The organism is Mucilaginibacter gilvus, assembly GCF_004054195.1.
Lineage (GTDB): Bacteria > Bacteroidota > Bacteroidia > Sphingobacteriales > Sphingobacteriaceae > Mucilaginibacter > Mucilaginibacter gilvus.
Genome location: NZ_SBIW01000007.1, coordinates 57,672 through 173,014 on the forward strand (window position 1 = coordinate 57,672; position 115,343 = coordinate 173,014).

A 115,343-nucleotide genomic window follows, 5' to 3' on the forward strand; every position below is an offset into this window, starting at 1 on the left:
GTTTTTGGCGTAATGGCTGCTTCCAGTTGCTCGGGCGTAATCTTGAAATTTTGCTCAACGGTAGTGTCAATAAAAACACTAACGCCTTCGGCAAGCTTTACAATTTCCGAGTAAGACACCCAGTAAGGGGTAGGAATAATTACTTCTTCACCGGGATTTACCAAACAAAGTACCGCATTGGCCAAGGCCTGCTTGGCACCAGTAGAAACCACAATTTGAGTGGCAGTATAATCAAGGTTGTTTTCGTTCTTCAGTTTGCCAACTACCGCCGCACGTAAGTCGGGATAACCGGCTACCGGGGTATAATAGGTAAAATTCTTATCCATGGCTGTTTTAGCAGCTTCCTTAATATGCTCGGGCGTATGAAAATCAGGCTCGCCAAAGCTCAGGCTGATCACATCCACACCTTTAGCCGCCAGTTCGCGGCCCATTTTTGCCATTTTAATGGTCTGAGATTCCGACAGGTTGTTTATCCTGTTACTTAATGCGCTCATATTATTTGTGTTATTGCGCGGCAAATATAGAAAAAACCTTTACGGATGGGTGACAAGGTGATCAGATTTGACAAATTTTGAAATTGGCAGCCTTTTTAGGCGAGAACCTTAATTATCTTATACTTCACGAGCGCCGGTAGCTTTCATTTGTGAAATGATGCCTTATTTTTGAATAAAACCTATCACAATAAATTAGATGAAAAAAACCTACTACCTGCTATTATTTGTATTGTCGCTATCGGCATCCGCCAAGGCCCAAACCGTTGGGTAACCAAAAACCTGGACGCGAAATTCTCGATAAAGTTCCCGTCCGAACCCGAAAAGAGCATTAGGAAGGGCATAGAGGTTTACACGCTTAGGGCAAAGGATAGTGTTTCATACAGCGCTATTACCATAGATTTTAAATTGGTAGCCAATGTGGATTCGGCCGATTTAGCGCCTATGAAAGATCAACAAGAATTTGCAGATCAACTGGGGGCAGATTTGGCTTCGGCTAAGAAAAACTACACGTTCGGGAGTGTGACGATAGGGAAATGGAAAACCTATACCACCTACAATATGTCCGGCACTGAGAATACAAATAAGAACATGTTGCTAATACACATGATATTGGTGGGTAGCAAATTGTATTCACTCTCGTGCCGGGTACCTGCTAACATGGTTACCAAAGCCAGCGAAGGTTTTTTTTGGCTCGGTTGAGGTGATGAAGTAATAATATTGTTTGTGCCTCGCACCAGAAAATAGGTGTCCGCCATTGTTGTTAACACACTAATCATGGCGAAAAATGTGGCGTTATGGAGGGCGGGAGAAGGTTTACGTACTTGTGCCCGACATTAATTAACAACTTCCTTCAACCCTAATCGGTTAAAAACAAGCATAAGCAAAACTGTTACCACAACACCGGCGGTGCCATAAACCGCATCAATAATATCCGGGGTGTTTAATACAGTAACAAAAATTTCCACCGCAAAATTCATCAAAATTGCAACCAGCCCCAACCAAATTACAAGCTTAAATGGTGCGCCTTGCAATATCCATATAAACGATACAGTACCCATTAATATGGAGGTGATGATAAAGTTGGAGGTATGAGTAAACACCTCCTGAAAATACTGTTGCACAAAAGGTGTCTTTTTTACTGATAGCAACAAGATGTTGAATAGCAAGAAGCCCATGAAAACAATTATACCTTTAACACTCGCGATAAATTTAAACGGTGATTTTTTCTCTCCCATATTTGAGGCTTTGTTACGGCCCGCTGTAACCGAAAGTACGAAATTCTATTATTCCAAATAGAGGAGTAGACGGAATTTATCTTTAGCATCGGGCTAAACCATATCCCCACTCAATCGTTACAATTCTCAAAATAGCGAGGAGAAATTTTGTTTAAGTTTGCCCTCTCAAAAAAAGCCGCGTTTTGAAGGAACAAAAACAGATCATTCTACTATCGCTTGTTACCGGTGCTGTACTGATGGTAATGAAGTTTGGCGCATATTTTTTAACCAACTCCAACTTTGTACTGACCGATGCCGCCGAAAGTATTGTGAATGTGGTGGCCAGCAGCTTCGCGTTCTACAGCATCTACCTGGCATCGCTGCCACGCGATGAGAACCATCCCTACGGCCATGGTAAGGTGGAATTTTTTTCGGTATTTATTGAGGGTGCCCTGATAGGCATCGCCGGCGTTATCATCATCCTGAAATCTGTTTACAGTATTTTTAACCCGGAGATCATCCACGATCTGCTCACGGGTGCCATCATCATCGGCATAACCGGCGCTATCAATGGCGGATTAGGTTATTATATGATCCGTCAGGGAAAATCGTTAAGATCTATCACCATAGAGGCAGACGGCAGGCACTTATTAACCGACACGGTTACCAGCGCCGGGTTGGTGGTGGGCTTACTTCTTATTCATTTCACCAATATATTGTGGCTGGATAGCGTATTATCCATCCTGGTGGCTATCTATATATTATATACGGCTTACAAACTTATCCGGCGCTCGGTGGCTGGGTTAATGGACGAAACAGATTTCATCATTGTAAGCGATGTGGTGAAACTATTGGGCGAGAAACGCCGGTACGAGTGGATAGATATTCATAACCTGCGCGCGCAAAAATACGGCAACGAACTGCATATAGATTGTCATTTAACGCTGCCCAATTATTTCGACCTGAATAAGGTGCATGCAGAGGTGAAGCTGGTAGAAGTGCTTATAAACCGCGAAGCAGGGATCCAAACCGAATTGTTCATCCATACCGACCCATGCCTGCCGCTTTGTTGCCACTATTGCAGTATGCCCAATTGCCCCATAAGGTATGAGGCTAAAACGGAAGAAATAGAATGGACGATGGAGAAGGTTATGCGCAATAAAAAGCATTATGAACAGTAAGCAATTTTTCAATGTACGCGTTTACGGGCTGCTGATAAACGATAATAACGAGGTTCTGATAAGCGACGAGCAGGAATACGGGATGCGCTTTATCAAGTTCCCCGGCGGCGGTTTAGAGTACGGCGAGGGATTAATCGATGGCCTGAAACGCGAATTTGTAGAAGAATGCAATACCGAAGTGGAGATCATCAGCCACTTTTACACCACCGATTTCTTCGTAAAATCGGCCTTTAACGATTCGCAGATCATCAGCGTATACTATATGGTAAGAAATACCTCGCCTTTAAATTTCACAACAAAAACCGCCATATTTGATTTTGATGGACAAGGCGATATCTTGCAGTCTTTCCGTTGGGTAAAACTGTCGGATCTAACCGCCGATACCTGCACCTTCCCGATAGATCAATACGTTACGGATCTTTTAATAAAATCACTATGAGTTTGGTTGAACGGGACCTTGCTGTTATATGGCATCCTTATACACAAATGAAAACCGCGCAGCCGCCCATTCCCATTGTTAGGGGCGAGGGCACTTGCTTATACGCCGAGGACGGCACCAAATACATCGACGCAGTATCGTCCTGGTGGGTGAATATTCATGGCCATTCGCATCCTTACATCGCTCAAAAGGTATCAGAACAACTGCATAAGCTGGAGCACGCTATCTTTGCGGGCTTTACGCACGAAGGAGCGGTACTATTGGCCGAGCGTTTACTGGCTATCCTCCCGTCTAATCAAAAAAAGGCCTTTTATACCGACGATGGGTCTACAGCGGTAGAGGCGGCCATAAAAATGTGCCTGCAATACTGGCATAATAAAGGGGAACAGCGCACCAAAATACTGGCATTTAAAAACGCGTATCATGGCGATACTTTTGGCGCTATGTCGGTAAGTGGCCGGAGCGCTTTTACAGCTGCTTTTGATAGCTTGTTGTTTGAAGTGGAGTTTATTGATCTGCCGAACGCGGAAAATATAGAGAGTATCAAGTATTTAGTATCAAGTATCAAGACAGAGATCTCCTGCTTCATTTTCGAGCCTTTAGTGCAAGGTTCGGCGGGGATGGTGATGTATGATGCTGCGTATCTAAATGAACTGATGGCTCATTGCCAGAGTGAAAGCGTACTGCTGATTGCCGACGAGGTATTCACCGGCTTTGGGCGCACAGGCAAAAATTTTGCTTGCGACCATGTACAGGTTCAGCCCGATATTATATGCTTTTCTAAAGGGCTAACAGGCGGCACTATGGCCTTGGGATTAACAACCTGCACACAGGCTATTTATGATGCCTTCCTTTCGGACGACCGGATGAAGACGCTTTTCCACGGGCATTCTTACACCGCAAACCCGGTGGCCTGCGCGGCGGCATTAGCCAGCCTCGACCTGTTTTTAAAGCCGTCCACTCAACAAAATATCGACAGGATAGCTACTAAACACGCTGCCTTTGCCGAAACGATAGGCAGCCATCGCTCCATCAAAACCACCCGCCAAACAGGTACCATATTGGCCCTGGAGTGGGAAACGGGCAGCGATACGTCTTATTTCAACGGCTTGCGCGACAAACTTTATTATTATTTTTTGGGCAAGGGCATTATTCTGCGCCCGCTTGGCAACATTATTTACATTTTACCTCCATATTGCATTAGCAATGATGAGCTCGACTATATTTACCAAAGCATTGGGCAGGCGCTCGATGAGATCTAACTTATGCATCTGAACACTATTCTACCCAAAATTATAGCCAAAAACCGTTTACACGCCCGCTGGCTGAATACCTTATCGCTGATGGAGAACACCGGCGCGCGGAAAATTTCTGCCAGTGAAGACCCCACAACGGTTACCTACATCATTCTGAAACACGCCGCGGAAGAACACCGCCATGCTTTCTATCTTAAAAAACAGATAGAAAAAACAGGGGTAGAGTGCCCAACATATTCACCAGAATATCTGCTGGCACCTGCGTTCAGCAAATATTACCTCAACCAACTGGATATTGATGTATGCCGCTACCTTAAATATGGTATGAACCTTAGTGGCCGCGAACTGCGTTTTGCAGCCTACCTGCTGGTTACCTATGCTATAGAAGTACGTGCCGATGAACTATACCCCATTTACCAGAACGCGCTGGACGATGTGAACAGCAAAGTGAACGTGAAGTCCATCATTTTAGAAGAAGAAGGGCACCTCGAAGAAATGATAAACCAATTGCAGCACTTCTCGCCCGATTGGGAAGTACACGCCCAAAAAGCCGTAGAAATGGAAACCGCCTTATTTGCCAAATGGGTAGATAATTTGGCGGTGGAAATAGGGTAAGGTGCTGCTTCGCCGATGTGCAAGTGGGCGGATTTCAGATGAGCAGATTAAACTTCTCCACCTCGTATTTGCGAGGTGCGAAGCAATCTGCCGACAGGACAAGTAGGCGAACTACTAAAGCAAAACCCACGTAAAATCAATTGGTATTGTGGTTACTTTATTTCGCTGGTAGGAACATTGTAACGGTTTTCGTGATATCTGCAATGGGCCGCTATAATAGTAAGTAAGGTGGGCCATTATTCATCATTTTGCGGACTGGTGTATCGGTTCGGCCAAATTTTTTTACTGAAAAATAAGGTTTAGTGATAACACCCGCCATAAACCAAAAAGAGCTTTAATGGCTAATTTCAAGCTTGTATCCTTTTCCGCGTATAACTACGATGTTGATATTCTGATCCAATTCCAGCTTTTTTCTGAGTTTTGATATAAACATATCCAAACTGCGCCCCACAATAACCCCTTCATCTTCCCATATTTCCTTTTGCAGCCGGCTTCTCTCTATAGTCTCGTTAGGCGACAATGCGAAAATGAGCAGCAAGCGCGTTTCAGTTCCAGTCAGGTCTATGGTGTTTTTATTTATTATCAGCTGCCGTTCCTGCGCATCAAACAATACCGGGCCTAAAGTGAATGTCTTGGTATACTTATCGTTAGGTAAGGCTTTCCGCGGCTTAGATCTTGAAACAATAAAACCAACAAATGCTAAAAATGGCAGGCTGCCCAAAATATAGCCACTCATTGCTGTATTTATACCCGTCGGTTTAAATTTAATGTTAACCGTGTAACGTGCTGTAGGTTGCTTCCTCCCCCGGCATGGCACAATATCATCTTTTTTATTTTTGGATATAGCGTATCCATAAGCTACACTGGAGTTGCCACGGTTCAGAACGTTAACAACATAATCACCCGTTAGCGGATCTTTGGCCAACAAGCGCCGGATAATATTCACCAGCAAGTCCGATTGAAAAGTAAGCTCATGCTCAAACCCTATCTGGTATTCATTTTCGGCGATCTTTTTTACCGGGAGCACCCTTGATGTACTATCGCCCGATTGCAAGAGTAGTTCATCTCCGATTTTGCGAAGTAAAACTTCTCTTCTGGAGGTATTAAAATCGTCACTATCTGTCATACTGAAAGCTGCGCAGATTACTGAAATAGAAAAAAGCAGCATGAATCCAAAAAGGTACTTGCCTTTCCCGGAGAGGAGGTTTCGGCTATCAAGCATAGTGTTACGTTTTTTATTTACAAAGTTTACATTTTTATTTACAATCTAAGTTCCTCAGGCTGAATTATATCAAAGTATTTTTGTTGCACCAACTTTAAAGGATATGAAAAATAAAAAAAATGCCTTAAACGGATCCGATTTATCAGCAGATAGATCTATATTAATTAAACCCACAAAAAATATAAAAAAAGTTATTTATGCGCTGATCTTACCTCTGGTTGTGGTAAGCGGACTTGTATTTGCTAATCGCGAAATTAAAAATGAAACTTATGAAAGGCCAACCCCAAAGCCATTCTCTTCTGCTGAAAGGGAAGCCGAACTGAAAAAATGGGAAGCTACACCTGATGGTGTAAAGTTCAAAAAATGGGAAGCGTCTCCCGCAGGTAAAAAAGTTTATGCCGGTGCTGCTAAAATAAGGAAGCATATAAGTGCTTTTACCAATATGGAGGCTGTTATAACCTCTCTTTCTCTTCCGCCAGGCTCATTATTAGGTTTCGGTGTGATGGCAAGAATTAATGGTGTGGATTACATTGTAAAATTTGAGACGGAAAAGTCTCAACTGGAGCAATTGTATAGCCTGAAAGTTAACGACAAAATAATTATAAGAAGCCATAACCTATCGTACGCGCCCAAGTATTCATACCCAATAGTATCGGGCGAATATGTAGAACGAGATAGTAAAGTAATTTTTAAACGTGTCCCTCGCAAAGGCGGTTGCTAAGTAATATGACGGAAAATCATTTACAAAGCTCACAAACAAAATCGGTCTGCGCAGCTTCGGGGATATTCTGGAAGATAGAAAAGGAAATATCTTCTATAAAATGGTTCCACAATAATGCGGCTTTGGGTACAACATAGTCTGCCTCCCAAAAACAAAGCCCCGGTAACGCAATGCATTACCGGGGCTTTGTATATTATTTAATAACGGATTACATACCGCCGCCGCTCATGGCTTTCAGGTCATCCATAGTGATTCTTTCGAAATCGCCTGGGATGCCGAATGTGCCCGCCGGAGCTTTGCCTTCGGTTATGCTTTTAATAGTAACCTCGGTAGACTGGCCATCCTGAAAACTGGTGTACTGGATAGGCACACCACCCGCACCCTGGTAATATTTCGCGATAGCGGTTGTTGGTAAAGAGATATCGTTGGTTACCCAGATATCGTAAGTTTTGCTTGTTTTGGTATCAGTAGCAACTACTTTTTTGCAGTTAAAACCATTGATCACCTTAGTTTCGGTACCCGGTGCGAAGGTTAACACAGGCATTTTCGCGCGTGCTTCTTCAATTTCGGCAGGCGATAAAACAGCTGCTTTTTTGATAGACGCGATAGAAACATCAACCAAAATTGCCATAAACGTGGCTTTAGCATCAGATATTACCTTGATGTTTGCCGGGCCGGCGGTGAAAGAAAGCGCTGCAGAATCTGGTCTGAAATAGCTTTTTGCCTCGGTAGCCTGGCCCATCATGCTGGTACTGATGGTTGCAATACCCTCGGTATAGGCTTTTTTCTGAGCGTTCGCGTTAATGGCTGTTGCGGTAAGGGCAAGGCCCATAGCAACGGTAAATAGTTTAATCTTCATAGTGTTAGTTTAATGAATACAATTTAGTGTGTAATTAACTGAGATGCAAATTATTTATAAAATATAGAAATTATTATGGTTTAGATGCTATACTGATGGATTTGTTACGCTTTAATATTTTACAATTTACAGGAATATTTTTTAGTTTATCAATATACTTATCAGAATTACTTCCATCGATGATCAGTATTCGGTTTTTCATCGCAATGGTATCCATAAAAGGGTTGTCGCTGATGTACAAATAATCTATATGTAAGTTACGGGGGATAGACTGCCCCGACATCGTTTGGTTTAACAGCAATATCCTTTTATCAAAAAACTGCAACATGTTTTGCTGTTTAATAAACCAGGGCAGGCGGATGTTATCTGCCAGTTTAATAACCCGGTAATTTATCAGTCGTATACTATCAAAGCCCGGCTGCACAGCGTATTGGTAGGTTTTATCTGTATCGTTCAGGTCGGTAACAACCACGCCGCTATCGCCGTTTTTTAAAACGATGCCGGTATGTTTGCGCAGGTTCAGAAAGGTGATGGATTGTGTTTCGCTACTCCTGACTTTCTTTAAACTGATGCTGATGCAAAAAAGCAAAATAGTTACCACCGACGCCTTAAGCAGCCATGTCTTTTTCTTATCGTACATAAAATAAAACAGGCCGATAATAATTAAATATAACAGCAGATGTTCGGTGCGTGTAAGCCATATTTTACTGATGCTTGCATAAGGAGCCTGCTCTACGTAATAAAGGACTTTGTTCATCAGCAATATACTATGCTCCAGAATATGGCCCAACGCTGTTGATACGCATGGTATCGGCGGTAACAGGAGCAACAATAAACCCGCATACATTATTACTATAATGGGTAAGATGATAAGCATGTTGCTCAGCAAAAAGTAGAGCGGGAATTGGTGGAAATAAAACGCGCTCAGCGGAAAGGTGATCACTTGCGCGGAGATGGATACCGAGCAGGCTGTCCACAGATAATTGGTCACGCGATTTTTAAATTCCAGCCATTCATATACTATCGGTTGAAAAACAACCAGCCCCGCAACTGCAAGGTAAGATAACTGGAAGCCCACATCCAGGAGCAAAAAAGGATCGTAAAGTAACAATACGAATGCCGAGAACGCCAGCAGATTGAGGCTATTAATATACCTTACAAATGTTTTACCGCAGATCACCATGCTGATCATCAGCGCCGCGCGGTTTACGGCGGGGGAGAAGCCGGTAAGCAGGGTATAGCTCCATATCAGTAAAATAATAGTTATCGCTTTAATGATCTTACCCCGGCGATTCCCGTTTAAAAAGGCAAGCGCCCAACCCAGCAGCACAAAAATGATAGCCACATGCCCGCCCGAAACGGAAAGGATATGAATGGTGCCGGTTTTGGAGTAAGCCTGCAAAACATCGTTACTCAGGTCGGCCTTGTAGCCCAATATTAAGGTTGACGCTACCGCTATGGCGGTGGTATCGTGCATATTTGCCTTTAGCTTTTTAACCAGGTTTTGCCGGGTTTGCAGGGCGTAGGCAATCACCGGGTTACCCTTGCCGGCTTTGATAACCTGGTATTGCCTGGGGTACAAAAACTCCTGGTAGTATACATTTTTATTAGCCAGGTAGCGCTTATAATTAAATTCGCCGGGGTTATAAGGCGGTTCCACCGGGGCGTAACGCACGGGGATCAGTAATTCTTCGCTGTAAAATAAATTGGTGGCCAGTTCATCCTTTATAGCGATGAGCAGTGTGCCGCTGGTAGGCGTGGCTTTGCCTTTATCGATGGTTTGTACCACATCCGCAGTAAATCTTACAACATCTCCCTTAACCTTTGGCTCAGAATTGATATGCACAACCAAATACTGCGCGGGTGTTTTAGAAAAATGGTCGGCGTTGTTTAACTCGTAGTGCTCTACCGTTGCAAGCCAACCTGAGAGTAAAAGGATACCCGTAACGAGCAGGCCGCCCAGCCAGCGTATTTTATAAATACCCAGCTTAGCATAACCAAAATTTAGCAAGGCAAAAAAGATGCTTGATACCAGCAAAGCGATAGCCAAAGCCGCGGCGCTTGCGCCCGGGTAGCCAAGCCCCAGCCCAATGCCTGCCATAAACGGCAGTAATAGAACTACAACGGTAATTTCGCCTTTGTGCGCAGCTATCATACAGGGTTCCCGGTTCTGCATAAAACAGAACGATAAGGTTTAAGGGAATAAAAATAGCTTATCTGCGGCAGATTTTATATCTCGTCGCGCACTTCCAGCAGGAATTTTTTGAGGCTTTCCAGCGAATCTATCACGCGCTGGTTATCGCGGCTGTCGCCAATATTGCTTTTCAGGTAGTCCTTAGCGCCTTGCAGGGTGTAGCCCTTATCGCGGATGAGGTGAAAAATGATCTTAAAGTTCTCGATGTCTTCCGGGGTGAAGTAGCGGTTGCCCTTTTTATTCTTCTTGGGCTGCAGCACATCAAATTCCTTCTCGTAAAAACGGATCAGCGATTGGTTAACATCAAACATGGCCGACACCTCGCCCATGGTATAGTACATTTTGCTGATCTCGCGTTCTTTGTAAGGCATACACAAAGGTAGGTGGAAATTTCGAATTTCGAATTTTCAATTTCGAAATTGTTGGTGGAGTCGGATTGATTGTTATCGCCGTAGCGTTCCAGTTCGCGGGCAATAAGGCGCTGCATTCGCAGGTCATGCGGGATGTAGAGAAACACCACTACGTCAAACATCTCCTCCCAATCCGCACCCCATTTGATCACCGAGCCGGCCTGCACCCAGCTATTGTGTTTGGCCATATCTTCTTTAATGGTACGATTACGCAACCCCGGCTCACGCTTGGTGGTGAACGGCGGATCGGTAAGTACCCAAAAGTATTCGTCTGTATCAAAAAAGGGGGTGTTAAGGCTTTCGGCCAACGCGCGCCCCAGGGTAGTGGAACCCGCGCAGGAAGCGCCCATGACTGTATTTTCATTGTCTGAATCAGGATTTGCAGAATTATAGAATGAACAGAATAAGAAAAGTGCAAATGTATAGTAAACGCAAAATTCTGCAAATTCTTTAATTCTGTGAATTCCGATTCAGACAACCTGCGGTAGCGATAGGAGCGGATACCGGCCCCGGGCCTAAGGCCATGTGCGCGTATGAACGGATAGCGTGGGGCAAAGCCAACGCCCATAACCAATCAAATTCGAATGTCCGCTGAGGTTGCCACGCTATCGCTTATAATGACATAGTGTGAAGCAAAGTGTGTAATAATGTGTAATTTCTACTCAAAAATTCACACTTTTGCACAGCAAACCCGTTTTGCAATACAAGTACTATTATGACAGCTACCCAGATCCGCCAGGCATTTCTTGACTTTTTTGCTTCGAAGGGACACGTAATTGTGCCCAGCGCGCCAATTGTAATAAAAAACGACCCTACCCTGATGTTCACCAACGCGGGGATGAACCAGTTTAAAGATGTGTTTTTGGGCGAGGCTCCCGCCAAAGCGCCGCGCGTGGCCGATACCCAACGTTGCCTGCGCGTTAGCGGTAAGCATAACGATTTGGAGGAAGTGGGTATTGATACCTACCACCACACCATGTTTGAGATGCTGGGCAACTGGAGCTTTGGCGACTACTTTAAAAAAGAGGCCATTGCCTGGAGTTGGGAGCTGCTTGTTGATGTTTACAAACTGGATAAGGACCGCCTGTACGTTACCTATTTTGAAGGTGACGAAAAGGAAGGCCTTGAAAAAGATACCGAAACTTACGAATTGTGGAAGCAATACGTAGATGAATACCATATACTGCCCGGCAACAAAAAGGATAACTTTTGGGAAATGGGCGAAACCGGACCCTGCGGCCCCTGCTCGGAAGTGCATTTCGATAGTCGCCCGGATAGTGAGCGTGCCGAAGTTAGCGGTGCCACGTTGGTAAACGCCGACCACGACCAGGTGATAGAGATTTGGAATAACGTATTTATGCAGTTTAATCGACTGAAAGATACCACGCTGCAGCCACTGCCTAATAAGCATGTGGATACAGGGATGGGCTTTGAGCGTTTGGTGCGGGTACTGCAAGGGAAATCAAGCAATTACGATACCGACGTTTTCCAGCCGATGATTCAATTCATTGCGGAGAAGAGCGGCCAGAAATATAATAGCGCTGCCAAACCCGGCGATGCTGACTGGAACGATGCCGTAGCCATGCGCGTACTGGCCGACCATATTCGTGCCATTAGCTTTGCTATTGCAGATGGACAATTGCCAGCAAGCAATAAGGCCGGTTACGTTATCCGCAGGATCTTACGCAGGGCGGTGCGTTATAGTTATCAAACCCTGGGTTTTAAAGAACCTTTCTTTAACGAGTTGGTGCCATTGCTGGCCGAGCAATTTAAAGGTGTGTTTGATGAGTTGTGGAGTCAGAAGGATTTTGTGCAGAAGGTGATTTTGGAGGAGGAAATTGCTTTTTTAAGAACTTTGGCTTCTGGGATAAAACGGTTTAACGAGTTAACATCGGTTTTTGCATCTATAACGAGTGTTGAACATCCTGTTGGGACTTTAACTGAAATAAGTCACGGTAGAAAAATCAGAGGTGAACACGCCTTTGAACTTTCTGATACCTATGGATTTCCGATTGATTTAACTGAATTGATGGCACGGGAAAGGAACTTTTCTGTTGATATCGACGGCTTCAACGCCGCTCTCAAAGCTCAAAAAGACCGCTCCCGCGCAGCGACCGCCATTGATACCGGCGACTGGATCCTGGTAAAAGACGAGGACGAAGCCGTTGAGTTCACCGGCTACGATGAAACCGAAACCATCGCTCATATTATTAAATACCGCAAAGCAACGGCTAAGGGTAAAGAGCAGTTCCAGTTGGTGTTGGATAAAACGCCTTTCTACGCTGAAAGCGGTGGCCAGGTAGGGGATAAGGGAGAACTGGTTTTCCCTAACGGGGAGATCATCGACGTTACAGATACCAAAAAGGAGAACGGGCTCATCGTTCATTTTACCGATAAACTACCATCCACACTGGAAGATGCTTTAACGGCCATGGTAGATCCGGAGAAACGCAATAGCACAAACAACAACCACAGCGCCACGCACTTGCTGCATGCCGCCATGAAACAGGTACTTGGCAGCCACGTAAACCAAAAAGGCTCATTGGTAAACAGCGATTACCTGCGTTTCGATTTTTCGCACTTTGCAAAAGTGACGGAAGAGGAACTTGACCGTATTGAAGCCATTGTAAATGAAAAGATCCGCCAGAATATTTACCTGCAGGAAGAGCGCAGCGTGCCTTACCAGCAAGCCATCAGAAGCGGCGTAACCGCCCTGTTTGGCGAAAAGTATGGTGACTTTGTCCGTGTAATTACCTTTGATGCTAAGTTTAGTAAGGAGCTTTGCGGTGGTACACACGTAAAGGCTACCGGGCATATCGGTTACTTTAAAATTATATCAGAAAGTGCAGTAGCTGCGGGCGTTCGCCGTATCGAGGCCATCACCGGCATTGCTGCGGAGAACTACATCAACGAGCAAACCAAACTGGTGCAACAGGTAAAAGAATTGCTGAAGAACCCGAAGGATATCGGTAAGAGCATCGAAAGCCTGCTGGAAGAAAATAATCGCCTCAAAAAAGAAATAGAGAAATCGGTACTGGAGAAATCATCGGGACTAAAAGATGGATTGGCTAAAAAAGTCGAGAGTATCAACGGTATCAATTTCATCGCCCAAAGGGTAGAACTACCCAATGCCGATGCGGTGAAAAACCTGGCCTATAATTTAAAGGATATTGTACCAAACCTGTTCCTGGTATTAGCGGCAGAGATCGGCGGCAAGCCAAACATCACCGTAATGATAGCCGAGAACCTGGTAAAAGATAAAGGCCTGCATGCCGGGAACATCGTAAAAGAACTGGCCAAAGAAGTAAAAGGTGGCGGCGGTGGCCAGCCTTTCTACGCCACAGCCGGCGGCAGTGATGCAAGCGGCATTGATAACGCGCTGGCGAAAGCGAGGACGTTTGTAGGGTAGAACCTTATAACCCCATGTCATTTCGATGAGCAGCGGGAGGGAATGAGTGGGGCGCGAAGAGAAAATTTGTACGCCCTGCCTATAGGCTAATTGCAAAGTTCGGATGCATGGCGTAGAAGAGATCTGGCAAAGATACCATCAGAACAGTTGGGCGAAGATAAAAAATCTATACCCTCCGTAAGTACTCAGAAAAAAGCATCCAATCCAATGGACGTTGAGCAGATAACCAATCTTGAAGGTCGAACAGTAGATATAGTTCGTACTCCTGATGGGCCGATGTTGGCAAGGTATTACCGCCCAGAATATACCGCTGGGCACCTTGCGCAATTGAAAGTAAATCCGCATCCTTTTGAAGGATAATTAACGCGGATATTTCCTTTTGTTTAAATGTTTTATTTTCTAAATGCTCGTTATCAGCGAGCATTTTTTTTGCCTCTTCTAATTTCATGGCACAAGGTAAGTTATGTCGTTGTTATGCCGAAATATATTTATCTTCGGCTAATTAAAATACTGTACTAAATCGGAGTGCTATCCTGAATTACCACAAATAGTATGCACACAAACCGAATATGAGTACGCTGTTAAAGCGTGGCTGTATTCTTTTGTGTGTAAGGCTGTGGTAAGCCGAGGATAGCGAGAGAGTTAAACAGTCACGCTTATTTTTTATCCAAAAATTACCACATAATGAAAAAACTACTCCTGTGCGTTGCCTTAGCCGCGCTATGTTTATCGGCTTGTAAAAAAGAATCTCAATTAAAAACCATTGAGATAAAATCAAGCAATATTGATAAAAACACTACCTACAATCTTACTGTAAAAAGGGATGGTGGAATATTATTAGCCGCCGAGAGGGAGGCAAAAAGTACCAATTATACATTAACAGCGTCCTCCGGTGAGGCGTTGGTTGTTGATTATATGTTTACAACAGCAGGCAACCAATACGGACAGGGTCACTTTTCCTTTACTTATAATGGAACATCATTGCTTGAAGTAAATGGCGGATCGGGTACTCATACTATTGTGGTGCCATGAAAATATATGTAAAGCAGATAGTGCTGGTTGCCGCCTTGCTGATACTTATAATCACAAATCCCTCAATGCGCGACTTTAAAGAAAACCAAGCTGAATATAATACCCTACATTGCTACAGAAAGTATAACTTTTATATATTTAGCGTATACCACAGTTATCAAGATTATATAGGTGTGTTTGGTAATTTCGTAGCAATCAGGAAAAGCAATCATGCAACGGTGATTAATCAAGAAAAAAGAGGCGCTGTGGATACCACCAATATCATTGAAACAGATGAATTTGGCATACCATTAAAAAATGGTTCTCTCAAAAAAAATAATGTTTTAAAAGACTTTATAATCTGTTATTTATTACTTTAGTTAAATGACGTTTGAGGAAGCAAAAGCATTAAAATTTCAACATGAAGATTTATTATACTATCTTTTAAATGGAGCTTTAATTACAAATATAGAAATCATACCGATTCCAATAGGTGAAAAGTCACTTCAGGAATACGCGGCATTGCTTGGAAGGCATCCCACTCATATGCCGCCCATGTGCCGGTCTCCGTACGGACTATTTGTATTCTTTGACCTGAACGATTCGTTATCCAGAGGCGTTCCAGTTCAAGTGATGGCAATTGAATACCTCTTGCCTTTACTTCCACCACGAAACGAAGTTTAACACCCTTACCTGTTATAGTTACTTTTGTGGTATTCTCGTTTAACTGTTTAGAGGGGTTAGTTGCCAGAGATCTCGTCGCTGCGCTTCCCTCGATATGACAGGGTGGTGAAATAAAATAGAAAAGGCCCTCGATTGATCGCAGGACCTTTTCTATGAATAGTATTTTATTTAGTGTTTGCCGTGGCCGCCGCCATGGCCTTTTCCGTTGCCATGGCCTTCGCCATGCCCTTTTTCGCCGCCACCATTGCCATGGCCGGGGTTACCATTGTAAACTTTTACGTTTTTGCGCACGTAATTTTTGTTATGTGACCAATTAGAATTTCCACGAACAACAACCTGCTTGTTAGAGCCTTTGTATTTAGCGTAACGGGTACGGTCGGTAGTGAAGTAGCGGTAAGCCTGCGGGCGGTTCACTACCACTTTATAGCCATTGTTAATGTTGTAATTGCTGTAGCGCGGTGGCAGCGCGTTCCTGAACACCCATTGCCCGCCGTCCATATAAACGTATTGGTGCTTTGGCACGTAGTAATAGCTTTCCACATCGGGCAGGTAAACATATTCAACATTTGAATATTCTACAGGGGGTGTCCATGTGCCAATATTAACATTGAGGCTTACCTGCGCTTTAGATTCGGTAACAGATGCAGCAAGCAAAAAACAACTCGCCAGCATCCCTAAAATAATTTTTTTCATGGTGTAGTAATGTAAGTGTCCGTATATTTTAATACGTTATGATACAGACAGTATAGCAGGCAAATAGTTTAATAAATTTATGATATTCGTAATAAATTACCCAATTTATTGTCGTAGTAAAAATATTATCTTCAATAGATAATCAGCGCTATTTTTTCATCGTTGATGTGGTTTGGTACAACACAGGTAATACATTTGAAAAAATACCTCAAGAAATATAAATAACATTATATTTGAAAAGTTCAAATCAATGCTGTACAACAGCTGAATTATAATATGGCAGTTCTAACAGGCGGCGTGAGTGATAAGTACGAGTTAGTTGTAGGATTAGAGATACACGCGCAATTATCCACTTTAAGTAAGGCATTCTCCTCAGATTCGGCGGCTTTTGGCGCCGGGCCAAATGAGCATGTGAGTCCGGTTTCATTGGGGCATCCCGGTACATTACCACGCATCAACAAAAAAATGGTGGAATACGCCGTTAAAATGGGGCTGGCGTGTAATTGCAGCATCAACCTCAAAAACACATTCGCCCGTAAAAATTACTTTTACGCCGATCTGCCTAAGGGTTTCCAAACCACGCAGGATCAGCGCCCTATTTGCATAGGCGGGCATGTTACGGTTAAACTGGCCGACCATACCACCAAAGATATCGCCATCCATCATATCCACATGGAAGATGATGCCGGCAAAAGCTCACACGATCAGCACGACGAATTTTCCCTTATCGACTTGAACAGGGCGGGGGTTCCTCTGATAGAAATAGTATCGCAGCCCGATTTGCGCAGTGCCGAAGAGGCAGGCCAGTTTTTAACCGAAGTGCGCCGCCTTTTACGCTACCTGGATATCTGCGACGGTAATATGGAGGAAGGCAGTATGCGTTGCGATGCCAATATCTCGGTACGCCTTTGGGGTGCACAAGAGTATGGTAACCGTTGCGAGGTGAAGAATTTAAACTCGATCCGTAATGTGCAGCGCGCTATCGAGCACGAGTTTGCACGCCAGGTGGAAGTTATAGAAGCAGGAGGCCATATAGACCAAAACACCTTAAATTTTAATGCAGATACCGGCGAAACATCTGTACTTCGTTCTAAAGAAATGGCGAACGATTACCGCTATTTCCCCGAGCCGGACCTGCTACCGGTGCAGCTTACCGAAGGCTATTTAGAGGACATCCGTAAACAAATGCCGGCTTTGCCAAAGGAGTTGTTTGCCAGGTATACCACGGAACTCGGTCTGTCGGATTACGACGCAGGGGTTATCACCGCCGATAAGCAATTCGCTGCCTACTTTGAAGAGGTCATTAAATATACCAACCATTATAAATCTGCTGCGAACTGGCTGATGGGCGCGGTAAGTTCCTATATTAACGATCATAACATCCATATCACAGATCTGGAGCTGAAACCCGCTACGCTTGCCGGCTTAATAAAGCTTGTAGATGATGGCAAAGTGAACAATTCAGTAGCATCGCACAAAATATTTCCTGAAATGCTGAAAGGAAATGGAAAAAGCGCCGACCAAATAGCTAAAGACCTTAATTTGCTCATCAGCGACGATTCATCCCAGTTGGACGAATTTATCCACGCCGCTTTGGCCAAATTCCCGGATAAGGTAATAGAATACCAAAAGGGTAAAAAAGGCGTTTTAGGCTTGTTTATGGGCGAGATCATGAAAATTTCGAAAGGAAAGATCGACCCCAAAAAAACAAATCAGCTGTTAATAAAAGAATTAGAATCTAAATAAAAATGAAGATCCGTCTGCTTACCTGTATTACTTTTTTGTTAGCGATTTTTTTTACCTCATGTAAGGATTCTGAGAACTTCAAGATCTCGGGTACAGTAACCAACTCCGGTAAAATAGGCAAAGCCACGTTGTATATGGCTGATAGTACAGGCTCGCGCTCTATAGATTCGGTTGCTATTGTTGATAATAAATTTGAATTTAAGCACGCCACTCCTTACGAAAGCCTTTATAAAATTGGGATCGCCGGTCGCATATTTGACGTGGTAGTAAAAAATGGTGACCATATTACGTTCAATACCGATTTAAACGACTTAAAACACAGCTACGAAATTTCGGGTTCTGAACCATCTGAAAAAATTAGGGAATTTAACAGGATCAGCAACGTGTATGGCGATAAAAATAGCAAACTGTCTGATGAGTATATGGCTAAGTCAGACGCACTTGGGCATTCTTCAGATTCACTACTAAAAATTTACATGCCGGTTTTTCAGAAAAACCTTGCAGATTACAGCCAGGAAGTACTTAGCTTCATGGATAAGAACAAGCGTTCCTTAGCAGGTTTTTATGCCGCAACTTCTCTCGACCCGATCAAGTACGAGCAACAATTGGTTGCTTACGGCGACGAAATAAAGGAGGATTTTAAAGATAACCCCGATGTAGGGAGGTTTAAACACCAGATGGAGATAGCCAAGCCTATCTCGGTAGGGCATAAGGCTCCCGAGTTTGCCATAACTTCAATAGATGGTAAAGAAGTAAAGTTATCAGATTATAAAGGAAAGTATGTGATGCTCGATTTTTGGGCATCGTGGTGTATGCCTTGCCGAAAGGAAAACCCTAATGTGGTTAAACAGTATGGCAAATTTCACAGTAAAGGCTTTAATATCCTGGGGATTTCCTTAGATGTAGAACAAAAAAACTGGGCTTCGGCAATCAAAAGCGATAATTTAACGTGGACGCATGTGTCTGATCTTAAGAATTTTGAAGGGCCTACAGAGCAACTTTACCATGTGGAGGCAATTCCTTCGAATTTCATTATCGACCCACAGGGTAACATCGTAGCAAAGAACATTACAGGCACCGAACTGGAAGCTTTTTTAAACAAGACATTTAATTAGCCTAAACAATACGTTAAATTTTTACAATAGTTAACAATTTGTTAATATGTATTTAACCGTATGCTTGCATTAACAGCATACATTTATACAAAAATTTAACCTGCCCATGAGCACCGTAAAACAAAAGATCTTAATTGTTGACGACGAACCCGATATTTTAGAACTGATAGAATATAACCTCAAAAAAGAAGGCTATCAGGTTTATTCGGCCCGTAATGGGCAGGAGGCCGTTGCCGAAGCTAAAAAGACACTTCCCGATCTTATTGTACTGGATATCATGATGCCAAAAATGGACGGCATAGAAGCCTGTCGCATAATGCGCACCATGCCTGAGTTTAAGAACACTTTTATGGTTTTTTTAACCGCGCGCAGCGAAGAGTATTCAGAAATTGCCGGTTTTAACGTAGGTGCCGATGATTACATCGCGAAACCTATTAAGCCACGCGCGCTCGTGAGTCGTATTAACGCTATCCTGCGCCGCAATGCACCACCCGAAGACGTTACCGATAACAAGTTGGAAATTGGCGACCTTGTGATAGACCGCGAAGCTTACTTGGTTTACCAAAAAAGCGTAAAGGTAGTATTGGCCAAAAAAGAATTTGAGTTGCTTTACCTGCTGGCCTCTAAACCCGGCAAGGTTTACACCCGCGAGGTGATCCTGAAAAATATTTGGGAAGACTCGGTAGTGGTAACCAACCGCACCATTGATGTACACATCCGCAAACTACGCGAAAAGCTCGGTGATGATGTTGTAGCCACCGTAAAAGGTGTAGGCTATAAGTTTGAAGCCCGATAGATAAAACACAACATAGGTCCCGAATTTTCGGGGCCTATGTTGTTTACACTACCTGCCAATGCTAATATTTGCCAGGTATTAACTAAGCTTTTGCTGCCGCTTTTTTGCGAGTGGTGGTAGCTGCTTTCTTAACCGATGCTGCGCCTGCTTTTGCTGGGCTTGTTACGGCTTTAGCTTTATCGGTTGCTTCTGCTTTTGTAGCCGTGGCCGTTTTTTTGGCATCGGCAACGGTTTCTTTCGCTTTAGCGGTTATGGTTTTTGCTTTGTCGTCCGCTTTGGCTTTGATTTCTGTGGCAGTTGCTTTCGCTGTAGCAGTTACCGCTTTTGCTTTATCGGCGGCTTTAGCTTTTACTTCGGCGGTTTCTTTTTTGGCACTCGCGGTAGTTTCGCTTACTTTTTTGCTTACCGCGGCTTTCGCTGCAGTGGCTTTTTTAGCAACAGCAGTTTTTGCTGCCGTAGCTTTTTTAGATGCGGTTGCCTTTTTGGCGGTAACAGATTCTTTGATATCATCAAATTTTTCCTCTGCTGATTCTTTCAGGTCTTCGGCGGTGTCTTTTGTGCCTTCCCAAAATTCCTCTATCGTTTCTTTTATTTTTTCGAAAAAGCCCTTTTCCTCGGGCTGCGTGCTTTCTGTGCTCATGTTGTTTTTATTTAGGTAGATGGTTAATGTTGTTTTTCAGGATAATAACACCGGTGAATTTGTTTTGTTTTTGCGCTGCAGATTCTGTTCTCATATACATAGGCCGGATTACATTAATAAACCGTATTTTTGCCGGCTATATTAAAATATGAAATTTCCAAAATTTGCTGACCTGATCCTGTTTGAGAACGATGATATTATTGTGGTGAACAAGCCGCCGTTTATCAGTTCGCTGGATGAGCGCGAAGGCGGCGAGGTAAATATGCTGCGCCTGGCCAGGCAATATACCGACGACGCCCAGATCTGCCATCGCCTCGATAAAGAGACCTCAGGCGCGCTTATTATAGCTAAAAACCCCGAAGCTTACCGGGCCGTAAGTATGCAGTTTGAGAGGCGGAAGGTTAAGAAAGTTTACCATGCCGTAATTGATGGTACGCACGTGTTTGAGGAGCTGCTTATCGATCTGCCAATCCTGAATGTGGGTAAAGGTACCGTTACCATTAGCCGCCAGGAAGGCAAACGTGCTGAAACCTGGTTTCAATCGTTAAAATACTATAAACACTATACTTTGGTAGAATGCCGCCCGGTAACCGGTCGTATGCATCAGATCCGTATCCATTTGGCTACGCAGCGCGCATCTATCGCCGGCGATGATATGTACAAAGGCCAGCCTGTGTTTCTTTCTAAGCTAAAGCGCAAATATCAATTAGGTAAAGACCAGGAAGAACTGCCGATAATGAAGCGTTTTGCCTTGCACGCCTATGAAGTAACCTTTAAGTTAGTGAACGAAGAGGTGGTAACCATCCACGCGCCTTACCCAAAAGATTTTGAAACGCTTTTGAAATTACTGGATAAGTTTGATGCTTAATACGTCAGATCAACTTTTTGCTTTTGTAATCCTTCAATAAAGCGTCTGCTTGTGCTTGGTCGTTTTTTAACAGGAGGCCAAAATATGCTGATGCCAGTTTGTAGGTTTTGCTTGATGGAGATTTAATTTGAAGGCTCGCGAGCGCTTCCTTGTAATAGTTGGAAACGGTTCCTTTCTCATCCTCAATCACAGGTGTGTTATCCATACCTTCCAATAACGTGGCAAGATATGCTCGCCAATTGCCTTTGGCGCTGCTTGCAATTATAGCGTTTGGATATTTTACCGAGAAGTTTTCCCACCAAACTGTCCGCCGGGCAAGTTGAATAGAGCTTATGGTAAGCCCTGCATCTTCCTGAAAGCCCTCTTTTTCTTCCTTGCTGAATTGCACCAGGTATTGCTGTAAAGCCGGTGACAAGTATGGCGAAAACCATTTGACGTCAAAATCATAGTCCCGTCCAAGGTAAGTTTCCCCCTCAGACATGTAGATATAAAAACAGTTCTCCCGTAATCCTTTACCATAGGCTACCAGCGCCGCAGATAGTTTGGATTGGGGGAGGGTGTCAACTTGGGTGGTATCCATAATTAAGGAGTCGAAAGCGAGCGTTTGTTTACTTCGCGATTCGTCTATCACCTCAATTAAGTGGGTAAAGAACTTTTGGTATATCAAAAAATAGGCGGTATCCTGGGTAGGCTGATCCTGATGGGCAAATAACGCGACGCATTTTTTTTGCAGCCAGGGTAGACGACCCCATTTTGTTACTACCCAGACCGCTTAAAAACTTTTGATAGTCTTTAAGCACCGCCTGCCCATAGTTGGAGATTCTAATTTGTGTTGACCTGGCTTTTTTTGCTTTGTCTGTTTTTTTTGGTGCCGGTTGTTTGCAGGCCGCTAAGCACACAGCAACTAATAACAGTAAATATTTCATCGGGATTAAATATAAATTAAACGAACAAAAAAAGCCCATACATTAATTTAATGCATGGGCTTTAATATTATTAAAGCTGAAATTTAGCTTATTATTTGCTCGGTGGAGTTGTGTCTCTCAGGAATGTTGCACTTGCAGGCGGAGTTGTATCCCTAAATGCTCTGAAAGACGGTGGAGTAGTGTCTTTCTTCATGTTTTTAGAAATAGAACCAATTGTACCTTTTGGTGTAACAGAGTGGTCTTTTTGGCAAGAGTAAATGCTGATAGCAACAACGGCCATAGCAACAAAAGGTATAATTTTTTTCATGTGTATATTTAGTAGTTTTTTGTACTGTCCTTTTAAATTAAGTAAAGATATAAAATATATTTATAACCAAGTATTAATACGTGGTTATTTTAAAAAAGTTCCGGAAAAAACGTTTTTTTTTGAAAATAGGCATGTATAATTTTCTATAATTTGTTTTTATCAAAGGCAACCGTAAATTTATAGAAAATATACTTCATGCGTAGAACGCTTATTATTGTTATAAGTATTACATTTTCATTTTTTTTTGCTGTGCATGCACAAGTGCCTAAAGTTGCTGTTGTGCCCTTTCAACAGTCAAAAATAAACCAGGATACTTTAGCCAATATCCTTGAGCAGAAAGACGATTTTACAAGGCAAAAGAGGTTGGTTGTTTTTGTAAAAAATTATATACAAGCTTCGGCAGAGGATAAGCTTATGGCCGTTCAAGATACTTTTAACCAGGCGTTTACAAAATACAGCATGGTTGATAGGGATGCGTTCTCTAATTTTATGGCCAGTTTTGCCTTGTACAAAAAGCACAATTTAAAAGACGCCGAGGTTTACATGAACAAGGCCATCCAACTGGCCGAAAAAAAGAACGACGCCTATCTTTTGTTCCAGTTTTACACACATTTGGGCTTCATCCAAACCGATCAGGGTAACTTTATCGCCGCTGTTTACAACTACAGGTTGGCAAAAAAAGAAGTAGTAAAACTGAAGGATAAACTGCCGGATAATCGCCCGCAGGCATCTTTAAACATTAATATCTCTGATCTTTATTATAAATCGGGCTTCTATACCCAGTCTTTAAACTACCTCGACAAGGCTTTAGCCTTGATAAGTAAGGACGAAAAAAATATGAATTTGCTATCGAGCGTGATTTATTATAATAAGTCTGAAAACTATTTCAGGAAAAATGATATTGATTCGTTGAAGGCCTATCATGCAAAACTGAATGATCCGCGTAACAAAAATTACAAAATATATAATTACAGGCAGCGTACGGCTTATTACATTACTTTGCTAAAGCGCGATTACCCATTGGCCATTAAACAAATAATTGCCATGGAAAAAAGCGCTAAATACATTTATAGCGACCTGGAGGAGCAACGACTTGCCGATGCTTATTTTATGAATGGGCAGCTGGATTCTGCAAAAAAGAAGGTAGATGCCCAATTAGCCATCGCCGCAGCAAATAACCACCCCGAGATCAAGTATCACTTTTATGATGTACTGGCGCAAATAGCGCAGCAAAAAGGCGATAACAAACTGGCATCATACAATTATATGCTGGCGCTTAAAGAGTCGCAAGAGAATAATTTGCGGTTAACACAGGTAGGGGACATCTCCTCGCAAATAAAAATAGACGAGGCCGAAAACTCTTACACGCAGCGTACCGCCATTTACGAAAAAGAACGCCTTTGGCTGATATTTATGGTGGTAGTAGCCGCTTTAATAATTGTGGCCATAGCGCTTATTTACCGTAACGTAAAGCAGAAACGCCACTACGAACAGCTTTTGTTTGCTACCAAAAAGGCCGAACTTGCCTTTATCAATTCGCACGAGGTACGTAAGCACCTCACCAATATCCTGGGTATTATGGATATTATACAGCATAGCGATAATAATAAAGAGGAGTATAAACAATGCGAAGAGTATCTGCTCAGCTCTGCAAAACGCCTTGATGAAGCGATTAAGAATATCTCCGAAAAAATTAACGAATAAATTAGTCTTTCTGATACATCAGGAAATGTTGTATCGGCATAAATTCGCCCCGGCGAACCAGGTGGAAACCGTTTGCTTTCATTTCTTTATTCACCTGGGCTACGCTCATTTTATGTAACGCCTTTATAGCTACTTCGGGATCTTCTGCGCGGTATTCCAATAATAACAGCTTTCCTTTCGGTTTTAATGATGCACTTATAGCCTGCAATATTTCTTGCGGATAAAGCAATTCGTGGTATACATCTACCATTATGGCCAGGTCTATAATATTGGGTGGTAGGTTTGGGGAGCGTTCGCTGCCTTTTATAACCGTAACATTGGCTTGTTTAAGTTGCGTGCTTTTATTTTCAAGGTACTTAATGGCATCATCCTGTATCTCTACGGCGTAAACCTTTCCTAATGGTACCTTTGGCGAGATCCTGAAAGTGTAATAACCGGTGCCGGCACCTATATCGGCAACTACGCTGTTTTTGTTAATTGGTAACCTGGATATGGCAAGCTCTGTATTTTCTTCCCGCTGGCGGCTATCGCGTTCCAACCAGGCAGCTCCATCAAAACTCATCATCTGTGCAATTTCGCGGCCAAGGTAAAATTTACCCTCCCCGCCGGTAGTAGCAGTTTTATAGGTATATACGGCACCCGGTTGCTGCGCCGATAATTTTAGGCAGAGCGTTAAGGCGTACAGGAATAAGCAGGCATGTTTTACACTGAGCATATTTTACTTAACGTAAAACAGCCGTACTAAGTTTTATTGCTATAAACGGACGATAGAAAGGTTGGTTGCTGTAAGGTTTAGGTTGCGCGCTTGTTTACAAGTTTATCAAATTGGTTTCCCTTGCAATAATATCGGCAATGCTGGTTTCTGATAGTATTTTTAGCGAAGCATCGCGTACTTCAATAAAAACGTCACGGATACCGCAGGTAGTTTCCTGGTGGCATTCGTCGCAACGATGGTAAAAATTTAAGCTGGCACAGGGTACCATGGCTATTGGTCCATCGGTAATGCGCATAATACTCACCAAAAAAATCTCTTTTGGGTCCTTATTTAAGCTGTAACCACCGCCTGCGCCCTTTTTACTGTATAAAAAACCGGCGTTGCGAAGGTCTAAAAGGATCTGTTCCAGGAATTTTTTCGGAATTTTTTCTACTTCGGCAATTTTAGATATCTGCATGGGCGGTTTATCCATGTTTTTGCCCATGGCTACCAGCGCTTTTATGGCGTATTTAGTTTTTTTGGATAGCATTTTTAAAATTAAGCTGCAAAGTTACGTAAACAAAATTTGTTAAGCTAACAGGCGAAAATTAAGTAAAAATTATGATTTATCTGAGTGCCCCAAACTTTTCTCCGGGTTAACTATATCTCTTATCAATTGTTTCAATTCTTTTATCTCCGGAAAACGCCCCTGTTGCTTTCTGTCGAAGATCTCGGCATCGTTTACCCGGATAGTATATCTCCCGCTTGTTTCGCTTGGTTGCAGCGTTACACCGTAAAGATCATCACTAAAGGTTGTAAGCAGTTCCTGGGCCATGTAGGCGGCGCGGAGTAGCCAGTTGCATTTTGGGCAATATTCTATTATAACCGTAGGTTTCATCGTTATAAAAATAGTAACTTATTTAGAAACAAAACGATATAAATATGGCGCTTTATGTGCGCCCCCGCTATATTTTTTTGCAATCCGCTCCAATATACCCATGCTGAGCATTTTGCGCTGAAATGCAGGGCGAAGTAACCTTTTGCCTAATATAGTTTCGTAGAGGCTTTGCAGATCGCCCATGGTGAAATCTTCGGGCAGCAGGTTAAAGCCTATTAGCTTATCATCCAGCATAATTCTGAGCGATTGCAATGCTTTATTTACAATGGCGGTATGATCCTGTATCAGTGGGGGGAGTGCATTGAGATCGTACCAGCCGCAGCTATCAAATATTTTATCGGGTGTGGGGGTAACCCGGGTAAAATCTACCAAGGCAAAATAACCTACGCTGATAAAGCGCTGCAGCAGCCAGTGACCTGCATCAGGCTGAGCGCCGTTGGCGATCATAAAGGAAGCGAAGGGTGATGGGTCGTGCCGGGCCAGATCGCCAAAAACGTGGAACTGTTCCAAAAAAATATCAGTCAAGCCTGTACGCTCTGATGCCACCCGTTTCGCAGCATCGTCCAGGTTTTCGTTTTTGCGGATGAAACCGCCGGGCAGCGCATGCAGGTGCGTTTTGCTGTACCGCATCATCAGCACTTTTAATTGCCTATCATGAAAGCCAAATATTACGGCATCCACAGCAAGGTGAGGAATAAATCCTTCGTCCGTAGGAGGGCCTTCTGTTGATGTTGGTTGCTTAGTCATTATTTTGCCGGGCAAACAAATAAATTTGATAATGCCAAAATTACGAATTATTATTGTAACATAATGATACAATAGTTGATCCGCCCGAGGATGATGTTTGTTATCCATTCAAATCCAACCAAATAAACAAAATTCAGAATGAAAAAATTTACACTTTTTGTGCTTGTGCAATTGGCCGTTACCCTAACCATGGCACAAACACTTGTTAAAACCGACAAAGGGCAGGTTGAGGGCGTTACCGAGAAATCGGGCGTTATCAGCTTTAAAGGGATTCCGTTTGCGCAGCCACCTATAGGCGACCTGCGTTGGAAAGACCCGCAACCGGCAAACAGCTGGACAGGGATACGAAAATGTGATGCCTTTGGCTATAACCCTATGCAAAAAAAGGTGTTTGGCGATATGGGCTTCCGCACGGCAGGAATGAGCGAAGATTGCCTTTACCTTAATGTATGGGTACCAGTAAAAAAAACCAAAGCCAAAATGCCGGGGCTGGTTTATTTTTATGGCGGAGGCTTTGTAGCCGGTGATGGATCTGAAAGAAGATACGATGGCGAAAGCATGGCCAAACGGGGTATTATCACGCTTACGGTTAACTACCGTTTAGGCGCGTTTGGTTTTTTGGCACATCCGGAGCTAACCAAGGAGTCGCCTCATCACACATCGGGTAACTATGGTTTGCTTGACCAAAACGCCGCGCTGCGTTGGGTACAGGCAAATATAGAGGCTTTTGGCGGCGACGCTAAACGGGTTACCATTGCAGGCGAGTCTGCCGGTTCTATGTCGGTTTCAGCGCAAATGGTTTCTCCGCTTTCAAAAAACCTAATAAACGGTGCCATAGGCGAAAGTGGTGCCATGTTTAAACCGTTGGCGCCTCAAAGCCTGAGCGTTGCCGAGGGAAATGGGGTTAAATTTGGTGAAAAGGCTGGTGCAACAACGCTGGCAGCATTGCGCGCTATCCCTGCAAATGAGTTGTTAGAGCTTGCTGCCAAACCAGGTAACCCATCGATTGGCTTTATTGTAGATGGTTATTTCTTTACCAAAAATCCGTCGGAATCATACTCCGCGGGTGAAGAGGCCAAAGTGCCTTTGCTGGCGGGTTGGAACTCGGCAGAGATTCCTTACCAGGCGGTGATGTATGGGAGTGCGCCAACGCCCGAAAACTACATGAAACAGTTGAAAATGTTTTATGCTGACAAAGTTGGCGAGGTTGCAAAGCTTTACCCCGGGACCACAGAAGCGGAGATCATTAAATCGGCAACAGAATTGGCCAGCGACAGGTTCATTGTTTACGCAACCTGGAAGTGGACCACCGCACATGCAGAAACCAGCGGTAAGCCGGTTTATCGTTATGTGTTTTCTAAACCAAAACCGCCCATGAGCGCTAAAATGGCTGGTGCTACACCGGGCCTTGCAGGCGGCATGAATAAGGCTGATCCCGCAAAACCAGCGGCACCTAAAGGCCCCGAGCCATACGCCGGAGCCCCTCATGCTTTCGAAATTGAATATGCGATGGGCAACCTGGCTACTAATGACTCTTACGCCTGGACCCCCGACGACTATAAAGTATCTGAAACTATGGAAACCTATTTCGCCAACTTTATAAAAACTGGCAACCCTAACGGCGCAGGCCTGCCAAAATGGACTGCCAATACTAAAGGTAGCCCGGTATCGTTTATTAATTTAAACACCACTACGATATTAGAAAAAGAAAACGCGCAGCTTAAAGGCCGGTACGTTTTCCTCGATAGTCAATATTCGAAATAACAAGCCGAAACTATCGTTAAAGCCGCCTCTATTTATAGGGGCGGCTTTTGTATTTAACAATGAAAATAACGATACAAAAAAAGCAGCCCGGTTATGGAGTGCTTTTCAAAAGGAGAACCTTTAATATTATAAGTGTATCACTTCGCCGTAGGCATCAGCGGCTGCTTCCATAACAGCCTCGCTCATGGTAGGGTGAGGGTGTACTGATTTGATGATCTCGTGACCGGTACTTTCTAGCTTGCGCGCGGTAACTACTTCGGCAATCATTTCGGTAACGTTGGCACCCAGCATGTGCGCACCTAAAAATTCGCCGTATTTTGCGTCGAAGATCAGTTTCACAAAACCGTCTTTAGCGCCGGCAGCACTTGCCTTGCCCGATGCCGAGAATGGGAACTTACCCACTTTAATTTCGTAACCGGCTTCTTTAGCTGCTTTCTCGGTATAACCAACAGAAGCAACTTCAGGCCAGCAATAGGTACAACCCGGTATGTTATTATAGTTTAGCGGCTCTGGATGTTGACCAGCAATTTTTTCAACGCAGATGATACCCTCGGCAGACGCTACGTGAGCTAATGCCTGGCCTTTAACTATATCACCTATAGCGTAAACGCCTTCTACATTGGTTTGGTAGTAATCATCAACCAATACTTTGCCTTTATCGGTTTTTACGCCGTTTTCTTCCAGCCCGATGCCTTCAATGTTGGTAGAGATACCGATAGCTGATAATACCACATCAGCCTCTAATACGATATTGCCACTGGCGGTTTTTACATTTACCCGGCAGCCGTCGCCGTTTGTATCAACAGATTCAACGGTTGAACTGGTCATGATATTGATGCCTTGTTTTTTCAGGATCCTGAAAAGGCCTTTTGATATTTCTTCATCCTCCAGCGGAACGATGTTATCTAAAAACTCCACCACGGTAACCTTGGTGCCGATGGAATTGTAGAAGTAAGCAAACTCGATGCCGATAGCACCAGAACCTACTACAACCATTGATTTTGGCTGTTTAGGCAGTATCATGGCCTGGCGGTAACCAATAACCTTTTTACCATCCTGTTTAAGGTTTGGTAACTCGCGCGAGCGGCCACCTGTTGCTATAATAATATGTTTAGCGGTAAAGTCCTTTGTGCTGCCATCGGCTATCTTAACAGCAATGGTACCCTTGCTTTTAAGCGAACCGTAACCTATAATAACGTCGATCTTGTTTTTCTTCATTAAAAACTGCACGCCTTTGCTCATACCATCGGCCACGCCGCGGCTGCGTTTTATTACAGCTTCAAAATCAACCTCGCCACCGCTGGTTTTAATACCATAATCTGCAGCGTGGTTTAAATAATCAAAAACCTGCGCGCTTTTCAGTAGCGCTTTGGTAGGGATGCAACCCCAATTAAGGCATATACCGCCTAATGATTCTTTCTCAACTATGGCAGTTTTTAAACCCAGCTGTGATGCACGTATCGCGGCCACATAGCCGCCCGGGCCCGAACCAATTACAATTAAATCGTAGTCCATATAGTTATATATCTTTTTTGATTTTGAATGCCAAAGCTAAATAAAAAGCGGGGAATTGAAAAAAAACGGTGGTTTTAGGATTTTACCATGATAATTGCCGACGGGACACTAAAAACCAACTGCTAATAGTTGTGCAATCGTCTGAATAATGTAAATATTATAGCAAAAATTCACCAATTTTTCATTATTAGCTACTTAGCGTGTAAAATGTTGAAAAATATATAATTAATGTTAACACTAACTTAACATTAGCAATGAGGCAATTACATATCTTTGTGCCAAATTTAAATCACTTAACAGTTAAAAATTAAAAAAACAGCGTATGAGGAAGCATTTACTTCTACTAATTATTTCCCTGTTTACAGCAGTTGTTGGCTTTGCACAGCAAACAACAAGTAGTATATCAGGAACTGTAGTTGACGAGAAGGGTTTATCGTTACCAGGTGTTACAATCACCGCGGTACACACCCCAACCGGTACCAACTACTCAACAGTATCCCGCGTGGATGGCCGTTACAACTTGCCCAACTTACGTATTGGAGGGCCTTACACGGTAACTTTTTCTTTCATCGGTTTTACCTCCAGGGTTGAAAACGATGTTACCCTTTCATTGGGCCAGGAGTTTAGAATTGATACCAAATTGTTGCCTACCAGCACTTCGTTAAGCGAAGTAAGGATCACAAGCACACAAAACAAGGTGATCAACAATTCACGCACAGGTTCACAGGAGATCATCACCCGTAACCAGATCGACCGTTTACCAACTATCAGCAGGTCTATAAGCGATTACACCAAACTTACCCCATCTTCAAACGGCAATAGCTTTGGCGGCCGTAACGGTAACGGTAATAACGTAACTGTGGATGGTGCTTTGTTTAACAACTCATTCGGTTTATCGGGTACACTGGGTGGCCAAACCAACTCACAGCCTATCTCGTTAGATGCGATTGAGCAGATACAGGTTGCTGTGAATCCATTTGATGTTACCCAGGGCCGTTTCGCAGGTTCAAGCGTTAACACTGTAACCAAATCTGGTACGAACGAATTTAAAGGTACGGTTTACCTTTACAAACGTACTGCCGGTTTAGTAGGTTTACACGCCATAACTGCAGATGTTGCTAAACCAACTGTAAACTATACACAACGTGGTATCAGCTTAGGCGGCCCTATCGTTAAAAACAAATTATTCTTATTTGTTTCTGGCGAGCAGGAAAGAATAAGCGACCCGGCTACTTCTTACACAGCATTACGCTCTGGCCAAACAGCTGGTGGTACTATTTCACAAGCTTCTTATGATGACCTGAACACTTTGAAAGATTTCCTAAAAACTAAGTATAATTATGACGCAGGTTCTTTCGAAAACTACCAGTTACGTACCCGTTCTGATAAAGTTACCGCTAAATTAGACTGGAACATTAACAAGAGCAGCACGCTATCATTAAAGTATTTCTATTTGAAATCTTTACGTGATGTACCTCCAAGCAGCTCTGGCGCGCAAGGTACACGTAGCGCAGGCGCTGTTGGATTACCTTTCTTCTCTTCTTACTATACCATCAACAACAACTTCAATATTGGTATTGCTGAGTTGAACACCCGTATCAGCAGCAAATTTGCTAATAAACTAACTGTTGGTTACCAGGCGCTACGCGATTTCCGTTCATCACCGGGTGGTGGTTCTTTCCCGCTTGTTGATATCCTGAACTCGGCGGGTACTGGTACTTTAACCTCATTTGGTTACGAGCCTTTTACTGCTAACAACTTGCTTAGCACAAACACTTTCCAGGCAAGTGATAACTTTACCTGGTTTGCCGGCAAGCACGAAATAAATATTGGTGTTAGCACCGAGTTTAACAGCTACACAAATGGTTTTGCGCCTAACTATAATGGCCAATACCGTTTCAAAAGTTTAGCAGATTTTTATGCTTCAGCAAACAACGGTACCCCAACTGCTCAGCGTTACTCTTTACAGTACTCTGCTTTGCCTGGTGGCGTTTTTCCGTTTGCTGTTACTAAAGCCTACACTATTGGTTTCTACTTGCAGGATAAATGGCAAGCTACAGACAACTTTAAGCTGACTTACGGAGTACGTTTAGACATGCCAGGTTACAATACTGATAGCCAGTTTAACGAAAACGCTAATAAGTTAACTAAATTCAGAGAGGGTTACGTGGTTAACACTGCCCAGTTCCCTAAAGCTGCTATTCAGATTTCTCCACGTGTTGGTTTTAACTGGAACGTTAATGGCGAAGGTTTAACGCAGGTACGTGGTGGTGCAGGTATATTCCAGGGCCCGGTTCCTTACGTGTTTATATCTAACCAAGCAAGTAACAATGGTGTTCAGTTTGGTTCTTACACAGCTATCTCTGGTACAGGCGGTGTGTCTCCAACAGACCCACGTTTGATCTTCAAACCAGATGTTAACGCTAACAGGCCTACCACTGCTACAGCAAATACTCAGTACAACCTTGCTTTTACTGCAAAAGATTTCAAATTCCCGTCAAACTTCCGTGTTAACTTAGCGGTTGACCAAAAATTACCTTTCGGTATTATTGGTACTTTAGAGGGTAGCTATTCTAAAGACATCAACGCTATTTTATACCAAAACGTTGCCTTACCTACTACAGGTATTACATTTAAAGGAAGCGACCCACGTTTGTTTTACCAAAACAACGGTGTGAATTCAGCTACCGTTTACCCGGCCATTACTGTTGCAGGCGCAAACGCTAACACAGCAGCGAACCCTAACATTAGCGATGCGATATTGTTAACTAACACAAGCAAAGGTTATGCTTATAACATTACCGGACAATTACAGCGTACGTTTAAGGATTTCTACTTCATGGTAGCTTATACTTACTCTGATTCCCGTTCGGTTAACGATGGTGGTTCTATTGCTCAATCTACCTGGAGAGACCGTTCAGTATCCGGCGACCCGAATGCTGACGTAGCTTCTTACGGTAACTTCCGCCAGCCGAACCGTGTTATTGCCGCAATGTCTTACAAAAAATCATACTTCGGCCACTTATCTACCTCAATTGGTTTAACCTACGAAGCAGCTAACGCAGGTTCTTCTTCTTACACTTACAGCACAGATGCTAACGGTGACGGACAAACAACCAATGACCTGATCTATGTACCTAAAGATGCAAGCGACATTATATTAGTTGCTGATAACGCAGCAGATTTACGTACCGGTACTAAAACACTCCTTAACCCGGGTGGTTCTGCTACCGGTGGTGCGTTGTTCACACAGTTAAACACTTACATTAATCAGGATCCTTACCTGAGCAAACGTAAAGGTAAATATGCTGAGCGTAACGGTTTAGTGTTGCCATACTTCCACCTGGTAAACTTTAACTTCACTCAAGACCTTTACCAAACTACAGGTAAAATTAAAAATACCTTACAGTTTGAGTTTAACATCATCAACTTAGGTAACTTCCTTTACAGGAACTGGGGTAACTTTAAATTTGCTAACCGTACTGCTTTGTTAGCTTACAAAGGCATCTACAACAACGCCGCAGATGCTACCGACCCTAACAATGGTAAGCCAACGTTCTCGTTCCCTTACTACGACAATACTAACCAGGTGCCACTTACTTCTACCTTTGGTAGCGGTGTTTCACAAGCTTCACGCTGGCAAGCTCAGTTTGGTTTAAGGTATATCTTCAACTAAGCGAAGTTTAACAAATAAAAATAAAAACCCCGGTAGTAATGCCGGGGTTTTTTGTTACGCAAAATTTTAGCGCTCATATATTACTATTGGCCTAAAACACAAAGCCCCGATATTATTAATACCGGGGCTTTGTGTTTTAGCAAAGAGCTGTGCTTTAATTATAAATAAAATCGCCGTATGGTGATGAAACCATTACTTGCTTTTTATCCGCCGCTTCTACACGCCCAACTATTTGCGCAGGCACCCCAAAGCTTTCGGATATTTTGATGATCTCCCAGGCAATTTCCTGTGGTACGTATAGCTCCATACGGTGGCCCATATTAAATACTTTATACATTTCCTGCCAGCTGGTGTTGCTTTCTTCCTGTATCAGTTTAAACAACGGTGGGATAGGGAAGAGGTTATCTTTAATAATGTGCAGGTTATCTACAAAGTGCAGCACCTTGGTTTGTGCGCCGCCACTGCAATGCACCATGCCGTTTATCTGGCTGCGGTATTTATCTAATATAGTTTTGATGATAGGGGCGTAGGTGCGGGTAGCAGAGAGCACCAGTTTGCCGGCGGTAATGGTTTCGCCGTTGCCTATTTCAATTTCGTCAGTTAGTTTTTTACTGCCCGAGAATACGAGGTCGTATGGTACGGCAGGGTCAAAGCTCTCCGGGAATTTATCGGCGATGGTTTTGTTAAATACATCGTGGCGGGCAGATGTTAAGCCGTTAGAGCCCATGCCGCCATTGTATTCTTTTTCGTAAGTAGCTTGTCCGGACGATGCCAGGCCGACTATTACATCACCGGGTTGGATGCGGTGGTTGGATATCACATCCTCGCGTTTCATGCGGCAGGTTACGGTACTATCCACAATAATAGTACGCACCAGGTCGCCCACGTCAGCGGTTTCACCGCCGGTGGAGTAGATGCCTATCCCTGCTTCGCGCAGTTCGGCTAAAATTTCTTCTGTTCCGTTAATGATGGCGGCAATTACTTCGCCGGGTATGAGGTTTTTATTGCGGCCAATAGTTGAAGACAGCAGAATATTATCTACCGCGCCAATGCAAAGCAAGTCGTCCAGGTTCATGATGATAGCATCCTGTGCAATGCCCCGCCATACCGAAATATCGCCGGTTTCTTTCCAATAAGTGTAAGCAAGGGAGGATTTTGTACCCGCACCATCAGCATGCATAATATTGCAGTACTCTGGGTCGTTAGTTAATATATCAGGAACAATTTTGCAGAATGCTTTCGGGAAAATACCCTTATCAATGTTTTTAATGGCATTATGTACATCATCTTTTGATGCAGACACGCCCCGTTGATCATATCTTTGCGGAGAAATCATGGGCAAATATACTGCTTAATGGCGTTTTCTTTATCACTGATTCATATCTTTGCAAAACATTTACTTCGGGGTATTTATAGCCTGCTAAAGCCTCTAACATTATCTACCTTCAATGGAACTTATCTACTGGTTAAGACTTAAACTAAAACGTGCATTCGACAGAATTAGAAACGAAAACTTAAAAAAGAACGCGCTTACGGCTATCCCTTTTTGGATAGCGTCTATCATAACAGGTTTGATAGCGGTTTTATACACCAAGCTTTTTTTGGCCGCGGAGAACCTCACCGTTTACTTAATAACATGGCATGCCTGGTTGTTGTTTATTTTAACGCCAACCTGCTTTTTGGCGGCGTGGTGGATAGTGAAAAAATTTGCACCCTATGCTAAAGGCAGCGGCATACCACAAGTAATGGCCGGTCTGCAAATCTCGCAACCTAAGAATGACGGGAAACTTAATAAATTGCTGGGCGTAAAGATAATTGTAGTGAAAGTGATTTCCAGCATTGTAATGGCGCTGGGTGGTGGCGCCATAGGTCGCGAGGGGCCCACCATACAAATCGCGGCCTCGGTTTTTAAGATAGTTTACCAGGTGCTTCCTAAATGGTGGCCCAAAATAGCTAAGCGAAATATGATAGTTACCGGTGCCGCGGCCGGTTTGGCAGCGGCATTTAACACACCGTTGGGCGGTATTGTGTTTGCTATAGAAGAACTAACAAAAACGCATTTCAGTTATTTTAAAACAGCTATATTTTCGTCGGTTATTATTGCAGGCCTTTCGGCGCAGGCGTTGCTTGGGCCTTACCTGTATCTCGGGTATCCCAAAATAGATCACCTGTCTCCGTTCATTTTCTCCGGTGTTCTTTTGGTGGCGATTATATCCGGTTTGCTGGGCAGTACTATGTCGAAACTAATTTTGGTGATCTTCGCCTGGAAAGCAAAGTTTAAGTTTACTTACCAACATGCCCTATATGTAGCAGGGTGTGCCTTTATTTTGGCCGGCATTGCTTTTTTTGTTGATACGAGCGTTTTGGGTTCAGGTAAAGATATTATGCAGCATTCCCTGTTTACCGGCGACAAGTATTTACCCTGGTATATGCCTTTGCTTCGCATCGGCGGGCCCTTGGTGTCATTTACAACCGGGGCGGCAGGTGGCATATTTGCGCCCGCGCTTGGCGCCGGAGCAAGTATTGGAGCTGTTGTTTCAAGCTGGTTCCAACTATCAGATACCGACACTAATTTGCTCATATTAGCCGGCATGGTAGCATTTTTAACAGGTGTTACCCGCTCTCCATTCACATCGGTAATATTGGTATTGGAGATGACCGACCGCCACAGTGTTATTTTTCACCTTATCCTGGCGGGTATGGTAGCCAGCCTTGTATCTATCATTGTTGATAAGCATTCGTTGTATGATCACCTGAAAACGCAATATGTTAAGGACGTGGAAATGGAAGAAAACAACGACGTAGTTAACCCGGCCGAACGAGGGGGCGACGTTATTGCAGATGAGCCGGCGGGCTCCAAAGAGGTCTAATTATTACACCTTCATAATAATAACACGCTGCAATATTAAAATGCAGGCGGATAATCATTAAGCAGCACAGCGAAACCAATTTATTTGCACGCGATTAATTGTTTATTAATGCCCATGCGCTATATTAGGGCATTAAATGAAAATAGGATTCCGGATCTTTTTGATACTCACATTGGTATTCAGCTTTGTGATAGGTATGCCTAAACCTGCTGTTGAAGTAGAAACCGGGTTGGCCATTAATTTTACAAATGGCGCTGCCGATGCGTTAAGCAGTGTATTGATCTTTTTAATGCTGGTATCGCACGTGTTGATGCTCTTCCTGCTGTTTATCAGACAATCTATCCACTATCGGTATTTTCTTATCTATTTCCCAATTGTATTCTGGTTGTTCTACCTGGCTAATACGCTTGGCGCGCATTTAGCCGAGCCGGATATGTTTTTGTCGCATATCCCATATTTATTGTGCTACGTTTTATGTGTAATACAATATTACTCCATTTTAAAAGCAGACCCTGCGTTTGCCCTTGGCCCGCCAACAGAACCGGAGCCCGAAGAAACTGTACCACGCCAGCGGTTTGATACCAACGAACCCATGTAATAAAAAAGGCCTTAAACCCGCCGGTTTATTACCGAAAAGTTTAAGGCCTGTAAGTTTGTTTAAGCAGCTTTACTTAGTAAATAGTAACTCTCTGAATTTTGGCAACGGCCATAAAGCGTCATCAACCAATTGTTCCAGTTTATCTACATGGTAACGGATCGGTGCAAAATAGCTTTTAACCTTTTCGTCATAGCTAATGGCACGGTCGCGGATATCTTCAATGGCGTTCGCTTTCTTACGTTCGGATACCATCTCGTCAACATTAGTTTTTATAAAATTAATGTGCCCGGCCACTTTATTAATAATATCCAGCTGCGCGGCATAAGTGCTTTCGTCAAGCCCTATCGCTTTTAACCCTTTAACGTTTTCTACCAGCCTGCTTTGGTAAGCTATAGCAGCCGGGATGATAACATTCATCACCAGTTCGCCAATTACGCGGGCCTCTATCTGTAGTTTTTTATAAAAGGCATCCAGCAGTATTTCATGACGGGCGTGTGCTTCGCGACGGCTAAAAACACCGGTTTCGGCAAAAAGCTCGGTTGCTTTTTCTGTCAGAAGGGCATCCAGCGCCTTCGGTGTGGTTTTAATATTAGCCAATCCACGCACAGCAGCTTCTTTTTCCCATTCTTCGCTATAACCGTTACCCTCAAAGCGGATGTTGCGCGATTCTTTGATGTACTTTTTGATGATCATCATCAGCGCTACATCTTTTTTCTCGCCCTTTTTAATCAACTTATCTACATCAACCTTAAATTTCTTCAGCTGGTCTGCTACGATCAGGTTCAGGATGGTCATCGGGCTGGCCGAATTGGCAGAAGAACCCACCGCGCGCAGTTCAAATTTATTACCGGTGAAGGCAAAAGGAGAGGTACGGTTACGGTCGGTATTATCCTTTAATATCTGCGGTATTTTAGGGATGCCCTGCCATAACGAATTTTCGTCCTTTATTTTCTTGCTCAGGCGCGAGGTATCTATCTCGTCCAATACATCGTTTAGCTGGCTGCCCAAAAAGATGGAAATAATTGCGGGTGGTGCTTCGTTGGCTCCTAAACGGTGATCGTTATTTACCGATGCGATGGAAGCGCGCAGCAGATCGGCATGTTCGTGTACGGCTTTAATGGTGTTTACAAAGAAAGCCAGGAACTGCAGGTTGTTTTTTGGCGTTTTGCCCGGCGATAACAGGTTTTTACCCGTGTTGGTGATCAGGCTCCAGTTATTATGCTTGCCCGAGCCATTAATACCGGCGTAGGGTTTCTCGTGCAGTAATACCTTAAAGTTATGGCGGCCGGCAACGCGGTCCATAATATCCATCAACAGTTGGTTGTGATCTATGGCGAGGTTTATCTCCTCATAAATCGGGGCGCATTCAAATTGTGACGGCGCTACCTCGTTGTGGCGGGTTTTCAATGGAATGCCCAATTGCAGGGCTTCGGTTTCCATATCCTGCATAAAGGCATATACCCGGCTCGGGATAGAGCCAAAGTAATGATCTTCCAGCTGCTGGTTTTTTGCCGATATATGGCCAAACAAGGTACGACCGGTTAAAAACAGATCGGGGCGCGCGTTAAACAGGGCAGTATCTACTAAAAAATATTCCTGCTCAATACCCAGCGATGCATTCACCTTCTCAATGCTTTTGTCGAAATAATGACAAACATCTACAGCGGCCTTATCTAAAACGCTTAGCGCTTTTAATAGAGGTACTTTATAGTCCAGCGCTTCGCCGGTGTATGATACAAATACCGTAGGGATACAAAGTGTGCGGGCAATAACAAAAGCAGGGGAGGATGGGTCCCATGCGGTATAACCGCGTGCCTCGAAAGTATTGCGTATGCCACCGCTCGGGAAGCTTGATGCATCCGGTTCCTGCTGGGCAAGCGCGTCGCCGCTAAAGCGCTCTATCGCGCCGCCATCTGCTGTAGGTTCAAAAAAAGCGTCGTGTTTTTCGGCAGTAGTGCCGGTTAACGGCTGAAACCAGTGGGTGTAATGAGTGGCGCCTTTGCCCATTGCCCAGGCGCGCATAGCGGCGGCTACCTGCTCGGCCAGGTCGCGGGGAATGGTTTCGCCATTATCTATAGAATTAACAATACCTGCATAAGCTTCCGACGAAAGATACTCTTTCATTTTATGTTTATCAAAAACATTAGCCCCAAAATAGTCGGATATTTTGTTAGACGGTGTTTTTACTTCGGGTATTTCCCGGCTAAGTACTACCCTTAGGGCCTGAAAACGAATATTAGGCATAACGTTATATTATTGGTTACCCCAAAAATAGAAAATCATTTAAAATAACAGCTATAAAGCCGGGTAATATCACCACCCAAAAACCCGAATAAACAAGGCGGCGTGCGGCGATTTTAATGTTAATTTGTCAATAAAATATGTAATTTATTTAAAATTATGCGTGCATAGTATACATTTTAAATTAAATTATGTTTAAACCATTGTAAATATTACGAAAACTTTAAAATAAGCACTTGTATTAAAGTGTAAATTATAATATTTATAAATATTGTTGATTTATTTTTTGTTTTGAAAATAAAATGGTTGTTTATTTATGTTAATGTTTAAAAAAATGGCATCTATTATTGAAATTATATCATTTATAATTTGTTTTTGTTAAAATTCATTCATATTTTCATAAAAAATTACTAATTAATACAAACTCTATAGAGATTATTATAATTAAGTAGCAAAATTGAATTTTTATTAGAAAAAGGTATCTGATTGCCAGTAATTATAGGTACAGAAGCTTTACTGATTCGAAATATTTAAGAACAACACAACAACAATTAACAAAAACAATTAATTTAATTCCTTATCATGAAAAAAAGACTTTTACTCTTATCATTTTTTGCAGCAGCAGCTACTTTTACTGCAAGCGCGCAGGACGCCCCTAAAGCAGATCCACCTTTGGTAATCTTTGGTTCGGTAGACACGTATTACAAAAACGATTTTTCGGGCTTTAAAAACGCCAGCGGTAGCTCAAACATCGGTACCAGTTTTGCAAGCGATCAAAACTCTATCTCTATTGGCATGATAGACCTGGGTTTGAAGAAGAAAGTTGGAAAAGCAGCTTTTGTTGGTGAAATGAGCTTTGGCCCCCGCGGACAGGCGCAGTCTATCCCTAACGCTGCCGGCGTTTACGACGAGGGAACCAATAGCTACCACATACAGAACTTATACGTATCATACGATTTGAGCGATAAGTTTACCATGACCGCCGGTTACATGGCAACCTTTGTTGGCTACGAAGTAATTTCGCCGGTTGGTAACTTCAACTACTCTACCTCTTACCTGTTCACCAACGGCCCGTTCCAAAATGCAGGTTTAAAAGGTACTTACACCTTCTCTGATAAAGCAAGTTTAATGGCAGGTATCTTTAACGATGGCTGGAACAGTTATACATCTACAAATGATGTATCAACCTTTGGTGCCCAGTTATTCCTGAGCCCTGCTAAAGGCTGGACAGCTTACATCAATTTAGTAAGCGGCAGCTACTCTGGTACCGAGGTTGACCTTACAACAGCTTACCAGGTAACCGACGCCTTTAAATTGGGCGTGAACGCAGCTACTTACAGCGCTCCTCACAGCGGTGGTGGTTTTTCTGGCGTGGCACTGTATCCGCAGGTTGCCGCCAGCTCAAGCGTAACCTTTGGTTTAAGGGCTGAGTATTTCAAAACCAAAGCCGGTGCTTTAGCACCATTATCTGGCCCAGCGCCGGGTAGTTCGGTAACCGCGTTTACGCTTACCTCTAACATTAAAGCTGGTCCGCTTACTTTTATCCCGGAGGTTAGGTTAGATCACATGAAAGACGATTTCTTCGTGAATAAAGACCTTATGCCAAGCAAATCAGCTTCTCAATTTGTATTAGCAGCTGTTTACGCTTTCTAATAAAATTAGCTCAACAATTAAATTTTATAAGCCATCCATATTTGTTTATGGATGGCTTATCTTTATTATATGAAAAAATTAGTATTCAGCATTGCCTGCGCCCTATTGGTGCAAACCGCCTGGGCGCAGAAGGATGTACTTCAGTTCGACGAGAATAACAAATACGTATGCTATCAGGTGATTGAAAAGCCTGGCATGAGCATGGATAGCTTATACACCCGCGCATTGCAGTTTGCCGGCTATTTCGCGCCGAAACGTACCGAGAAAAGCAAAGTACCGGGCAGCGTGACATTGAAAGATAACTTTGTGATCTACGGCAGCGCGCTATTATCAAAAAAAGAAGCCGGACAAGTGAGCTACAAACTGAACATTGATACCAAGGACGGTAAATACCGCTACAACTTTGGCGAATTTGTATTTAAACCGTACAAAATAAACCGCTACGGCAGCATGGCCGTACAACCCGGGGTAGAAATACCCTTAGAAAAAATGTGGACCAAATACAGCGTAAAGGATACCGATACTTACCTGGACCAAATAGGCGCGTTCTGTAAAGCCTCTTCCGCTAAATTGGTACATTATATGGATAGGGTGCAGGTGCTGAGAAAGCAAGAAGAAGTGGTAAAGAAAGTAGCTACTGATAAATGGTAGTTAGAACTGTTTTTTAGACAGAATATAATTCTTAATAATACTATCTGTTCCATATAAAATTTGTAATTATCCATATATTCCAATAATTATTTCGCAATAATTATAATTTGTACAACATTTTGTATTGTGATAACGTTATATAGACAAATTTAATTCTAAACGTTATGCTAAACACAAAATTTGATTTGTACAAGACCGAGTGGCTCGACCTTGTATTCGACGACAGGAACAAAGCATATGGCGCTTACGACCTAAGGGCACATTATGCAGGCACGCTTAACAAAGCAATGGCTATTGCTTTTACGGTAGTAATTACCGGAGTTGTTGCCCTGAGTTTCGCGTTTAAAACCGAATCGCTAATGTCTGACACGGGAACTATCGTTAACATTACCCCGCCTGTTATACAAGCTATAAAGCCTCCCGAAAAACAGGTTGAGAAAGCTAAACCTGTACAGCCCGTAAAAGCAACCCCTCCGACGGCTACCACAAAATTTACATCATTTGTGGTAACCACTAAACCTGTTACCGAAGAGCCGCCCGTTATTGAGGAAATTAAAGGAGATGTGGGCCCGGTTACCACAAAAGGTCCCGAAGGCCCGTCATTAGTAGTAGATGAAAAAGGCCCAGTTGGCCCGGTAGCTGCACCCGCAGGTAATGGCGAAGAAATAGTTTCATCGGGCATCGGGCTGGAAGTGAATCCTGAACCATACGGTGGTATGGCTGCGTTCGGTAAATTTTTAGGCAAAGCCTTACGTTTTCCACCACAAGCACAGGATGCCAACGTATCTGGCCGGGTGATAATGACCTTTGTGGTAGAGAAAAACGGCGAGCTTACCGATATTACAGTGGTAAGGGGCGTAGGTTACGGTTTCGACCAGGAAGCAACCCGTGTACTTAAACTGGCCAAAGCCTGGAAACCCGGCATCCAAAACGGCCAGCCTGTGCGGGTGAGGTACACTATCCCCATTAATTTTCAATTGCCTGTGGAGTAGTTTTTAGTAAGGGTTAAAGAAAAGGTAGTTGAAGGCCCCGTGAAATTTTTATTTCACGGGGCTTTTTGTTTTTCGTTCCGCAGGCTTAAAGCCGCGGCGCGCCTTTACTTGTTCTGAAATAGGTGTGCCAAAAAAAGTGTTTCATATTGTTTTAAGTCGAACCTGTATTTATGGTTAATTGCTTTATTGTTAGTGTTTTATGAGGTTTATCTAAGATGTAGGGGGGGGGCAAAGCGTTTCACTAAAAAAAAATAAAGTGCTGGTTGTTAGTATTGTTTTGAAAGTAGGTGTTCCGCTTTTATTTGTGAAACACTTGTCGGGATTTTCCGTCTCGCCCCAAATAAAGCTGTCCCATCAGCGATTAATACGGATGTGCGTTTATACATGAACGTTTTACCTTTCTGCTTTACGCTTTCAGCTCTTTTTCCTAATTTTGCGCATCCTTTCAACATAAACAATTAAACATTGGAGAACCAGGAATTAACTACCGTTGAAACCGCCAAAGACCTTGGCCTTTTACCCGAAGAATTTACCAGAATTAATGAAATCATGGGTCGCGTACCCAACTTTACCGAGCTTTCTATCTTCGCGGTAATGTGGAGCGAGCACTGTTCCTATAAAAACTCAATCACCTGGCTAAAAACACTGCCAAAGGATAGTCCGCGTATGCTGGCCAAAGCCGGAGAAGAAAACGCAGGATTGGTTGACCTTGGCGACGGCATTGGCTGCGCCTTTAAAATAGAATCACACAACCACCCTTCGGCACTGGAACCATACCAGGGCGCCGCAACAGGTGTGGGCGGTATCAACCGCGATATATTTACGATGGGCGCAAGGCCTATCGCCCAGATGAACTCCCTGCGTTTCGGCGACTTAAGTTTGGATAAAACCAAATGGCTGGTAAAAGGCGTGGTAAAAGGCATTAGCCATTACGGCAATGCCTTTGGTATCCCAACCGTTGGCGGTGAGCTTTTCTTTGATGAGTGCTACAACATCAACCCGCTGGTGAACGCGTTTTCGGCAGGTATTGTAAAGGCGGGTGAAACTGTTTCTGCAACATCTTACGGTGTTGGTAACCCGGTTTACATAGTAGGCTCGGCCACAGGTAAAGACGGGATCCACGGTGCGGCTTTCGCATCCAAAGATATTACCGAAGATTCGGTGAACGACTTGCCGGCTGTACAGGTTGGCGACCCTTTCCAGGAAAAACTATTACTGGAAGCAACTTTAGAAGTAATAAAAACCGGTGCTGTTGTAGGCATGCAGGATATGGGTGCGGCAGGTATAATCTGCTCCAACTCAGAAATGAGCGCCAAGGGCGAGCACGGGATGATCATTCACCTGGACCGCGTACCGATGCGTCAGGAAAATATGAAACCCTACGAGATCCTGCTTTCCGAATCACAGGAACGGATGCTGATTGTGGTTGAAAAAGGAAAAGAAGCGCTTGTAGAAGCTGTTTTTGATAAATGGGACCTGAACTGCGCTATTATTGGTGAAGTGACCGATACCCAGCGCCTGGAGTACTTTATGAATGGCGAAAAAGTTGCCGATGTACCTGCAGACGACCTGGTACTTGGCGGCGGCGCACCTATCTACGAACGCGAATACCGCGAGCCCGCTTATTTTGCCGAGAACCAGAAATTTAAAATAGAAGATGTTGCCGAGCCAACTAACTTAATAGACGTTGCCGAGCATTTGATAGCACATCCAAACATCGCATCAAAACGTTGGGTAACCGACCAGTACGATTCCATGATAGGTACTGCTACCATGACTACCAACCGCCCAAGCGACGCGGCAGTTGTGGCTGTAAAAGGTTCTGATAAAGCTATTGTATTAACCTGCGATTGTAACTCGCGCTACGTATACGCCGATCCGCAGAAAGGTACGGCCATTGCCGTTGCTGAAGCTGCGCGTAACATTACCTGCGCGGGCGGCGAACCGGTTGCGATAACCAACTGCTTAAACTTTGGTAACCCATACAAACCGGAGGTTTACTGGCAGTTTGTAGGTGCTATAAAAGGCATGGGCGAAGCCTGTCGCAAATTTGAAACACCGGTAACGGGTGGTAACGTAAGCTTTTACAACCAATCGAGTGATGAAGGCCCGGTATTCCCTACGCCAACCATTGGTATGCTGGGCGTAATGGACGATCAGAGTAACCTGATGACGCTTGATTTTAAACAACCAGGCGACTTAATTTACTTAATCGGCGAATCACAAAATGACATCGCTTCATCACAATACCTTGCTTCGTATCATAAGATATCTAAAGCACCTGCTCCTTATTTTGATATCGATAAAGAATACGCCATGCACCAGGTGCTTAAGCAACTCATCAAGCATAAGGTTGTACAGTCGGCACATGATGTGGCTGATGGTGGGCTTTATATTGCTTTAGTAGAATCTTGTCTGCCAAACGGTTTGGGCTTTGATATTGATACCGATAGCGCTATCCGCAGGGATGCCTTCCTATTCGGCGAGGCACAGGGCAGGGTAGTAGTGAGCGTTGCGCCTGATGATGAAGAACGCTTCATCGAAATGATGGCCACCAACGAAGTTGAATTTAGCACCCTGGGTACTGTTAACGGCATAGGCAATACCAATATCGATGGCGAACTGTTCGGTAATATTACCGATATTAAAATGGTACACAGCAACGTATTACATGTAAGCCTTGGCGAAGCATAATGCTGAATCTGAAGAAAATCCACCACGTTGCAATTATCTGCAGCGATTATAAAAGATCCAGGCACTTCTACACAGAAGTGCTTGGATTTAGAATTTTATTGGAGACCTACCGAGAAGCACGCGACTCCTACAAACTCGATCTGGAAGTTGGCGGGCAATACCAGATAGAGCTATTCTCATTCCCCAATCCTCCCGCGCGTCCATCGCACCCTGAGGCTGCCGGTTTAAGGCACCTTGCTTTTGAGGTAGATGATATCGACGAAGCCGTTTTTCATTTAAATGAATGCAATGTGGTTACCGAACCAATCCGTATAGACGAAACAGCCGATAAACGTTTTACCTTTTTCGCCGATCCAGATGGTTTGCCGTTGGAGTTGTACGAGAAGTAACAAGACATCGCGATAGAATTTTTGTAGAGACGCGATACTTCGCGTCTTTTTTTGTTTTATATAAAATTCACCGCTAATCCCGCATTAGTGATTGCAGTGGAAACCCCGGAATGGAGCGGCGCTTCTATCAGCGGCGCGAAATGAGGAGTTGCAACGTAAAGCACGGGCAGCAGGCATCGCCCAAACCCGCTCAAAATGGCGTGGTAGTTTTGTATTCCCAATTAACTTTGTAGATTTAGGAACTAATTATTACCACATGAAAATTTTACCGGTTCTATCTATCAAACGTATTTTTCGTTTTGCAGGCGCGCAGGTTATTGTAGCGCTGTTGCTTTTTTCCGCTATCAAAGTTTCGGCCCAGGACCACGCAATGGTGAAGGACCCTGACGTAATTGGGCGATGGGATCTGACGATGGAGAAGGATGGTAAAACCCAACCATCATGGCTGGAGGTGCAAAAATCGGGCACACATACCCTTATCGGGCGCTTTACGTATGCTTTTGGCAGCGCGCGCCCTATATCAGAAGTTAAGCCGCACGACGGTAAATTTAGTTTCTCTATCCCGCCGCAATGGGAGCAGGGCGACCGCAATATGGATTTTGAATTTGAAGTTGGCGGCGATGTGATAAAAGGCACCATGGTTTATACTGATGGCAAGAGCTATAGTTTTACCGGCGTACGCGCACCAAGGATGCTGCCTACCAAGGCAGCTGTTTGGGGCAAACCTATCGTACTATTTAATGGTAAGGACACCAAAGGATGGCATACGGAAGGCGCAAATCAATGGATAGTAGAGAAAGGGATTTTACGTAGCCTTAAATCGGGTTCCAACCTAATTACTGATAAAACCTTCGGGGATTTTAAGCTACATATAGAGTTCCGTTACAAACAGGGCAGCAACAGTGGTGTTTACCTGAGAGGCCGTTATGAAGTGCAGATAATTGACACCAAAAGTGGCGAGCCGGAGCCGATCAACAACCAGTTTAGTTCAGTATATGGCTTTTTGCCGCCAAACAAAATGACGGCTAAAAACCCGGGCGAATGGCAGTCTTACGATATTACATTGGTTGGTCGCCTGGTTACCATTGTGGCCAACGGCACCGAAGTTATTTCCCGTGCGGAGATCCCTGGTATTACGGGCGGTGCGCTGAACAGCCGCGAAGGTGAACCAGGTCCGCTATTAATACAAGGCGACCACGGACCTATAGATTACCGCAACATTGTGATCACCCCGGCGAAATAAACGCTCGACGATATTCGTAAAAAAGCGATCCCGACTTTGTTGGGACCGCTTTTTTGCTTCAAGGCCAATGTCTATTTGCGTTCTGTATAAGCTTTTAAATTATTCAACACAGCCTGGCAGGCACCTTTCTGGTATTCAATAGGGTCGCTATCCTGGGGTTCGAAACTTTCGGTTATGGTAACCGGGTTACCCGCGCTGAATTTTATAACAGAACTTCGCCCATCATCCAGCGTGTAAGTGAGGAGTTGATTAGGGATAACTTCTTTATAAGTTCCTTCGAAATTGAAACTGAAGCTGCCATCTTTTAGGCCTATAACAAACAGAAACCTGCCGCCCGGCTGCGGATCGTTTTCCGCGTGCGAGGTATGCCAATCCGGGGAGAACGTGTTCCAATGGAGGATGTCGGCAGGGTTATGCCACATTTCCCATACCTTTTCTATGGGGGAGTTTATTTCGACAGTGGCTGTTTGGGCGTTATCTTTTAGCTTCATAATTGGGTGCTGGTTCATTACAAATATATGGCTCGGCTACTTCGCCGCAAACGGGCAAATACGTCATTGTTATGGGTGATTTGGGACATGATATCACACTAATTTCACGAACAGGATCGAATTTAACGAATTTTTGAAGCTCAAAATTCGTTAAATTCGATTTAATTAGTGCGGATTCGTGTTTATCATTTCACCACCTCAACCCATTGTCCCTTTATCAGCGCGTTTATATCATGGTTATACATGGCTTCACAATACGCAGCAGGCAGATAGTATTTACCTGCATAAGCTGCATTCAGCATTACATAATACGTTACCTCGGTGTTTTCGCCCAGGCTGAAGTATGTATTCACCCGGTCATCGCGAATATCGCGGTAATCAGATGCTGAGGATTTAAACGCCTCATCGTTATTGAGCATCCGGGTGTTCAAGATCTCCCATCCTGATGGGAAGATCTGCGTAAGCGCCATATTATCATACCGCCCGCGTTTACCAGGGTTTTTGATGGTTACCTGCGCTACAAAATCGCTGCCCTGTTTCAGTTTGCTTGGGTCGATAGGTTTACCGCCAAGGCTGAAGTAGCCTACACGCAACTGCAAAATATCCGGGTTAACAAAGGTTTTAACACCCTGACCGGATGATGGTTGCCCCTGCTGGATCAACCTGATATACAGCCGGTTGGTACCTGTATTCTTCATGGTTACTTTACCACCGTTGGCCGCTATCGGCGAAGCCCATATATAAGACGCAGAGTTTATATTTCCCTTGTCGCTGTTCGTCTGGTAATTGAACAGCAGTTTACTGCCCGATTTATTGGAGCCGCAATACTCCGCTATCGCTACGAGTGAGTAGGCGGTGGTTTGTGTGCTATACCAGCTATCGACAGAAAGCCTCGACGCGACCGATCGTAACACACCCGCGGCCTTTTGCTGCTGGCCCAATAGGGTAAGCGTTTCAAGGATCATCGCTTCATCACGCATGTCGGATCCATAGGTGCCGTACATAGAATTATATGGGGCGATGTCTGTAGATAAACCATTGATCATCCGCAATCCAACCTCTGGCTGGCCGGCCAGTTTATACGCTGCAGCCAAACGCCAGCGCGCTTCAACACTTAGGTATTGATACTCTTTCAAACGGTTCATGGCACCTAATTCGGGCGAGCCGGATAAGGCGAGCAGGAACAAACGATAAGCCTGCACCAGGTCAGTATAGTAATAATAACCGTGGATGTTGGTCCGCGGGTCGGGCGACCAGTTTACCGCCTTTTGTTTCTGATAACGTTTCCATTCGTTTATTAAGCCGGCAGGCAGGCTGTAGCCTTTCGCCTGTGCTGCCAGCAAGAAGTGCCCGGCATAGTTGGTGCCCCATTCGTCGGCATCTGCATTTCCCGGCCAATAGCTCAGCCCGCCACTTTGTGTGCGGAAACCGTTTAAGCGATTGATGCTATATTTGATGTTACGGTCTGTCTCCGCCTTTTGGCGCGAAGAAAGATCGAGCAACTGCCCCAGGTATAACTGCGGGAAGCCCGAAGATGTGGTTTGCTCCACACATCCATGCGGATAGGTGATAAGGTATTCCAGTCGCTTGCCCAGGTTTAGCGGCGGTATGCTGGCCACCTCAAGGCTGGCTTTATTAGTGCCGTTTATACCTACAGCTGTATACGTTGCAACCAAGGTTTCGCCCGGTTTTAATTCCTTTTCGGTAACCCGGCTTACAGGTGGGTTAGGGTTGCGTACGTTTAATTCTACATCATAAGCTGTGCTCTCACCACCCGATTTGGCTGTAATTTTAACCTTACCAACGCCCACGAAATCCTTCACATCCAAATCAAAGGTAACCAGTTGATCACCCGGTTTGCTGAAAGTAACCACCCTCGTATTGTTGCCGCCAAGGTTGCTGAAGGCATTCGATTGCACCTGTACCGTTACCGATTTAATATTATCCTCCATCGCGAAAACGGTTACCGGCAGTTGCACTTTTTCCGAAGGGCCTAATACCCTTGGCAGGGTTGCCAATATCATCAGCGGCTTTTTAACGGCAACCGCTTTTTCGGCGAAGCCATAGCCGCAATTGTGCCCGGCAATAACCATGGCTTTTACCGATCCTACGTATTGTGGCAGCGTGAATTTGGTGGTCTGGCTTGCGCCTTTCTCCAAGCGGAACGGACCCAGGAATTTAACTACCGGTTTAAAGCGGTTCACGGTCACATTTTTGTTTACTCCTCCGGTACCGTCACCACCAATGCTGAGAATCCGTTCTAAACCGCCGCCAAATGCACCGATAACGTAGTCGAACAAGTCCCAGGTTTTAACGCCAAGTGCTTCGCGGGCGTAGAAAGCCTCATGCGGATTTGGTGTTTTGTAGTTGGTGATATCCAGCAGGCCTTCATCCACAATGGCAATGGTATAGGTCATAGCCTTACCATTCGCTTCAGATACCGTAATAGCCGATTGTGTTTCCGGGCGGATCTTATCCGGCATGCTGATCACCGGTTTCAGGATGGTTTCGGGGTTATCCACGTTGAGCGGGATAGCGCCGTACATCCGTATCGGCAGATCGTTTTTGGTTTGCGAGTGGCGCTGTAACAGCGTTACGTTTACAAAAACGTTTGGTGCCATGGTTTCGTCCACCTTAAAAGTGTAGCGGGTTTCGCCTTTTTTGGTATCTATCCAGGTGGTTTTTAAAACCTTGCTGCCGTTTTCAAAACTGATAAGCGCGTGCCCGTCGCCACCGGTTGGGATGGTAAGGGTAGCATCTTCGCCAACTTTATAATTGGTTTTGTCTGCCGTGAAGGATAGCATTGCCGCCTCTGTTGGCGCGGTTTGCTGCAAGCGTTCCGACCAGTTTGGCCAATCCACATACATGATCTTTCCGGTAGAATGCCCGGTCTCCGGGTCTTTTATGCGGATGAGGTAACGGCCCCAGTCTGCCTGCGGGATGCGGAGGGTGTACTTGCCACGCCCGTTATTAAGCGTAATGGTGCCTGTTTTGATGAGCTTGTTATATTTATCCTGGGTGAAATTGCTCATCTCGTTGCCGCCTTCGTCCCACCACCAGCGCCACTGAATTTTATAAAGCTCCAGTTCAATATTGCGCGTACCGCTAAACAGCTTGCCTTTGGTATCTACAGCAACAATGTCAATATCGTGGTTCTTATCCGTAACCAACATGCCGGAAAGTTCGCTGCCCTTGGGTGTTTTAAGTCCCACATAGCCAGGGTAAACGTTATAGTCCATAGCGGCCTGTTGTAAACTAAAATTACCGCCGGGTTCAAACACTTTTACCACAAAGTTGGCACGCAGTTGCCCCGGTGCTTGTTTTTCTACATTGATATCTGTATTTACATCGGCTACGCCGTTCTCATTTAACCGGCCATCAAAAACCGTTTGGGTTTGGGTGTTGAAGGCGAGGATAGGGTCGTCAAACTCATAGCCTTCAAAACCTTCAAAGCTTGTCTTTTTAGACGACAGGAAAGCATCTACCTTAGCTTTTAAGTTCTGCGCCGCGCCGCCAAAGAGCCATTGCGCGCTTAACTTGCCGTTCGCGCCGCTGCCTTTGGTCAATTCCGTTGCTGCGCCGAAATCGAGTTTCAACTTCAACCGGTTAGGCATAATGGTTTCCACTTTTATCTTCTTCTCAAATGTAGCGCCGCCAACCTTTATCCGGGCCGACCAGTTGCCGGTAGGCGAGGACGTCTCGGTAGCGGTATGGAAGCTGTAGAAGCCATCCACGGCGCTTGTGCGGGTGAGTTTTTTATACAGCTGCCCATTGGGGTTATACAATTCAAACTCCACAGGGTGATCTGCAGGGAGCGTTTTGAGCTTGTCTTCTAAAATAAAGGTGGTGAAGATAGAATCGCCGGGGCGCCATACTCCACGCTCGCCGTATATAAAGCCTTTTAGTCCGTTCTGCACCTGCTCTCCACCTACGTTGAAACGGGAGAGGGGCAGCGAACTGCCATCGTCAAGCTTAAGATAGCCGCGTTCTTTACCATGTTTGGCAACCAGCAAGTAAGGCTTGCGTTTCATATCCAGTTTGGCCATGCCGTCGCCGTCTGATGTTACTTTGCAAATCACCTGTTTCTGGTAATCCAAAAGCTCCAGGTCCACGCCCTTCATTGGTTCGGCCGTTAGGATATTGGTTACCGCTATGGTGATGTTATTATCATTGCCGCGTTTAACAATCAGCCCGATATTGGATACGATGATATTGCGCGTGGCCCAGCGGTCTTTAGTAAAGTAGGAGTTATCGCAAGGGTCCGCACGTTTTTGCCAATCGTAACCTTCAGGGTAGTAGTTATCATACCTCGACCAGAAATCATCGTCCTCATCACTTACGCCATCGGTGTTGCCACCGTACTCATTGTTGTATTCGTCACCGTCGCTGTCCGCGTCGTCACCTTTCACGGCTACAGGGCTACCGGCTTTGCAATTATACAGAGAGTATTCCTGCCTGAAACCGATCACAACCCGGTAAATAGCACCCGGCTCAGCACGGAAAAGCTTATCAACGTCCAGCATAAAGCGGTTCTTTTTGTGCAGGTTGAGGCCTTTATCGGTAGCGAGGTTTATGGTTTTTTCTAAAATAGGTTTACCAACCTGCCTCAGTTCGTTAGCGCCATCAAAACCATTGCCCTGAAAGTACTGGGGCACGTTGCTGGCATAAATTTTTATGATCCTTACGTCTACCGCTTTCAGGTTCACGGCCTCAAAAGGCATCATTAATTTTCCAGAGTCGGGAAGGATAACGCCTTTGCCCGGGATAGATACGGAAGGCAGCCGGTTCTCGAAGAATACATTACCAGTGTAGGCCTTGTTTGTTTTTTTATGGAACACGCTTTCCACGCCCTCGTTAACCACCACGCCGAAGTTGCCTTCCAGCCGCTCGGGCGCGTAAACTTTTACCACGCTGCCTTCTATGGTGTAAGCGGCATCGGTAAGGCTGCCTACGGTGATCAGCCCGGTTAGTTCCTGCCCAACCATTATGGGGTCTGAAAACTGTACGGCTACATATTGGTCGTTATCCTGAACCGCTTTAATATCCAGTACTTTAAAATCGCCAACGGCCGGTACATCAAAGCTCTGATTGCCATTTTTATCGATATCAAGGCCACTACCATCCCAGTTAACTTTTACAGGGGAGGAGATGCTTGCTCTTTTAATACCCGTGATGGTAAACTTATGCGTTTTGGTTGCCGGGTTATGCTGCCAGTTAACCGTTACAGGGCAATCGTAATTTGCGGTGAGTATTTTTTCTATTTTCTCCTGGTTTTCCATATCGGCGGTTTGCAGGGTGCCGGTAAGGTTCATCATGTCGGCAGAATTGTTGGTGGCGCTGGTTAGCCCCACAAACGATACGCTGAAATCGGGTTTAATGGTTTGCAGATCGAACTTAAAATGCTCAAACTCGCCATCAACCTTTATTATTTTACCCAGGTTAAAATCTGCATCGTACTTTTTATCCGGGTCCAGTTTACCTTCGGGGCGGAACTCTATGGTGCGCTCATCCAGCCAATATGCCTTTCCTTTTATGGAAGGGGAAAAATCGAACACCTTATCGCTCAACTCTTCGCCCTGCGCATGGGTAACCTGTACCTCGCCGGCAAGCTTAATGCGAATGGTGCTTTGCTTGGATATTACCCCTGTGGTATACGATTCGATATACCGGCTAAAGTCGGGCCCCTTCTTTTTATGGTTGTGGGCGCGGACTAAATAAATGGATAACGCGACAAGTAAAAGTGTTGCTGCAACAACTGCAGGGCCTCTTCGCGAACGGAAAAGGCTGTTAATATAGTTCATGGAGTAGGTTAGTTATTTTCCTATGAATTTAAATAACTTTTATTGAATAACTATTGAGGGGGATAAATATTTATTTAGTTTAAGCGTTTGTGTTTTACCGCAGATGACACGGAGACTTGCGGCGTTATTAACGCGAAGAAACACAGAGATTTGTAAGATGGCGATGAGGTTTAGCTTCTTTTTAAAAGGACGAACCCTGTGCTTCACTGCGTTTTTTCTCTGCGCACTCTGTGGTAAATTCGTAAAATCCGTATCCGTTTTTATTTCACCGCTTTATCCAAACACTCCTGCAATACTTTTGCAAATTGCTTATCGTTTGGCGGAGCGAAGATGGTGTTATGCTCGCCCGGGATATCATGTACGTTGACACCTTTTAAAGCATAAGGGATCCAGCCTAAATTTTTGGAATCATCCATATAGAAAGTTTTCTTTTTAGCACGGAAAAGTTCTATCTTAATATCGACAGGCGTTAGCAAATAATTGCGTTGCGCCATTTCGCTCTTTTCGTGGATATCATCGGTGTAAGCGGCAAAACCTTCTTTCTTCTTTACTTTATTTGGGAATGCCTTTTTATAGATCTTGGTAATTCTGCGGCCAATTTCGCGGCTTTTATACTCAATGGTACGTTTAGGGTCTTCGATGAACAGGATAGGGGTATAGGCCAGCTGTTTTACCAGGAACCAGGCATCTGTTATGGCGCGTTTGAGTGGTGGCGTATGTATCTTAGTTTGGTCGGCATAGGTATCAAACATTGCAAGCATCCTTATGTCTTTACCCATTGCCAGCATCTGTTTGGCCATTTCGTAAGCGATCATTCCCCCTAAAGAGTAACCGGCAACAGCGTAAGGGCCAACCGGGTCGTGGTTGATGATCTCTTCCACGTAGTTGGCAGCAATTTCTTCCATTACGTCCAGGGGCTCATCTATACCATTGATACCCTTTGCCTGTAAGCCGTAAACGGGTTGTTCTTCGTCCAGATTCATGGCCAGCGCGTTAAATAGTAACACGTTTAAACCTGCGCCGTGCACAATATACAAAGGCATTTTGCTGCCCATTGGCTTTATGGGCACTAAAGAATCCCAGGTAATTAACTCGGAATTGATCTCCAGACGTGCTGCTAATTTTTCTATGGTGGAGTACTCAAATAAAGTGGCCAATGGCAGGCGTTTGCCTGTTTTCTCTTCCAGTTTGGCCATTATTTTTACCGCTACTAAGGAACGGCCGCCCAACTGGAAAAAGTTATCTACCATGCTTATCTTATCCAGACCCATCATTTCCTGCCAGATATCGGCCACCAGTTTTTCGTTGCTGGTACGCGGCGCAACAAAAGCTTCGGAGCGGACGATATAGCTATAATCGGGTTTTGGGAGCGCCTTACGATCTATTTTACCATTAGGGGTTGATGGGATAACATCCAGCAGTACAAAATCATCGGGCACCATATATTCCGGCAATACGGCAAGCAGCGCGTTTTGCCAGGCGTCTAATTGCTCAGATGCCGGGTGCCCCGTTTGCCCGTTATCCAGCAATAAATAGGCAACCAAACGAGGGTAACCGGGTGTATCTTCGCGCGCAATAACAACAGCCTCTTTAATGCTATCCAGTTTGCCCAGGTTAAATTCTATTTCGCCGAGTTCGATACGGTAGCCGCGCACTTTCACCTGGTGATCAATCCGGCCAAGGTATACCACCTCGCCATCGGGTTTGAGTTTACCCAGATCGCCGGTTTTGTATATTTTATCACCGGGAATGGTTGAGAAAGGGTTATCAATAAACCTCTCGGCACTCAGATCGGGCCGGTTTAAATACCCCCACGACAGGCCATCCCCACCAATAAGTATCTCGCCGATGCCGCCACCGGTAAGGTTATTCAATTGCTCATCAGCAATGTATATCTGCGTATTGGCAACCGGGTAGCCAATGGTAATATCCTCGGCATCGGTAACATGTTTTATGATAGAATAGATAGTGGTTTCGGTAGGGCCATACATGTTCCAAAGCTCATCGCAACGGGGGATAAGTTTTGCAGCCAGATCCTTGGCCATTGCCTCACCACCGCAAAATACCTTTATAGGTAAGTGCTCCTCCCAGCCAACCTCCAGCATCATGCGCCAGGTGTAAGGTGTTGCCTGTAATATGGTAATCCCATTGTTCCGTACAATATCTAAAAGAGCCCGCCCATCTTTAGCTGTGATGGAATCTGCCAGCACCAGTTCTGCACCATTGCTTAGCGGCAGGTAAATATCTACACCTGCTATATCAAATGAAATAGTGGCAACCGCAAGTGTTTTATCGGCAGAGGTAATGCCCGGCACTTTTTTGTAGCTCAGCATCAGGTTCACCAGGCTATGGTGGGCAATCTGCACTCCTTTGGGCTTACCTGTTGAGCCGGATGTATAAAGTACGTAAGCGAGGTCGGCACCGGTAACGCCTGCATTGGGTTGCTCGGGTAGCAATGCTGCCGAGTCTGCCAGAGCCTGCTCAATTAATACCTCGGTGGTATTTGCCGCATAATGGCCGGCGTATTTTGCAGATGTAATTAAAATTTTGGCACCCGAATCTTCCAGCATAAATTCTATGCGGTCTTTTGGGTATTCAGGATCAAGAGGAACGTAAGCAGCGCCCGATTTTAGGATGGCTAAAAGCGAGATGATCATCTCGGGCGTGCGGTCTAATGCCAAGCCAATAATGTCACCTTTTTTGATCCCTTTTTGAACCAATAATGCGGCTATCCTGTTGGCAGTATTGGCTACCTCGGTATAGGTTAAAGAACGGTCGTGAAAGCTAATGGCAATTTTATCTGGATATGCCTGTGCGCTCTCGTTAAAAAGATCGAACAAAGCCTTCTCTTTTGGGTAATGTACCCCGGTGTTGTTAAGTATTGTTGCTTCCATATATTCAATTAGCTAAGCAGGCGGGATCTTTGCTAAAACCTATTCTTTATCTATTATTTAAAGTGTGTTATCGCACACCTATATACGTATTAGTTGCTCGTTGGATTATGCGGTGTGTGAATAAATTTCTTATTCGCGCCTTTCAATTTAAACAACAAAGCCAGCATCGCGAAAAATATCATGGGTATTTTTAATACCGCTCCTAATAACTTGCTGTTGAAAAACTGCGCCGGTACCGCCACCAATATCCCAATGTAACAAAGCGCGGTTGCTGTGAGCCACATTTGCCACGATGGCCCTACACCCGGCGTTAGAAGCGATATGATGAGCATAAAAGGCATCAGGCCCAGCATCAATATCCTTGGCAGGATGGCGGTTTGGTAGATCTCGTTAAAGTAATCGAAATTACCGCGCGTGAATAGCTCTGTAAAGCCCGTCATTCCGTATGTCTTCAACAGGTTAAACTGGGCCGAAAGCCAGCGGCGGCGTTGTTTTTTAAATACTTCGGGGTTACTTACCTTTTCATCGTATATCAAAGCCGCATCGGCATAAGCCACGTGGATGTTTTGGCGGGTCAGCACAAGCCCCATCTCTTTATCAAAACCGCCTACCGCATCTATCTGGGCCATAGTATCCTTAAATAACCGGTATTCAAGAGCCATGCCAGAACCAATTATGGCCGAACTGAGGTTAAAAACCTGTTGTGCCTTGCGGAAAATGTGGTTATTTACTTCCTCACTTATGGCATCTAATATCGCAACCGGGGTTTCGGTGTTTTTTGCCACGCGATGGCCCTGTATCACCCTTTTGCCGGCGTGCAGGTAATCATTTATATGGCGCAGGTAATCGGGCGCGGCAATGTTATCAATGTCAAATACCACGGCCGCATCAAAATCTTCAAAAGTATTGGCAATTGCTGCATGAAGCGCCTTCGATTTGGTACTGCTTTCAAACACTACCTCAACCACCTGCAAAGGCATTTCCTTCAGCTTAACTATGGTCTGAGGCTGCATCGAATCGGCAATAACGCAGACATGAAATTTATCCTTTGGGTAATCTATGGTAAGGGCCTGGGCTGCCGAATCAAGGATGATCGCATCCTCTTTATATGAGCAAATGTAAATTACAAATTTGCTGTAAGCAGATGCCACAGGTGGCGCTTTTTGAACAATAAGTTTGCCCGCTATTGAAAATATAAACAGGTACAGGCTGTAAATGCCCATGTATATAAATACGAGGGTAAAAATGATAGAGAAGATGAGTTTTATGATGTCCATTTTTAAGCCTGTTTAATCAACTGTAAATTTAGCTAACCGTTTTGCCTTTTTCGGTCAATGCCGCTGATAATAATTCTTTAATATCGGCAATTCTATGCTCCCATGTGTTATTGGCTGCAATACTTATACGTTGTTCTACCTTTTCGGTTGCCTGTGCATCTATTAAAGCGGTATTTAAAGCTGCCGAAAATTGGTCCGCCGTACTGCAATAAGGCATCAGGCCCGCCGTGAAATTCTGCAGGTCGTCGTTAAAATCTGTTGATACCACCGGTTTCCCGGCACCCAAATATTCGAACAGTTTCAGCGGGAATATGTTATTGCTCACATCGTCCTTTTTAAAAGGAATGATACAAACATCAAAGCCTTTTAGCACGGCCGGCATTTGTTCATAGGCAACCGGGCCGGGCAGGTGGAGGTTTGGCGCAGTAAAGTTGCCATCGCGGATATAATCTCCATCTATCGGGCCCACAAAAACAAAACTTTTATCAGGGTTATCGGCAATCACTTTTTTTATCAGCGAATAATCTATCCGGCGTTCAATCGCGCCGAAATAGCCTATAACCGGCTTTTTGATACCCAACAGTATCTCTGCAACCGGCAACGCTGGATCTAATGCCTTTTGGCTGTGCGTAAGATTAGCTGCATTGGCCACAAAGTATGAGTTGCGATTAAGGAACGATTTTTTATTGCGCAGCTCGCGGCTGGTACAGATGATCATATCTACACTTTTTGCCAGGATCTCCTCGTTGTGTACGCCATGTTTAAGTTGGTATTCTTCAATTATCGGGTCTACACAGTGGTAAACGCTTAGGGCAGGTGCTGGTTCGATTATTTTGTGAAGCTGCGGGTACGAAAAATTGTATGAATTGATATAAATATAATCGGTAACGCCCTGCTGCTTAAATACTTTTTTTAAGCGCGCCGCCACCATCCACTCGTTAAACCTTACCGCAAGGCGATAGGCTTTACCTTCGGGCAGCATATTGATAGAGGGTACCGGCGGGCAAATAACGATCCTGAAATTTGGCAGGTCCGACTGGATGAAGCTATTTTTGGAATTGAAAAAATGCGGTTTGCGCACCTGGTAAGCCCTGGTATCCTTAAACTTAAAGTAATCTTTCCAAGTAAAGGGCCTGTCAACAAAGTACACGTAATTATCCTTTGCCAGTAGCCGTGCCATAGTATATATGGTAGACTCGAGTTTTCCATCGAACTGCATCTGCGAAAAGATGACAATGTTTCGCCCGGTTAAGCTCATATATTTTTTGTTTTGGCCTGTTTATGCAGCACGTGCTGTATCATAGCCTTTACTTCTCCAAAACCTACCACCAGCACATCGCGCAAACTGAATTTAAGATGTTTCTTTAATTGTATGTAACCAAATATCAGCCCCGAATAATAGGTAAACAGGGAGGCTATGGCCACCCCGTATAAATTATGAAATATGGCTATCCCAATAAAATCGGCAATAATGTTAACGGTTAGCATCAAGAATACTTTCATCATATTCAGATGCGGTTTGTTTAAAATATCTAAGGTAATGCCAAAAAATCGGTCCATTGGCATAATAATAACATAGCACAGAAAAATACGGAAGATGTTGAACGCTTCGCTCCCCTCATATTTTTCTCCGGATAGAATATGAATAACAACGCCCCCAAGAAAAAAGCCCCCAACGGCTATAGGTATTAACAAAACAGTAAGCAGAGAGCCGTATTTTTTCATGACATGAGCTACGGCCGGTTTATTATCGTGCTGTGCTGCTGTAGAAAGCTCGGGTAGTGCGGTGGCTACAAAGCTTCGCATAGGTATCTCAAAAAATTCCATCAAACGCTGAGGGATGTAATAAATACCTACAAATGCCGGGGGGAACATACCCCTGATGATATAAATATCAGAACTGCGAAGCAGCGTAGAGCCAATGGAGGTTCCAACGCCATATTTGCCAAAGTTTAAAAGTTCTTTGATGGATTGGAGGGATTTATGCCTGATGGCACGTACCTGCGACCAGCCCATAACGATGCAAAGCAAACTTGTGAAAATGTTAGTACCCAGATAGCAGTATAAAACGGTTTCGAAGTTGATGGCCTTGAAAAAGATAATAAGTAACACCAGTATGAGAAAGCCGCCCTGGTTAATAACCTGGATGATGAACATTTTATCGAAACGTTCCTCGGCCTGCAGTATCCAACCGGCTATAGCCGATGGCAGCGTGCAGATATAGATGATGCCAAACCATTTAAGCGTAGCTTCAAGGTCACTGTTGCCGCTTTTTACAAAAAAGTAAATAATAAGATCGATAAATGCCAACCCAAAGGTAAGTATAAAGCCAACCGCCCAGGCAGACCCTGCTACGTTAAGCGCACGTTCCTTAGGCGCACCGGCATAAAACTTCACAAGGGATGTTTGCAGGAAGCCGGTACGAAACATATCAGCGAGCAGAAATGTCTGTAAAAAGAATACGTAATTACCAAAGTCGGTTTTGGTAGGGAAATGCCGCGTTAATTGCGATAGCACTAACAAACCAATAACAGGCATTGCCGCGCTGCTGGCCAAATTGATAGTATGCTTGTTTACGATCTTTTTAAAAAACGACATATAGGCCAATAGGTGTTAAACTTTTTCCCAAGTCCCGGTTTCGAAATTGTACCTTTTTATCACCCTCGCAGGGTTACCAACAGCCACACTATACTCGGGTATATCTTTTGTTACCACGCTGCCTGCTCCAATTACCGCGTGTTTGCCAATGGTAACACCGGCAGTTATTACGCTGTTTGCACCTATCCAAACGTTATCCATTATGGTGATTTGTTTGGTAATTACTTTTTGTACCCGCGGCGGGAGGGTTATATCCTCGTAACCGTGGTTAAGGCCAGACAGTACGATGTTTTGCGCCATCATTACGTAATTGCCCAACGTTACAGGGCCTATAATGATGTTGGAGATACCAACACCTACGTGGTGGCCAATAATAATAGCGCCGACGCCATTATTTAGCGTTGCAAAGTCTTCTACAATGCTGTGGTCGCCAAGGACGAAGTCATTGAAAGGAAATACGTCCATTCGCGCATAGGAGCCTACTATCGAATTCCAACTGCGATCATGGTAAAACGGGTTTACAAACCATCGTACCCAATAGCGCGGCCTGGAATGGCCCGACCTAACGATAAGCCAATGCGCAAATTTTTTTATACGAGGGTGAGATTTTATTACGGCAAGTACCGACATCTATAAAAAATAATTATGCTTTCAATCCTTTAATACTGGTATCGCCCTGCGCTTTCCTTTCTGCAATATCCAATCGCATTGTTACGTTAAGCAACGCACTTGCAAGATAGAACAAAATGTTGGAAGGGTACTGCACCAGCGCCTGTTGCGGGTAATTACCAATATTATAAATAAATATACCCAATACCATTGCCAAACAGTATGTTTTTAATTCGGGGTTCTTGATCAGGAAATAATGGTTGATACCCGTATATAAAATTACAAACATTAAGGTGCAAAACAATAGTAAGCCTACCCAGCCCATTTCAACCGCAACGCGTACGTAACCGCTATCTGGCGGAAACTTGGCAAGCATGGAGTTTGGCGCAAACCTGCGCCCCCAAATACCTACCGAGCCCAAACCGCCGCCAATCGGGTGCGACAGTATATACGGTTTAATCCGTTTCTGGTTTTCGGCCCTTACATTAAAAGAAGCATCGGCCGATGGATTAAAGGCCGATTGAAAACGTTTTATTGTTGCGTTTGAAGTTGGCATGAACACTACAATAACCAACATAAACCCTGCCGCAAGCACAGCGGCAACTATTTTTTTGTTGAACTTAAGTATGGCAAGTAATGCCAACGCCGCGGGCAGCAACACATAGGCGCCCCTGGTGCCGCTGTAAAGCATAGTAAGCAGGTAAAAAGGGATCAAACACCCCAGAATAATTTTTTTGGTTTTACTGATATTGAGCATGAAAAAACAAATGCACATGGTTGCTGCCACAACCATATTGTAGGAAAAGGTAACCGGATCGGGGAAAATTGCCACTTTACGCAAATGCCCGTTGATGAATAAAAAGCTTAAACGCAACGGATCTGAGTAATACCACTTGCGCTCAAACTCCATTAAGCCGAAATTTTCCTGCTGAAAACCCGAAATAGCGGCTAACAAACACAAGCCAAGCCAAATCTTAAACAGAAACCTGATGTATATGATATTATTTATCTGGTACAGGAATACAAAATACATCAGCATAATAAAACCTACGGTGCGTACCGTATACACCCAGGCCAGTATTGATGGAGAAGCGGGGTTTACGGCTTCGAGGAAATTGTAGCCAAGCCAGATAAGTACTAAATAGGTGATGGGGTTTTTAAAATAATCCCAGCTGTTGTCAAATTTCTTCTTAATAAAAAAGCCGAAGATGAGCATATAGGTGATGCCATCCAGCAAAATGCCGGTAGGGGTGTCGTTCGGCAAAAATTCCGAAGCGTAATTTAACATGAACGATACCACCATTAACACCGCTATCCCAAATTGCGGGTAAGCTATAATGCCGTAAACAACAGGTATACCTATTATAACGGCTAACAGCCCGGCAACGCCTATAATGCCCATTTTTGCAACCACTACGCTAATAAATATTGCAACAGGCAGCAGCAGCCATATTATAGTTGTAGTGGTTAAACTGCTTAGTTGCAGTTTTTTGCGTAAATACCCTTTTAGCCCGTTATTTTGTACCTGGTTATCAAGCATGTTCGGCCCGGTTTATGCGAGAATTAATATTTTTACCGCCCAAACAAATACACCTGCAAATACAAATACGATAGCAGCTTTACGTGTTTTTTTTTCGAGCGGGGAAAGCCCTTCGTAAGGGTCGGCTTTGCTTTGGGTGTTCGGAGTTATTTTCATATTAGCAAGGCTTATTATATACAAAGCAATAAAGCTAAACGCGGCCTTTAATTTTCAGGTATGTCGGCTTTGTTTAAGATCCAGCCGGCAAATTTATCGTTAAGGTTGCGCAGGTAGTTCAAATCATTCCTTTGCGATTTTTTTACACCTTTATTGGCTTCAAATACAGCTATTGTTTTATTGGCAAACAATATCCACTCCTTCGACTTATTTAATGTTGAAAGGGCGGGAGTTTCAATAATAATAATATCGTATTTGGTTTTTAGTTCGTTAAAGCGGCTGCGGATAAATTTCTCGTCACTTACCTCAAGCAGGGTTACATCGCCGCCATGGTTGCCCAAAACAGTTGTCGCGCCAGAAAAAGCTTCATAATTGTCAGGGTTGTTCTTAAAATAATCCTCAATATACAAGCGCGGTTGGGCGGTGTTGGTAATGGTTGGGTTGCCAAAATTACCATCTATCAGCAACACCTTTTTGTTTATCATGGCGTAGGAGTAAGCCAGGCTTATGGCCAGTACGGTTTTTCCTTCGTGATGTGCAAGGCTGGTAATAGCCAGCACCTTTTCGCCTTTTAGCTCCTGGTCAACCTCAAACCTTATGGATCGGATAAGCTCTTTAAAGTGCTTCATCTTTTCGCGGTGTTCCACATCCCATAATTTTTTCAGATCGAGCGTACCACCGGTTACTGCATTTAAATAACCCAGCGATGGCAGGTTGGTTTGGTTAACCAGTTCGGCAGGTTGTTTAATGGTGTCATCAAAAAAGTAGAGAACAAATAACGCAATGATACAAAACGCGAAGGCCGCAAAACCGCTCAATATGATCAGCAGCATCTTTTTTGAAGGCTCGGCGGCATCAGGCGTAGCGTAGTCCACCTGCCTCAGTTTTATAGAGAAGGTGGATTTAAGGTTGGTTTCGTTGTACTTATTCAGTACCTCCAAATACTCTTTACTGGCAATATCCAGTTCAAAATTGTAGGTTTTTACGGTAGCGTCGAACGGTACCAAGCGGTTAAACTTGGCGTTAAGCTGGTTTAAAGCAGTACTAATGGCAACAATGCTGTATTTGGCCAGGTCGCGCGATACTTCAAGCGTTAATTTTTGCGTAACCAGTGCATCCTTTCCCGTTAAGGGGTTGGTAATGTACTTATCAGATGTGAGGTTTATCTGCTGCGTTAATTGTTTGGTCAACGAGTCTATCTGCACCTTGTACTGGGGTGCAAAATTGCTGCGTACGTATTTATCAGTAAGCAAGTGCAGTTGCTCCTGTGTGCCCACTACAGCTGTATTGTACTTACTTAAAGAAGCCTCGATGTAACTGCGATCTTTTGGGTCGAATTTATTATTGATATTAGCTAAAGCGCCGTTATATGAAGCCACATCTTTTTGGGCCTGTTGTTTACGGTCGTTATAAACCATCATCTGGTCGAATATACCTTTTGATTGTTCCTCCAGGTTGAGCACGCCGTTTGCTATTTTGTATTGTTGCAGTTGCGCGGTTTTATTATTCAGCGCGTTACGCTTTTCTTCCATCAGCTTTGCCAGGAAGGTAACCGCGTCCGTTTCGTTTTGCTTAATGGTGTTGGTGTAATAGCTGATAAACTCACGGCAAAGCACATTTACAACAAACGCTGATAGCTGCGGGTTAGCCGATTCATAACTCACCGAGATAAAATCACTGTCCTCATCACGTACGATTAGGATGTCTTCACGGAGGCTACGCTCATCGTACTTCATTGACCGCAGGAGTTCGTTCAAGCCATTTTCATCCTTATTGTAGTAATCCATCGGCTCCATACGCTGAAACTTGCCCTTGAAAACTTCAATGGCATGTTTTTTGGCGCCAGCATTCATGCTTAAAAACAGCTTGCTGTATGGCTTAAAGGGAGTATGGTTGGTAAGGTCGTTCAATATTAGCTGGTAGGATACTTGGTTAATGAGCTTTTTCAGCTTCATTATCTCTATCAGGTTACTAAAGCTTTGGGTTATTTGCTGCGCCTGGGCCGCACTGTTGCTTTCTTTATCAAGCAAGTGGCGCGATTCATCAATAATCCCCGTCGCTATTTGCGATTTGGATACATATTTATCCGCCAGATTTTTTACCAGGAAGTAGGAGATGATAATAGTAACCAGCGGAATAATGATCAGCAGGTTTTTATGCTTCCATAAAACTTTCAAAAAACTTACAAACTCCATGTTTTATTTAACCTCTTCTAATTTAACGCCCAAAACCTCCTCAAGGTTGGTTTTCGCGCTCAACATCGCTAATTCTGCCTGTACTTTAAACCCACCCTGTTGATATAGGCTCGTTAAAGCCTCGTTATAGATCTGGAACGTAGTTTCGCCTTTTTGAAAAGAGTATTTTAATTGCTTTACGGCGGTTTCGCCGTCTATAATAGCGCCAGACCGCAGCCTTAGCTCAGCCTGCGCAGCTAAATATTGAAAATATAAACGTTTTACATTGGCTTCAATACTCAGGTTATATTCCTGCTGTTGAAATTCGGCGATTTTAACGCTTTCTTTTGCACCGCGCGATGCGAAGGGCTTGGCTAAAAACTGACCTAAATTTACAGATACACTTAACTGGTAGCCGTTAAAGATAGTTGGTTGTATAAGGTTAATTGAGCTTTTTGGGCTGTATATGTATGATGCAGTAAACGCGTCGAGCCAGGAAACATTGGCCTGATGAAGCGCGCTCTTTGCCAGGTTAACCTGTGCTATGCGCAACTTTATCTCGGGGTAATTCTTTTTTGCTGTAGCAATAAGTCTTTCTAAGTATGGATAAGAGATATCCGGTATCAGCGATTCCTGGGCGCGCAAACTATTTGTAAGCAGAAAGCTAAGTAGTATAAGGCCCAATAGTTTAAACTTGATATTCATAAATTAAACTTTCTCTTTTTGAAATAAAGCAGGAACGGTACCTATAATAATTTTTACGTCCAGCCAAAACGAGTACTTCTGCGCATAAAAGTTGTCTAACTTTTTTCTTTCTCGCTCGCTCATGTCTTCCTTGCCGCGTTTACTTATCTGCCATAAACCGGTTAGCCCGGCGGGGCCCAAAAAACGCATCGACCACTCGTTGGAGGTAAGCATTTCAGCTTCGTAAACCGGTAATGGCCTGTTACCCACTACGGACATATCGCCGCGTAAAATATTGAACAATTGTGGTAATTCATCTAAACTGCTGCTACGTAAAAAGCTGCCCAGTTTGGTAATACGCGGGTCGTTCTTAATTTTAACAAAGGCCGATTTAGTTGAGCCTTCCTCTTCTGCAGCGTACTGGTTGTCGGTTACAGCCATTTGTGCCAATAGCTGATCAGCATCGGTACGCATCGAACGGAATTTATAAAAATCGAATATTTTATAACCCGTACCTACACGTTTGCTCTTATAAAATATAGGGCCTCTAGAATCAAACTTAACAGCGATAGCAACGACCAGCATTACCGGCGAGAGGCAGATAAGCATTATGCTGGAAATAAAAAGATCTAAGAAGCGCTTACCCGGGGGCATCTTATAAGTAGTGTCTACTTCCTTAGAAAGCTCCAGCAGGCGGGGTTTTATCAGTTTAAACCTAACCAAAAAGTTAAGGCGCTCGCGCAGGTCTGATGTGGAGAAAGGGTAAGTATAAAAATCATGAAGCTTTAGCTTCATAGCTGTTTTAACCAGATTTTTATCATTGCGGGTAGATAGCATTACAATGATCAAACCATTCGTCAGAAAGTTACCCTTCAACTTTTGAACCAACTCAAAACACTTTTCTTCCTTATCAACCTCCACTAAAATAATATCGGGGATGGTAAGTATAGATTGATTGCCCAGGTAATCTTCCAGGTCTTTAAGCGTATCGTTAAAGGCGAAGCGGAAGTTATCGCCAAGATCATTAGCAACCAAATCCTTAAGTTCAAGCCCGGCATAAGCGATCCTGACCCCAGAGCCCGAATTTTCGTTCCAATCAGTTGCTGTCTGATGCGTCATAAACTTGTAGGGCTTGGTTAATGGCTGATTTTAAGGTTGTCGGGTTGAAGGGTTTGTGGATGTAAGCCTCCACTTTAAACGGCATGTTAGCTACTTGTTCTTCCAGATCGTGTGCTGCCGATAGCATGATAACAGGTATGTTGCGGTAAAACCCGCTTATTTTTACATTTTTTATAAACGACTGTCCGTCAAAATAAGGCATTTGCAAATCGGAAATTATCAATTTAGGCAGGTTGCCGTCTTCAAGCCAGCTAAAAGCCTCAATACCATTGTTTTTAACAACAATTTCGTAGTCTTTACTCAATATAAAGCTGAGTAATTTTAATATACTCAAATCGTCATCAACAATTAGTAGTGTTTTCTTCATGCCGATATATCGTTGTTTATGCTATAAATATGGTGCTTTTAATTCAAAAAACGCTAAAAAAATTATCTTAATAATGAATTTCAAGTATTAAATTCATTATCAAATATTTATAAACAACCGGCAGCTACAACTGCTAAACTAATGACTTTATTAAAAGTAGAGTAAATTATTCATTACTAAATTTTAAATCAACCGTTAAAGTTCAAAATGTTGACAAATAATACCGATGTTAATTACTTAATGCAATAACTTAGCCAGTATCTATTTTACCGGATTTTATGTCGTTACCGTATACGCAGAAATACTTTATAGGGATTGATTTAGGTACAGGAAGTACAAAAGCAGTTGCCGTGGATGAGGCTGGTAATACGCTTTGTACTGCGCAATATCACTACGCTACACAAAGCCCGAAGCCCGGTTTTAGCGAACAGGAAGCCAATTTGATATGGAACGCTTTTAAAAATTGCATAATTGATATTACCAGCCAGTTTGATAGTGCACCCGTAGCAATAAGCTTTAGCGCTGCCATGCATAGCATTATGCCGGTGAACGAGCAAGGGGAGGCTTTAGCTAACGCCTTGCTTTGGGCCGATTCGCGAAGTGGGGATATTGCCAAAGCGTTGCGCGAATCCCCCGAAGGCGAGCATATTTACCACAATACGGGGACTGCCGTCTACGCTATGTCGCCGTTATGCAAGCTTATTTGGCTGCGGCAAAATGAGCCGGCCTTGTTTAAAAGTGCCCATAAGTTTATCTCCATTAAAGAATATGTTTGGCAAAAGCTATTTGGTGTTTTTGAGGTAGACCACTCCATTGCATCAGCAACGGGTTTGTTTGATGTGTTAAAGTTAAATTGGTACCCGGAATCACTCAGTTTGGCGGGGATAGAAAGTAGCAAACTTTCTGTACCGGTAAATACGGGATATACTCGTTTTATCACCCCCGAAGGAGCATTACTGCCCGGCGTTAGCCCGCAAACCGCGTTTGTAATTGGTGCCAGCGATGGTTGTTGCGCAAATCTTGGGGGTAACGCCATCCGCCCCGGTATAGCAGCACTTACCATCGGCACCAGCGGAGCAGTTAGGGTAGGGAGCAGCCAGCCGGCTTATAACTACCGCGCCATGACGTTTAACTACCGGCTTAACCAACAAACTTTTATCTGCGGAGGCGCGGTGAATAATGGGGGAGCCGCGGCCGACTGGCTTATTAAGGACTTTTTAAAGCTGAGTATCGACGGTGAAGGTTACGCAGCCTTATTCAGCAAAATAGATACCGTTAACGCGGGAAGCGATGGCTTGATATTTTTGCCCTATTTGTATGCCGAACGTGCCCCGGTTTGGGATGCTAAAAGCTCGGGTGCTTTTTTAGGGATCACGTTTAAGCACCAGCAGCAGCATTTTCTACGCGCCGCGCTCGAGGGAATTTGTTTTGCGCTTTACAATGTGCTGAACGCCGTTGAAGAATCATCCCCGGTACCTGTTGAGGAAATTGTGGTAAGTGGCGGATTTATATCATCGCCGGTTTGGGTGCAGATACTGGCTGATATTACCGGCAAACGGTTGGTTTTATTACAAGGGGGTGATTCCTCTGCGATGGGCGCTATTTATTTAGCGATGGAAACTTTGGGTATGAACGTACAGGAAATATTAGACCGTGAAACCGCCAAAAGTATCATTGTGCAACCCGATATGGCGCACTATCAAACCTACAGCCGCATGTTTCCTATCTACAAAAAGCTTTATACAGATTTGAAGGAAAGCATGCACCAGATACATGCGCTTAACTTATAATATCATTACACCGGGTTTGTTAACTACCGGGAGTTTGATAAAATTACCATCTACAATACTCTCGGGCAAAAAGATGAACTTTTTATCGAAGATATCTTTACCGATGTAATAGCTTAACCAATATTCATTGTTCAGCCCAAAGGTGGCCTCATCTATCGGTTCTATCAATTTAAACGATTTTGGAGGTATTACCGGGAATGAGTGCCTTAGTACCGAAGTTTTTACCTGCTCGCCGTTTTTTTCTCCGTATCCTTTAGAGGTGATGAGCACTGTTTCCAGGGGCACGTCTTTCAGGTTGATGAGGTAAACATACCATGTTTTACTTTCCACGCTTTCACCTTCTAAAGCAACCGCGACAGCTATATCTTTTACAACATTAGGGTGGAGGTCTTTGATCATTGTATTAGTTTTGAATTATGGGTAATGAGTTTTGAGTTAACCCCATAACTCAGCACTCATAACTATTTCTTCTTCGCCACCGCTTTCTTTTTCGCCGGTGCTTTCTTAGCAGGTGTGGCGGCCTTTGCCGGGGCCGATTTACCAAAGCGGCCTTTTTTTGCATCTTTCGGCATGGCATCGGCAAGGGCTTTGCATTGTTCGTAAGTTAGCGTAAGCGGGTCTGTTATATCCTTTGGTATTTTAACGTTTAGTTTGCCAAATTCAATATAAGGGCCCCAACGGCCGTTCAAAACTTTTACAGTTTCATCTTCGGGGAAGCTTTTTATCAGGCGTTCGGCATCTTTTTTACGCTTTGCTTCTATTAATTCTATCGCCTGCTCTTCGGTAACATCAAGTGGGTCTATCTCTTTTGGCAGCGATACAAAAGCGCTGTTGTGACTAATGTATGGTCCGAAACGGCCAATAGCCACTTTCATTATTTTGCCTTCGTATTCGCCAACTACCTTGGGTAGTTTGAACAGCTCCAGCGCTTCTTCAAGCGAAATGGTTTCTATGCTTTGGCCGGTACGCAGGCTTGCATATAGCGGTTTTTCCTCGCCTTCTTCAGTCGCGGTTTCGCCAACCTGTACAAAGGGACCGTAACGGCCAATCCGTACCGACATTTTTTTGCCGCTCTCCGGGTGTATACCCAGTTCTCGTTCGCCGGTGGCCTTGTCGGCGGTTTCTATGGTGCTTCGTACGTCTTTATGGAACGGGTCGTAAAAGGTGCGGATCATTTTGGTCCAGTCCTGCAGGCCCTGGGCTATTTCATCGAATTGCTTTTCTACGTTTGCGGTGAAGTTGAAATCAACAATGCCCTGGAAATGCTGAACCAAAAAGTCGTTCACCACGGCACCAATATCGGTAGGGAACAGTTTCCCGCGTTCGGCACCGGTGTTCTCGCTCTTTTCGTCTTTGGTGATGTTTTGATCTTTTAAGGTAAGTACCCTAAAGTTGCGCATGCGCCCTTCGCGTTCCTCCTTAACTACGTATCCGCGATTTTGGATGGTAGAAATGGTAGGGGCGTAGGTAGACGGTCGGCCAATACCCAATTCTTCTAACTTCTTCACCAGAGCCGCCTCGGTATAACGGGCGGGCGGGCGCGAGAAACGCTCGGTGGCGGTCATCTCCTGCAAGTCTAAAAGCTGGCCTTTTGTTAACGGCGGAAGGACCGCGTTCTCGCCATCGGCGGTTTGGTTATCCTCGTCGTCGTCGTTGCTTTCCAAGTATACTTTCAGGAAACCATCGAACTTCATCACCTCTCCGTTGGCAACCAAGTCTTCATTGCGTGTTGATATACTGATCTTTGCAACGGTTTTCTCAAACTGCGCTTCACTCATTTGCGAGGCGATTGCGCGTTTCCAGATCAGTTCGTACAAGCGTTTCTCGTTCGATTCGCCGTTGATGGTATGATTATTAAAATACGTAGGGCGGATGGCTTCGTGAGCTTCCTGCGCGCTTGCGTTTTTGGTTTTGTACTTGCGGCTCTGGTGATATTTATCGCCCCATGCAGATATGATCTCGCTCGCCGCGGCTGCTATGGCGGTGTCCGAAAGGTTTACCGAATCGGTACGCATATAGGTGATATAACCGGCTTCGTAAAGGCGTTGTGCCACCTGCATGGTACGTGCAACCGAATAGCCCAGTTTGCGGCTGGCCTCCTGTTGCAGGGTAGAGGTAGTGAAAGGCGCGGCAGGTGAACGTTTTGCCGGCTTGGTTTCGAGTGATTTTATCTCGAAGATAGCTTTTACACAATCTTGTAAAAACTTCTCGGCATCGTCCTGTTTGCTAAAACGCTCAGCAAGCTCGGCCTTAAAGGCATTTTTACCTTTGCCAAATATGGCTACTATCTTAAAAGCGGCTTCTGATTTGAATTTATTTACTTCACGTTCTCTATCTACAATTAAACGTACGGCAACAGATTGCACACGACCTGCAGAAAGGGATGGTTTTACCTTTTTCCAAAGTACAGGAGAAAGTTCGAAACCCACCAGCCTGTCTAAAACACGGCGGGCCTGCTGGGCATTCACCAAATTGTAATCTATTTTACGCGGATTTTCTATTGCGCGCAAAATAGCCGGTTTGGTTATCTCGTGAAACACGATGCGTTTTGTATTTGCTTCCTTAAGGTTTAAGGTATCAAATAAGTGCCAGGAAATAGCTTCTCCCTCACGGTCCTCATCGGACGCGAGCCACACCATGTCTGCTTCTTTAGCTAATTTCTTTAATTCACTCACTATATGCTTCTTATCGGCAGGTACTTCGTATTTTTGTTCGAAGTTATTGTTGATATCGATGGCATCTTCAGACTTCACAAGGTCGCGGATATGGCCGTAACTTGATTTTACGGTAAAGTCCTTTCCAAGATATCCTTCGATGGTTTTGGCTTTCGCCGGTGATTCAACTATGAGTAAATTTTTAGCCATTTAATAGGGTTGTTTTTGCAAAGAAAACATAAAATGCGATAGAAACGCAAATATTTATGCGGTTGAAAGGTTTTAAGCTTGTAAAGGTGTAAGGTTTCGGCGCGTATTATTGCCCAACTTGTCATCCTGAGCGATAGCGATGGATCTATTCGCGAATATGCTTATCGGCTATGCTTGTCGGCGATTAGATGCTTCGTTCCTCAGCATGACAAAAGAGAGTTTATATCAAAAACCCACCGCCCAGCAAATCGTTGCCTTCGTAAAATACGGCTGACTGGCCGGGAGCAATGCCCGATACCATGTGGTCGAAAGATACCTTCATGTGATCTCCAATTTGCACTATTTTGCTTTCGGTACCGGCATCTTTATAGCGGATCTTGGTCACCGCTTCGATAGGATCGGGGATGGTTTCGTATTTAACGAGGTTAAGGTTACGTACCCATGCTTCTTTCTTTTCCAGTTCTTCGGGCGTGCCTAAAACTACGGTATTTGTATCCGGATTTATTTTGGTGACAAACATCGGTTTACCTAAAGCAATGCCAAGGCCTTTACGCTGGCCAATCGTATAAAAGGGATAACCCTGGTGTTTGCCTACAATGGTGCCGTCTGTCAGCGCAAAATTACCCGGGCCAACACGTTCATCAAGGTCTTCAACTTTATGCCTTAAAAATGAGCGGTAGTCGTTATCAGGCACAAAACAAATCTCGTAGCTTTCGCTTTTGCCAGCAAGTTCCAGTTGGCCCATATCAACGGCCATCTGGCGGATCTCGGGTTTTGAGAAACTGCCCAAAGGGAATTTGGTGCGCGCCAGATTGCGTTGGGATACTCCCCAAAGCACATAAGATTGGTCTTTATTTTCGTCTTTACCTTTTGATATTACATAACGCCCGCTATCCTGCTGGCGTATATTGGCGTAGTGTCCGGTCGCTATAAATTCGCAATCCAGCTTATCAGCGCGTTTTAACAGCGCTTCCCATTTAATGTGGGTGTTGCACAGCACGCATGGGTTAGGGGTGCGGCCCGCAAGATATTCGTCAACAAAGTTGTCGATCACAAAATCGCCGAACTCATTGCGGATGTCCAGTATATAATGCGGAAAACCATAACCAACGGCCAGGGCGCGCGCATCGTTTATGCTATCCAGGCTGCAGCAGCCGGTTTCTTTTGAACTACCGCCGGAAGAGGCATAATCCCATGTTTTCATGGTAAGGCCTATCACTTCGTAGCCCTGCTCGTGCAGCATTACTGCCGCTACCGAACTATCGACCCCGCCGCTCATGGCCACTAATATTCTTCCGTGCTTGCTCATATTGAGCGCAAAGATAAGGGTTTATGAGGGATATTGCTACGGGCTTGGGTCAGGGGAGGGTAAAATGGTGAGTGGATGTTGAAGTTGTGAGTATTGAGTTGTGGATGGAAGTGTATGAGTGGTCGCTGTGCTGTCTACACGGTCACCGGTTCGTTTTTGCGGTGCCTTACTATGCGTTCACGGTGTTGTTCGCCCCATTCCTTCAGCGCTTCTATAATGGGGTTTACCGATGCGCTGTAGGGGGTTATCTCATAAATTACGGTTACTGGCACGGTGTTAAATACCTTGCGTACCACAAACTCGTTCAACTCCAGTTCGCGCAGTTCCTTGGAAAGCACCTTTGGGGTAATATCTACCAGTTCCTTCTGGAGTTCGTTAAACCGGCGAGGACCCTCGCGCAGCGCGATGATCAGCGGCAGTTTCCATTTTCCGCTTAATACATACAACGCATCCTTAACCGAACCCATGGCCGATCTGCAAGTTTCTGAGCCGTATTTTTTCTCTTCTGCCATGGTGCAAATATCGTAACTATCCCAAAGGATACCGCTATCCTTTGGGATAGTAGTATCTTTTTCATAGCTAATGTACATAGGTTTGCCTCATAAAAAAACATAAGCAAATGAAAATATTACATCTCATCTCCAGCCCGCGCGGCGCCGAATCGGTTAGCCTTAAACTGGGCAACGCTATTATAGAAAAACTGCAGGCCGCTAACCCGGGCAGTACCGTAATAACGCATAACCTGGCCAGTACGCCCTTCCCGCACCTCGAAGAAGTACATATTACCTCGTTCTTTACGCCGGCAGAAAAACAATCGCCCGAACTGGCCGGCGCTATAAAACATTCGGATGAGGCCATTGCCGAACTGATGAGTGCCGACGCGATAGTGATAGACGCGCCGGTGTATAATTTCCAGATCCCATCAACCTTAAAGGCATGGATAGACCATATTTGCCGCGCCAACAAAACCTTTAGTTATTCTGAGAACGGGCCTGTTGGGTTGGTGAAAGGTAAAAAAGTGTATGTGTCTATATCCTCAGGCGGTATCTATTCTGAAGGGCCAATGAAGGCTTATGATTTTATTGAACCTTACCTGAGAGGTGTTTTAGGCTTTTTGGGCATGACCGACCTAACCGTTTACCGCGCAGAAGGCCTTAAAATGCCCGGCATAGGAGAGCATGCATTGGAAAAAGCGATAGATAGTATAGCAGTTTAAAAGCGATAGATATCGCCCGGCTATTGACTCACCCCGGGTACGCTACGCTGCCCAACCCATTCTCCCTTCGGTAAAGAGGGTGAGAAATATCCCCTCTTTGCTCAGCAGAGGGGGGACGGGGGTGAGTACGCCGCCAATTTAATACCCGCTTATTCGTACTTATCAAATATCGGCGAATCGGCTGGCGTCCACAGGCAGGCTTTTTGCCCGCATGCTTTCAGGGCGTTATTGGCCCAGGTGTTGCAGGTGTAGAAAAGGTTATACTTACGGTGAGCCTCGTAAAAAGCATCATCAGTATCGTAGTTGGCGTTTGTTTTTATGTTCATTAAGTGGCCAGCGGCGTCGGTTTTAAAGCTTTGGGTGATGTACACTATCAACCGCGTGTATTGCGCTTGGCTGATGGTCAGCTTTTTGCAGGACGGGCTTTCCTTTAACTCCTTGTGGTATGTGGCATGTATGGCGGACGAACTTAGCGCGAAGGCCGCTTTAAATGCGACGCTGAATTTCAGTTCCGCCCAGGTGGGTGTGTTCAGGTAAAAACCTTTATCGCTCCAGCCCATACCTACAAAATTGGCGGTGGTGTCTTTGCCAACAGTGTTTTCAAATTTGAGCTCTTTGCTCCAATTCATTTGCTCGTTTTTAACGGGCACCACAATGTCGGTATGCACGCCGTTGGTTAAAATGTAAATGGTAACATCCTGGCTGGTGCCAGGCTCTGCGGGGACGGTGATCTTGGAGAGGCTCCAGGCCGCGAACAGGTACAGCGCTACAAACGCGATAAGGCCTAACACTACGCGAAGGGTTATTTTCAGGAACTTTTTCATGGATCGATCAGGTTTGGTTTTTACTTAATAGGGGGAACGGCTAAAGGTAACCCTTGAGTTGATAAAATTGGCTATTCCTTCTGCGTATTTATTTTTGAGATCTATCAAAAAATACTAATTTCATCCAACCAGTTTGTAATATGACACCTAATCCCAACACCATCACTTTACATATCACCCTCCAAAAGCCTCCGGGAAACCTAACCTACTCCTTGCAAAAAGGATCGGGTTCGCGTTATGAACCCGTACAGGTTCAGCCATCTGCGGGGAACGATCTTTATTTTAATTTGACGATAGAAATTAAGGGCGATCCTCAAACCCAGGAACTGCCCGATTTCCGTGGACCGTTTGTGCAGGGGCCGGTTGGTGGCCGGTTTATTTACCTCGATATTGGGTCGTACGCCGGGGGCGGCGGCTGGAGCGGCCGGCTTAAAATTCCGCTAACAGGAATTACCTGGAATCAACTGACAACCACAGCAGAATTGGAAACCACCGTGCCCGGCACCGGGAAAAATGGTATGCCGGCTTGTGCTACTGTAAAGCCGTTTGGTGGCTGGACTGTGAAAACTCAACGAAGTTAGGCTGTACGACCCCGAGAAACTAAAAACAGCCGCCAAAACAAGCGAACCCGGCGTGCTGTACAAAAAATTCATCTGCACACCCTGGGTACAAAACCTGCATTGGGTAGCCTATAAAGGCGTTTTGATCCTGATCCAGAATAAGGTGGAGGGCCACCAGTGGCGGTTTACTTACATCGATCTGAATAAGTCAATTGAAACCGGTAAACAGGTAGTATGAAGGTATCAGACGAGATTGGCAGGCCCGACGAACTGGAAGGATTTGTATTTATCGGGAATAACCCAAAAAGGACAGCGGTAACATCCTCCCGTAAAACAACTTGAACTTTGTGCGTACGGGCTGGTAAGCAGCATTAACAATATTGGAATAGGAGGCCGGCTATATGCAGGCCTTTTGTGTTTATGTTAATACAAACTTAATATTTAAGTAGCCTTTGCTTAAGATAGGTGATTTAGTTTTGCTGCAACATTTACAGCGTAACTCGTGGCTTCTTGTAATTCTGCTAACAGAAGCTAAATTAATTTAGTAAAAATAAAATTCGCCCATTACTTAAGCAATTGCCTATGTAACATTTTGCCTTCCCCCAAAATTAACAACCGGTGAATGCGCTAACATTCACCCGGTTGATGTCAACTCCTTAAATAACAAAAGCGCTCGCATGCTTTTCTGTCATTTTTAAACAATTAACTTTTAAAACTATGAAAAAAAAGATTACCCATGATCTTTTTAAGCGGTTTAATCATAAACTATTTTTCGCATTTTTTTCGCTTTTGCTGGTTGTAGCCAGCTTTACCGCTAACGCAGCTACGCAGGTATCAGGTACCGTTACCGACGAAAATAACCAACCCTTACCGGGCGTAACCGTTCGAATAAAAAACACCACGCAGGGCGTAACTACCGATGTTAATGGTAAATACGCCATATCAGCCGACCAGGGCGCTATCCTAACCTACTCATTCATAGGGTACGTTACCCGCGAAATAGCGGTAGGCAGTACTGCCGTTATCAATGTGAAATTGGTGCCGCAAGCCAATATGCTGCAGGAAGTGGTGGCTATAGGTTACCAAACTATCCGTAAAAGCGACATCACTGGCTCCATATCCAGCGTTAAAGCAAGCGACCTGAATTTATCCGCGCCAACCTTAGGGCAGGCATTAGCGGGTAAAGTTGCCGGTGTGCAGGTATCGCAAACCAGCGGTGCACCTTATGCAAGCACCAAAATAAGGGTGAGAGGAGTAGGCTCCTTCAGCGCCAGCTCCGACCCATTATACGTAATAGATGGCTACCCGGCGGGTAACGATATTTTCATTAACCCTGAAGACGTAGAAAGTATAGACGTGCTGAAAGACGCGGCATCTGCTGCTATTTACGGCTCACGTGCATCGGGCGGTGTGGTATTGATCACCACCAAAAAAGGCAAGGAGGGTAAAGGCAAGTTTGAATACGATGTGCAAACAGGCATAAACCAGTTAGGCAAGAAAGTTAAACTGCTGAACTCCGACCAGGCTGCCCAGTTACTGATTGACGGACGCAACAATAGCTATAAAGATCTTTGGATAAACGCCGGAAAAACCTGGAACGACGCTATGTTTTCTGATGCAAACGCAACCCGTATAGCCAACGTAGGCAATGCAGGAAGTGTAAGTATCCCGACTGACCTGTATAACTTCGGCACACAATCGCTTATTCATCAAACTGTAAACACCGATTGGCAGGACGAATTGTACCAAAACGCTTTCTTTCAAAAGCATAGCCTTTCTTTTTCGGGCGCTTCAAACGGGATCCGTTATTATGTAAGCGGCGGCTACCAAAAGCAGGACGGTATCATCCGATCTACCGGGCAGGACCGTATTAACTTCCGTACCAATATTGATGGTGATGTAAGCAAAAAACTGCACGTAGGTGCCAACATCGCTTATACCCAAAATACAAACAGGGAGGCGCAGGAAGGCCGTTTTGATCACGGAGCGGTTTTAGGTGCTTTAATTTATATGCCATATTTGCCTGCGTACAATGCCGATGGCTCGCTGGCAACCAATGCCGAAGCGTCGCAGTCTGCTGCCTACGGTTACCAGGGTATAGAAAATCCTGTTGCACTGGCCACCCGTACCAAAATTACCCGCAAAGGTTACCGCAGTACCTACAACGCCAATGCTACCTACACTATATTGCCGGGCTTTAGCGCCAAGGTTAACCTGGGTACGCAAACCTATAACGAAAAGTATGATTATTACCTGCCAACCAGTTTAAGTAGCGGCGCGTTCCCTCCGGGTTCTACGCAGTCTATAGCGGCAGCAACAGCTACGGCACAAACTATTACCCAGCTGGATCGCCTTGCCGAGTTTACTTTAAACTACAATAAGCAATTTGGTAAACACCACTTTGATGCATTAGCCGGCTACACCGCGCAAAAAACTACCAGCGACCTGATCAGCGTTAGCGCGAAAGGTTTCCAGAACGACAATATCCCTGAGATAACCGGTAAGGGGGCGGATGCCGCATTTTTTACCCTTAACCCGGCTACAGGCAAATCGGCCTATACCTTGTTATCTTACCTTGGCCGTGTTAACTATAACTACGCCGGTAAATACTTCCTTACAGGGTCGTTCCGTGCAGATGGTTCATCACGTTTTGGCCCGCTAAATAAATATGGTTACTTCCCGTCGGTAGCCGCTGGATGGACGTTGTCGGAAGAGCCGTTCTACCACAACCTGCTTGGCGAGCAATCGACAGTTAAACTTCGCGCAAGCTGGGGCCTAACCGGTAACTACAACATTCCCAACTATGGTGTTCAGCAAACGCTGGCAAACCCTACAGGCGTGGTTTTTGGTAATAATACCATCACAACCGCTACTTATGCAGGTGGTATAAAAGATCAGAAACTAAGCTGGGAGTCAACGTCGCAGTATAACGGCGGTATTGATATCGGCTTGTTCGGCGGTCGGTTATCCATCATTGCCAATTATTATTTAAGCTACTCGTACAACCTGTTGTACAACCAGCCTATCTCGGCTATATCTGGCAGCACAACGATATTAACCAACCTGCGCGATTCTAAGATCCGCAACACCGGTTTCGACCTGCAATTAGACGGAAAGATCATTCAGTCTAAAGATTTTACCTTTAACATGAGCGGCAATATATCACTCAACCTCAACAAGGTGGTTAAACTGCCGGGCAACAACACCATTATTATTAACGGCGCCGAGCGATCGTACCTAACCAACATTACTACCCAGGGCCAGCCGGTGGGTATGTTCTACGGCTTTAAAGTAGGTGGTTTGGTTACGCCGGAAAATATTGCCAAAGTTGCGGCATCAGCAGCATCAACCAACTCACCTAAACTGGGCGACCTGTACTTTGTAGATACCAATAACGATGGCAAGGTAAACGACGCGGATAAAACCGTAATTGGTTCGCCTTACGCTAAATTCACCTACGGTTTTGCGTTCAATACCTCGTATAAAAGTTTTGATGCCAGTGCATCCTTCAACGGATCGTACGGAAACAAAATTTTAGACGGGCAGGATTACTACCTGTACAACATGGAAGGATCGGGTAACCAATACGCCGATGTTGCCGACCGTTACCGTAACGAAGCCAACCCGGGGAATGGTATGGTTTACCGTGCATCGCGCGGCGGTACCCAAAGTAACAGCACACGTTTATCAACTTTTTACCTGCAAAGCGGCTCGTACCTGCGCTGTACCAATCTTACTTTAGGTTACAGCCTGCCAAAAACCTTACAAAACATAGGCATTAGCAAGGCACGCGTTTTCGCCAGCGTGGTAAACGCTTTCACCATCACCAAATACAAAGGCTACAACCCCGATGTAGATTATAACTACTCGGGCAGCGCATCAAATAATACTCAGCCGGCCAACCTGGCACCGGGTATTGATTATGGTGCTTACCCGCTGGTAAGGTCGTTCAATTTAGGTGTAAATGTTACTTTTTAAGGATTATAATAAAAGAGAATACAGAGATGAAAAAGAAATTTATAGCTATAGTTTGCCTGGCAGCATTGATAATCATAAGCCCGGCATGTAAAAAAAGCTTTTTAGAAGAAACGGACCCAAACGCAATTACATTGGACAATAACTTCAAGTCGCCCAATGATATATTACTGGCCGTAAACGGTATTTACGAATCGTTAAGAAGCGGTAATAACATCGGCGAAAGCAGCGACCTTTGGACCGATCAGCGTTCTGACGATACCGGTACCAATGATAACCAGAGTAATGCTGGCGAACCGTTCCAGTTCAACAACTTTTCTATTTTGCCCAGCAATACTTACTTAAAAAGCCATTGGGTATCGTTATACGGTACGGTTACACGTGCAAATGTGGTATTATCGCACATAGACGCGGTACCGTTCACCGATCAGAACCTAAAGCTGCAATACACTGCCGAAGCAAAATTTTTGCGGGCGCTGGTTTATTTCCATTTAGTGCGCCTTTGGGGCGACGTGCCGTTGGTAACCAAGCAACTATCATCAACAGAAGTAGCCGCGGCTACCTTTCGCGAAAAGCAAACGGTTGTTTATGGACAGATAGTAGCAGACCTTACCGATGTGATCAACAACAGCCCGCTTCCTAACCTGCAAACAGGTGCGGGCGTAGGCCGTACATCAAAAGCGGCAGCAAACGCGCTTTTGGGCCAGGTATATTTAACCATGGCAACTACGCTGGATGCCGCTACCCGGGCAGACAACCTGGCTAAAGCAAAAACATACCTTACCAACGCTTATAACATGAAGTCGTTTGGTGCGCTTAGCAACATCCCTTATACCGATGTGTTTGACGTAAGCAAAAAATCTACCTGCCCGGAACTCATCTTCCAGATAGTGAACAGGCAGGGTGATATTGCCTACAGCTCATCTATAGCCGGTAATTTCCAGGCCAAAGGCGAAACCATCAACTCGCAAAAAGCTTCTTCGGGCGTGGGCTACAATGTAACACATGATTTGGTTAACGAATACGAAACCGGTGACCCCCGCATGGCTTACTCCGTTAAGCTTGCCAACGACCCTATTGTAAAGGATTACTTTGTTACCAAATTTAGGGATATAAGCGATGCTGCCGGTAAATTAGGCTACGGCGGTAACGACTGGATCTTGATCCGTTATGCCGATGTGATTTTAATGCTGGCCGAAGTGAACATGTACCTGGGCGATAACGCCACGGCTATACAATATTTAGATATGGTACGCGCCCGTGCAGGCGTTGCGCCTTATGTAACCGCTATGGCAACCCCGGCTTACAGCGCCAAATTCCCCACTTTAAAGCTGGCTATCTTGCACGAACGCCGTGTAGAACTGGCGTTTGAGCATCACCGTTGGTTCGATCTGCAAAGATTCTTCACTACAGACGAATTGGTGGCATACTTTAAAACCAAAGCACAGGCAGATTTCGGATCGGCCCAGCTGGCAAACTTTACCACTAAGGACCGTTATTACCCTATACCTTTTGATGAGTACAAGCTGGACCCGGCTAAGATGTATCAAAACCCGGGTTATTGATTATCAAAAAGATTAAAGAGGGGAGGGATAATATTCTTCCCCCTTTTTCATTACTTTTTAAATGTTTGATATGAAACGTTCAATGCTCTGCGCCTTTTTGCTATCGGCTGGCCTCATGGCCAATTGAAAAAAAAGTAGATGTGATCGCGCACCGCGGCGACAAGCGCGATACGCCCGAAAATTCCTCACTTGCTTTTCAATCCGAGGGGGTAAATGTTGCCTTTTATTTGTTGTTTTAAAATTGCATATCTTTAGGGTAATTGTAGTTAGCCACACTAACTCCGCTTTTTGCCTGATTATGAGAGGATTGCTACTCTGTTTTTTCGTTTTAATGCCTTTTGTCCTGCTTGCTGATTCTCAAACAAATGATTCGTTTGAGGAATTGAAGGTAGAATTTGGCCGGAAAGGTATTTACGACGGGCGAAAGGAGGCGCAAATCCGTGCCCTAAAAAATACACTTAACCAGGTAAGCGCCGAAAACCTAAAAGGCCAGTTTGATGCATGTAATAAACTATATGAGGCGTATAAATCGTACCAGTACGATTCTGCCTATGTATATGCCAATAAACTGCTGTCCATCAGCAGCACCATCCACGATAAACCAAAAGAAGATTTTAGCAAAATAAAGGTTGGCTTTATCCTGCTCTCATCGGGCATGTTTAAAGAAACCTTCGAAAGTATGCGGGGTATTGATGTGCACGATCTGGATAACGGCGCCAAGGTGGAGTACTATTCTATCGTCATGCGTGCTTATTACGACCTGGCCAATTACAACAGCGACAAGCATTATGCACCGGCTTATACTGCTACGGCCAACAAGTATATCGATTCGGCCATTGCTTTAAGCAAACCCGGTTCGTACGATAATATTTACTTTACCGGGTATAAAAAGTTTAAGAACGGTTTTAATGATGAGGCGGCCGTTGTTTTTTACAAGCTGTTAAATTCCAAAACACTTACCGAACACCAGAAGGCCATTGTTACATCCACATTAAGTAATGTTTACCTGAATACACCGCAGCAGGAAAAAAGCATCAAATTGCTGATCCAGGCTACCATCAGCGATATCCGCTCATCAACTAAAGAAACTATCGCCCTTTTTTGGCTCGCCGAGATCTTGTATAAAAAAGGAGATATCAAAAACGCCTATGTGGCGCTGGAACACGCCCTCGCCGATGCCGAATTTTATGGAGCCAGGCAACGTAAAGTGCAGATAGGTACCCTGCTGCCCATTGTTGCATCCGAAAAACTATTGTTTATAGAACGGGAAGAGAAGCTTTACATCCGCAGCCTGAGTATGATCACGGTTTTAGCGGCTTCTATCATCGTGGTTTCTATTTTGTTGTATAAGCGTAATAAAAAGCTAAAAGTTAAGGAAAAGATAATTGAGAAAGTGAATGAGAAACTGATGGAAGGCACCAAGATAAAGGAAGACTACATTGGGTACTTTTTTAACGTTATCTCGGGTTACATACTCCAACTGGAGCGGATCAAGCGGTCAGTAGATAGCAAGCTGCCTGCAAAAAAATACGACGACCTGCAGTTAATGGCTAACAACATTAATATTAAAAAGGAGCGCGAAACCTTGTTTAACACCTTCGATCAAGTGTTTATTAAAATCTTCCCAAATTTTGTGGAAGAGTTTAACACCTTGTTTAAAAAGGAAAACCAGATCTGGCCCAAAGAGAACGAGGTACTTACTACCGACTTGCGCATCTTCGCCCTGATGCGTATGGGCATCACCGATACGGAGACCATTGCTAAAATATTGGAATATTCTGAAAAGACCATTTACGTTTACAAAATGCGTATCAAAGCCAAAGCCATTATCCATGGCGACGAGTTTGATCACCGTATAATGGCTATTAAGGCTGTCGATATCAATGGCAAGTCGTAACCTATTATCCTCGCTTAACCTTTCCAAAAGGTTATTAAAAGTGCTGTAATTTAATACTTACACTAAGGCACCTCCTCAATCTTAAGCCCGTTTTTCCGCCTGATTTACCTTTATATCCTACGGGGTGTTTTTTCGCGGCTTGACGCTTCAGCAGATAGGGGTGATAATAGCCTGTTTTTTGAAAAAAAAAACAGGCTTAAAACTTTATATAACCCCCCTTAGTGTATCTAAATACTTCTACACCCATTAAATTTTCTAAATTTTTTGTTTTGTAAGTTGTTATTTATCAATAGGTTGATTTTTTATAAATCACTTTTCGTTTAAATTTTGAGTAAATAAATAGGTTGGCGTTTTTTTGCTGATTTACTTTGTCTTGTCGCAATACACTATCCCCATAACCGGGGCGGTACAGCGGGAATAAGCCAATTAAACATTTTTCTTACAGTATTTTTTTGATCGTGGGCCGGCAGGGTTTTGCCGCTAAACTTCTGTGTTTGCAGCTGTGTTGCGCCCCTCTACGATTGGATCTATGCGGAAAGAAACAACAATTGTTACAGAACGATAAATGATGGAGATAATGGATCATTCAACCTGAGAGGATATTAACCGCCTTTAGGGCGCTGTGACCACCATTACCCGCAGATTTTACAAAGCAACTTACTAATCCAACTATTAACCCAATTAATTACATGAGAAACAATTACCTAAAAAAGTATCTGCTCTTTTTTGCAATGCTGTTTATATCGCAGGCGATATTTGCACAAACAAGAAGCATTACCGGTAAAGTGGTTGACGAGAACAACCAGGCTTTACCCGGGGCAACGGTATTAATATCGGGCACAAACACGGCCAGTGCTACCGATGTTAATGGCATCTACCGCATTACCGGCTTAAGAGCCGGCACCTACACCTTAACGGCGAGTTTTATTGGCTACACCTCGGAGCCAAAAACGGTAACTATTGCTGCCGATAACGCAACTGTAAACTTTAACCTACAGCCATCATCAAAATCGCTTAGCGAAATTGTGGTGATCGGCTACGGTACGGTTAAAAAGAAGGACCTTACCGGTTCTGTTACCACCGTAAGTTCAAAAGACTTCCAAACGGGTAACATTACTTCGCCCGAGCAGTTAATTGCGGGCAAGGTTGCCGGTGTATCTATCACTTCAAATGGCGGCGCGCCGGGTGCAGGTAGCACCATCCGTGTTCGTGGCGGTGCTTCGCTAAACGCGAGTAACGACCCTTTAATTGTGATAGACGGTGTGCAATTAAGCAACGACGGTATAGCTGGTGCACCAAGCGCACTAAGCCTTATCAACCCGAATGATATTGAAACCTTTAGCGTATTGAAAGACGCGTCGGCAACAGCCATTTATGGTTCAAGGGCATCTAACGGTGTAATTATCATCACCACCAAAAAAGGTGTTGCAGGCAAAGCACAGGTAAACTTTAATACACAGGTGTCTGTTTCTAAATTATCTAAAGAAGTACCCGTTTTAACCGGCGATCAACTAAGGGCCTACGTAAAGGCAAATGGCAGTGCTGCTTTCCAGGCATTACTGGGTGATGCCAATACCGACTGGCAAAAAGAGATCTACCAAACAGCTATCAGCAACGACAATAACCTGAGTGTTGCCGGTGGATTTAAAAACTTACCTTACCGTGTATCTGTTGGTTATCTCGATCAGAAAGGTATCCTCAGAACAGGATATTTAAACAGGGCGTCAGCGTCTATCAATGTAACACCAAAGTTTTTAGATAACCATATAAAATTGGATATCAACGTAAAAGGTTCGGCAAGCAAAGCCCGTTTTGCAAACCAGGGTGCTATCGGTGCAGCGGTTAGTTTCGATCCTACCAAACCGGTACAATCCGGTAACGACAAGTACGGCGGTTTCTACGAATACCTCGATTCGGACCCATCATCCGCAACAGGCTTGAAACAATTAGCACCGCGTAACCCGGTAGGTTTGTTAGAACAGCGTTATGATAAAAGCGACGTTAAAAGAAGCATAGGCAACGCCCAACTCGATTATAAATTCCACTTCCTGCCGGATCTGCACGCCAACGTAAACTTAGGTTACGATGCATCTGAAGGTAAAGGCACCATTGTGGTTCCGTCTACCGCGGCTGCAAGCTTTAACAGGTTTAAAGATGCCAACAACGTATTGCACGGTGGTGTAAACAACCAGTACCGCACTACTATCCTCAACACCACTTTCGAAGCTTATTTAAATTATGCTAAGAATATCAAATCAATCGATAGCAGGATAGACGCGGTTGCAGGTTACGCTTACTACGATTATGCCACTAAAAACTATGGCTTCCCGGATGTTACTTCGGACGGAACGGTAGTAACCACACCAACTTTTCCATTTGATAAGCCGGAGAATACGCTGCTGTCATACTACGGCCGTTTGAATTATACTTACGCAAACAAGTACCTGTTAACCGGTACAATCCGCCGCGATGGTTCATCAAGGTTTAGTCCGCTTAACCGCTACGCGGTGTTCCCTTCAGGCGCGTTCGCCTGGAAGATCAAAGAAGAATCTTTTCTGAGGGATAATAAAGTACTTTCTGATTTGAAACTGCGTGTTGGTTACGGCTTAACTGGCCAGCAGGACGGCTTAACTAACTATGCCTACACACCATACTACAGCTTAAGCTCACAAACAGCATCGTACCAGTTGGGCGATACTTTTTACCAGCTTTACCGCCCGGTGGCCTATGACCCTAAACGTAAATGGGAGCAGAGTGCTACCACCAATGTGGGTATAGACTACGGCTTTCTTAACGGTCGCATAAGCGGTAGTATTGATGCCTACTACAAAGAAACAAAAGACCTTTTGGGTGAAGTTACCATAGCGGCTGGTTCAGGCTTCTCTAACAAATTTGTAACCAATGTAGGTAACATGGTAAATAAGGGGATTGAGTTTGCCATTACCGCGCAGGTGGTAAGACGCAAAGATGTAACCTGGGATGTTGCATTTAATGCCACTTACAATACCAACAAAGTAACCAAACTTACTTTCGTGAATGACCCTAATGCCACCGGAAATGCAATAGGCGGAGTTTCAGGCGGAACAGGAACCAACATTCAGCGTAATTACGTCGGCCAACCAAGGGCAGCGTTTTATGTATACCAACAGGTGTATGGTACCGATGGTAAACCAATTGATAATGTATATGTTGACCGTAATGGTGACGGCACTATCAACGATAAGGATCTTTACCTATACAAACAGGCAGATCCAAAATATATCTTTGGTTTCTCCAGCAATGTAACCTACAAAAACTTCAACCTGGCCGTTGTAATGCGTGCCAATGCAGGTAACTACGCTTATAACAACGTATTCTCGAGCACCGGCACCCGAAACAGCATCCTTAACCCGCTGGGTTACCTCAACAATGGTTCAGCCAACGTATTGGAAAGTGGTTTAATAGGCGCTAACGATAAGAATGTGTTATCTGATTACTACGTTCAGAACGCGTCTTTTGTGAAAATGGATAACGCCAGCCTTGGTTATAATTTTGGTAAAGTGTTGCGCAGCAGCGCCTCGTTAAGCGTAAGCGCTAACGTGCAAAATGTGTTTACCATTACAAACTACAAAGGTGTAGACCCGGAGGTAGGCGGTGGTATTGATAACAATATCTACCCGCGCCCGCGCACGTTTGTGTTTGGCTTAAACCTTAAATTTTAATCATTAGTATATTATTTATATACATACAGCTAATAAATAAAGCGATATGAAAAAGAACTTGACCATAAAAGCATTCATCGTAGTAATGCTAACCGGCAGCCTGGTGTCGTGCACCAAAAAGCTCGACCTGTTGCCTACGAATGATATCACCTCGACTACGGTGTACGCCTCAGCCGCGGGTTACAAGCAAGCATTTGCCAAGGTTTACGGCGCGTTTGCACTAACAGGTAACCAGGGCCCCGCAGGTAACGGCGATGTACAGGGTATTGACGAAGGTACTTCAGACTTTTTGAGATTGTACTGGAAAGCGCAGGAACTGAGCACCGATGAGGCCGTAATTGCCTGGGGAGATGTAGGCATCCAGGATTTCCATAACATGAACTGGTCTGCCGCCAACCCTTTCTTAAAAGGATTATACTACCGCAGCCTTTACCAGGTTACGCTTGCCAATGAGTTCATCAGGCAATCTGCTGATGACCAGATGAGCAGCCGCGGAATTTCCGGTGCTGATGCTGATAAAATCCGCCAATTCCGTGCAGAGGCACGTTTTTTAAGAGCGTTCCAGTACTGGGTTTTGTTAGATATGTACGGTAACGTGCCATTGGTTACAGAAACCGACCTGATTGGCGTAACCGTACCAAAACAAGCGGATCGTAAAACACTGTTTGCTTACGTAGAAACTGAATTGAAAGCTATTGAGCCTGCTTTGGCAGCGCCAAAATCAAACGAATATGGCCGTGCTGATAAGGCAGCATCATGGGCATTATTAGCCCGTTTGTACCTAAATGCTGAGGTTTACACCGGCACCAAAAAGTACGCCGAAGCTATTGATTACGCTGGCAGAGTTATTGGCGCAGGTTATTCACTGATCAATAACTATCAAAACATCATGCTGGCAGATAACCAGGCAAACACCAGCGAAAACATCCTTACCATAAACTATGATGGGCTGCGCACACAAAGCTACGGTGGTACTACTTTCTTAACCCATGCGCCGGTTGGCGGGTCGGAGTCGGCAAGTAATTTTGGTATCAGCGGCGGCTGGGGCGGTGCACGTACTACCAAGAATTTACCAAACCTTTTCCCTGATTATACCGGCACTGCAGACAAACGTTCACAGTTTTACACTACAGGCCAAAACCTGGAGATAAAAGATCAGAGCGTGTTTACCGATGGCTTTGCAGTTACCAAATACCGCAACGTAACACGTACTGGCGCAGCAGGGCAGAGCTTAGATTTTTCTGACGTAGATTTCCCTCTTTTCCGTTTATCAGAAATGTACTTAATCTACGCTGAAGCTACATTGCGAGGCGGTACAGGCGGCGTTATGGGCACAGCTGTAAACTATATCAACCTTATCCGTAACCGCGCTTACGGCAACGCCAGCGGTAACGTAGCAACTATTTCGCTCGATTTTATATTGGACGAAAGGGCGCGCGAATTATATTGGGAAGGCTTCCGCCGTACAGATCTGGTACGTTATGGCAAGTTTACTACTGCAACTTACCTGTGGCCATTTAAAGGTGGTGTAACAGGTGGCAGGTCTGTTGAAGACTTCAGGAACATTTATCCTATCCCAACAGATGATATCACGGCCAACCCAACATTGGTTCAAAACCCGGGATACTAAAAAATAAATAGCAGGCCCGGGTAAAACCGGGCCTGTATATATGGCAATAACATAAAACTTATTTAACATTTAAGTATTAACGATGAAAAAATTAACTACCAAATTTTTAGCATTCAGCTGCCTGGCCTTGTTGGCGTTGGCATCATGCAAAAAAGATGAAGTGCGCACCGTGGCCCAAACCGGCACCCCCGGCTCTTTAACCACATCAACCACTTCACCGGCTTTATCTAAAGCCAATTTAACCGAAAATGCCATCACCATAACCGGTACGCCACAAGCTTACGGTTACAGTGCAGCAACTATAAACACCCTGCAAATTGCGGTTAAAGGCACCAGCTTTGCAACCCCAAGGGAGGTGTCATTATCGGCAGGCGCGCTTAGCAAAAGCTACACCGTGCAGGATTTTAACAACCTGCTGCTCTCCATGAACCTGGCTACAGGCGTGCCCTCGCAATTAGAGATGCGCTTAAAAACGTCGTTAAGTTCAACTGCCGGCATTGAATACTCCAACGTGGTTACCGTTACTGCTACGCCATTTGCGTTGGTGGCTTATATTTATGTACCAGGTGCATACCAGGGCTGGAACCCGCCAACTGCCGATAGCTTGCAATCTGCAACGGGTAACGGCGTTTATACAGGGATAATAAAATTCACTCCGGGAAACCTGGGTTTTAAAATTACCCCTCAAAAGAAATGGGATGTGGCTTACGGAAGCACTGGCGGCAATAAAATAAGCACAAGCGGTGGCGACATTAATGCACCGGCAGCTGGCAACTATTACTTTACTGTTGATTTAAATGCCGGGACTATGACTATGGCACCTGCTGATTACATGGCTGCAATTGGCAATGCGCCTGTAGGAAGTGACTGGAGTGCTGATATTGATTTGAAATATAATAACGGTACCCTGGCTTGGGAAGGCGTTGTGCCAATGGTTGTCGGCGAATTTAAATTTAGAATGAACCATGCCTGGGCGAACAGCTATGGCATACCTAAAACAGGTGGTGATGGCACTTTCTTAAACAATAACGATAACAACAATATTCCCATTACAACTGCCGGTAATTATAAGGTAAGCATCACTCCAATTTATAAAGATTACAGTGCTGATATTGACAAATTGGGTAAGATCAACACAGATCTTACGGCTAAATACACGTCTGTAAAACAATAATACCTCAATGGCCAATCCCGATTCAGGGGTTGGCCATTTTATTTGCTTCCTGATCTTTATCTGCAGCGCATCTGGCGCTGTTATTTGCCAATTAAAACAGATATGAAATTAAGGTTAAAAATTACACTTGCCTTCCTGATGTTTGCAGGCGGGGCGCTTGCACAGGTCCCGGCGCTCGAGCGTGTGGAGCCTGCATTTTGGTGGGTTGGTTTTAAAAATCCAAAGGTGCAGCTGATCGTTCACGGCGATAGAATCGCCGGCAGTACGGTTAGCCTCAACTACCCCGGCGTAAAGCTAACCGCTGTACACAAAGTAGAAAACAGCGACTATTTATTTCTCGATCTTACAATCAGCACCACAACCCGCGCCGGTAAATTTCCAATTACCTTTAAAAAAGCAGGGCAAAAAGATTTGGTTTATAATTATGAACTAAAAACCCGCAACAGCACGCCGCAATGGGCGCAGGGCGTTACCAGTAAAGATTTGATTTACCTGCTGATGCCTGATCGTTTTGCAAACGGCGACCCATCAAATGATGTAGTACCCGGTATGTTGGAGACTGGTTTGCACCGCGATTCGATGTACTCGCGCCATGGCGGCGATATCCAGGGCTTAATTAACCATTTGGGTTATTTAAAAGACCTTGGCGTAACCACCATCTGGATGACCCCGGAAATCGAGAACGACGAGCCACATGCATCGTACCATGGCTATGCCGTAACCGATTATTACAAAATAGACCCGCGCTACGGCACCAACGAACTCTTTAAAACCTACGTGAATAAAAGCCATGCTATAGGTTTAAAAGTAATAAAAGATCTGGTGCATAACCACATAGGTACCGAAAGCTGGCTGATAAAAGATATGCCGATGAAAAGCTGGGTACACCAGTGGCCAAAATACACCAACTCAAATTTTAGGGACGCCGCTGTGATGGACCCGCATGGCGCCGCTGCCGATAAAAAACAAATGCTGGATGGGTGGTTCGATCGCCGGATGGCAGATGTTAACCAAAGCAACCCCTACGTGCAAAACTACCTTACCCAAAACCATATCTGGTGGGTAGAGTACGCCGGCATAGATGGTTTCCGGTTGGACACCTATCCGTATAACGACCCCGTTTACATGGCCGATTGGGCGAAAAAAATAAAAGCCGAGTTTCCACACCTTTCCATTTTTGGCGAAACGCTGGTATGGTCGGTAGCTAACCAGGCTTATTTTACACAGGGCAATACCGTAAACCGCGGTTTTGATACCCAGTTACCGGGTATTACCGATGCGCAGATAAAAGATGCTATTACCGAAGCCCTTAACGGCAAAGAAGGGTGGACAGACGGCGTTAACAGGCTGTACAACATCGTGGCCCAGGATTTTATGTACCAGGATGCTACCCGCAATACCATCTTCTTAGATAACCACGATATGAGTCGTTTTTACTCCAACGTAAATGAGGATTTTACCAAATTCAAATCCGGCATAGCTATGTTGCTAACCATGCGTGGCGTGCCACAGATGTATTACGGCGATGAGATTTTGATGAAAGGTTACTCCAACCCCGATGGTTTGGTCCGCGAGGATTTCTCTGGCGGTTGGGCAGGGGATAAGAAGGATAAGTTTACAGCAGCAGGTCGCGACAAGAAAGAGAACGAAGCCTTTGATTTTGTACGCACACTGGCTAACTACCGCAAAAATACCACGGCCCTGCAAACCGGTAAATTAATGCAATACATACCGCGTAATGGTATTTATACCTATTTCAGGTACGATGCTCAAAAAACGGTGATGATAACCTACAACGGTGATGAAAAGGACGCGGTTTTAGATACCGAATATTTTAACGAGCGGATGGCCGGATTTAACGGCGGCGTAAACATTATTACCCACGAAAAATTGGCTAACTTGAAACAGGTAGCTATCCCTGCCAAAACCGCACTCATTATTGAATTAACTAAATGACAGCTTTAAAAGAAAATATAAAACAGCCCGTTAAGGCCGCTGTTAACCAGCGCCCTAAGCTTAGCTTTTGGCAAATATTCAACATGAGCTTTGGCTTTCTGGGGATCCAGTTTGGCTTTGCCCTGCAAAACGGGAATGCCTCGCGCATTCTGCAAAGCTTTGGGGCCGATGTAGAGCATTTATCGCTCTTTTGGCTGGCAGCGCCGATTACCGGGATGATCGTTCAGCCCATCATCGGCCACTACAGCGACCGTACCTGGAACAAGCTGGGACGCCGCAAACCGTACTTTTTAGCGGGCGGTATCCTCTCAGCAATCGCATTGTTCTTTATGCCCAATGCATCTTTGTTATTGTTCTTGCCTCCCGCAATGGTAGGCGCAGGTGTGCTCATGATCATGGATGCATCGTTCAATGTAGCTATGGAGCCGTTCAGGGCGCTCATTGGCGATAACCTGCCCGATAGCCAGCGCAGTCTTGGCTTTTCGGTACAAACCTTTCTGATAGGAATCGGAGCGGTGGCGGGTTCAGTATTGCCTTGGGTGATAACCCAATTTACCGGCACCCAGCAGGTTGCAGCAGGCCATGTGCAAAATAATGTGATATACTCCTTTTACGTAGGCGGTATCGTGCTTATTTCCTGCCTGTTGTGGACGATCTTCAAAACTAAGGAATACTCCCCTGCCGAGTATGCAACTTTTCACCCGGACGAACCTGAAGAAACAAACAAAGGTCTTTCGGTTATTTTTAAAGATTTTTCGATGATGCCAACGGCCATGCGTCAGTTGGGCCTGGTGCAGTTCTTCTCCTGGTTCGCGCTGTTCTCCATGTGGGTTTTTGCTTCGCCTGCCATCGCGCAGCATGTTTTTCATGTAGCTCCAAAGGATACTACGTCGGCAAATTTTGCTAAAGCCGGTGATTGGGTTACGCTTATGTTTGGGGTGTATAATGGTGTGTCGGCCATTTACGCGCTTTGCCTGCCATCCATTGCCAGGTTAACCAGCCGTAAAATAGCGCACGCGTTTTCGTTGCTGGCCGGTGGCGTGGGTTTAATATCCATATTTTTTGTCACCGACCCGAAGATGCTCATTGTTTCCATGACGGGTATAGGCTTGGCCTGGGCCAGCATCCTGGCAATGCCATATGCTATATTATCAGGTTCTATCCCCGCGAAAAAAATGGGGGTTTATATGGGCATATTCAACTTCTTTATCACTTTTCCACAAATTATCAATGGCTTTTTTGGTGGTTGGATAGTGAAAAACCTGTTTGGTGGGCAGCCCATTTACGCGCTGGTGCTGGCAGGTATTTTTATGCTTTGCGCCGCGATATCGGTATTGTACGTACAGGACGACCGGGACATCCGGCTCTCAAAAAAATTAACCAGTATAAATTAGAAATATGAGGAAGATATTGTGGATACCTTTAATGGTACTATTATTTACAACTGCCGCTTGCAGTAAAAAAAGCGTAGACCCAAACCCGCCAACGGGTGGGGGCGGCACAGTTACGCCGCCTGTAACCAACGGTAAAGTATTACCGGCGGGCGCAGGTGACGGGGTTACTTTTATAAACTCCGGTACCTCGGCTATATTTAATTTATACGCCCCCGGCAAAACATCGGTAGCGGTAATTGGCGAGTTTAACAGTTGGGCTGCAACTGCCATGAACAACACGCCAGATGGGAAAAGCTGGTGGATCCAAATAGATAACCTGGATGCAAGTAAGGAATACGCCTACCAGTTTTTGGTCGATGGCAACCTGAAAGTGGCCGACCCATACTGCGAAAAGATCCTCGACCCGGATAACGACAAGTATATCCCGGCATCAGTTTACCCCGGTTTTAAAGCTTACCCTACCGGGCAAACCGGCATAGTAAGCGTAATGCAGGGCAACCAGCCAGCTTATACCTGGAAGAGCCCGGCTTTTACCCGCCCCGATAAAAATAAGCTGGTGATATATGAATTGCACATGCGCGATTTTGTAGCCACGCACAGCTACAAAACTTTAACCGATACCTTAAATTACCTGAGCAATCTTGGCGTAAACGCTATAGAATTAATGCCAGTGAACGAATTTGAAGGCAACTCTTCATGGGGGTACAACCCATCGTTTTATTTTGCGGTAGATAAGTATTACGGCACAAAAAATGATCTGAAAGCCCTGATAGATGAGTGCCACGCCCGCGGGATTGCCGTTATTTTAGATATGGTGCTTAACCACTCCTTTGGGCAATCGCCAATGGTGCAGCTTTATTTTGATAAGGGTACCAATAAACCGTTGAGCACCAATCCATGGTTTAATGTAAACCCCACGCACCCGTATAATGTAGGCTATGATTTTAACCACGAAAGCGCGGCGACAAAATACTTTGCAAAAAATGTGATGAAATTCTACATGTCGGAGTATAAGATAGACGGTTACCGTTTCGACCTTGCCAAGGGCTTTACCGAAAAGGTAAGCTCTGACGACGCTTCTTTTGCCGCTTACGACCCCAGCCGCATAGCCATCTGGAATGAGTACAACAGCTTTATAAAAACTATCGACAATAATAATTTTTATACCATCCTCGAGTTTTTTGGTGGCGATAGGGAAGAAAAGGAGTTATCTGATAATGGGATGATGCTATGGAGTAACATTAATTATAATTTTAATGAGGCCACAATGGGCTGGGTTCCTACCTCGAATTTCTCGCGTCTGTATTTTAGCAACCATACCGGCTTTACGCAGCCCGATAACATTATAAGCTACATGGAAAGCCATGACGAAGAGCGCCTGATGTTTAAGAACATCCAGTATGGCAATGCATCCGGATCATATAGCGTGAAAAATTTGAGCACAGCACTTGCACGCCAGGAAGCTGCCGCGGCGTTTTTGCTTACAGCCCCTGGCCCAAAAATGATATGGCAATTTGGCGAACTGGGTTACGATGTATCCATCGACCAAAATGGCCGCACCGGCGAAAAACCAATCCACTGGGATTACAACAACGATCCGCAGCGCCACAAGCTGTACAGCGCTTTTGCCAAACTGATCAAGATGAAGATCAAGAATCCTATTTTTAATACTTCAGCCATCAGCTATAACGCCGCAGGCTCTGTAAAAATGGCTTTTTTAAATGCCAGCGGGCAAAATGTGGTAGTGGTTGGCAACTTTGATGTGAACAGCCAGGCAGTTACAGTCGCGTTCCCAACCGCCGGAACCTGGTATGATTATGTATCAGGAAGTAGTATCACGGTAACCTTGCCATACAACGCTACTTACGCGCCCGGTGAGTACCATATTTACAGTGATGTTGTTTTAAAATAAAACCGATAACATTTGGCGGCTGAGTTAATCATAAGTTCAGCCGCCAATTGTATTCAATAACACCACGGGTCTCCGTCGGCGTTATTTTTTTGTAGTGGCTACCGTTAAAAATAGAAACGCAGATTAAATACCATTGCTGATGTAGCCACCATTACGATGGCTGCTGTCTTTTAAACTCGCTTGGGGTGCATTTATATTTAACCTTAAATACAGTGGAAAAATAATTAGGGCTGGAGAAGCCAACCATATAAGTGATTTCTGATATAGAATATCCCTCGTTTGCTGGTGTACAAGTCTTCAGACCCATCTACCAATAAATGGACCATACGCGGCCCGTTAAATGTGCAAGGCGACTACCTGATGCTGGAATGCTCGGACATCCTGAAGATGGACGGCAAGTATTATATGCTTTTTGCGGAGGACTGGAGCAGCACGCCGGGCACGCACTATCGTGTGGCAAATTCAACCGCAGGGCCATGGCTAAAACCGGCCGATGGGCAGGATATGTTTGATGGGCACCAGTTTTATGCGGGCCGTGCCGCTACCGACGGTACTGCCTATTATACCCTGGGCTGGGCGCACCGCCGCAACCCCGAAAACGATGGCGGCACCCGTACCTGGGGCGGTAATTTAATATCGCACGAGTTTTTTAAACTGGGCAATGATAAGCTTGGCGTGAAAAGCCCGGCGGCAGTAAGCGCTTATTTTACCAAAGAAGCCGAGCCCGTTGTAAGCGCTAATACCGGTGCGGTAGCGCACACGGGTGCTAATTACACGCTAACTGGTAGCCCGGCACTGGCTTTATACAAATTTGCAGGGGTTGATAGTACCGCCAAAATTAGCGGTAGCTTTAGCCTGGCTAACCTTACCGGTACAGCGTCTATCGGGCTAAATACAAAGGCCGATAACAGCAGTACTTATGTTATTAAATTAGAACCAGCGAATAACCGCATTGCCGCTTACAACAATGGTGCAGAAGTAACCCGGGTTCCTTTTACTTTTGAGGCCGGCAAAAATTACACTTTCAGCATGATTATTGACGGCTCTGTAGCAGTATTGTACATAAATAACCAGGTAGCCTTAACCAACCGGGTGTACAGCGTAACTGGTAAGCCTTGGAGCCTGTCGGCAGATGCGCAGGTACTGAACGTAAGCGGACTAAAAGTTTTGAAACACTAAATATGAAGACTTATCAATTATGGACATTGCTGGGGGTAATGCTTATCGCTGCCTGCAGTACCAATAAAAAAGTAACGCAGCAAAACACCGTAACAGAGCAATACCGCCCGCAATTCCATTTTTCGCCAAAGGCAAACTGGATGAACGACCCTAATGGCATGGTTTACCTTAAGGGTGTTTACCATTTGTTTTTTCAGCATAACCCGGGCGGTACCACATGGGGGCCGATGCACTGGGGCCACGCCACCAGCGACGACCTGATGCACTGGACGGAGCAGCCTATAGCGCTTTACCCGGATAGCCTGGGCACCATCTTCTCTGGCAGCGCTGTAGTTGATAAGGATAACACCGCGGGTTTCGGTAAAAATGCCATCATTGCCATTTTTACGCATCATAATAAAAAGATAGAGGATGCCAAAACCGGGTTGCATCAATATCAAAGCATAGCCTACAGTACCGACGAGGGTAAAACCTGGGCGAAGTATAAAGGCAACCCGGTACTGCCAAACCCGGGCATCTGGGATTTCCGCGACCCTAAAGTGCAGTGGTACGAGGCTGGTAAAAAATGGCTGATGACTTTGGCGACAAAAGACCGCATAACCTTTTACTCATCGCCCAATCTAAAAAACTGGACCAAGGAAAGCGAATTTGGCGAGAAACTTGGCGCACACGGTGGTGTATGGGAATGCCCCGATCTGGTAAGCCTGGACCATAACGGAACAAAAAAATGGGTTTTGCTGATTAGCATTAACCCGGGCGGCCCAACAAGCGGCTCGGCAACTCAATATTTCGTGGGGGATTTTGATGGCAAAACCTTTGTGCCCGATAATACGGGCACCCGCTGGGCAGATCACGGTGCTGATGATTATGCGGGTGTTACTTTTTCCAACACCGGCGATCGTAAGGTCTTCATCGGTTGGATGACCAACTGGAATTATGCCAACGTAGTACCGACCAAAGCCTGGCGAAGCGCCATGACCATCCCGCGCGAACTAAAGCTAAGAGATGTTAACGGCACGCTTTACCTGGCAGCCGAGCCAGTAGCCGAGCTGGCAAAAATTACCGGGCCGTACGCCTCGCTCCAAAACGTAGCAATTAACGGCGGTTATGATCTTTCTCCCAAAATAAGCGGTTTCGGCGGGAAATACCTGCTGAATATCGAACTTGCGAAACGGGAGGATCTAACGCTGCACTTAAGCAACGCCAATGGCAACGCGGTGCTTGTGGGTTATGATAAGGCGAGCAATACGTACTACGTGGACCGCACCAGGTCTGGCGATGTGGGTTTTGAGCAAAGCTTTGCACGCAAAACCATTGCGCCGCGCGTTGCAGCAGGCGAAGGGCTATCTATAAAATTACTGGTTGATGTGGCTTCGGTAGAAGTTTTTACCGATGATGGGTTATCGGTATTAACCAATATCTTCTTCCCGCAGGAACCGCTAAACCAATTGCATATCAAATCTACAGGGCCCTTACAGCTTAAAAAGATAACGTACTCGGGAGTGAAGCCCTCCACCAGGTAAAACCAATTTAAATAAACCAAATATGAGACTATCAAATGTAAAATTTGGCATAGCGGCTTCGCTGTGCCTTGCACTGTGGTGTTGTAAACCCGAAAAACAGTTTAAACCGGCGTTAAAAGCGGTAGTGACAAACAAGGCGGGCACCTCGCTTTCCACGGCAGCCCTTGTTTGTACGCAACAAACAGAGCAAACTGATTACACCATCTACAAAATGACGGCAGACGGCTACCGGGTAGGTGATATGGCACCATTTTTTGATGCGGCCACCAATAAAATTATCGTGTATTTTCTAAAGGATATCTGGAACGATGCCACCAACAAGCGGCACCCGCTGTATGCCTTTACTACCACCAATTTTTTTACCTACACGGCAACCGCCGAGATCATATCCTCCAGCTCGGCTACCTGCGCGCAGGATAACGCAGTAGGGGCGGCCAGCATTGTAAAAAACGGCTCTACTTATTACGCTTTTTATTCGGGCCATAACAACAATTACACCACCTGTGGTACAAAGCTGGAGGGCATTATGCGGGCTTCGTCTACCAATCCCACGTTGGCGTATACCAAAAACACATCGTTCAGTACCATTAACTTGCCCACCGGGCAGGTTTTGATGAAAACGATAACTTTCACGATCCCTACGTTTTTTTGGATGGCACTACCTGGTATATGCTGGTAGCCGCGCGCAAAACCATAGCCGGTACCATGCGCGGCGTTATTGTTAAATACACTTCTACCAACCTCAGTAACTGGACCTACCAGGGCTTTTTATATGATGGCGGTGCCACCAACTACTGGATGATGGAATGCCCGCAGGAAATTAAGATAGGCAGCACCTATTACCTCATCTACTCCGACCAGATAAATAAGTACATGTACTACCGCAAATCATCGTCGGTAGGCGGGCCCTGGAGCAACCCGGTTGGGCTCAGCCGTTTTGAAGGAAAGAGCTTTTTTGCCGGTAAAATTCAGAAAGACCAGTTTGGCGATCATTACATTTTTGGCTGGACCAACGTTTTGGCGGGCCATACAGATGCCGGTGCCTGGACCTGGGGTGGCAACATGGTGGTGCATAAACTTTACGCCCTTGCCAACGGCGACCTTGCCTTAACCATTCCGCATACGTTAAAGGCCAACCTCGAAAACAATAATTACGTGCCTGCAGTAAACAGCCAGTGGGGCAATGTAACCAATACGGTACCGGGCCAGCAAACCTACCACATGATAAGCCCGGCAGATTTTGATGTTGCCAATGTAATTTATGACCCGGTGGGGCAGCAAAAATTCAAAATAAGCGCTACAGTGAATTATGCAAGCTCGGCAAAAGATTTTGGCTTTATGATAGGTGCCTGCGATGGCTTTAACGATTTTTACAGCCTCCGTTTTGTGCCATCCCAAAACAGGTTCAGTTTTGATAAAATCCAGCATGGATCTATAACTTCAACAACAGTTGCTGACAATGATGTGCCCATAACGCTTGCCCCCAATACCGATTATGTGGTGGATATAGTAGTGGAGAACTCGATGGTGGTAGTGTATATTAATAACGTAGCTGCATTAAGCTGCCGCATATATAAAGCTCAAACCACTAACTGGGGCATTTTTACCGACCATAGCGACGTAACCTTCAAAAATATTTTGGTAGCCAATCCGTAAGGGCAATAAGATATTTCCGGGCTGCGTTTGCCGGGATTTAGTTGATTAAAGGCTCCCCAGTTGAGATGGGGGCGCTTTGTTTTGTTATGACCGCCAAACGATGAAAGCTGTTAGGGCAGAAAAAGGCTGTTTTTAATAGCATATAAAACCAGCCCCACGCGCGATTTTACATTCAGTTTTTGAAACAGCGATTCGCGGTAGCTGTCAACCGTACGGGGGCTTACAAACATTTTGTCGGCAATTTCTTTATAGGTAAGCTCGGAGCAGCACCATTTAATAAATTCCAGCTCTTTAGGTGAGATCTGGGCATCATCGGGCTTATTGAACGACCGGAACATTTTGCCAGATACCATTTCGTTGAGATACAGACCGCGTTCTTTCAGGGAAATTATTGCCCCTAATAATTCTGTAGGCCTGCACTCTTTTAAAACGTAGCCTCCAGCGCCTTTTTTTATCATTTTTATTACGCTGCTATCATCTTCGTACATGCTTAATGCCAATACGGCAACGCTCGGGTGATTAGCTTTAAGCCATGCTGTGGTTTCATAACCATCCATTACCGGCATATTAATATCCATCAGCACAACATCAGGCAGCAGGTGTTTTGTTAAAGCTTGCTGCATCAACTTACCGTTGCCGGCCTCAAAAAGTATCTGTATTTCTTCGTGCTCTTTCAACAAAGCACCAATGCCTTGCCTAAACAGGGTATGGTCGTCTACAATCGCAATTTTAATTGGCGTCATATTAGGTTATTATATCATAAGGTACGGTCAGTTTTACAACGGTACCCCGTTCTGCCCCGCTTTCTATAACGGCGCTTCCGTTGATCATTTTTGCCCGGTACTGCATATTAAAAAGCCCCATGTTTGGCGAGGTAGCCTGGGCCAGCGGAACATCAAAACCCACGCCATCGTCGGTAACCTGTAGCTCCAGCATATCGTCAAGGTAGGTTAAAGTAACGGCCATAACGGTTGCTTCGGCATGCCGCAGGATATTGTTAATGATCTCCTGAAAAATGCGGAAGACCATCAACTCTTTATTTGCATCAAGCCCGCTTTTAGCAGATGGGTTATTATCGTGGTATTCTATCTTCAGTTTACCCAGTCGCTCCAGCCAATCCAACTCGTAGCGGATAGACTTTGATAAACCATCCCTTATCAATTGTTCGCCCTGCAGCAATTTGCCAAGCAACCTAAGCTCTTGTATAGACTTGCTGGTTAAGGCGATGGCCGAATCTATTTTTTCGCGGGTTTTATCCGGATTAAGCTCGTCAACAGATTTTAGGGTAAAATTGGTAAGGCTAAGTAACTGGCCAATATGGTCGTGCAGGTCGGCGCCTACGGTTTGCAGGGTTTGCTCGTGTACCTCAACACGCGCTTTCGCTATTTCCATTTCATAATTCTGCTGCATCATCACTTTTTCTTCAGAATGTCTCTTTTTGCGGAGGTTATATTGGCTAACAAAAAGCACCAGGGTAATAGGTGCCAGTAAAAATACCGTGGTGATCAGTATAATAAATATCTCTATCTCGTTTGCTGGTACCGACATTTGAATGAATAGCTCCAGAAGCCGTATAAAAACAGGTTTAGGGCCACATAAACGTACGAATAAAGCCGGGCATTTATATCAACATCTGCAAAGGGCATTACCGTAAATAACAGGTTTGTTGCCAGCCCGCCAAAATAGTACATCAAGGCGCCGGTTACCCACCAAAAAGCGGCATGTTTTTTTAGCTCTACATAAGCCTCATTTTTGATGAACAGGTACAAGTACAAAAAGCTATAAACCGAGAACATGACAGACATTACCGTGATCGTCATGTTCATATACAAAAACGGGCCGTTTTGTATAAACTCGTATAAATATAAGCCGTAAATAAGGGCAAGGCCGGTAATAACAACCGGCCTGCTCCTTATATAATCTTTCAGCATACAATAAAACATGCTGCTTATAAAAACGGCCTCGGGCAGTGTTAGTAAGTTGTAAACCAACTGGTTGTTTTTCCATTGGTTTGTTAAGTTAAAATGCCGGCCCAGCTCTTCCATTACAATGGTAAGCAGCATAAACACTATGCTGCTTTTCCATATCAGGCTTTTGTCTTTTAAAACATAGGCCATTGCCGCCAGCAGGCATAACAATTCCAGAACGATATTTATACTGATGTATTTGGCCATGGAGGCATATTATGGCAGGGTTACGCCCTGGCATCTTGGCTGGCAAAGTTCGCCGCGGTTTTCGGGGTCCGCAACTTTTATTTCAATCGGGGCGTCGGCACGTTCCTCAAAGGAAGGAAATTTTAGGCCATCAAAATAATCCTCGTGGTAGGTTTTGCTTGGGTCTTCTTCTGTTGGAGTTCTGGCCACGGCCCTGGTAGAAACAAAAATCACGGTGTTTTTTCCTTCGTATTCGGCAGGCATACCGTTTAAAGTATCCTTGGTATACTGCGCAAAGTAAATACGGATCCCGTCTGCTCCGGATCCGAGCATAGATTCCGATTTAACGAGAGTTACCATCTGATCCAGCTGCTCCAGGCCGAACCAAACCGCCCTGGTTACTTTATTGCCAATTGAATCATACGCGGTTACCATTTTCCTTGCGTCGTCTTCGGTTATCGCGCCGATGAGCGCTCTTTGTGTTAAGTCCATTTTTTTTAAGTGTTAAGGGTGATAAGAAATTGTTTAAGTACAGCTCAAAAGTATGGCTGTTATGGTAGGGGTAATATAGTGATTATTACGGTTTTGTTTACCCGTAAAAATACCCCCCGTTAACCGTGTTATCCGCCCTGCCGGGCGCGAAATTTCCTTTCCAATTTGGCTAATAAATTATCACACTAAAAACCTACAACTATGGACATCTCAATCATCAGCAAGCTCGTATCCATTATCCTCGCGATCAGCTTGGCCAGCGAAAGACTGGTTACTTTTATTAAAACACTTGTACCTCCGTTGAATACGCCGGAGCCACCGCCCGTACCGCCTTTCAGCACACAGGAAAAAACAAGGAGGTTCATCGTTATGATCCTTGCTTTTTTAACCGGCTGGTTAGCGGCAAAATTAATGGGTACCGAAGAGGGTTTTTTTTCTGGCAGGCTTAACGTGGGCACGGAAGCGCTGCCAATATGGATACCTTATTTTATCATCGGTTTAATGGCCAGTGGCGGCTCGGCTTTTTGGGCCAAAATATTGGAATATATCAAAGCCGTGAACGATATAAAAGGGCAGTTTGCTACGCAGGAGAGAATGAACACCCAAATGAAAATGACTGCGATGGCAGGTGGTGGCGGAGCGGCATTTAAAGCTGTTAATTTAACAGGGGGTGCGGCACCTGCAAACCCAGCAGCTGCTGAGATTAGGACTGTAAAGTTTGAGGCCGCTTTTTCGGGCGGTGTTGGTACGCTTAGTGTTAAAATTAATGGGCAAACATTAAACTTTGCCGGAAGCGGGCAATTGAATATAGATTTACCAACGGGTGTTTATGCTTACACCGTATCAGGAGGGGCTTCCCCAACCAATCAAGGGGCTGTTGTGCTTACCATAACTGCCGTAACAGGCTCGGTGATATCACACTCACCTCACCAATATCCGCACGGTCCCATTTTGTCTAATACTCATCCTTTATTAGTTTCCTAATCAACCATTAATCATGAAACAGAAAGTTGCATATCTTATACTTGGTTTTTTCTTGGCAGTTACAACCGCTGCCGCGCAAACGCCAAACCCGCAGGATACTCTTGACAAGGCCCGCATAAACGGGTACAAGTTTAACACAGGTACTTTACAAGACATCCTGACAAACTATTTGCAGGTAGCTGCAAAAAATATTACATCAACCAATACTTCTTTACAGTTAAAACTGAATTGGTTCGCTCTAAACAGCATGGACTCGGCGGATAAATATAACAATATTAATTTTTTACGTACCGGATGGCAGCGGAATGGAGAATTTACCACCTCTGTCGGCGTAGATAAAAACAATAATTTCAACTCGTGGCAGGGTGGTTTTACGTATAATTTTCTTAATCGCCGGGATACTTCTATGGCCTTTTACACAAAGGCCTATTTGCGCCCCTTTGCCGAAGAAGACGCTATCATCAATGCTGTTGTTACCCAGGCTTCGCCAGGCGTATCGGTACAACTTAAGCCGCTTCTCACCGCCTGGTTGACCGGGCTTTATAATAACGGCCAGCCTATAAAAGAATTTAAAAAACAGCTTGGCGCTTCGGTACCTGATATGTTTCAACACACATCATCGGACGACGCGATGGCGAATTACCTCGTAACCCAATTCAATAACGACCTTAAGGCACGTCAGCCGCTCGGGCCGGCCATGACAAGACGTATTCAGGATTTTGCGGATTATGTGGCGATAGAAATTGTAACAGGTCCGTTAAATGCTTACATCCGCAGCCTTGGTAAAACTCCGCTAAAGTATGCCAATTACATAACGCCCGCACAAACCACAACTTTAACAACATTTATTGATCAGCAGGTGGCGCAGAACGCCTATTTAAACGGTACATTAAAAGCAACAACCTTGACAGAGCTAAATAAAAAAGTAATCGCCGATTACAATGCGCTTGTGAGGTATGTGGGGCGGCAACCACTATTAACAGCAGGTTACTTGTATACGTACGGCAAAGGTAGCATGTTGAGCAGCCACGTAGGTAGTATAAACTTTTTATACGGTACGGGCAGCTGGAATACCTTAAAAACCGGCCAGATCAAAGCCTCGCTTACCGATACGTTAAACAGTAACGACCCTACAGGCAAGCTCCGTAACTTTAAGCGCAATATTGTATCGTTGCAGGTGGGGTATAATCAGGTGCTTGTCATGCAAAAAAAGGTATCGGTTATGGAACTGAGCGGCGCATTGGAGCTTAACAACGCAACAAGTGGCTATGTGAGCGGCACCAATAAGTCGAAATTTTATTTCGATGCTTTCTTCCGTGCCCGCCTGCCTTCTACGCCCTGGCTTAAGTTCGATTTGAAATGGGACCCTAAAGACGGCAATGTGCTTGGCTTTTTTGATTTTACCTATAACCTTGATAAACCTTAATGTAGATTAGCAAGGAGAGAAATTCAAATAAGGAAGGCCCCGCAATTGTGGCTGTTGCACAAAGAATCTGAATGGCTGAATAATTTAATTTGCATAGCAGGTGGATATTCAGCCATTTACTGTTAATATTCATTCTGATCTGGCTTATTAGATTGTTTTCGTTAGTGTTAAAGGCTAAAAAGGTTGTACAGCGGGTTTCTATTGTCCATTTGCTATCTTTTTTAACCCTTTTTCTTACGCTTGCAGATATGCCGTTGAGTAGCTTCTTCAGGTTATAAGCTACTGTGGCAATGATCATGCACTTGTTAGCCAGATTGATCTCCTTTATAGTGACTTGCTTCAGAAAGGCAGAAAGCGATCTGATAGCTGGAACTGGATAAACGGCTTTTCCTGGCGGTTTTCCCCTCCTTGTATGCTTAAATATAAGCTTCAAGTACTTATAAATCAAAATATTACAGCTTCAATGTAATCCTTAAACAAGAAACATCAGCAGGTTAGTGCTGATGTTTCTTGTCTGAATAAATTTGGCGGGCTCGCAAGCCGCTTTGGTTTAAAGCAAGTTAAACTTTTGCATTAATTCGGTTACGTTTTGCCTTTCGAAGCCAACAAAATTGCTCAACGCGTAGCTATCACGCTGTCCTAACATCGAATCAGCAACGGTTGCATCAACCCAAAACGATCCATCTGGCTGGTCGTGCCTTTTTGGCCCGTCTATCCAGGTGTTTCCCCAGGAATTACAGCAAAGCAGCCCCGGCCGTTCGGACGCGTCGTCCACAGCAACAAAACACATGCAATGGGCCCAGGTACCGTAAGGTGCAGAAAAACCTTCAGCATCTCGCTGGCTCTTAAAAGCCCTGTTTGACGATACTACCACCGGGTAACCATTTGCTATAGCATCTCTTGCTTCCTCATACGAAGTTACCAACGCGTAATTTTGTACAGGGTGTAATCTTGCAATAGGTTCTAAAAAATCGGGCACGCCCGCCTGCCCCCAGTTTTGGGCCCTTAAACCAGAATATGCTTTAAGGTCAATGGTATCGTAAATCTGCCTTAACAAAATACCGTATTTTTTTACCCACTGCGCGGCCCATATCCCCGTACTGCCATCGGATGAGGAAATGCCCAGGTTGCCTATTTCTATCCTCGATCCCCCATATATAGGTTCGGTAGCTGCATCTGTAATAAATTCTTGCGTATGATCAAATGACTCTTGCATGGCCATTAAAATACTCACCCCTAAAGCGTAACCAAATGATACACAATCGCCAATTGCCTGCTTCCAAACCGGGAGACTCTTGCCAGTAACCTGTTCGTAAATTTTATGAAGTAAAATAACCTTACCCTGTCCATCTCCGGCTATGTCATTATAAAATGAAATTGTTTGGATGTTTTGGTCTTGCTGTGCCATTACCGTGCTTTCCGGATCATCAATCCAGCCGCATAGTTTTTCAAAATTGTTTGTCATTGTTTTAGTTTTAGGTTGTTTTTTGTTTAAGAAAAATGAATATAACAAACTTGCTCTTACTGTTTAAGCTATACCGAAGTTTGTTACCCGAAGGTACTCTACCGGTTTGGAAGCAAATACCGTAAATAGCCCGGAGAGGGTGGGTGTTTTTCCCGGATAAAGCGTGTGCTAAAGTCAAACAAGCGCGGAAGGCAATAGGGGGTGGAAGCCTGCTAATCGGCAGAAGCCGCTTTTAAAGCCACTCCACTTGCCTGCAAATACGCACTTATCGTCCCAAATTTCAATCCCTTTTGCTTACAGCTTACAATCAGATCTTCCATCCGTCGCAGCATTGCCTCACCGCTGTTTTTACTTACATAGCCGGGGAAACCAAACCTTTGTTTATCTGTAATATCGGTGAACTCCCAGGGGTGGTAATACAGGTTAAGATATTTATCGGCCCGGTAGGTTTTATGGCACAGGTATTTATAAAACCACATAGGGAAGTTATGCAGCGCCAGCCAAAATAGGGGTAGCCTTAACATGGGGCTTACCGATGCAGGCAACTGCAGCACCCCGCTCTGCCAAAACACAGTGCGCGAAACTTTTAGGTTATTATAACGCCCGGGCAACCATGTGGGGTTGATGGAACTGTTATACAGGTAGCCGGCCTTGTGGATCTCGGCTTCGTCAACCGGCATCATACGTGCCATGCGGTAGCCCGTTATTGGCTGGCCGGTAATGCCTTCTAATACCAGTTTAGAGCTGAGCAGATGCGCGGGCTCGAATGCAGAATGATAATATCCGTGCGAGGCTACCTCGTGCCCCTCGGTTATCATTCTTTTAATAAGCTGCGGTTTAGCAAGCGCAAAGGTTGCGGTGCAAAAAAAAGTGGCTTTTACCTGCTGTTTTTGCAGCATGGCCAGTATAATTTCGGTGCCTGCGATTGATATCGCTATCTGTTCGTCAAAAGAAATGGTTTTGCCGTACTCGAGCGGCATATCAAATTCTTCTATATCAAAACTCAACAAGATCATGCCGGTGCTGGTTAATGCTGCTGCTTTCTATCACATAATTTGGTCTTAGCTTGGTTTGCAGGAATATTTTACCCACGTAAATACCAATAATACCCATAATGATCAGCTGCAGGCCGCCTAAAAAGAATATCGACATTAAAATAGATGCCCAGGCCGCCGAGGCGTAACCTACCGTAACATCGCCGGTGTAGTAGCTATACAAAACATACGGCAAGCAAATGCCTGTTAACGCCGAAAAAGCGAAACCCAGGTAAACCGCAAAGTAAAGCGGGCGGATGCTGAAGGAGGTGATGCCCTGGAAGGCAAAGCGTACCATTTTAATGAACGAATACTTACTCTCGCCCGAGTGGCGCGGATCGGCCACGTAATTGATGCCGTATTGCGAAAAGCCCAGCCACTTGATAATGCCGCGCAAAAAGGGGTCTATCTCTTTAAATTGCAGCAGGGCATCGGCAACCTTACGGTCAATAAGCCTAAAATCGGCAGTGCCAGGTTCCATATTAATTTCTGATACACGGTTAGCCAGCGCATAAAACATGTTGGATGTAGTGCGCTTAAATAAGGAGGTTTCCGCAGCAGATTTGCGCCTGCTGTAAACAATATCGTAACCTTCCTCCCATTTGTTTAAAAACGCGGGGATCAGCTCTGGCGGGTGCTGCAAGTCGCCATCCATGCAAATAACGCAGTGGCCGTCGGCATAATCCAAACCTGCTTTTAAGGCGTTTTGGTGGCCAAAATTGCGGCTTAGTTTAATATAATGGATGCGGTTGTCCTGGCTGTTAAGGGTCTTTAACAAGTTGGCGGTCTCATCCTTACTGCCATCATCTACAAAAATAAATTCGTAATCGTAAGGCTGGGTGGCAAAGACCTTGCGCAACCCCTGTATCAATATTGGTAAATTTTGTTCTTCGTTAAATGCAGGTACAACAACCGATACCTTTTTCTGGTGGTCGTTCACTGCTTTTGTTCGATTTTTTGGAACTATCATATATTTAATAGGTAGGGGCAATTGTTTTTGCGGGTTCGGTACCCCGTATAAATTGAGGTGCCGGTTTTTTTACCAGCATTTCGGTTATTACAGCAAGCCATACCAGCAGGCATGGCAATGCTTTTAGCGCGTAGGGCACCATGAAATTATTTTTGATGTAGCCCGGGAAAATATCTGTACGGGAAAGGCTACCAAAATACAACGCGAATACAAAAAGAGCGATCTGCCATTTAGTTAACGGCTGCGGGGCCGACATAAACCAAACGGCGACGCCAGCGAACGCGATAATATACGTACACTGCTCAGACCCGGTACTGAAAAGCACCACAAATAACAGGCACGATGCCAGCATTAATAGTTTTGGGCGCATATCGCCGGCCATATACGATTTAAGGGACGATACCACAAATAAAACCAAACCACCGAATAATACAGGGAGTATGCTCACATGGTGCCCAAGCATGCGGCGTACCATTCCCATCACCGAGATATCCTGATCGCGTGTGGCCATTCCCATGTTTTGTACATTCTTATTTAATAGCGAATTGTACCAATCGATGTACGAATAAGCGATAAAATGCGGCGGAAAGAAGAGCATCGGCAACACAAATAACACCACCGCCCAAACCAGCAAACCGTATATAAACTGTTTTTTTTGCTTGGAGAGCAGAAAAAATACTATGCCTATAATGCCGTAAAGCTTGATGAACAGGCCAAGCATAATAAACAGGGCGGCCCAAAAATCCTTTTTATTTTCTACCAGTACCCAGGTAATTATCAAAAGCGCGGCGATTGCTCCGTTGGTTTGAAACTCTTTTAACGATAGGATGAGTTCCTGCGTGCATATAATGCAAATGATATTTTTTTTGAGGGTGCTTAATGGCAAGAGCTGGATGGCGGCGAAAAGAAATACAACGTTGCACACCTGCCACAGGTAAATGCCGAGCGTGCCTTGCAATAAAGCAAAAGGAGCTATGATAAGGCAAAATAGGGGGCCGTAATGGTTGCTGTCCGCATAATATTGCGGGTAATTGGCGTACAAGTTTTGCCCCATAGAGGCATTAAAATAAGTGTATTTAAAAATAAGATAGTTATTGATGGAGCCGTACCCGATGTAGTTGAAAGTATAGAAAACGGCGATGAGTATCCAGGCCGATAGGATGATGTATTTATTGCTCAGAAATTTGATAAACAGGTTCGGCTGCCCTATGTTGGTCATTGAGGATCTTGTTACTGACCAAGAGTACGGTGAAAGCCGGACTAATGAAACAGCGGTTTGTACAATAGTTTTTATTAATTATTGGGATAAAGATAATTCATTTTTTGAAATTGTATTCAAAATGTTACAAAAATGACCTCTTTTTTGGAGGAGTTAAATACTGATAAATGCCTGTTAATTTGGCCATGCTAATACTTGCTAAACATGTTTAAACAATCATTTTTTGATCGATTAGCGGAGGCATTTTCAACTTTAGCGTACAATGCTTTTCTTTGACCAATAAAACTTAAATAATTTGGCGAACGATATTTTCGGGCAGGCTTTGTGGGATCACTTTAAAATAGCGAAGCCTGCCAAGCTTTTCATCAACAACAAATACGGCCCAAAAGAGGAAATGCCGCTGGACGTTTATTTTCGTAACGGCGACGAGATGCCTGATCTGGAGTTGCTGGCCTTAGAAAAATGCAAGGGCCGGGTGCTGGATATTGGCGCAGGGGCGGGCAGCCACGCCTTACTATTGCAACAACGGAGCATTGAGGTTACAGCGATGGATATATCGGGCAGGGCGGTGGCTATTATGCAGGAGCGCGGTGTGAAACAAGCCGTTGAGCACGACATATTCAATTACATCGGCGAGAAATTCGATACCCTTTTATTGTTGATGAACGGGATAGGGCTTTGTGGCAATATTCAACAATTACGTGTATTTTTACAGCATACCAAAAAACTCCTTAAACCGGGCGGACAATTATTATTCGATTCTTCTGATATTGCTTATTTGTTTGAGGGCGACCTGCCCGCCGACTCCTATTACGGCGAACTGTGGTACCAATATGCCTACAAAGGGCAAAAGACCGAATGGTTTCAATGGCTTTACATTGATGCAGATACACTGATACAGGTTGCCGCCGAAGAGGGCTGGGCAATAGAAATACCGGGCGAAGATGATATGGACGGATACCTGGCGAAGCTAATGCGTTTAGATTAACTGATTATGATGAAAACCTTTTACAAAACCATACAAACCCTTTGCCTGCTATTATTAGCCGCAGGCACCTTACAGGCCCAAACTAAACTTCCATCGTGGGCTTTTGGCCCTTTTGTAAGGCCGGCCGGGGTAAACCCACTCATCAGCCCGGATAGCACCACCCGTTTTAACGACCCGATGTACAAGCGCAGCGTTGACTGGGAAAGCAATGATACCTTTAACCCCGCAGCTACCGTCAAAAATGGTAAGATATATATCCTGTACCGCGCCGAGGATAAATCGGGCACTGGGATAGGGGGCAGAACCTCGCGCATCGGGCTGGCGGAGAGCGCCAACGGCACCACGGTAAAGCGTTCGCCGGTACCGGTGCTCTACCCATCAAACGATAGCCAAAAAGCGTTTGAATGGACAGGCGGCTGCGAAGACCCGCGTGTTGCCATGACAGCAAACGGTACTTACGTTGTTTTCTACACCCAATGGAACCACGACCTGCCGCACCTTGGCGTTGCTACCTCAAAAGATCTAAAAACCTGGGTAAAGCACGGGCCTATATTCCGGAAAGCCTATAATGGTAAGTTTCATAAAATAGCCAGTAAATCGGCCTCTATTATTACTAAGTTGGTGAATGGCAAGCAGGTGATCGCCAAAATAAACGGCAAATACTGGATGTACTGGGGCGAAACCGGGGTTTATGCCGCTACCTCTACCGACCTGGTGAACTGGAAACCCTTAATTAATAAAGACAGCACGCTGAATGCGCTGATATCCCCTCGCCGCAACTACTTCGACAGCGACCTCACCGAATGCGGGCCGCCCGCTATAATCACAGCCAAAGGCATTGTGCTGTTATACAATGGCAAAAACAACCCTACATATGGCGATAAAAATTATACAGCCAACTCTTATTGTGGGGGGCAGGTAATGTTTTCGTCAACGGATCCTACCAAATTCATTGGTCGCTTAGATAAGCCATTCTTTGTTCCGCAGGAAGCTTTCGAAAAAAGCGGGCAATACCCGGCAGGCACGGTGTTTATGGAAGGGCTGGTGTATTTTAAAAGTAAGTGGTTTTTATACTACGGTTGCGCCGATTCGCGCGTAGGGGTGGCCATTTATACGCCGGGGAAGTAGGAGGGATTTAATATCGAACGCCGAATTTTGAATGATGAAGTAAAAGGGAAGGCCAACTAACCCTTGTTATACGGTTCAGAAAATAGCATTAGGGATTGAAGCGGATACAAGCCTGCGCGTAATGCCTGCAGGCGTATGATCGTAAAGCCCGGCCGCAAGCAATGCCATCATTTTGAAGAATTTTATCCAATTTCATTTGCCCATCCGCACATTTTCCACTGTAACAATTTTGCGGGGATACAATAAACATTTCAATTTGTTTGCAAATGAAATTAATTCATATATATTTACCAACGAATTATACCCCTAATTGGCACCAGATTTAGTGAAAAGGTTTTTTGCGATACTGTTATTAAGTGTGCACCTGTTTTATACAGGGGGGTACGGCCTGTTCTTTCAATATTTCATCCATCAGTCCGAAACGCAAATTGTTAAGCAGATTTACGAGAACAAAGTAGATGCTACACAGCTTGTGCAGATAAAACTGCCTGTGCATATGCCCGCGATACAGGACTGGCCCGATTACGAACACGTACAGGGCCAAATTCAATTAAAAGATAATTATTACAACTACGTTGGCGTAAAAATGACCCGGGATACCATGTACCTGGTGTGTATTGCCAATAGTGTAAAAACACGGTTGGTGAGCGCCAACCTTATTGTAGCCAAAGATGTAAGCGATGTACCGCTGAACAAAAAAGGTGCCGATGCGCAGGTGAAGAAAGCCGCTAATGGTATCGACTACAACAACCCTGTTGTTCATTACAGCTTTGTTACATTCTCCCAAACTTTGAAAGGACATGAGAACCCTATATCTACAAAGTTAACCAATCTTTACATTGAATCTCCGGGCAAACCGCCCAATTTCAGCGCTTAACAAAATATATTTGATTTTGTATCCCTTACATTTTTTACTGTGCCTCATCATAGGGGGATAGTTATTCATCTTGCATTTCGCCGTGTTGTTACCCGGTAAAAAATGTAAAGGATATATGTTTATACCCGCGCTTATCTTGTAAGCCAAGTTACGCTGAATTTTTATCTTAATTAATTTTATCCTAATTCCTTTTTATGAAATATCTTTTACAATATACTTACAGGTATTGTGTCGGTATTGTTGCTTTTGTTGCCCTGTCACAAACCGTTTGTGCGCAAACAGAAAGCGATGCTATCATGATCCCGAAAAACTATATATGCGTAGCAGGCATGTACGCCCATAATAACTGGGACCACTACTGGGAAGGCACCCTTAAACGCGAAAATTTAAACCTTGGCGATATAAGCAGCAATATTTACAACGTTGGGGTTGTTTACGGGCTTAGCAACCGCATCAATATATCTGCCTTTACGCCGTACATTACAACTAAGGCAAGTGCAGGTACATTACGCGGCCAGCGCGGTTTTCAGGATATTAACCTGGCTTTTAAGTGGATGGCTGTGCGCGAGCAAATTGGCAGAGGCCTGCTTAGCTTCCATGCCATTGCTTCGGGCTCTATCCCCGTAGGTAATTACCAGGGAGATTATTTGCCTTTTGCACTGGGTAGCCGCAGTAAAAGCATTGCCGTACGCGGTTTAGTGAACTACCAGATAGGCAGATTTTTTGTTGCCGGCGCGGGGCAATACATCCGCAGGGACAACATGACTATTGACCGCGATGCTTATTATACCACCGAAATGCATTATACCAACCAGGTAGCATTGCCAAATGCCACAAATTTTTTAGTTAGCGCAGGTTTCCGCAGCCTCTTATTAAATGTAGAAGCTATTGCAACAAAATATACTACACTGGGCGGTTTTGATATCACCCGCAATAACATGCCTTTCCCAAGCAACCGTATGAATGCCACCGCAATAGGTGGTTTAGTAAAATATATGCCACAAACTATAAGAGGGCTTGAGTTTACCGCAGGCAGCAATTATGTAGTAGCAGGCCGCAACGTAGGCCAAAACTTTCAAATAATGGGTGGTATAGATTATGTTTTTTCGGTAAAAAAAGAAAAGAAATAAAAAGGGGAGAAAATCATGAAAACAAGAATACTATATATATCAGCATTATTATCGGCGGCTCTTTTTGTGGCATCGTGCAAAAAAGATATTACCGAGCGTAACCAGGAGTTCCCTGCATTGGCACCGGCCAATATCGATCTGAACGCGGATACCTGGGTACCCATTTTAACAGGTGCATCAACTTTTACGGTAGCTACACCAGAGGCCATCACCACGCCAAATTATCTGGCCGATCTGAATGAAATAAAAAGCTATCAGAAGAACCTCAACAGCGAACAAAAAGATATTATTAAATACTGGAGCGCTGGCTCGGTATTGCGCTGGAACGAGATATTGCGCGAACTGGTCGCTAAACACAACCTGCCGCCATACCAAAATGACAACGGGACTTACCCCTTCCCAAGCGCTACAAACCCATTGGCTTACCCGCTGTTCCCGTTTTCTAACCCGCCATATGCGGCCCGTGCTTATGCTTATGTAAGCGCTGCGCAATACGATGCGTTGGTACAGGCCTGGAAGTTTAAAAAATCATTCAATCGTGCGGCACCGTACAAAAACGATGTAAATGTGCAGGCATTGGTTCCAAAATCTGATCTGCCTGCTTACCCAAGCGAAGACGCTGTTGTTGCCGGTGTTACCGCGCAAATGATGGTGCTGTTATTCCCCGGTGATTTGGATTATATACAGAAAAAAGTTGCTGAAGAAAAATTGTACCGTTTAATGGCAGGTGCCAACACCCGGTCTGACTGGGATGCAGGCGAAAACTTAGGCAAACAGGTTGCAGCCGTATTTTTAGCACGCGCCCGTGGAGACAAAGCTAACTTAGCCGCTGGCGTGAAAGACGATTGGACTAAATTTGAAACAGTTGCAACCGCCGCAGGCAACACACCATGGATAAGCCTTGAGTTGCCGCATCGTCCGCCGATGTTGCCATTGTTCCCTAACGTTACCCCAATATTGTTGCCGGCCGGCACTGTAGCCGCAATTCGCCCTGCGGCACCTTTTAAGGAAGGTACTGCTGAGTATGAAAAGGACATGCAGGAAGTAATGGCCATGAGTAACGACCATAGCCGCGAGCACGAACGCATCGTTGCCTTTTGGGCAGATGGTGTGGGGACTACAACGCCCCCCGGCCACTGGAACGCTATTGCCGCCGAAGAATTTGTAAAACATAACTACAGCGAAGTACGCTGGGCGCGCAACCTTGCATTATTGAACATGGCCGAAATGGATGCTGCCATTGTATGCTGGGATACTAAGTATTTTTACTTTAACCCGCGCCCAACGCAAATGGTGGCCGGCATAAAAACGCTTACAGGTATACCAAACTTCCCGTCTTACATCTCCGGGCACGCTACGTTTAGCGGTGCTGCCGCTACCGTACTTGGTTATTTGGTGCCTGAACGTGCCACAGAGTTTATAGCAATGGCTAACGAGGCGGGCATGTCGCGCCTTTATGGTGGTATCCATTATCGTAACGATTGCACTGTTGGTTTAACTACCGGCGTTAAAGTTGGCGAGTTTGCTGTCAACAAAGGCAAGGCTGACGGATCTAACTAAAAATAACAGAGATAGAATTATTGCTGATGAGAACCGAACAAAAGTTGCATTATATTTTACGCATAGCTATAGCGATGTGTTTTATTGGCCACGGTGTTTTTGGTGTAATTACCAAAGAGATCTGGTGCAATTATTTTGCGGTGTTTGGTATTGGTAAGATAACCGCCTATTCGCTGATGCCCTGGGTTGGTGCTTTCGATATTTTAATGGGAGTAATTATGCTGGTATACCCGGTACGCGCCATTGCCCTATGGCTGGTAGTGTGGGGTACGTTCACGGCGTTTTTAAGGCCCATGTCGGGAGAGCCTCTTGCAGAAGTGATAGAGCGGGCAGGCAATTTTGGCACGCCATTGGCGTTGCTCATCCTATCCGGCGGTGTAAAAAACTGGAAACAATTATTTGTGCCGATAGATCCATCGGCGCAGGTAAACCCAAAAACAATGGAAACTGTAAGTCATTGTTTAAAGGTGGTGGTTTTTTTACTGCTGATGGGGCATGGCTGGTTAAATGTTATTGAAAAAAAAGGTCTGTTAAACCAGTACGCTTCGCTCGGGTTTTCGCACCCGGGTAAGATTGCGGTAATGGTTGGCGTTTTTGAGATAACGGCTGCGCTTATCGTACTCATCAAACCCGTTAGAAATATATTGCTTGTATTGTTCATCTGGAAGATATCCACCGAATTGTTTTATCCGCATTACGAAGTTTTTGAATGGATAGAACGCGGCGGGAGCTACGGGGCAATACTGGCATTATGGTTCGCGCTTAAAGGAATACCATCCGGTTTCAGCATACCCTCTCCGCAAAAAATTACTAAACAAGAACCTACTAACCAATTATAAATTCCCGGTAAAATACCGGGTTTACTACGTGCCTTTGTTGGCGGGCAGTAAAATTACATCTACCATTTTTAAAGCCCACATTATCATGAAAATTGTATTAAAATTCGCGGCAGC

99 protein-coding genes (2 of these 99 cut by a window edge) are annotated in these 115,343 nt (G+C 44.7%); 51 read left to right on the plus strand and 48 right to left on the minus strand.

The window, feature by feature from the left end; all coding sequences use genetic code 11:
• A protein-coding gene (locus EPL05_RS14685; RefSeq protein ID WP_208394757.1) for a pyridoxal phosphate-dependent aminotransferase crosses the window boundary here: on the minus strand, window positions 1-494 show its 5' portion. The gene continues 700 nt to the left of window position 1, outside the view; 494 of the gene's 1,194 nt are visible here — the first part of the coding sequence; the start codon lies at window positions 492-494; its stop codon lies off the left edge, out of view.
• A 168-nt stretch (window positions 495-662) separates the two neighbouring features.
• On the opposite strand from EPL05_RS14685, the gene EPL05_RS14690 reads away from it, so the two are divergent.
• On the plus strand, window positions 663-1,193 hold the full coding sequence (locus EPL05_RS14690; protein WP_128534740.1) for a hypothetical protein: 531 nt from the start codon (window positions 663-665) through the stop codon (window positions 1,191-1,193).
• 134 nt (window positions 1,194-1,327) lie between these two features.
• Here EPL05_RS14690 and EPL05_RS14695 read toward each other — a convergent pair whose 3' ends face one another.
• Window positions 1,328-1,729 (minus strand): hypothetical protein, encoded by a 402-nt coding sequence (locus EPL05_RS14695; RefSeq protein WP_128534741.1) that lies wholly within the window; start codon window positions 1,727-1,729, stop codon window positions 1,328-1,330.
• A gap of 182 nt (window positions 1,730-1,911) precedes the next feature.
• On the opposite strand from EPL05_RS14695, the gene EPL05_RS14700 reads away from it, so the two are divergent.
• The 4 genes from EPL05_RS14700 to EPL05_RS14715 are packed head-to-tail and all read left to right on the plus strand — an operon-like array spanning window position 1,912 to window position 5,199.
• Window positions 1,912-2,889 (plus strand): cation diffusion facilitator family transporter, encoded by a 978-nt coding sequence (locus EPL05_RS14700; protein ID WP_128534742.1) that lies wholly within the window; start codon window positions 1,912-1,914, stop codon window positions 2,887-2,889.
• Window positions 2,879-3,328, plus strand: a complete 450-nt coding sequence (locus EPL05_RS14705; protein WP_128534743.1) for an NUDIX domain-containing protein — start codon at window positions 2,879-2,881, stop codon at window positions 3,326-3,328. Before EPL05_RS14700 ends, EPL05_RS14705 begins: the two co-directional genes overlap by 11 nt.
• Window positions 3,325-4,590, plus strand: coding sequence for an adenosylmethionine--8-amino-7-oxononanoate transaminase (gene bioA, locus EPL05_RS14710; RefSeq protein ID WP_208394758.1), 1,266 nt, complete (start codon window positions 3,325-3,327; stop codon window positions 4,588-4,590). Before EPL05_RS14705 ends, bioA begins: the two co-directional genes overlap by 4 nt.
• Before the next feature lie 3 nt (window positions 4,591-4,593).
• Window positions 4,594-5,199 carry a hypothetical protein gene (locus EPL05_RS14715; RefSeq protein WP_208394759.1) on the plus strand — a complete coding sequence of 202 codons (606 nt, stop codon included), beginning with the start codon at window positions 4,594-4,596 and terminating at the stop codon, window positions 5,197-5,199.
• Window positions 5,200-5,533: 334 nt separating this feature from the next.
• On the opposite strand, the gene EPL05_RS14720 is transcribed toward EPL05_RS14715, so the two are convergent.
• The gene (locus EPL05_RS14720) at window positions 5,534-6,421 is read right to left on the minus strand and encodes a winged helix-turn-helix domain-containing protein (RefSeq protein WP_128534744.1); all 888 of its coding nucleotides are present in this window, start codon (window positions 6,419-6,421) and stop codon (window positions 5,534-5,536) included.
• Between the two features lie 103 nt (window positions 6,422-6,524).
• Between EPL05_RS14720 and EPL05_RS14725 the strand changes: the two genes are divergently transcribed.
• The gene (locus tag EPL05_RS14725) at window positions 6,525-7,142 is read left to right on the plus strand and encodes a hypothetical protein (RefSeq protein WP_243837300.1); all 618 of its coding nucleotides are present in this window, start codon (window positions 6,525-6,527) and stop codon (window positions 7,140-7,142) included.
• A 208-nt stretch (window positions 7,143-7,350) separates the two neighbouring features.
• Here EPL05_RS14725 and EPL05_RS14730 read toward each other — a convergent pair whose 3' ends face one another.
• The 4 genes from EPL05_RS14730 to EPL05_RS14745 all read right to left on the minus strand — a co-directional run bounded on the left by EPL05_RS14730 (window position 7,351) and on the right by EPL05_RS14745 (window position 10,955).
• Complete coding sequence (locus EPL05_RS14730) at window positions 7,351-8,001, minus strand: hypothetical protein (protein ID WP_128534745.1); 651 nt, start codon at window positions 7,999-8,001, stop codon at window positions 7,351-7,353.
• A 73-nt stretch (window positions 8,002-8,074) separates the two neighbouring features.
• Window positions 8,075-10,156: a ComEC/Rec2 family competence protein gene (locus tag EPL05_RS14735; protein ID WP_166727718.1), complete on the minus strand. Its 2,082-nt coding sequence runs from the start codon at window positions 10,154-10,156 to the stop codon at window positions 8,075-8,077.
• 74 nt (window positions 10,157-10,230) lie between these two features.
• The gene (locus EPL05_RS14740) at window positions 10,231-10,566 is read right to left on the minus strand and encodes a MerR family transcriptional regulator (protein WP_128534747.1); all 336 of its coding nucleotides are present in this window, start codon (window positions 10,564-10,566) and stop codon (window positions 10,231-10,233) included.
• Window positions 10,482-10,955, minus strand: a complete 474-nt coding sequence (locus EPL05_RS14745; protein ID WP_128534748.1) for a shikimate kinase — start codon at window positions 10,953-10,955, stop codon at window positions 10,482-10,484. Before EPL05_RS14745 ends, EPL05_RS14740 begins: the two co-directional genes overlap by 85 nt.
• Before the next feature lie 365 nt (window positions 10,956-11,320).
• Here EPL05_RS14745 and alaS point away from each other — a divergent pair, with 365 nt between their 5' ends.
• A complete protein-coding gene (gene alaS, locus EPL05_RS14750) occupies window positions 11,321-14,014 on the plus strand; it encodes an alanine--tRNA ligase (RefSeq protein ID WP_128534749.1) in 2,694 nt (897 codons plus the stop codon).
• A 166-nt stretch (window positions 14,015-14,180) separates the two neighbouring features.
• Here alaS and EPL05_RS14755 read toward each other — a convergent pair whose 3' ends face one another.
• Complete coding sequence (locus EPL05_RS14755; RefSeq protein ID WP_128534750.1) at window positions 14,181-14,462, minus strand: hypothetical protein; 282 nt, start codon at window positions 14,460-14,462, stop codon at window positions 14,181-14,183.
• Between the two features lie 236 nt (window positions 14,463-14,698).
• Here EPL05_RS14755 and EPL05_RS14760 point away from each other — a divergent pair, with 236 nt between their 5' ends.
• Genes EPL05_RS14760 through EPL05_RS14770 form a run of 3 tightly spaced genes read left to right on the plus strand, consistent with a single transcriptional unit; the run spans window position 14,699 to window position 15,709 of the window.
• Window positions 14,699-15,046: a hypothetical protein gene (locus EPL05_RS14760; protein WP_128534751.1), complete on the plus strand. Its 348-nt coding sequence runs from the start codon at window positions 14,699-14,701 to the stop codon at window positions 15,044-15,046.
• Window positions 15,043-15,405, plus strand: a complete 363-nt coding sequence (locus EPL05_RS14765; RefSeq protein WP_128534752.1) for a hypothetical protein — start codon at window positions 15,043-15,045, stop codon at window positions 15,403-15,405. The genes EPL05_RS14760 and EPL05_RS14765 overlap by 4 nt, the downstream gene beginning before the upstream one ends.
• 4 nt (window positions 15,406-15,409) lie before the next feature.
• Window positions 15,410-15,709 (plus strand): hypothetical protein, encoded by a 300-nt coding sequence (locus EPL05_RS14770; RefSeq protein ID WP_128534753.1) that lies wholly within the window; start codon window positions 15,410-15,412, stop codon window positions 15,707-15,709.
• 168 nt (window positions 15,710-15,877) lie between these two features.
• Here the strand turns inward: EPL05_RS14770 and EPL05_RS24015 are convergent, their stop codons facing one another.
• A complete protein-coding gene (locus tag EPL05_RS24015) occupies window positions 15,878-16,402 on the minus strand; it encodes a hypothetical protein (protein ID WP_166727719.1) in 525 nt (174 codons plus the stop codon).
• A 276-nt stretch (window positions 16,403-16,678) separates the two neighbouring features.
• On the opposite strand from EPL05_RS24015, the gene gatB reads away from it, so the two are divergent.
• The 3 genes from gatB (at window position 16,679) to EPL05_RS14785 (ending at window position 20,059) form a co-directional block, all read left to right on the plus strand.
• Window positions 16,679-18,148, plus strand: a complete 1,470-nt coding sequence (gene gatB / locus EPL05_RS14775) for an Asp-tRNA(Asn)/Glu-tRNA(Gln) amidotransferase subunit GatB (RefSeq protein ID WP_128534754.1) — start codon at window positions 16,679-16,681, stop codon at window positions 18,146-18,148.
• A gap of 2 nt (window positions 18,149-18,150) precedes the next feature.
• Window positions 18,151-19,263 (plus strand): TlpA disulfide reductase family protein, encoded by a 1,113-nt coding sequence (locus EPL05_RS14780; RefSeq protein WP_128534755.1) that lies wholly within the window; start codon window positions 18,151-18,153, stop codon window positions 19,261-19,263.
• Between the two features lie 106 nt (window positions 19,264-19,369).
• The gene (locus tag EPL05_RS14785; protein ID WP_128534756.1) at window positions 19,370-20,059 is read left to right on the plus strand and encodes a response regulator transcription factor; all 690 of its coding nucleotides are present in this window, start codon (window positions 19,370-19,372) and stop codon (window positions 20,057-20,059) included.
• Between the two features lie 82 nt (window positions 20,060-20,141).
• On the opposite strand, the gene EPL05_RS14790 is transcribed toward EPL05_RS14785, so the two are convergent.
• On the minus strand, window positions 20,142-20,699 hold the full coding sequence (locus tag EPL05_RS14790) for a hypothetical protein (RefSeq protein ID WP_128534757.1): 558 nt from the start codon (window positions 20,697-20,699) through the stop codon (window positions 20,142-20,144).
• A 148-nt stretch (window positions 20,700-20,847) separates the two neighbouring features.
• Between EPL05_RS14790 and EPL05_RS14795 the strand changes: the two genes are divergently transcribed.
• A complete protein-coding gene (locus EPL05_RS14795; RefSeq protein ID WP_128534758.1) occupies window positions 20,848-21,567 on the plus strand; it encodes an RluA family pseudouridine synthase in 720 nt (239 codons plus the stop codon).
• 4 nt (window positions 21,568-21,571) lie between these two features.
• Here the strand turns inward: EPL05_RS14795 and EPL05_RS14800 are convergent, their stop codons facing one another.
• The 3 genes from EPL05_RS14800 to EPL05_RS14810 form a co-directional block, all read right to left on the minus strand.
• A complete protein-coding gene (locus EPL05_RS14800; RefSeq protein ID WP_166727720.1) occupies window positions 21,572-22,234 on the minus strand; it encodes a hypothetical protein in 663 nt (220 codons plus the stop codon).
• Window positions 22,200-22,493, minus strand: coding sequence for a hypothetical protein (locus EPL05_RS14805; RefSeq protein ID WP_128534760.1), 294 nt, complete (start codon window positions 22,491-22,493; stop codon window positions 22,200-22,202). Before EPL05_RS14805 ends, EPL05_RS14800 begins: the two co-directional genes overlap by 35 nt.
• Before the next feature lie 91 nt (window positions 22,494-22,584).
• A complete protein-coding gene (locus EPL05_RS14810; protein ID WP_128534761.1) occupies window positions 22,585-22,800 on the minus strand; it encodes a hypothetical protein in 216 nt (71 codons plus the stop codon).
• 195 nt (window positions 22,801-22,995) lie between these two features.
• Between EPL05_RS14810 and EPL05_RS14815 the strand changes: the two genes are divergently transcribed.
• Window positions 22,996-24,504, plus strand: coding sequence for a hypothetical protein (locus tag EPL05_RS14815; RefSeq protein ID WP_128534762.1), 1,509 nt, complete (start codon window positions 22,996-22,998; stop codon window positions 24,502-24,504).
• A 1-nt stretch (window position 24,505) separates the two neighbouring features.
• Here EPL05_RS14815 and EPL05_RS14820 read toward each other — a convergent pair whose 3' ends face one another.
• The 4 genes from EPL05_RS14820 to EPL05_RS14835 form a co-directional block, all read right to left on the minus strand.
• On the minus strand, window positions 24,506-25,219 hold the full coding sequence (locus EPL05_RS14820; protein ID WP_128534763.1) for a class I SAM-dependent methyltransferase: 714 nt from the start codon (window positions 25,217-25,219) through the stop codon (window positions 24,506-24,508).
• A gap of 94 nt (window positions 25,220-25,313) precedes the next feature.
• On the minus strand, window positions 25,314-25,748 hold the full coding sequence (locus tag EPL05_RS14825) for an RrF2 family transcriptional regulator (RefSeq protein WP_128534764.1): 435 nt from the start codon (window positions 25,746-25,748) through the stop codon (window positions 25,314-25,316).
• A gap of 69 nt (window positions 25,749-25,817) precedes the next feature.
• Window positions 25,818-26,096 carry a SelT/SelW/SelH family protein gene (locus EPL05_RS14830; RefSeq protein ID WP_128534765.1) on the minus strand — a complete coding sequence of 93 codons (279 nt, stop codon included), beginning with the start codon at window positions 26,094-26,096 and terminating at the stop codon, window positions 25,818-25,820.
• Window positions 26,097-26,114: 18 nt separating this feature from the next.
• Window positions 26,115-26,843 carry an NUDIX hydrolase gene (locus tag EPL05_RS14835; protein WP_128534766.1) on the minus strand — a complete coding sequence of 243 codons (729 nt, stop codon included), beginning with the start codon at window positions 26,841-26,843 and terminating at the stop codon, window positions 26,115-26,117.
• 138 nt (window positions 26,844-26,981) lie between these two features.
• On the opposite strand from EPL05_RS14835, the gene EPL05_RS14840 reads away from it, so the two are divergent.
• Window positions 26,982-28,607, plus strand: a complete 1,626-nt coding sequence (locus EPL05_RS14840) for a carboxylesterase/lipase family protein (protein WP_128534767.1) — start codon at window positions 26,982-26,984, stop codon at window positions 28,605-28,607.
• Between the two features lie 126 nt (window positions 28,608-28,733).
• On the opposite strand, the gene lpdA is transcribed toward EPL05_RS14840, so the two are convergent.
• The gene (gene lpdA, locus EPL05_RS14845) at window positions 28,734-30,122 is read right to left on the minus strand and encodes a dihydrolipoyl dehydrogenase (protein ID WP_128534768.1); all 1,389 of its coding nucleotides are present in this window, start codon (window positions 30,120-30,122) and stop codon (window positions 28,734-28,736) included.
• 322 nt (window positions 30,123-30,444) lie between these two features.
• Here lpdA and EPL05_RS14850 point away from each other — a divergent pair, with 322 nt between their 5' ends.
• Window positions 30,445-33,798, plus strand: coding sequence for a TonB-dependent receptor (locus tag EPL05_RS14850; protein WP_128534769.1), 3,354 nt, complete (start codon window positions 30,445-30,447; stop codon window positions 33,796-33,798).
• 154 nt (window positions 33,799-33,952) lie between these two features.
• Here EPL05_RS14850 and EPL05_RS14855 read toward each other — a convergent pair whose 3' ends face one another.
• On the minus strand, window positions 33,953-35,134 hold the full coding sequence (locus tag EPL05_RS14855; protein WP_208394760.1) for an AIR synthase related protein: 1,182 nt from the start codon (window positions 35,132-35,134) through the stop codon (window positions 33,953-33,955).
• A gap of 112 nt (window positions 35,135-35,246) precedes the next feature.
• On the opposite strand from EPL05_RS14855, the gene EPL05_RS14860 reads away from it, so the two are divergent.
• Both EPL05_RS14860 and EPL05_RS14865 read left to right on the plus strand, forming a co-directional pair.
• On the plus strand, window positions 35,247-36,668 hold the full coding sequence (locus tag EPL05_RS14860; protein WP_128534770.1) for a chloride channel protein: 1,422 nt from the start codon (window positions 35,247-35,249) through the stop codon (window positions 36,666-36,668).
• A gap of 136 nt (window positions 36,669-36,804) precedes the next feature.
• On the plus strand, window positions 36,805-37,266 hold the full coding sequence (locus EPL05_RS14865) for a hypothetical protein (protein WP_128534771.1): 462 nt from the start codon (window positions 36,805-36,807) through the stop codon (window positions 37,264-37,266).
• Between the two features lie 69 nt (window positions 37,267-37,335).
• Here EPL05_RS14865 and EPL05_RS14870 read toward each other — a convergent pair whose 3' ends face one another.
• Window positions 37,336-39,510 carry a glutamine synthetase III family protein gene (locus tag EPL05_RS14870; RefSeq protein WP_128534772.1) on the minus strand — a complete coding sequence of 725 codons (2,175 nt, stop codon included), beginning with the start codon at window positions 39,508-39,510 and terminating at the stop codon, window positions 37,336-37,338.
• A 579-nt stretch (window positions 39,511-40,089) separates the two neighbouring features.
• Between EPL05_RS14870 and EPL05_RS14875 the strand changes: the two genes are divergently transcribed.
• The 6 genes from EPL05_RS14875 (at window position 40,090) to EPL05_RS14900 (ending at window position 47,129) form a co-directional block, all read left to right on the plus strand.
• A complete protein-coding gene (locus tag EPL05_RS14875) occupies window positions 40,090-41,160 on the plus strand; it encodes a porin (protein WP_128534773.1) in 1,071 nt (356 codons plus the stop codon).
• A 69-nt stretch (window positions 41,161-41,229) separates the two neighbouring features.
• Window positions 41,230-41,811, plus strand: coding sequence for a DUF4468 domain-containing protein (locus tag EPL05_RS14880; protein WP_166727721.1), 582 nt, complete (start codon window positions 41,230-41,232; stop codon window positions 41,809-41,811).
• 164 nt (window positions 41,812-41,975) lie between these two features.
• Window positions 41,976-42,803: an energy transducer TonB gene (locus tag EPL05_RS14885; RefSeq protein WP_128534775.1), complete on the plus strand. Its 828-nt coding sequence runs from the start codon at window positions 41,976-41,978 to the stop codon at window positions 42,801-42,803.
• Between the two features lie 465 nt (window positions 42,804-43,268).
• Window positions 43,269-45,497 (plus strand): phosphoribosylformylglycinamidine synthase subunit PurL, encoded by a 2,229-nt coding sequence (purL, locus tag EPL05_RS14890; RefSeq protein ID WP_128534776.1) that lies wholly within the window; start codon window positions 43,269-43,271, stop codon window positions 45,495-45,497.
• Window positions 45,497-45,886: an SMU1112c/YaeR family gloxylase I-like metalloprotein gene (gene gloA2, locus EPL05_RS14895; RefSeq protein ID WP_128534777.1), complete on the plus strand. Its 390-nt coding sequence runs from the start codon at window positions 45,497-45,499 to the stop codon at window positions 45,884-45,886. Before purL ends, gloA2 begins: the two co-directional genes overlap by 1 nt.
• Window positions 45,887-46,142: 256 nt before the next feature.
• A complete protein-coding gene (locus EPL05_RS14900) occupies window positions 46,143-47,129 on the plus strand; it encodes a 3-keto-disaccharide hydrolase (protein ID WP_128534778.1) in 987 nt (328 codons plus the stop codon).
• A gap of 71 nt (window positions 47,130-47,200) precedes the next feature.
• Here EPL05_RS14900 and EPL05_RS14905 read toward each other — a convergent pair whose 3' ends face one another.
• The 13 genes from EPL05_RS14905 to EPL05_RS14960 form a co-directional block, all read right to left on the minus strand.
• Entirely contained in the window at window positions 47,201-47,638 is a 438-nt protein-coding gene (locus tag EPL05_RS14905; protein WP_128534779.1) for an SRPBCC domain-containing protein, read from the minus strand.
• 167 nt (window positions 47,639-47,805) lie between these two features.
• Window positions 47,806-53,421 (minus strand): alpha-2-macroglobulin family protein, encoded by a 5,616-nt coding sequence (locus tag EPL05_RS14910; RefSeq protein WP_128534780.1) that lies wholly within the window; start codon window positions 53,419-53,421, stop codon window positions 47,806-47,808.
• A 260-nt stretch (window positions 53,422-53,681) separates the two neighbouring features.
• Window positions 53,682-56,315, minus strand: coding sequence for a non-ribosomal peptide synthetase (locus tag EPL05_RS14915; protein ID WP_128534781.1), 2,634 nt, complete (start codon window positions 56,313-56,315; stop codon window positions 53,682-53,684).
• An 89-nt stretch (window positions 56,316-56,404) separates the two neighbouring features.
• Window positions 56,405-57,592: a glycosyltransferase gene (locus EPL05_RS14920; protein WP_128534782.1), complete on the minus strand. Its 1,188-nt coding sequence runs from the start codon at window positions 57,590-57,592 to the stop codon at window positions 56,405-56,407.
• 28 nt (window positions 57,593-57,620) lie between these two features.
• Window positions 57,621-58,850, minus strand: coding sequence for a glycosyltransferase (locus EPL05_RS14925; RefSeq protein ID WP_128534783.1), 1,230 nt, complete (start codon window positions 58,848-58,850; stop codon window positions 57,621-57,623).
• The gene (locus EPL05_RS14930; protein ID WP_128534784.1) at window positions 58,847-60,190 is read right to left on the minus strand and encodes an oligosaccharide flippase family protein; all 1,344 of its coding nucleotides are present in this window, start codon (window positions 60,188-60,190) and stop codon (window positions 58,847-58,849) included. Before EPL05_RS14930 ends, EPL05_RS14925 begins: the two co-directional genes overlap by 4 nt.
• 15 nt (window positions 60,191-60,205) lie before the next feature.
• Window positions 60,206-60,655 carry an acyltransferase gene (locus tag EPL05_RS24545; protein WP_317127892.1) on the minus strand — a complete coding sequence of 150 codons (450 nt, stop codon included), beginning with the start codon at window positions 60,653-60,655 and terminating at the stop codon, window positions 60,206-60,208.
• Between the two features lie 178 nt (window positions 60,656-60,833).
• Window positions 60,834-62,339, minus strand: coding sequence for an O-antigen ligase family protein (locus EPL05_RS14940; protein WP_128534786.1), 1,506 nt, complete (start codon window positions 62,337-62,339; stop codon window positions 60,834-60,836).
• 12 nt (window positions 62,340-62,351) lie between these two features.
• The gene (locus EPL05_RS24020; RefSeq protein WP_166727723.1) at window positions 62,352-62,495 is read right to left on the minus strand and encodes a hypothetical protein; all 144 of its coding nucleotides are present in this window, start codon (window positions 62,493-62,495) and stop codon (window positions 62,352-62,354) included.
• A gap of 47 nt (window positions 62,496-62,542) precedes the next feature.
• Window positions 62,543-64,690, minus strand: coding sequence for an exopolysaccharide transport family protein (locus EPL05_RS14945; protein ID WP_128534787.1), 2,148 nt, complete (start codon window positions 64,688-64,690; stop codon window positions 62,543-62,545).
• A 3-nt stretch (window positions 64,691-64,693) separates the two neighbouring features.
• A complete protein-coding gene (locus tag EPL05_RS14950; protein WP_128534788.1) occupies window positions 64,694-65,374 on the minus strand; it encodes a TolC family protein in 681 nt (226 codons plus the stop codon).
• A 3-nt stretch (window positions 65,375-65,377) separates the two neighbouring features.
• Complete coding sequence (locus EPL05_RS14955; protein WP_128534789.1) at window positions 65,378-66,472, minus strand: sugar transferase; 1,095 nt, start codon at window positions 66,470-66,472, stop codon at window positions 65,378-65,380.
• Window positions 66,450-66,839, minus strand: coding sequence for a response regulator (locus EPL05_RS14960; protein ID WP_128534790.1), 390 nt, complete (start codon window positions 66,837-66,839; stop codon window positions 66,450-66,452). The genes EPL05_RS14955 and EPL05_RS14960 overlap by 23 nt, the downstream gene beginning before the upstream one ends.
• A gap of 278 nt (window positions 66,840-67,117) precedes the next feature.
• Between EPL05_RS14960 and EPL05_RS14965 the strand changes: the two genes are divergently transcribed.
• Complete coding sequence (locus EPL05_RS14965) at window positions 67,118-68,629, plus strand: gluconokinase (protein ID WP_128534791.1); 1,512 nt, start codon at window positions 67,118-67,120, stop codon at window positions 68,627-68,629.
• On the opposite strand, the gene EPL05_RS14970 is transcribed toward EPL05_RS14965, so the two are convergent.
• The 4 genes from EPL05_RS14970 to EPL05_RS14985 all read right to left on the minus strand — a co-directional run bounded on the left by EPL05_RS14970 (window position 68,624) and on the right by EPL05_RS14985 (window position 73,392).
• The gene (locus EPL05_RS14970) at window positions 68,624-69,028 is read right to left on the minus strand and encodes a hypothetical protein (RefSeq protein WP_128534792.1); all 405 of its coding nucleotides are present in this window, start codon (window positions 69,026-69,028) and stop codon (window positions 68,624-68,626) included. The two genes, EPL05_RS14965 and EPL05_RS14970, sit on opposite strands and share 6 nt — an antisense overlap.
• Window positions 69,029-69,090: 62 nt before the next feature.
• Window positions 69,091-71,493, minus strand: coding sequence for a type I DNA topoisomerase (topA, locus tag EPL05_RS14975; protein ID WP_128534793.1), 2,403 nt, complete (start codon window positions 71,491-71,493; stop codon window positions 69,091-69,093).
• Between the two features lie 220 nt (window positions 71,494-71,713).
• A complete protein-coding gene (gene mnmA / locus EPL05_RS14980; protein ID WP_128534794.1) occupies window positions 71,714-72,802 on the minus strand; it encodes a tRNA 2-thiouridine(34) synthase MnmA in 1,089 nt (362 codons plus the stop codon).
• Window positions 72,803-72,936: 134 nt separating this feature from the next.
• A complete protein-coding gene (locus EPL05_RS14985; protein ID WP_243837301.1) occupies window positions 72,937-73,392 on the minus strand; it encodes a winged helix-turn-helix transcriptional regulator in 456 nt (151 codons plus the stop codon).
• A gap of 29 nt (window positions 73,393-73,421) precedes the next feature.
• Here EPL05_RS14985 and EPL05_RS14990 point away from each other — a divergent pair, with 29 nt between their 5' ends.
• Window positions 73,422-74,018 (plus strand): FMN-dependent NADH-azoreductase, encoded by a 597-nt coding sequence (locus tag EPL05_RS14990; protein ID WP_128534795.1) that lies wholly within the window; start codon window positions 73,422-73,424, stop codon window positions 74,016-74,018.
• 149 nt (window positions 74,019-74,167) lie between these two features.
• Here EPL05_RS14990 and EPL05_RS14995 read toward each other — a convergent pair whose 3' ends face one another.
• Window positions 74,168-74,842, minus strand: a complete 675-nt coding sequence (locus tag EPL05_RS14995; RefSeq protein WP_128534796.1) for a TIGR02117 family protein — start codon at window positions 74,840-74,842, stop codon at window positions 74,168-74,170.
• 140 nt (window positions 74,843-74,982) lie between these two features.
• Here EPL05_RS14995 and EPL05_RS15000 point away from each other — a divergent pair, with 140 nt between their 5' ends.
• From EPL05_RS15000 to EPL05_RS15050, 11 genes are all read left to right on the plus strand, one after another.
• Window positions 74,983-75,423: a DUF5990 family protein gene (locus EPL05_RS15000; RefSeq protein ID WP_128534797.1), complete on the plus strand. Its 441-nt coding sequence runs from the start codon at window positions 74,983-74,985 to the stop codon at window positions 75,421-75,423.
• A gap of 52 nt (window positions 75,424-75,475) precedes the next feature.
• Window positions 75,476-75,640 carry a hypothetical protein gene (locus EPL05_RS24220; protein WP_208394761.1) on the plus strand — a complete coding sequence of 55 codons (165 nt, stop codon included), beginning with the start codon at window positions 75,476-75,478 and terminating at the stop codon, window positions 75,638-75,640.
• A gap of 479 nt (window positions 75,641-76,119) precedes the next feature.
• Window positions 76,120-79,380: a SusC/RagA family TonB-linked outer membrane protein gene (locus EPL05_RS15010; RefSeq protein WP_128534798.1), complete on the plus strand. Its 3,261-nt coding sequence runs from the start codon at window positions 76,120-76,122 to the stop codon at window positions 79,378-79,380.
• 26 nt (window positions 79,381-79,406) lie between these two features.
• Window positions 79,407-80,942, plus strand: a complete 1,536-nt coding sequence (locus tag EPL05_RS15015) for a RagB/SusD family nutrient uptake outer membrane protein (protein ID WP_128534799.1) — start codon at window positions 79,407-79,409, stop codon at window positions 80,940-80,942.
• A gap of 331 nt (window positions 80,943-81,273) precedes the next feature.
• The gene (locus tag EPL05_RS15020; RefSeq protein ID WP_128534800.1) at window positions 81,274-82,839 is read left to right on the plus strand and encodes a DUF6377 domain-containing protein; all 1,566 of its coding nucleotides are present in this window, start codon (window positions 81,274-81,276) and stop codon (window positions 82,837-82,839) included.
• 689 nt (window positions 82,840-83,528) lie between these two features.
• On the plus strand, window positions 83,529-86,540 hold the full coding sequence (locus EPL05_RS15025; RefSeq protein WP_128534801.1) for a SusC/RagA family TonB-linked outer membrane protein: 3,012 nt from the start codon (window positions 83,529-83,531) through the stop codon (window positions 86,538-86,540).
• Window positions 86,541-86,586: 46 nt separating this feature from the next.
• On the plus strand, window positions 86,587-88,170 hold the full coding sequence (locus tag EPL05_RS15030) for a RagB/SusD family nutrient uptake outer membrane protein (RefSeq protein WP_128534802.1): 1,584 nt from the start codon (window positions 86,587-86,589) through the stop codon (window positions 88,168-88,170).
• A gap of 82 nt (window positions 88,171-88,252) precedes the next feature.
• The gene (locus tag EPL05_RS15035) at window positions 88,253-89,344 is read left to right on the plus strand and encodes a SusE domain-containing protein (protein WP_128534803.1); all 1,092 of its coding nucleotides are present in this window, start codon (window positions 88,253-88,255) and stop codon (window positions 89,342-89,344) included.
• A gap of 102 nt (window positions 89,345-89,446) precedes the next feature.
• Window positions 89,447-91,300, plus strand: coding sequence for a glycoside hydrolase family 13 protein (locus tag EPL05_RS15040; protein WP_128534804.1), 1,854 nt, complete (start codon window positions 89,447-89,449; stop codon window positions 91,298-91,300).
• The gene (locus tag EPL05_RS15045; RefSeq protein WP_128534805.1) at window positions 91,297-92,694 is read left to right on the plus strand and encodes an MFS transporter; all 1,398 of its coding nucleotides are present in this window, start codon (window positions 91,297-91,299) and stop codon (window positions 92,692-92,694) included. Before EPL05_RS15040 ends, EPL05_RS15045 begins: the two co-directional genes overlap by 4 nt.
• 4 nt (window positions 92,695-92,698) lie before the next feature.
• Window positions 92,699-94,606, plus strand: coding sequence for an alpha-amylase family glycosyl hydrolase (locus tag EPL05_RS15050; protein ID WP_128534806.1), 1,908 nt, complete (start codon window positions 92,699-92,701; stop codon window positions 94,604-94,606).
• Window positions 94,607-94,757: 151 nt separating this feature from the next.
• On the opposite strand, the gene EPL05_RS24665 is transcribed toward EPL05_RS15050, so the two are convergent.
• A complete protein-coding gene (locus EPL05_RS24665) occupies window positions 94,758-94,913 on the minus strand; it encodes a helix-turn-helix domain-containing protein (protein ID WP_128534807.1) in 156 nt (51 codons plus the stop codon).
• Between EPL05_RS24665 and EPL05_RS15060 the strand changes: the two genes are divergently transcribed.
• Genes EPL05_RS15060 through EPL05_RS15075 form a run of 4 tightly spaced genes read left to right on the plus strand, consistent with a single transcriptional unit; the run spans window position 94,892 to window position 98,964 of the window.
• Entirely contained in the window at window positions 94,892-95,785 is an 894-nt protein-coding gene (locus EPL05_RS15060; protein ID WP_128534808.1) for a glycoside hydrolase domain-containing protein, read from the plus strand. The two genes, EPL05_RS24665 and EPL05_RS15060, sit on opposite strands and share 22 nt — an antisense overlap.
• Window positions 95,786-95,787: 2 nt before the next feature.
• Window positions 95,788-97,308, plus strand: coding sequence for a glycoside hydrolase family 32 protein (locus EPL05_RS15065; protein WP_128534809.1), 1,521 nt, complete (start codon window positions 95,788-95,790; stop codon window positions 97,306-97,308).
• A 22-nt stretch (window positions 97,309-97,330) separates the two neighbouring features.
• Window positions 97,331-97,987: a glycoside hydrolase family protein gene (locus EPL05_RS15070; protein ID WP_128534810.1), complete on the plus strand. Its 657-nt coding sequence runs from the start codon at window positions 97,331-97,333 to the stop codon at window positions 97,985-97,987.
• Window positions 97,957-98,964, plus strand: coding sequence for a glycoside hydrolase domain-containing protein (locus EPL05_RS15075; protein ID WP_128534811.1), 1,008 nt, complete (start codon window positions 97,957-97,959; stop codon window positions 98,962-98,964). Before EPL05_RS15070 ends, EPL05_RS15075 begins: the two co-directional genes overlap by 31 nt.
• Window positions 98,965-99,074: 110 nt before the next feature.
• Here EPL05_RS15075 and EPL05_RS15080 read toward each other — a convergent pair whose 3' ends face one another.
• From EPL05_RS15080 to EPL05_RS15095, 4 genes are read right to left on the minus strand one after another with little or no spacing between them, the layout of a single operon-like run.
• Window positions 99,075-99,707, minus strand: coding sequence for a response regulator transcription factor (locus EPL05_RS15080; RefSeq protein WP_128534812.1), 633 nt, complete (start codon window positions 99,705-99,707; stop codon window positions 99,075-99,077).
• 1 nt (window position 99,708) lies between these two features.
• Window positions 99,709-100,512, minus strand: a complete 804-nt coding sequence (locus EPL05_RS15085; protein WP_128534813.1) for a sensor histidine kinase — start codon at window positions 100,510-100,512, stop codon at window positions 99,709-99,711.
• Window positions 100,488-101,138, minus strand: a complete 651-nt coding sequence (locus EPL05_RS15090) for a hypothetical protein (protein WP_128534814.1) — start codon at window positions 101,136-101,138, stop codon at window positions 100,488-100,490. The genes EPL05_RS15085 and EPL05_RS15090 overlap by 25 nt, the downstream gene beginning before the upstream one ends.
• Window positions 101,139-101,147: 9 nt before the next feature.
• Window positions 101,148-101,609: a hypothetical protein gene (locus tag EPL05_RS15095; protein WP_128534815.1), complete on the minus strand. Its 462-nt coding sequence runs from the start codon at window positions 101,607-101,609 to the stop codon at window positions 101,148-101,150.
• A gap of 201 nt (window positions 101,610-101,810) precedes the next feature.
• Here EPL05_RS15095 and EPL05_RS15100 point away from each other — a divergent pair, with 201 nt between their 5' ends.
• Together EPL05_RS15100 and EPL05_RS15105 are read left to right on the plus strand one after the other, a co-directional pair.
• Entirely contained in the window at window positions 101,811-102,593 is a 783-nt protein-coding gene (locus EPL05_RS15100) for a hypothetical protein (RefSeq protein ID WP_128534816.1), read from the plus strand.
• Window positions 102,594-102,606: 13 nt separating this feature from the next.
• The gene (locus EPL05_RS15105; RefSeq protein WP_128534817.1) at window positions 102,607-104,019 is read left to right on the plus strand and encodes a hypothetical protein; all 1,413 of its coding nucleotides are present in this window, start codon (window positions 102,607-102,609) and stop codon (window positions 104,017-104,019) included.
• On the opposite strand, the gene EPL05_RS15110 is transcribed toward EPL05_RS15105, so the two are convergent.
• The 5 genes from EPL05_RS15110 to EPL05_RS15130 form a co-directional block, all read right to left on the minus strand.
• Window positions 103,994-104,452: a hypothetical protein gene (locus EPL05_RS15110; protein ID WP_128534818.1), complete on the minus strand. Its 459-nt coding sequence runs from the start codon at window positions 104,450-104,452 to the stop codon at window positions 103,994-103,996. The two genes, EPL05_RS15105 and EPL05_RS15110, sit on opposite strands and share 26 nt — an antisense overlap.
• A gap of 117 nt (window positions 104,453-104,569) precedes the next feature.
• The gene (locus tag EPL05_RS15115) at window positions 104,570-105,484 is read right to left on the minus strand and encodes a hypothetical protein (RefSeq protein ID WP_128534819.1); all 915 of its coding nucleotides are present in this window, start codon (window positions 105,482-105,484) and stop codon (window positions 104,570-104,572) included.
• A 212-nt stretch (window positions 105,485-105,696) separates the two neighbouring features.
• Window positions 105,697-106,500, minus strand: coding sequence for a polysaccharide deacetylase family protein (locus tag EPL05_RS15120; RefSeq protein ID WP_128534820.1), 804 nt, complete (start codon window positions 106,498-106,500; stop codon window positions 105,697-105,699).
• Window positions 106,481-107,488 (minus strand): glycosyltransferase family 2 protein, encoded by a 1,008-nt coding sequence (locus EPL05_RS15125; RefSeq protein ID WP_128534821.1) that lies wholly within the window; start codon window positions 107,486-107,488, stop codon window positions 106,481-106,483. Before EPL05_RS15125 ends, EPL05_RS15120 begins: the two co-directional genes overlap by 20 nt.
• Window positions 107,489-107,492: 4 nt before the next feature.
• Window positions 107,493-108,707 (minus strand): glycosyltransferase family 87 protein, encoded by a 1,215-nt coding sequence (locus EPL05_RS15130; RefSeq protein WP_128534822.1) that lies wholly within the window; start codon window positions 108,705-108,707, stop codon window positions 107,493-107,495.
• 295 nt (window positions 108,708-109,002) lie between these two features.
• Between EPL05_RS15130 and EPL05_RS15135 the strand changes: the two genes are divergently transcribed.
• The 7 genes from EPL05_RS15135 to EPL05_RS15165 all read left to right on the plus strand — a co-directional run.
• Window positions 109,003-109,695, plus strand: a complete 693-nt coding sequence (locus tag EPL05_RS15135) for a class I SAM-dependent methyltransferase (protein ID WP_243837302.1) — start codon at window positions 109,003-109,005, stop codon at window positions 109,693-109,695.
• Window positions 109,696-109,701: 6 nt separating this feature from the next.
• Window positions 109,702-110,823 (plus strand): glycoside hydrolase family 130 protein, encoded by a 1,122-nt coding sequence (locus tag EPL05_RS15140; protein WP_166727725.1) that lies wholly within the window; start codon window positions 109,702-109,704, stop codon window positions 110,821-110,823.
• A 325-nt stretch (window positions 110,824-111,148) separates the two neighbouring features.
• Window positions 111,149-111,700 (plus strand): hypothetical protein, encoded by a 552-nt coding sequence (locus EPL05_RS15145; RefSeq protein ID WP_128534823.1) that lies wholly within the window; start codon window positions 111,149-111,151, stop codon window positions 111,698-111,700.
• A gap of 194 nt (window positions 111,701-111,894) precedes the next feature.
• Complete coding sequence (locus EPL05_RS15150) at window positions 111,895-112,830, plus strand: hypothetical protein (RefSeq protein WP_128534824.1); 936 nt, start codon at window positions 111,895-111,897, stop codon at window positions 112,828-112,830.
• Window positions 112,831-112,845: 15 nt separating this feature from the next.
• Window positions 112,846-114,390: a phosphatase PAP2 family protein gene (locus tag EPL05_RS15155; protein WP_128534825.1), complete on the plus strand. Its 1,545-nt coding sequence runs from the start codon at window positions 112,846-112,848 to the stop codon at window positions 114,388-114,390.
• Window positions 114,391-114,416: 26 nt separating this feature from the next.
• Complete coding sequence (locus tag EPL05_RS15160) at window positions 114,417-115,229, plus strand: hypothetical protein (protein ID WP_128534826.1); 813 nt, start codon at window positions 114,417-114,419, stop codon at window positions 115,227-115,229.
• Window positions 115,230-115,314: 85 nt separating this feature from the next.
• Window positions 115,315-115,343, plus strand: partial view of a hypothetical protein gene (locus tag EPL05_RS15165; RefSeq protein ID WP_208394762.1) — the start only. The gene runs 1,072 nt beyond the window's last position; only the first 29 of its 1,101 coding nucleotides appear in the window; its start codon is at window positions 115,315-115,317; its stop codon lies off the right edge, out of view.

Coding starts and splice junctions, on each gene's coding strand:
- EPL05_RS14695 (WP_128534741.1), bottom strand. CDS start 1,729: ATGGGAGAGAAAAAATCACCGTTTAAATTTATCGCGAGTGTTAAAGGT.
- EPL05_RS14705 (WP_128534743.1), top strand. CDS start 2,879: ATGAACAGTAAGCAATTTTTCAATGTACGCGTTTACGGGCTGCTGATA.
- bioA (WP_208394758.1), top strand. CDS start 3,325: ATGAGTTTGGTTGAACGGGACCTTGCTGTTATATGGCATCCTTATACA.
- EPL05_RS14715 (WP_208394759.1), top strand. CDS start 4,594: ATGCATCTGAACACTATTCTACCCAAAATTATAGCCAAAAACCGTTTA.
- EPL05_RS14720 (WP_128534744.1), bottom strand. CDS start 6,421: ATGCTTGATAGCCGAAACCTCCTCTCCGGGAAAGGCAAGTACCTTTTT.
- EPL05_RS14725 (WP_243837300.1), top strand. CDS start 6,525: ATGAAAAATAAAAAAAATGCCTTAAACGGATCCGATTTATCAGCAGAT.
- EPL05_RS14730 (WP_128534745.1), bottom strand. CDS start 8,001: ATGAAGATTAAACTATTTACCGTTGCTATGGGCCTTGCCCTTACCGCA.
- EPL05_RS14735 (WP_166727718.1), bottom strand. CDS start 10,156: ATGATAGCTGCGCACAAAGGCGAAATTACCGTTGTAGTTCTATTACTG.
- EPL05_RS14740 (WP_128534747.1), bottom strand. CDS start 10,566: ATGCCTTACAAAGAACGCGAGATCAGCAAAATGTACTATACCATGGGC.
- EPL05_RS14745 (WP_128534748.1), bottom strand. CDS start 10,955: ATGGGCGCTTCCTGCGCGGGTTCCACTACCCTGGGGCGCGCGTTGGCC.
- alaS (WP_128534749.1), top strand. CDS start 11,321: ATGACAGCTACCCAGATCCGCCAGGCATTTCTTGACTTTTTTGCTTCG.
- EPL05_RS14755 (WP_128534750.1), bottom strand. CDS start 14,462: ATGAAATTAGAAGAGGCAAAAAAAATGCTCGCTGATAACGAGCATTTA.
- EPL05_RS14760 (WP_128534751.1), top strand. CDS start 14,699: ATGAAAAAACTACTCCTGTGCGTTGCCTTAGCCGCGCTATGTTTATCG.
- EPL05_RS14765 (WP_128534752.1), top strand. CDS start 15,043: ATGAAAATATATGTAAAGCAGATAGTGCTGGTTGCCGCCTTGCTGATA.
- EPL05_RS14770 (WP_128534753.1), top strand. CDS start 15,410: ATGACGTTTGAGGAAGCAAAAGCATTAAAATTTCAACATGAAGATTTA.
- EPL05_RS24015 (WP_166727719.1), bottom strand. CDS start 16,402: ATGAAAAAAATTATTTTAGGGATGCTGGCGAGTTGTTTTTTGCTTGCT.
- gatB (WP_128534754.1), top strand. CDS start 16,679: ATGGCAGTTCTAACAGGCGGCGTGAGTGATAAGTACGAGTTAGTTGTA.
- EPL05_RS14780 (WP_128534755.1), top strand. CDS start 18,151: ATGAAGATCCGTCTGCTTACCTGTATTACTTTTTTGTTAGCGATTTTT.
- EPL05_RS14785 (WP_128534756.1), top strand. CDS start 19,370: ATGAGCACCGTAAAACAAAAGATCTTAATTGTTGACGACGAACCCGAT.
- EPL05_RS14790 (WP_128534757.1), bottom strand. CDS start 20,699: ATGAGCACAGAAAGCACGCAGCCCGAGGAAAAGGGCTTTTTCGAAAAA.
- EPL05_RS14795 (WP_128534758.1), top strand. CDS start 20,848: ATGAAATTTCCAAAATTTGCTGACCTGATCCTGTTTGAGAACGATGAT.
- EPL05_RS14805 (WP_128534760.1), bottom strand. CDS start 22,493: ATGAAATATTTACTGTTATTAGTTGCTGTGTGCTTAGCGGCCTGCAAA.
- EPL05_RS14810 (WP_128534761.1), bottom strand. CDS start 22,800: ATGAAAAAAATTATACCTTTTGTTGCTATGGCCGTTGTTGCTATCAGC.
- EPL05_RS14815 (WP_128534762.1), top strand. CDS start 22,996: ATGCGTAGAACGCTTATTATTGTTATAAGTATTACATTTTCATTTTTT.
- EPL05_RS14820 (WP_128534763.1), bottom strand. CDS start 25,219: ATGCTCAGTGTAAAACATGCCTGCTTATTCCTGTACGCCTTAACGCTC.
- EPL05_RS14825 (WP_128534764.1), bottom strand. CDS start 25,748: ATGCTATCCAAAAAAACTAAATACGCCATAAAAGCGCTGGTAGCCATG.
- EPL05_RS14830 (WP_128534765.1), bottom strand. CDS start 26,096: ATGAAACCTACGGTTATAATAGAATATTGCCCAAAATGCAACTGGCTA.
- EPL05_RS14835 (WP_128534766.1), bottom strand. CDS start 26,843: ATGACTAAGCAACCAACATCAACAGAAGGCCCTCCTACGGACGAAGGA.
- EPL05_RS14840 (WP_128534767.1), top strand. CDS start 26,982: ATGAAAAAATTTACACTTTTTGTGCTTGTGCAATTGGCCGTTACCCTA.
- lpdA (WP_128534768.1), bottom strand. CDS start 30,122: ATGGACTACGATTTAATTGTAATTGGTTCGGGCCCGGGCGGCTATGTG.
- EPL05_RS14850 (WP_128534769.1), top strand. CDS start 30,445: ATGAGGAAGCATTTACTTCTACTAATTATTTCCCTGTTTACAGCAGTT.
- EPL05_RS14855 (WP_208394760.1), bottom strand. CDS start 35,134: ATGATTTCTCCGCAAAGATATGATCAACGGGGCGTGTCTGCATCAAAA.
- EPL05_RS14860 (WP_128534770.1), top strand. CDS start 35,247: ATGGAACTTATCTACTGGTTAAGACTTAAACTAAAACGTGCATTCGAC.
- EPL05_RS14865 (WP_128534771.1), top strand. CDS start 36,805: ATGAAAATAGGATTCCGGATCTTTTTGATACTCACATTGGTATTCAGC.
- EPL05_RS14870 (WP_128534772.1), bottom strand. CDS start 39,510: ATGCCTAATATTCGTTTTCAGGCCCTAAGGGTAGTACTTAGCCGGGAA.
- EPL05_RS14875 (WP_128534773.1), top strand. CDS start 40,090: ATGAAAAAAAGACTTTTACTCTTATCATTTTTTGCAGCAGCAGCTACT.
- EPL05_RS14880 (WP_166727721.1), top strand. CDS start 41,230: ATGAAAAAATTAGTATTCAGCATTGCCTGCGCCCTATTGGTGCAAACC.
- EPL05_RS14885 (WP_128534775.1), top strand. CDS start 41,976: ATGCTAAACACAAAATTTGATTTGTACAAGACCGAGTGGCTCGACCTT.
- gloA2 (WP_128534777.1), top strand. CDS start 45,497: ATGCTGAATCTGAAGAAAATCCACCACGTTGCAATTATCTGCAGCGAT.
- EPL05_RS14900 (WP_128534778.1), top strand. CDS start 46,143: ATGAAAATTTTACCGGTTCTATCTATCAAACGTATTTTTCGTTTTGCA.
- EPL05_RS14905 (WP_128534779.1), bottom strand. CDS start 47,638: ATGAACCAGCACCCAATTATGAAGCTAAAAGATAACGCCCAAACAGCC.
- EPL05_RS14910 (WP_128534780.1), bottom strand. CDS start 53,421: ATGAACTATATTAACAGCCTTTTCCGTTCGCGAAGAGGCCCTGCAGTT.
- EPL05_RS14915 (WP_128534781.1), bottom strand. CDS start 56,315: ATGGAAGCAACAATACTTAACAACACCGGGGTACATTACCCAAAAGAG.
- EPL05_RS14920 (WP_128534782.1), bottom strand. CDS start 57,592: ATGGACATCATAAAACTCATCTTCTCTATCATTTTTACCCTCGTATTT.
- EPL05_RS14925 (WP_128534783.1), bottom strand. CDS start 58,850: ATGAGCTTAACCGGGCGAAACATTGTCATCTTTTCGCAGATGCAGTTC.
- EPL05_RS14930 (WP_128534784.1), bottom strand. CDS start 60,190: ATGTCGTTTTTTAAAAAGATCGTAAACAAGCATACTATCAATTTGGCC.
- EPL05_RS24545 (WP_317127892.1), bottom strand. CDS start 60,655: ATGGACGTATTTCCTTTCAATGACTTCGTCCTTGGCGACCACAGCATT.
- EPL05_RS14940 (WP_128534786.1), bottom strand. CDS start 62,339: ATGCTTGATAACCAGGTACAAAATAACGGGCTAAAAGGGTATTTACGC.
- EPL05_RS24020 (WP_166727723.1), bottom strand. CDS start 62,495: ATGAAAATAACTCCGAACACCCAAAGCAAAGCCGACCCTTACGAAGGG.
- EPL05_RS14945 (WP_128534787.1), bottom strand. CDS start 64,690: ATGGAGTTTGTAAGTTTTTTGAAAGTTTTATGGAAGCATAAAAACCTG.
- EPL05_RS14950 (WP_128534788.1), bottom strand. CDS start 65,374: ATGAATATCAAGTTTAAACTATTGGGCCTTATACTACTTAGCTTTCTG.
- EPL05_RS14955 (WP_128534789.1), bottom strand. CDS start 66,472: ATGACGCATCAGACAGCAACTGATTGGAACGAAAATTCGGGCTCTGGG.
- EPL05_RS14960 (WP_128534790.1), bottom strand. CDS start 66,839: ATGAAGAAAACACTACTAATTGTTGATGACGATTTGAGTATATTAAAA.
- EPL05_RS14965 (WP_128534791.1), top strand. CDS start 67,118: ATGTCGTTACCGTATACGCAGAAATACTTTATAGGGATTGATTTAGGT.
- EPL05_RS14970 (WP_128534792.1), bottom strand. CDS start 69,028: ATGATCAAAGACCTCCACCCTAATGTTGTAAAAGATATAGCTGTCGCG.
- topA (WP_128534793.1), bottom strand. CDS start 71,493: ATGGCTAAAAATTTACTCATAGTTGAATCACCGGCGAAAGCCAAAACC.
- mnmA (WP_128534794.1), bottom strand. CDS start 72,802: ATGAGCAAGCACGGAAGAATATTAGTGGCCATGAGCGGCGGGGTCGAT.
- EPL05_RS14985 (WP_243837301.1), bottom strand. CDS start 73,392: ATGTACATTAGCTATGAAAAAGATACTACTATCCCAAAGGATAGCGGT.
- EPL05_RS14990 (WP_128534795.1), top strand. CDS start 73,422: ATGAAAATATTACATCTCATCTCCAGCCCGCGCGGCGCCGAATCGGTT.
- EPL05_RS14995 (WP_128534796.1), bottom strand. CDS start 74,842: ATGAAAAAGTTCCTGAAAATAACCCTTCGCGTAGTGTTAGGCCTTATC.
- EPL05_RS15000 (WP_128534797.1), top strand. CDS start 74,983: ATGACACCTAATCCCAACACCATCACTTTACATATCACCCTCCAAAAG.
- EPL05_RS15010 (WP_128534798.1), top strand. CDS start 76,120: ATGAAAAAAAAGATTACCCATGATCTTTTTAAGCGGTTTAATCATAAA.
- EPL05_RS15015 (WP_128534799.1), top strand. CDS start 79,407: ATGAAAAAGAAATTTATAGCTATAGTTTGCCTGGCAGCATTGATAATC.
- EPL05_RS15020 (WP_128534800.1), top strand. CDS start 81,274: ATGCCTTTTGTCCTGCTTGCTGATTCTCAAACAAATGATTCGTTTGAG.
- EPL05_RS15025 (WP_128534801.1), top strand. CDS start 83,529: ATGAGAAACAATTACCTAAAAAAGTATCTGCTCTTTTTTGCAATGCTG.
- EPL05_RS15030 (WP_128534802.1), top strand. CDS start 86,587: ATGAAAAAGAACTTGACCATAAAAGCATTCATCGTAGTAATGCTAACC.
- EPL05_RS15035 (WP_128534803.1), top strand. CDS start 88,253: ATGAAAAAATTAACTACCAAATTTTTAGCATTCAGCTGCCTGGCCTTG.
- EPL05_RS15040 (WP_128534804.1), top strand. CDS start 89,447: ATGAAATTAAGGTTAAAAATTACACTTGCCTTCCTGATGTTTGCAGGC.
- EPL05_RS15045 (WP_128534805.1), top strand. CDS start 91,297: ATGACAGCTTTAAAAGAAAATATAAAACAGCCCGTTAAGGCCGCTGTT.
- EPL05_RS15050 (WP_128534806.1), top strand. CDS start 92,699: ATGAGGAAGATATTGTGGATACCTTTAATGGTACTATTATTTACAACT.
- EPL05_RS24665 (WP_128534807.1), bottom strand. CDS start 94,913: ATGGGTCTGAAGACTTGTACACCAGCAAACGAGGGATATTCTATATCA.
- EPL05_RS15065 (WP_128534809.1), top strand. CDS start 95,788: ATGAAGACTTATCAATTATGGACATTGCTGGGGGTAATGCTTATCGCT.
- EPL05_RS15070 (WP_128534810.1), top strand. CDS start 97,331: ATGAGACTATCAAATGTAAAATTTGGCATAGCGGCTTCGCTGTGCCTT.
- EPL05_RS15080 (WP_128534812.1), bottom strand. CDS start 99,707: ATGACGCCAATTAAAATTGCGATTGTAGACGACCATACCCTGTTTAGG.
- EPL05_RS15085 (WP_128534813.1), bottom strand. CDS start 100,512: ATGTCGGTACCAGCAAACGAGATAGAGATATTTATTATACTGATCACC.
- EPL05_RS15090 (WP_128534814.1), bottom strand. CDS start 101,138: ATGGCCAAATACATCAGTATAAATATCGTTCTGGAATTGTTATGCCTG.
- EPL05_RS15095 (WP_128534815.1), bottom strand. CDS start 101,609: ATGGACTTAACACAAAGAGCGCTCATCGGCGCGATAACCGAAGACGAC.
- EPL05_RS15100 (WP_128534816.1), top strand. CDS start 101,811: ATGGACATCTCAATCATCAGCAAGCTCGTATCCATTATCCTCGCGATC.
- EPL05_RS15105 (WP_128534817.1), top strand. CDS start 102,607: ATGAAACAGAAAGTTGCATATCTTATACTTGGTTTTTTCTTGGCAGTT.
- EPL05_RS15115 (WP_128534819.1), bottom strand. CDS start 105,484: ATGACAAACAATTTTGAAAAACTATGCGGCTGGATTGATGATCCGGAA.
- EPL05_RS15120 (WP_128534820.1), bottom strand. CDS start 106,500: ATGATCTTGTTGAGTTTTGATATAGAAGAATTTGATATGCCGCTCGAG.
- EPL05_RS15125 (WP_128534821.1), bottom strand. CDS start 107,488: ATGATAGTTCCAAAAAATCGAACAAAAGCAGTGAACGACCACCAGAAA.
- EPL05_RS15130 (WP_128534822.1), bottom strand. CDS start 108,707: ATGACCAACATAGGGCAGCCGAACCTGTTTATCAAATTTCTGAGCAAT.
- EPL05_RS15140 (WP_166727725.1), top strand. CDS start 109,702: ATGATGAAAACCTTTTACAAAACCATACAAACCCTTTGCCTGCTATTA.
- EPL05_RS15150 (WP_128534824.1), top strand. CDS start 111,895: ATGAAATATCTTTTACAATATACTTACAGGTATTGTGTCGGTATTGTT.
- EPL05_RS15155 (WP_128534825.1), top strand. CDS start 112,846: ATGAAAACAAGAATACTATATATATCAGCATTATTATCGGCGGCTCTT.
- EPL05_RS15160 (WP_128534826.1), top strand. CDS start 114,417: ATGAGAACCGAACAAAAGTTGCATTATATTTTACGCATAGCTATAGCG.